Raw genomic sequence first — 115,343 nt, forward strand, 5'->3', positions numbered from 1 at the left:
TTATGACACAATTTTAGGACGATTCACAAAAGCATCGAAAAATGCAGACGTAGATTCTTGGAACTAAATATAAATTGAATAGAAAACAGGGGGGCTACTCTAAAGTAGTTCCTTTTTTTAAACAACAAATATATGCGGATTCAGAAAAGGAGAGAAGAAAGTGTCTTTGTATATTATAGGATTACTACTAAGTTATATGTCACTAAATGTATTTACTGATTTGAAATATAGAAAAACAAAGAATATGTGGCATCTACTATTCTTAATTTTTGGAATAGGAATCACGTATTTTACTGGAATAAGAACAGGGAAAGAGATTGTGATTGTACTAGCCACGGCATTAGCATGTGGTTTATTGTTGGAGACATTTAAATTTTCTTCACCTGGTGATACGAAAATGCTTGTGGTAGTGGCTTTATACATTAGCAATGTAGTAGAAGAATCGGCTGTGTTTACCGCAATTACACTAACAGCTTTCCATTTACTATTCTTTTGGATTGCCAGTGTGTATCGGTTAATTAATGTTTTAGGATTTATAGGAGCAATTAAAGACCAATTAGAGCATGCTGCTTCTATGTTTGGTGCAAAACTACCTAAGAAAGAAATACAGCTGATACAGAGCTTTCCAGGGGCTTGTTCTATTTTATTAGGAGCACTAGTTTATGTTGCGTTTACTATATATCAAAACGGAGGTATCTTGGCTTGAACAGTAGAATCATTCATCAAAGAGAAAAATATATTTACTTTACAATATTTGCGCTGGTAGGAGTTTTTATTCTAAACATGTTAATTAATATGTTGTTCGTATTAGCATATCCTTTATTGATTGGATTAATGGTTCAGGTTATCTTACTACAGAAGATAAAAAAAACATTTTATCGCAATGGAAAAGAATTAACAGAACAGTTAAAACTAAAAAATATATTTCTGGTAGAATCAAATATTTTAGAGGATGAAGAGGGAACCGTCTATGAGGTGCATCAAATGCCTTTTGCATTCTCAAATGGACTAATCAATAAGGAGAAGGGTTATAAAGTAGTAAAACAAGAGTATGAAAGAAAAGTAAAAGAAGATTTAACAAAAATTTCAAAGTGGCAAGTTACAACAAAAGCTAGACTTGTTACAACAACACATTTTCGATTATATACAATTTGGCAGAAAAATAGTACAGGCTATCAATTGAAAAAAATAGAGGATTGTATTGATCCGTATGCAAGGATGAACCTTATACAATGGACGATTGCTTCATTCTGTACGACTGGTCGAATCAAGTACGATAAGAAACCAAAAGAGTGGGCAAGCTATGAATGGATTACTTTAAGGTAAATAAAAAGACAGAAGAAAAAACTAAGTAGTTCAGTTATTGTAGGGAAACTTATTAATATACTGTTTGTATTGGCATATCCTTTATTGAATGGATTCATTACGTAGGTTGTTTGCTACAGAAGTTAAATAGTCATTTTATCGAAGCGGAAAAAATTAACGGAACAATTAAAGCTGAAAAATATATTTTTACTAGAATGAAATAGTTTATGAGGTGAAGAGGGAATAGTTTATGAGGTGCATTAGATGTCTTTTGCATTCTCTAACGAATTAATCAATAGAGAGAAGAGTTATAAAGTTGTAAAATAGGAGTATGGCAAAAAATGGTGCAGGCTATCAATTAAAAAAATAGAGGATTGTATTGACCTTTACACAAATTTGCATTTTATTTGATAGATGATAGCGTCTTTTTGTACCACTGGCAGGCTCAAATGTAACAATTTATGAGTATAAGAATATTTTCTACCATCTAATCTAATATAAAATTATTTTGATTTAAAGTTTCTTTTGATTTTCATATGAATAATTTCGAAGGCGTTTATTTTATACGAAAGAGAGTTAGAAGTGGCTATTTGAAGAATTTAATAATATTTTGTTTATTGGCTACATTCTGTCTAAATATTGTAGGATGTTCTAATAATTTGAGTTCACTAAGGGAAAAGTCTAAAACTTCAAAACCTATGGAGTTTAAACGAATTAACAAAGCATGGTACAAACATATGTAATAGTTTAAAAGAACTTGAAATGGTTACTGGCTAAAGGTCATAAGGAATAATTAATTTGGCTGATAGCAGATGATGCAGATTGAGAAAAAATATAACGGAATTACATTTGAATTTAAGTAATTATAAGATAAAAATGGTCTAGATTTAGACCGTTTTTTTTGTAGATGTTTTTCATTGAAAAGACACCCTAAGGTGCCTTCCTCCGACTTGAACCATCTTAATTTTAATAATATGTATTGGACCCCATCTAATATAATTGTATCAAGCTAATGCAAAGTGGCAATTGAGAAATACGATTAACAAGAGAATGATAGTAGTGAAGACACCTAAAAATAAGGAAGTAGATTCTTACAGGTTGACTACGAATTCATTGACTCATGGTAACAAAAGTAGCTGTAAACAATATCATTAATAGTATTACAATGATATACAATTCGGATTGAGATATCATAATACCATTCATTATGCCATTAATCCTCCCATTGCTCCTGCTACAATCCAATTTAATGTGGGGGTCATATCTTAAAATATAAATATAATAATACCACTAACAAAAATACCAATCAGGGGTCCTAAAACAGAGGCTGTACTTAAATAGTTGTTACATTATTTGTAAGATATATTTTTTGTTCATTTAAAAATCCAAAAAAGCTTATTAATGCATTACGGAGGTTAACAGGTAAAAACATCAATCATACAGATTTCTTGACTTAAAAAGGGCTACTAAACTATGTAGTCCTTTTTAACAATTTAGTTTCCAAAAATCTATATTTTTTGTAATTCAGTTGCAAACTACAAAATTTCTTTTAAAAGAAATGTACGTACATACACATTATATTTTATTCCATAAGGCTCTATCTTTTTTCACGATAGTTTAATATCGTGAAAAATAAAACATTAGGTACGATATCACTATGTTTTTTATATAGATTTGTAATTAAACTATATATTGAAATTCGTAATAATAAAATGTATTATTGAAAAGCACAATTTATAATTCAAGCAATCAAGACTATGTACCCATAATAATTTGAACATTCAGAAATTATAATATTGTCTAAAAATGAGGTGAGATTCATAGAAACAGTACATATTAAATGGTATGGATTGTATAGTATAAATGATTTTTGTAATAGAGAAGAAGCTTCTAAGAAGGGGATATTTACTATTTCTAGAGTAGATGCTAAGAATATAACATTGCTCTATATAGGAAAAACCAAAAGAAGCTTTATACAAAAGATAAGGGAACTTAATAAGGAGTGGCTTTGTGATGATAGCGAATTAAAGATTACATTAGGAATAATAGAATTTCCTAGTGGTGAAAGTTACTCTGAAAAGAAGGTAAAAGAGATAAAATCCCTTTTGATTTTACGACATACCCCATTAGAAAACGAAACGTCATTATTATACCATAGAGGGAAATTTAATTTAAAAATTATAAATAAGGGAAGAAGAGGCTTAATTGTTAAAAAGCTTTCTACAGAAGATCTAATATGGACGTAATTGGAATCACCTTTGAATAAAATTGAAGGTTTCTTAAGTGCCGAAGCTTATCAATTTTTAATGTATTAAACTATTTTGAATAACATATGTCAGATGCTTGAAAAAAACAAATTTTATTATGATATGAAATCCTGTATGGAAAGTGTAGTTCATTTCTATTATTTAATAAAAATATTAAGAATTATAGGGATAATACATAAAGAGTAGAGGAGAAAATAAACACGGAGGTTTAAAGAATGGGACAAGTAAGCAGGTTTCAAGAAAAACAACAGAATCGTCGTCAAAAGGCGATTTTTAATATTGCATTTACTTTGGTATTAGTGACAGTTGGTATAGTGACATACCAGTTGTTTACCCCATCAGATGCATCAAAGAAAGCAATTGCTCAAGAAAAGAAAGCAACAAAGATAGAAGAGAAGAAAAATGAAGATAAAGAAACATCAAAGATAGAAGAAAAGAAAAATGAAGATAAAGAAACATCAAAGATAGAAGTGGAGAAAAATGAAGATACAGAAGCAACAAAGATAGAAGAGAAGAAAAGTGAAGATAAAGAAGCAACAATGATAGAAGAAAAGAAAAATGAAGATAAAGAAGCAGCACAGTTAGAAGGGAAACTAAAAGCAGAAAAATCGGTAAAAACGAACGAAAATGAAAATAAAGAGGCAGAAAAAACGGCATCTCATGAAAAGGGTTCTCAAACTAATTCTTCTTGGAAGCCAATTGGTACAGAGCAAGGAGCAAAACCTGAAATGAAATTTAAAGAAGGAACAGTAGATTGGAGTGAGATGAAAAAAGCAATTTCTTATGCTGTTGATGTTCCAGAGAGCCAATTGATTTTCGATTTTATTGGGAATAATGGTAATAATAAAGCCTACGGTAATGTACGAGATAAGCAAAGTAATAAAAAATATAAGGTTAATATTGATTGGGTAGAGAATCAGGGGTGGAAACCAGAATCTGTTCAGGTGGTAAAATAAATAATAGAAATGTAATTATGTGTTTAAAAGTTTACTTTTGTAAAAACTCAAAAAAGAGTCCGTATCAATCAGGGCTCTTTTTGTTATATATTTATAAAATTTCTGTTGTTTTTTTCGCCGAGATACGTTTAAAACTAGGTTATAGCAATACAAATTTTACTAAACTTTATTTTTCGTTGATATTTGTAACATAAACGCACGTTGTTGTTACGTTTTATATTTGAAAATATGAAATATCCTAACGGTTTAACTAGCTGTAACAAAATACTGTCTCAAAAATAATTTGTAACATTATTAGAAAACGACGGCGAGATGAATACAAACGAAAGAAAATCCTGTGGATCATAAAGGATTTGAGAGCTAGAGAGATACATAACAGCGCAGATAAGAATTATATCCCCCTGGCGGCCAAATGATAAAAACCCTGCAGGGGATACAGGGCAAGACTAAGGGTATTGAAGAATTGTCGATTCTAAAAGTAAAGTAATTTTTGGAATATTATAAGTTTAACACATGATTCATCTAAACATTATATAAGGATGTTACAGAATTATGAAAAAGGTTGATAATCCAAAGAATCCATAAGGGATTATGTTATTAATAGCGTCTTTATAGTATTAATAGGACAAGCTCTTGCATGTCGTAAATTCAGGAATCGAATAGAATAACCTCCCTAATAGACAGGTTCCTGGAGTAGGAAGATTGAACTATAACAATCTTTACGTAACTTTTACAACTGATTGAAGTATTTGATTAAAACAAAATTTGAATTTTGTAGAACTGTAGACTAAGGAAATATGCTTAAGGTATTAGCGAAACCCAACCCTAATCAATTCTTCATCGTTTATTTCAATTACGAATCTATATTCTTTATCTAATAGCCAGTAATAAAAACTGACTGCCTCTACGTCAACTAGTGATTGGAATACTTTATCAAGATTTGTACTTACTACAGGGATTTTAAAATTATCCCATATTATAAAAATCTGTTCATCAAAATCAAGTTGGTTTGGTCTAATAAGAGAAATTAGTTGTTTTTTGTTCAAAGCTATGAATTGATTGTCTATCTGTTCCCAATCAATTCTTCCAGAGACCGTTATAGGAAATAAATCTATTAAAGTAGTAGCAATCTGTTGGCTTTTTTTCTGAGAGAAAATGAGCGTTTCGTTTCCTAGGGATTCAAGGCATTCATTAAACAGAGGGTTTGTATCATTTCTGTTTTTGGTTTTCAGTTCTCTTAACTTTTGTCGCATTTTCCATTGTCTTGACGATCTATCATTCATTTTTAACATTCCTTATACAATTATTTATGAATGAGTATAGCATATAAGGGAAGCTCTTATGAAAATGAATTTTTATAATATACATTAAACAAAAGCTTTATTTGAAAAAAGGACCTCTTACGGAAAGATAAGAGGCCATCAAAAAATGTTGTATTTGAAACACGTGATGTTTCACAAAAATATTATAACATAATTTGAATATTAAGTATAACTAATATATAGTTTTTGAAAAGAATAAAAATGTATAAAACTATTATTGAAATGGAGAAGAACTAGGATAAGGGGGCTAGGGCTTCTAGGATTGGTATATATCTCTCACACGACATAAAAAAAGAATAAAACGTATTGAAGATAACACATGAATGTCTCATAAATAAAAACATTATTTTAATTGTTGCAGCCCCTTAGAGGGCGCTCTAAGGGGCTAAGATTCGAGAATTTTTAAACTCTTGTTAATTACATGCTAACTCCCTAAGGAGTATATAAGGAATTTTAGCACTTAACTAATAATTTTACAACGTTATATTCGAATAAGTACATTAATAAACTATTTATATAAAAAAGGGCTCTTACTACTACGTAAGAGCCCCATGAACAAAGAAAAGGTCGTATATGGCACTATATAAGAATCACAATAATATTCTAACATCTTTATATATATTTATCTATACATGATTAGCGTAGTAGGACTAACAAAATGTCATTTGATTTGAAAGGGGAATGGGAAAATGATTGAACAGGTTGAAATCGAAGGGCAGTTATCAATATTTGATATAGATGAAATAAAAATCAAGCTGTATGAAGTCTTAAAAGCAAACGCTTGCTATTGCGAGATTAGGAGTTATTACCTACACAACGATTACATGGGTGAAGTTAAGTAGTTCTGTATTAGAATTACAGATGACATAATTATTGATATGTGTTTGAGTCAGTTCCCTGAAGTATTTGCTGTGTACGAGGAATTCACTGAAACGCAGATCAAGAAGATATACAGAGGGAGATTGCAATAATGCTATTTTATAAAAAAAGAGAAGCCCTTAATCAGGTCGCTCCTCTTAATGCCAATATACAATAACTATTCCATTATAATGTATGGGCGTAAAATATTTAATAATTATCTTTATGGTAAAAATTTCATTTTGCCTTAGTACCTTTAAATCACGAAAAAAGGTTCTGCTGTTTCCTACAGAACCTTTCCTAAAATGGCAAAGAGTAACTCTTACCTTACTCTCTATTTATATACTATAAGATTGTTAACGAGAATCCAAGACTCTTTATATTGAGAAATAAAGAAGAATCATTATAAAAAATTTATCTTTTTTCATAAGTAAAAGAGCAGCTAGCAAAAACTAACTGCTCAATACAAGGAGATACAGAGAAAACTAAATGGACTTTGGCATACAAGCCTATCAACATTATGGACATGATATTGATTATTATTCGAAGGAATTCACGTTTTACAAATCAGATTATGATAGTCGAAATTCTCCATATTGACCAGAAAAGGACCAAGAATTCTAGTGAAATTCCAAGTGTTCTTTTCCTAGTTTTTTGAAATTCTTTTACTAAATAGCCAACAGCACTAATTGCTAGAAGAATGAAAAGAATAAGTTCTAGTGTAACTGGCATTTGATCTACTCCTAATCCGTTAATTAATTTAGTATATAACGATTATAAGATATTTTTGTGGTTAATGGTGAAAAATTCAAAAAAACTATCTATATATGTAAAAAGGCCCCGTTGTCTACAACAGGACCTTTCCTAAAATGGCAAAGAGTAACTCTTGCCTTACTCTTTGTTCATACACTACAAGATTGTTAACAAAAATCCAAATAGCTTTATATTGAGAAATAAAGAAGAACCATTATAAAGGATTTTATCTTTTTTCATAAATAAAAGAGCAGCTAAAAAACTAACTGCTCGGCTGGTTCTCCAAGGGGGAAAGGAGAAAGGTTAGGGACTTTATTAAATGAGTTATGGTCATCACCTATCTATATTATTGACAAAATATTTAAATTTATTCCAGTGAACCTTAAAAGAGCACCTTTAAAAAGTGCTCTTTAAGGGAAAAGTGAGATGTTAAAAAATAAATTAGGGTATTTTGCTTCGAGATAATATATGACCATTTCATAATAATGTGACGATGAATCAAAAAAGAACAGCTAGCAAATGCTAACTGCTCAGTTCTCCAAGGGGGAACAAGGAGAAAATCTAATGTCATATATAGTATTGACGGAATGTTAAGCTTTATTCAAGGGGGTGTACTAATTATGTAGGTTACACGAGAAGTCCTATTAACATCCAGGCTGCCTCGATCAGAATTAAAGTTTCGAATGTAATCCAAAACTTTTTTTTCTGGTTTTTGAAATTCTTTGATTACAGAAAATATGGCACTTATTCCTACAAGAGTGAAAAGAGCAATTCGGATTGTTTCAATCATTTGCATCACCGCCTAATATTTGAATAATTTAATTATATATTAATTACCGTTTTATAGAAACTTAATGAAATAATCCTTTTAAGTGAATACAATTCTATTATTCTTTGTCATTTGTTTCTGGAAATGGAATGGGGTGGTCGTTCATGATTGAATGGTTACGCGTTTCTGGATAATAAACAAATATTAAAATAGGCTTCATTTCATCAATTTGGACGATGTGATTTACACTTTTAATGAATTACTCACATTTTTCGTTGGGCAAGGGGTGTCGCTCTTTGTTTGAGCTAATATAGACAAAGCTCCCTCAGTTCTCCATGTGTATTGCTTCAAATAAGGCATCGGAAGAAAGATATACCTCTTGGATATAAATTAAACATTATGCAAACGTGATTGGTCAGCACAAGATCGGCCAGCTGAAGTATTGACCGACTCTACAGAATATAAACGAGAAGATTCTTAGTCTTTTCCTAAGTACCGAACGTAAAGCGCGTAGCTAATATGAGCTGAAAAATTACATGATGCGGTGGTTTGGAGAAGGTTGCGAGTGACCTTGGAAGAAGAAGTTTTTCCGATTGTTTTTATTTTTCTCTCTCTATTAGATAGGAAAACAATGAGTAAGTTAATAAAACATATTTTTTGAATTATTTAATACAAATATATATAATTATATCGATGTTAATATATTAACTAGTTAAAAATGGGGAAAGAAAAATGAAAATTAAATTTAATGTGGTTAAAGATGAAAATTTTGATTTTATTTTATTAGAAGCAAAATTACTGAAAACTTTTAAAGAAGTCGATAATGTAGCAATAGTTGAAAAGGTTGAAGACAAAATTTTTGAAAAAGATGATGTGAAAACCCATTTAGAGGAGATTACTATTAATGTTACAGGAAAGAATATCGGATATAGATCAGTTTCAGCTAGTATATTTATTGTTCTAGAAAGCCTATCATTGAAGTTATTCAATATTAATATTAGTATACATTAAGCATCCAATACGGATGCCTTTTTCTTTGTTATGTAGAAATCACACATTAAATATTAGGGGGGCATAGAAATGATATAACCAAACAATCATCTCTTCTAGTGTATTGTAGCGTTTTAGTGTTACCCCTGCATTCATGAAAGGGTACCTGTATAAAGTGCCTTTTTGATGAACCATTTTAATATAGAAATCATATAGTATAGTGTAGGACAAGCTAACCGCTTATATCCTATTCAATGCTCATTGGGGAATTTCCCTTAACATATTCTAGCATCTACTGACGTGGATGCTCTTTTTTGTTGAATAAGATGGGCACATTTTTTGAATTGCTATTACGCCGTAAAGAATAACGCTAGAGCGATGAGTCCATATAAAAACAAAAAGAATCCTAAGATGAGTAGTATTGCACGAAAGTTGAGCATTTTAGACCTCCTAATGGTATATAAGGAATTTTAATATATTGTTGGTCTATTTAGAAGGATAACCACAAATTGGTAAAGGTTAAACTTGAATTTGAACAAAATGAATATTTGGACTAGAGGATATCTGTATAAATAGGTAGAATCTAGTTATTTGGTTCACATTTTAATCCAAGAGGTACAAATTCTATGCGACGTGAAAAGGATTTGTTGAAACAATGGAAGGCGGATTTGCAAGCTATTCAAGAAGAGAAAAGGCTGAAGAAGAAGGTTAGAAAAAGAATAAGAAATATAGCATTCCTGGTAAAACAGCTGACTTTATGGATGGCAAGAATACTTATTATAAAGAGAATGGGGTATGGAAGCAAAAATAAATAGTGTGAGGATAAATAAGTTTGATTAAGTTTATTGCAATTATTGTAGGCGCTGCCGTGATCTGGGTGGCGTCTTGTTTATTGTTAAGAAAAGAAAGATAAGGGGAAAATAAAAAAAGAGAGCTAATGCCCTCTTCTTTAGCGGTACGTTAATTAATCGCAGATTGGTATTCCGAGCACTCTTAAAGCTAATGCTACTTGGAGGGAAATCTCTAATCTAGCAATTTCGATACCAGCGACTGAAAGAACTAAAAAAGGTTGTCCATTTACAAACACAACGCAACTATCCATGGTTACGCCTCCTTTCTAGCAATATAATATAGTATATGAATGAAATGGTAATATGTAATAGTTGAATTAATGAATTTAATAGAATTAATAGAATAGCCCATTTAACCAAATGAACACACCGAAAGAGAAAAGTTCTTTTTGCCAGTCTAAAAGTTAGCCTGAAATAGCATATATATAAATGATAACTTTTAGATAGTATTAAGGGGACAATTAATGGGATTGGTGGGATATGCATGAGCTATTATAAGAGAGCAAGATCTAGGATTGCAATTTGAAACGGTAGAAACATATGGTTGTACAAAAATATTCACTGAAAGGTAGAAAGGAGTGGATTAAGGAAACATAAAGTTGTTGAAATTTTTGTATGAATTTATTAACATGGAACTATATTTATTGTTTATTTGATTCTGTTTATTCCCACACCTTATGCGTTGTGGTTGAGTTGTAGAAGCAATTTACGTCTTGCTTCAATTCTGAAAGGGCTTCTTTGAGCCGATTAGTGTATATAAAGCTTATTTAATTAGCTGTGCACATTTTTAATCGACTTAAAGAATCCCTTTTTGTGTTGTTTTAAAGTCTGTTTGACTGGTAAAACCCATTATTACATGTGGCAAAAATTATTATTTAGGCAGATATAAAATGAATACTAGTTTTGAGGTATCTATACTTTGATACAACAATCAAATTAGATAAAAAGAGAATCAAAAAATATTAGTCTACAAATCACGAGATATTTGCTAGAGCATTTGAAGTATATATAGCATCCGCTTTGCTAGAACAAGAACATAAAAACGATTATTTAGTTTGTGAAATATATTCTTTTGTATATCTGTTAGGAGAACAAAGAAAGCATCTAAATAGAAGTATAAGGAGTTTAATGGAGGTAGTTGTTCTATACATAATAAAAAATATATAAGGGGTGGGGATTATGCATTATAACATTCAAAAAGGACAGTTCCGTTTAACAAGTGCTTATCCAAGAGGTAGCTGGTGGGAGTTTTATCGTGTTCCGTGTCCAATTTGTCATGATACAGGCAATTGCATGCTGCATGTTTCGCAAGAGAAAGTAGCGTGTACGCGTGTAGAAAGTAAATGGATCTATGGAAAAAACACGGGCAATCCAAGCTACATTCACTACATAAATGGAAAAGATAAGTATCAATTGCCTGAGGTGGATGAAGTTCAGATCCATGCTAAGAAAAGCAATGAGGAATTAAATGTGTTTAATCGTAAGTTAATAGATTTCATACCATTGCAAGTGCATCATCATGCACATTTAATAATAGATAGAAAAATGAGCGAGGAACAAATACAAGTACGTCAATATCGTTCTTTCTTAAAGCAACAAATTGTGTTAGAAGAGGATAATACGTATACGACCGTTTGGGAGAAACTATTTGAACAGATTGGGAGAAAAAGTTGCTGGCAGGGCATTCCGGGATTTTATGAGATGAAGAAAAGTCAGCTTTCTCTTCGTTTAATGTCAGGCTTCCCTGGTATATTGATTCCTTTTCGAAACCAGTATAATCAAATTGTTGGATGGCAGGTTCGTGTGGATGAAGTGAAAAACTCAGTTCATGTGAAATCGGCACCTACTGGAGTTCAAGCAGAATTAATTGAACAACCTAATGTTGTAAAGATAACTAAGAATGGTGATTGTATATTTGAAGGTGAACTAGAAGTGAGCAAAAAGGTAGAAATTCCATCTCAAGAGGAACGAATTGTTGTAAAGATTCATAAAGGGCAAAAATATTTATGGATCTCATCAGCAAACAAAAATCAAGGAACTGGTGCAGGAGGTAGTGAAAATCCACTGCCTGTGCATGTAGCGGTACCGAGTTCTCATTTGAAACATTGGAATTCTGGTACACTTCATCAAACTAAATCAGTGATGATAACAGAGGGGGCTATAAAAGCAGATCTGATTGCTGATTTGATTCCAGAGAGATTTAATAAAGTGGAACTTTCTGAAGTAGGAACAACGGTTCTTGCGATTCCTGGTGTAAATGCTTGGAGAATTACTATGCCTGTATTAAAGGATATGGGGGTAGAAAATGTCTATTTAGCGTTTGATGCTGATTTAGTAGAGAATAAGAAAGTAAGAAAAGCTCTTATAGACTTTGCGACAAAGTTAAAGCAAGAGGGTTATAACGTAATTATTGCAGCATGGAACCCAGCACAAGGAAAAGGTCTGGATGATACAATGCAAGCGGGATTTAAACCTGTGTTTAAGGGACTGTAATAGTCATAAATTAGGTTGATATTTTCGTGAACTACTCGCCACTTAGCAAAGCTTGAAGTGGGAGCTTCTCAGTTCCACGACGAAAGTAACCTTTCGTCTCCCTGAGCGTTACTTCGGGGTGTTCCACCCCTAGATGTCCAACGAATGGATGCTCTTTTGGTACGGTTGATATTTTACGCAGGAACCGAATGGCTTGGTTTTCGCACTCTATTTTCTTCCTGCAACCTTCTATATCAAGTTATCAAAGAACTTCATATAGCTAGTTTATCAAAAGTTTTTGGCTATGCCAAACCGAAATTCATCTCCCATCTATCGTTGGGCTACGCCCTTCACACGCTTGAGGAAGGAGAATTCTTTCGGGGAATACGTTAAATAAGTAGGTTAAAAAAGATAGAGTTTGTAATTCTATCTTTTTTTATATTCAGTTACTACAAAGGTTTTAAATTAACAAAAAGAAAGGTAGAAGAGAATATGAATACATCTATGAAAAAAAATCTAGTAAATTTACGAGTTGATTTTGCTTTCAAGCGGTTGTTTGGAGTAGAGGGAAATGAAGATATACTCATTGGTTTTCTTAATGCGGTATTACAATCCTATTTAGATGAGGAAATCATTTCGTTACATTTAGATGATCCACATCTCCCAAGGGAGCAAAAGGATGATAAATTGTCTATTTTAGATTTGCGAGCTACTCTTAATAATGGTATAAAATTAAATATAGAGATACAGGTTCGCGACAAAAAAGACATAATCGAGCGATCTTTGTTCTACTGGGCTGGCATGTATTATTCTCAAATGATTCAGGGAATGAAGTACATAGAATTAAGACCAACCATTTGTATTAATATAGTGGATTTTATTCTGTTTCCAGAAGAAGAAGACTTTCATAATGTCGGTGTAGTCATGAACAAAAAATCAGAGCACATAATTTCAGAGAATATGCAATTGCACTTTCTTGAGATTCCAAAAGTAATTCGAGAATGGCAAGAAAATCGAATGGATCCATGGGATGATATATTAGCACGTTGGCTATTACTATTTCCTGCATATGAAGATGAGAAATTAACAACAATCCTGGAGGGAATCGCGATGGAAAAAGATCCAGTTTTGAAAAAGGCAATAGAGGATTGGGAGCGTTTAAGTAGTGATAAGGACTTTTTACGCTTATATGAGGCGAGAGAGAAGGCAATCAAAGATAGAATATCAGAAATAGAGACGGCAGAAGAGAAAGCAGCGAAAAAAGCAGCAAAAAAAGCTGCAAAAGAAGCTAGAACAGCCACTAAGATAGAGATGATTCGCAATTTAATTAAAGTTGGTGTACCTATAGAGAAGATATCAGAAGCTACTGAATTAAGTATGGAAGAGGTTAATGAAATTTTAAAACATAAAGAGTAAATATAAACGATTTTAAACAGGTAATTGTGATTACAAACAATTACCTGTTTTTTTATTCTTTTTGATTGTTGCACATTTTGTGATTTAAATTATATTTTTTCTTGTTTTAGAATTCCCTCTAACCTATAACAGAATTTATATATCGGGAAATAATGATAGGAATTAAGGTGGATTTAAACAAAATCCTTATTTAAATGAAGAAGCCCTAGGATTAGGGGGCTAGGGCTTCAAGTCATGGTATATCTCACACGACATTATAAAAAGAAAAGAACGTACTCAAGATAACAAATGAATGTTTCATAAATGTATCAAAAAAGTGAACAAAAAGTGATTTTATAAATCAAAGTACTCAGCATACTTAACTAACGGCTTGTTGAAAAAAAGAAGCCCCGCAGAAAATGTTACAGGGCTTCATAAGACTGAGTTATGTCGTACTCACAGGTGATTTTAACATGGTTTTAGCGGGAAATAAATTGGTAAATGTGCCCAAGTAGTTTGAAGCTATTATTTAAAACAAAAATGCTTTCTGGTAAGCATATGTAAAAAAGAGCACTAAATAAAGTGCTCTCGTGACGAGATTCATTTTGTAACGACTATTTTATATAGAAAGGAACTCAGAATATTATATGAGTACCCATTTAATTGAGTGCCTTTTACAAATAAAAGAGCAGTTAGCAAAAGCTAACCGCTCTAATCATGGAATATGGTTAAGAAATGGGTTGTCTACATTATTGACGGAATATTTAATTTTATTTAGAGAGACTTATATATTACAAATTAGATTATGATATTTACAATTACCCATATCGCCCAGAAAAGAACTAAAAATTCTATTGAAATCCAAAGCGCTTTTTTCTCAGGTTTTTTAAACTCTTTTATTAAAGAGAAAACAGCACTAATTTCTATAAAGATGAAAAGAGCAAGTCTTATTGTATCAGGCATTTTAACCACTCCTAATTTGAATTAAATTCATTATATAACGATTTTTAAATTTTTAGATAATTATTGGTGAAAATTAAGCAAAATTTAAACAAAATGAACCTTTGGGGGGAAAGTAAGGAATAACAATGGGACTAGGAAACCGTGGAAATGAAGTAGAGCAACAGCAAGGTGGGACTAATCTGTTTTCTGAGATAAGGAATACAGGACATGTTAGTAATATCAGAGTCAAACAGATTGATAAGGTCATACAATACGCTTGAGATAATGACGAGGCAGTGGTTAATAAGATTTTCTCCTATTGTAGTAAAATGGAGGTTATTATGTACAAGAAAAAAGAAGCATACTATGTATATGTGTATATATTTAGAGACAAAATTACAAAATCAATAAAAATAGAACCATGGCGTTCATTGAGAGAAGAAATGAATGTTCTAGGTCTTAAGAACAGTGATATTTTTCAAATTCAAATGATAGGGTACGATCCAAACAAAGAAGACAAAGAAAGTGAACTACCCACCACTTAACGTCCTAACAGACTGTTTGAAGTGGGGACTTCTCGGTTAGTCGTTACTTTTTGGTAGCTAACGAATTCGTCCTAAGACAGCCGAGCTAACTCCCTTGTTCCAAGGGTTATTTTATTGCTATCTATGCTAACGCCAATAGGCGTATTGCTTCATTTTTGATATTGATAGCTGCGTTATAATCTCTATCGAGATTTACACCGCATATACAAGAATAGACTCGCTCAGACAATGACATATTTTTCACATTTCCACAACTGCTACATGTTTTTGTGGAAGGAAACCATTTGTCTATTTTCACAAGCTGTTTGCCTTGTTCATGTAGTTTATAAGCTAAGAAAGAAGTGAACATACCCCAAGCATTATTAGCGACGCTTTTTCCAAAATGAAGTGCTTGCGATATTCCTTTCATATTTAGATCTTCAATAGCTACAACATCAAAATGAGTAGCTAACTCTTTAGAATTATGGTGAAGGAAGTTCTTACGTTGTTTATTCCAACTCCCTGAACCTTTTGTACGTCTTGATAATACTCGTTGAGCCTTTGCTAATCGATCTAACATTTCACGATAGAACTTAGGATAATTGGCTCTCTCATCCTCAGAACTGACGTATAATTGATCCATCGCAAAGTCTAATCCAACAACTGTTTCTACTTCTTTTTGTACAATCTCTTTTTCGTATTCAGTCAAAATGGACACATAGTATTTACCAGTAGGTGTCATAGAAATCGTACATGACTTGATTATATGGCCTTGTGGTATTTCTCTATGCTGTTTGATACGTACCATTTTCAATTTTGGCAATTTGATATGACCGTTAAGCAACATAATATTTCCGTTCACTACATTCGTTGTATAAGACTTTCTGTCTTTTTTGCTTTTGAATGTTGGGAAGTCATTTTGACCACGAAAGAAATTTTTATAGGCAGTTTGCAAGTTTAGTTGAGCATTTGCCAAAGCTAATGAATCAACTTCTTTTAACCACTCAAATTCTGCTTTGTCATATCATTTCACCTCACTTTTCACTTTGATTTTCAATATATGTTTTTACTACGTCTATTGGCGAACCACCAGTAGTTAGTAAGCAAAAACTTCTTGACCAAAACATCTCTTTCCAAAGTTTCTTTTTTACTTGTGGAAAGTCTCTTTTAATAAGTCGAGAACTTGCACTTTTATAAGCATTGATGAATTTTGTCATTTCTGTATTAGGGTGTGCCTTGAACAAAATATGAACATGGTCTACATCATGATTCCATTCAACTAATGTGATGTTATAGTTTTCAGATAGTCGAACAAACATATCTTTTGCATAGTCTGACATATCATCATCAAACACATTTCTTCTGTATTTCACGACCAACACAAGGTGATAATACAACAAGAATACTGAATGGTTATTACTATCTAATTTCATTTATATACCAGCCTTTATAATTTATAAGACTGATTATATCAGAGGCAAAATAAAAAGGAAAACCTTTTGGCTACGCCAAACCGAAATTCATCTCCCACCTATCGTTGGGCTATGCCCTTCACACGCTTGAGGAAGGAGAATTCTTTTGGCAAATTCGTTAAATAAAAATGGAACATGAAAAGTCTATTTTTATTTTTTAAGTGTAAATTAGGGCTTGTATTTTTAAAATCGTATAGCTATAATATGAAAGTAATAAGATTTTACAATAAAATAAAAATTAATCAGTTCGCATATAAGAGAAGACCTCAATATGCGCCATGTCCTTAGGGGACGTGTGCGTGTATTGGGGTCTTTTTGCGTTTTGCGAGCAAAAACATCCGGAGGTGCAGGAATTATGTTGAATTGGTTGTCTGCAAAACTTATGACAACATCAGTTGGAGATTTCTTACTGGCAAAAGGTAGTTTTACGAAGGGCCTTGGTGGTAATGGCGGTAAAGGCGATGCTGCAACTGTCCAAAATAGTATGAATACCCTTGTAAAAACATTAATTGGTTTTGGTAGTATTTGGGTAGTTGCTTGTGTTGTATTCGCAGCTATTAAACTTTCCGGTGCGCAAGGGAAGAACCCTGAAAACCGTACACAAGCTATGATTGGTTTAGCTTGTGCGGCAATTGGAGGCTTTGTCATGATCAAAGCGTACGACATCGCAGCTTGGGTTGCAACAATCTAACATAAGAGTATGTACAAGCTCTCCTCCATTTGGGGAGAGCTTCTCTTATACAAGGGAGGAAACAATATGAGAAAAGTAACTGTTCCTGTTGACATGACTTCGGAACAAAAAACGCTGTTAGGTGTATTAAGTAAACGCCAATTGATTTATCTATTAGGTGGCGGGGCGGCTCTTTATTTATATGTACCATTTTTATGGCGGCTATTTGCACCTATTGATGCGGTAGTAGCGTTTTTTATTTGCTTAATTTTAGCACTACCAACGGTAGTAGGTGTAATAGCGTTTGCTTTTATTTATAAAGAAAAACAGCACATGTATCTAGATAGATTTTTACTTATCAAAATGCGTAGCCGTTCCGAAAAAGGGAAGTGGAGAAAAGGGTACGAGCCAACTACATGGGTAAAGGAGAATTTATAGATGTTGGAAATAATATATTTTACGGCGATAGCCATTGTAGGATTTTTCTTTTATCGGAAAATGAACGGAAAACCGCTGTTTGGGTCTAAGAAAAAGGGGAAAAAGCAAGGCGGAGTAGAGAAACACACTGCTGAAAAAAGTGGAAAGAAAAATAAAAAGAATATGCCTGCCGAATCAGAAGTTGATGAGGATAATGTTGATTTCTTTAACGCTTTTGTAGAAGACATTAAGGAAATTGATAATCATATGATTCGTTATCATGATGATACATTTGTCTTGATTGCGGAAGCGCATCCAGTTAATTATTACTTACTCTCCAATATGGAACAAGAAGCGATTGATATCAAAATTGAATCATGGTTAACCACATTAGAGTTTAATACAAAAGTATATATTCAAAGTAAGTTTGTAGATTTAACAGATCCTGTACGAAAAATGACAGAAACGATGAAAGGTGCGAAGGACCTTACACCAGAGACAGTACTATATGGTCAAGAAGTTATCGATAACTTAGAGTACTGGCAACGTTCGCAACCTCGATATGAGCAAAAGCGTTATTTAATTTATCCATATAAGGTTGATATTAGTACAATTACTGCTGATACAGAGGAAGAGTTGGAGGAAAAGATTGTGGATAAGGCGTTTAACGAATTGTACCGTCGTTATAATGCTTCTCGAAATTTACTATCGAAAGCAAAAATTAATGTAGAAATGTTAACGAAAGATAAATTAATAGAACTTTTATACGTAGCGTTTAATCGTCGTAAAGCTGTAAAAGCGCGTTTCCAGGACTTAATTGAAAACGAGAATTTCTCCTTATATTCAACCAGTGAGACGAATGAGAGAAAACTAGAGTTACTGAAAAAAGTACTAGCGGAAGAAAAGACAGAAAAATCAAATAATGGAGTGGCGTAATTATGAAGTTATTCGGAAAAAAGAAAAAAGAAAAGAAAAAAATAGAAGCAGAAGAAAAAGATGAATTGGAACTAGAGGAGGAAGAGTTGGAAGAAGAGGAAATACCGACGCAATTAGACAATCAAACTACAGTATTTGATGTCATTGCTCCAGAAGGAATGAAAATTGACGCAGAAGATTATGGAGTAATTAAACAATCCTTAGGAAGTAATACGTTCTTCCGCCCGTTTTATATTCCACGTGATGGGTATCCACGTATGATGCAAACCAATTGGTTGAACATGTTAACTTCAGCTGGGGAAGTGGATGTGATGATCGATATACATAAAGAGCCAAAAGCCAAAGCAATGCGATTATTAGATATGCAGCTTACTATGCTACGTTCGAATCTCTCTTTCCAACGTACACGAGGAAACATTGACCAAGAAAAAGATTTAGATGCAAAAATTCAAGATACTAACAATTTAATGGATGAAATCCAGTTCAATGAAAATGATTCCTATATGGTGAGTACAATGGGTGTTGCGTATGCCGAATCAAAGAAAGAATTGGACGTTCTATGTGAGTATATTGAAGATGAAATGCAAGCATCACACTTTAAGATAGCAAGTACTTGGAATCGTGTGAAGAGTGGTTTGAAAGCTGTTATGCCACTAGGTGCACCAAATACTCTGCAAGATACCTATCGAAATATCGATAGACGTGCTCTATGTACATTTGCACCTTTTGTGTCAGGTTCCGGAAGATTTAACGGAGGTATACCGATAGGAAAGAACAAAATTACTGGGCAAGTAGAATTTTTAAATTCTTTCGGGAATGCAGATTATCGTCCACCAAACTATAACATTGGTGTGACGGGGATCTCAGGTTCCGGGAAAAGTTTACTTTTAAAAATGAAGCTCGCTCGTGAAACATCACTTGCAGATACGCATGCAATGATTATTGACCCAGAAGGTGAATTCGTAAAAATTACAAAACGTTTAGGTGGTATTAATTTAAATATTTCGCCTGAAAGTAATATCATTATCAACCCTTGTGCAATCGCTGTAACAGAACTTCAGATTACGGATAAAGATGAAGAGCTAGAAGCACTTGAACAATATGATAAGAAAGAACTTGTAGAGCGTGATGGCGTGAAGTATGTAAGATTTGTACCGATTTTAGAGAAAATCAATGAAATACTTGGATTCTTTGACATTATTATTCGCGGACAAGATTTTGATCAACCAGGATTAAATGTATTCCAGCGTACAATGCTAGAAGATGCCATTCGTGAAGTGTTTGATAAACATGGTATTACCTCACATCCTTCCTCTTTATATACAGATGAAGTGAAGAAGGTGGATGGACAATTAATTCAGTCTCAAGTAAGAAAGCCAGAACCAGAGTTAAAAGAAATCTACGATGTCATAGTAGAACATCATGGAGACGATGTGAAAGCAGAAGAATTAATTGCCGCAATTCGTCCGTTCTTACGCGATGGTTCAAAACCATTATTTGATGGGCAAAGTCATTTTGGCCGTGGTGTAGAAACACAGTTAAATGAATCACGCGTTGTTAATTTTAACATTAGTCATTTAGAGGAAGGATTTTTAAAACCAATCGCTTTCCACGTTATCTTGAACTATATTTGGGAGCATTGGATTAAGAGTCCAGAACATGCTATCAAACGAAAAGTACTGTATGTGGATGAGATGTGGCAGTTTATTGATTATGAACAAACGGTTAACTTCTTAGAAAAAGTAGCACGTCGTTCACGTAAAAGAAATGCTGGTATGTGTTGGGCGAGTCAGGACTTTGTTCGTATTTTAGAAAATGTGAAAGCACGTGGTATCTTGCAATCTACTTTCTCTTATTTCTTCTTAGAACAAAATAAGATTGATAAGAAAAAAATCCAAGAGAACTTTAACTTAACTGCTGGAGAGTTAGATATTATTCTTAACAACCCTGGAAAAGGAGAAGGAATCTTCCGTGTAGGAGATAGTTCGGTTTGGATTCAAACAGATCCATCAGACAAAGAAATGATGTTCATTGAATCGAATGAAGCGGTACTACAAGAGCTTTTAAATAACATGAAGAAAGTACAAGGGTACGCAGGATAATAGCATACCCTTGAAAAGGAAGGTGAAATTATGCTTGAGAAAATAATAGATTGGGTCGGTGGCCTTATTATTCATATGGTAAAGGCCCTCCTAGCGCCTATTTATGGATTTATGGATACTATTCCAGTTCTAGTCTTTGGTGGAGATAATGCTAATCTAGATTTTTTATATTCAAAGAATGCGGTTACGAATGTATTAGATACCGGTATGCCTGTTATGTTTAAGCTTGTTGCCTTTTGTGTCCTTGTCAGTGTAGTGATTACAGCAGCAAAATATTCAGCAACAGCTATGAATCCAAATAATCGCACGGCATTAATTGAATATGCAAAAGACTTAATGATTATCTCGATTTGCCTCTGGCATTTAGATTTCTTTTATAATTTTGTATTTGATCTAAACAATTGGATTACATTGGAATTTAAAGAGGCGATAAATGGAGTAAATAACGGGAATTTTAACCCGGATCAACAAATACCTTTATTAAAGTCGGGACTGTCTGACAATAAAACAATTACAGAGCTTTCAATGAAAGGGCATGAAAACGATTATATGTTTATCATATTCGGACTATTTATTGAAGCTGGATTAATGATTTGGGCGAATTTCTATTATTTAATGCGCGCAGTGACATTGTACGTATTAATGTTATTAGGTCCTGTAATGGTAGGAATGTGGTTATTTCCACAAAAGAAACAACAAACGTTATATTGGATTCGCGAGTTTATGGGAGCAGTATTAATTCAAGCGATTCACGCAATTACCTTATGGTTAGTCATTACACTTATTGGGGACGCAAAAAATCCTATTATAAAATTAGTATTACTTGCCATGTTTATCCCAGTTGGTGAGATTGTGAAAAGCTTTATCGGCCTGAGCACCAATGCATCAGGTGGTATTCATAGAGCGGGTACGATGATGGGGATGGGTGCTTTAGCAAGTGTGGCTGGATTGGTTAAAGGTATTCGAGATGACTATCGTAATTCAAAAGCAAAACCGGATGATAAAGGGGATAAAGAAAAGACAAAAGAAGATGCGGATAACCCGAAAGATGCATTAGGAGCGAATTTAGGGACAGATGTTGGTACAACATCTCGTGCAGCTCGTATGTTAAAAGTAGGTCAAATTGGAAGTTCAATTGGTAAAGCAACGACAGGACTTGCAGGTATGGCAGCGGGAGCTGGTCTTGGACCGGGAGCGATGGTAGTAGGCTCGCAAGTTGGAAGTGCATTAGGTGGTGCTCCTGGTGCAGTGGCCGGTAGAAGTGTTGCTGCAGTCGGTGAAGGGGCTGTAGCCTTAGGAAAACATATTAGTTCGAGTGTAAAGAAGGGTGCGGACACGTATTCAAATCTAAATGGTGAATCGTATCCGGAACTAACCGATGAAGATATCGCACAGGATTTAGCTACAAAAGATTTTGAAAATTGGAAAGCGGATAATCCTGATTCTGCAGTTGCAAGCCGCTTAAAACAAGCATTCCCTAATGCTTCTGATACAGAGATTGCTAAAAAAGTAGCGAAAACAAATAGTGATCAAATGTCTCGTTTCACAAATCAGCGGAAACAAGATTTACAAAATATGAAGAAAACCGCTACACCCTATGGAAATGCTAGAGATTTAGTTAACGCTGCAACGAATGCATTCCAAAAGGGCTATGAGGCAGACCATAAAGATGCGTTTATGAGTCAGTTACCAGAAAATATGTCAGTGGAAGAGAAGGAGAAACACTGGAACGACCATCTGAGCGCAAAAGTACAAGGATTTAGGAACCACGCAGAACAGGCGGCAATAAAAGTAGGAGCCATGCTAGGTGAAGCGAAGGATAAGCAAGGAAATAATCTGTTTGATAAGTCCTATGTGGATAAAGATGCGTTTGCTTCTCGACTCGCATTAGGGAAAATTGGAAAAGAAATTGAGGGAGTAAAGGGAGAAACGTTAGAAAGTGGCCATCAAAATATGGGACGAGTAGGTGCTCTTGTCGGTGCTTCTAGTGCTGCATTCAAGAAGGCTTATAGTGCAGACCATAAGGCTGGATTCATAAAACAATTCCCTGCAGATATGCCGCAACAAGAAAAAGAAGCAGCATGGAATAAACATTTGGATCAAAAAGTACAAGGATTTAAAAATCATGCACAACAAGCGGCAGTACAAGCGGGAGCGATGCCCGTACAGGCAAAATATACGAGTGGTAAGAGTCTTCATAATCAATCGTATATTAATAAAGATGCCTTTGCTTCGCAATTAACGAAAGGTTTACAAGGCCATGCAAGTCTTGGAACGGTGAGCCAACAAGTAGGTTCTGGAATTACTAGTGCGATTCAAGGTGTTCGTTCACATGGCGCTGCGACAGGTGGTGCAATTAATAAAGCCGTATATGCAGCGACACAAACGCAAGCGAGTATTGCACGTGCAGGAGATCTTTCCGTTGCGGAAATCGAACGCTCTTATGCAGATGCATCAACAAGTGTAGCGAATATTGCACAAAGCGCTGGTAAAATATCTATCCCAACTTCCGCAGTGGGACGTATGACACAGCAAAGTACAAAACTTGGCATGAGTGTAATGGAAGGTGTAAAACACCTTATGCTTGCGGATCGTATTGATACGGTATCAAATGCATACTTTAGTGCTGCGAGTGCTGTACAACAATCCGGAGGGAATGCAGTACAAAGAGTGATAAGTGGGACCAATGCTGCTGTCAATACATCATTAGGTGGGAATGCAGCAGAACGCCATTATAATGTAACAAAAGGGTTAAGTTATGCAGTTGGTGTAATTGGTGGTGCAGGTGCTTATCAAGCGACTGCACGTATGGTAAGTAAACATAACCCGTATAACAAAGCTGTTCAAACAGAAGCAAAAGAAATTCAAGAGATTCAGAGAATGGTACCAACAACAACGGATGCTACTGGAAATCAATCTGTTACTGAAGGGGCAGTACGCCTTGTTGTGACAAATAATAAATCATGGATTGAAGCAAAAGATTCCAGTGGTATGACGCAAGTTGTATCCCGTTATGGTAGTGGAGATAGTCGAGTTCACGAGGGACAAGTTGTATATAAAGATTTAAATATTTCTGGTGGACAATTAAAGCCGTATAAGAGTGGTATTATAGAGTCGCCAGCTTATATCCAAGATTCCAGTGGTGGCAAAATTAGTATCAGTCGTGATTTTAATATAAACCCAAATCAATTGGTAGGAAATCAAAATCAAAGACCTTTACAACAGAAAGCAGTATTTAGCGAACCGCCACTTACAGTGAATCATAAGGTAGACAATGGTCATTTCTATATGTCTGATTTGGACCAAGGTGGCTATCAAAATGTACAAATGGTTGTTGAAAGAGATCGTAGTTACATGGTTGCGACAACTACAGACGGTACAGTGTCACGTATTTCTCCGTTCGGAAAAGGAGATACACGATTACAAGCAAACCAAAGGATTGAAAGGGTTTGTGAAGTGAAAGATAGCAGTATTAAGCCGAGAGAAGAAATTCTAGTAACCCAAACACATGAAGAAGTTGTACGTACAGAGACGCATCTGAATTTATCAGAACATGATCCACAAAATCTGATTCCATTTGCGCCAAACCCTCGCTTAGCACAGCGAAAAAGAAGAAATAATGAAAATGGAAAGTATGGAGTGACAAGTCTATGAGTCAAAATCCTAACGATCCAAATGAACAGAAAAAAAGTAACCCTTTAAAAGATGTAGCTGCACACTTTATTAAGAAAAAAGGGATGCAAGCGCGCGGGAAGATGGCAAAATTAGCAGGGAAAGCAGGAAAGGCGGCAGCGAAAGCTGCTGCCAAAATGCTAAAAGCAGGTATACTAAAAATTGTGGGTGCTGTTATAGCAGCGGTTGGAGTGCCTGCCGCTTTGATTATGGGAGTAATTATTGCTGTGTGTGTGATTTTAGTCTCTTTTGTACCTTTTACCGATGATGAAAGTAAGACAGAGGAACAAGTAAAAAAATATATGGAAGTTTCAATGGCTCTGAATGTGGATTGGAAAGAGGTTGTCGCTTTTGATATGGCGCGATATGATAATGACCTCACCGGTAAAGATCCACATGATGCGATTTCATATTTTTTGGATATCCAATATGAAGAATATACGGAAAAAGAGGTATGCGAGGCGGGACCGAATGGTCCTTGTGAAAAAAAGAAAAAAGAGATGCAAAAAACCAAATCTGAAAGTTACTCTGGACCAGATGTAAAAAAGATATTAGGAGATACAGATTTTAAGAAAAAAATAGATGAGATTAATGCGAGTGGAAGTAAAAAAGTGACAACATCTTCCCATGGGCTTGAGAAAGCCATGGAACTCGCAAAGTTTAGTAAGAGTCAAAAAGAGCGTGCGCGTGAGATATTGGAAGCTGGGTTGTTAGAGGCAACGTATGGACATCTTGCACCTTCTAGTAATTTCGTTGGTGGTATGTGTGTAGGTAATGTGAGTCCTGGCGGGGAGCCTGTCAATCTTAATGAAAAGGTAACAGGGTATCTTCCTAAAATTAAAGAGATGGCAGAAAAACATGGTGTTGCTGAATATGTTGGCGTTCTAGCAGCTCAAATGATGCAGGAATTAGGAGGAGCAGGAAATGACCCAATGCAGGCGTCAGAGGGTCATTATGGAGATTTAAGTTCATCTTGTATAGGTGTAAAAGGAAATGCTCGTATGGGCTGCATCAAAGATCCGAATATTTCTATTGAAGCCGGTGTATTGGAATTTAAAGATGTGTTAGGACAGGCGAATGGAGACATCGCTCTCGCCCTGCAGTCTTACAATTTTGGCTCAGGCTTCATTAGCTATGCATTAGCTAAAGGTGGCTATTCAGAGGAAACAGCCATTGAGTTCTCAAGAAGTAAGAATCATTTAAACCCAGCTGGTTGCTCCGATCCGAATAACTTCCGAACCAAGGTAAATGCGTGTTACGGGGATTTTACGTACGTTTCCAAAGTTTTGAAATATTACAAAGATTTAGGTTGTGTGGCAGCTGGAGATGGAGAATGGATTTCTGATAAAGGGTGGAAATGGCCAACGAAATCAGGGCGTATTACAGATACATTTGATGCGGTTCGTGGTGGAAAGCAACATAATGCTGTAGATATTGGGGCCATGACCGCCGGAAAAGCTGGAGATCCCGTGTGGTCGATGGAAGCAGGTATTGTAACAGCCCAAACAGGAAATGTAAACGGTGGTGGTCTAGGTGTCTATATAGACTATGGAAATGGTATTGTATCCCGTTACTTACATTTGAGTAAAATATCAGTTGCATCAGGAACTATGGTGACAAAAGGACAAATAATTGGGGAGATGGGCGGTTCTAACTATGATAGAGATACTGGTCTCCTTAATATGAATGGATACGCTGTCCATTTAGATTTCCAAATACGTATTAACGACCAACCAACTGATCCAATGAAATTCTTTAAGAAAAATGATGACCCAGGATTATCATCAGGTGGTTCTCCTATAATGACAAATGCTAAACGACAAAAGGTATTGGAAGAAGCGAAAAAATGGCTAGGACAAGGGAAAGTGAGATATGTACTAGGGGATCGTAATCCACCAGGTGGCACGTCAGATTGCTCAGGATTTACACAGTATGTCTTTAGAACAAGTATAGGTGTACAACTTGGAGATTGGACAGGTGCTCAAGTTGGGCAAGGTAAACAAGTAGCAGACATCAATCAAGCGCAACCAGGTGATCTTATCTTCTATGAAAACCCAGGGCATGTTGCAATTTACATGGGGAATCAAAAAATGATTCATATTGGCGATAACAAAGGTGTACAAATAACAGGTCTAAACTATACGGCAAGAGGTCAACATATGACGCAAATTCGTAATGTTATAGACTGATTTGGGATGTGAAGAAATGAAGAAAGTCATAAATGTGCTAGCGAATCTGCCTCGTAAGTACTTAGTTATATTGGGGATTATTGTGTTAGTAGTAGGCGTTGCTACTTATAATACTATTCATCGTTACATGATGAAATCACAAATGCAAGAGGAAGAGCAAGTAAACCAAGATGAAATAGAGATGCTCGGAGATAAGCCAAAGGGATTTGATACAAAAGAGGAGGAATATATCGCGAAAACAAAAACAGTAGAGGACTTACTACGAAAAATTTCTAATAGTAGTTATGATGTCCCGTATTTGTTTACAAAGGCTGGATTTGGTATTGAACCAATGAAAATGACAAGTAATGAGCGTATGCTGGCTACAGAAGCTGTACAACGATATTTCCTAAATGGGGATAAGTTTTACAATGCGCGAATTACCAAAATCGACCGTGGAAAAAAAGTAGATACGTTTCATATTGAAGTTTTAATTCAACAGGTAAACTTCTTAGAACCACGACAATTTAAAGTGCGGGTAAACCAATATGCACAAATTGTAACACCAATTGCACAAATTCCACATGGACAAGAAGAAGTACCTGTGGATTAAGAAGGAAATGAGGGGTGTGGAGAAAAACACAACCCTTTTTTAAAAAATAAAACCGTGGTTAAAAGAAATTTATATATATCGCTAAAATAAGATGAATATGGAGGGATACAAATGAGGATGTTAATTACACATATGAGTTGTTACAAAACTAAAAAAATCCTTATTTGAATAGAGAAGCCCTAGAGTTAGGGGGTCTAGGGCTTCAAGTCTGAGTATATCTCACACGGCATTATAAAGAGAAAAGAACGTATTGAAGATAACATATGAATGTTTCATAAATGTATCAAAAAAGTGAACAAATTTTTTATTTTATTAATTTGTAGGTTGATACAGTTCCCCAAACGAAAAGAACCAAATAGAAAAGTCTTTGTAGTAGACCTGCAGGTAAGGGGAAAAGAAAAACAAGTGAGATAAGAATTATTATTACTATTAAGCTTAGTAAACAGAAATATGTCCATTTTCTAGCTTTTTTAAGATTCTTAGCAAAAATAAATAATCCTGGAAATACAGTAAGCATACCTATCCAAACTAGAATAGAATGTCCAATTAGGTTTATATCTGCAGGAATTAATCCTGAAACTATAGTGGAGACTCCTATTATAAGTATAAAAAATGTTGCAATTCTATTAATTCTTGTTTTTTCTAGATGCTGTGAAATATATAGTACTCCAATACAAAATGTTATTCCATTAATAATAAAGAGTAAATTCATCCAAAAATGATTAGGGGAGCATATTTCATAAGGAGCTATTTCGTAGGTGAATTTTCCACAGGTTGTTACACCTAGATCACTCATTGCGTGGTGCAAATAGTTATAAGGTGCTGTAGAAGTGAAAATAAAGAAAGGTTCAATTAAAAAGTATAGGCAAGTTGCAATACAGCTAAATAAGCCAATCCTATTTGATATATACATTAGATTCCTACTTAGAAAAAAGTATATTTCCATTATAGGTGGTTACATCATCAAAATTAAAAAATTGCAATTTGAGAATCGATAATCCTGTTCAATAATATAGGATTTTCTGGACAAATGTGTTTAGCGGAAAGACGTAGAAAAAATGGATGGAGCAAAAGTAAACCAAAATCGTTAATTGAATAAAAAAAGTGAAGGGTAAATACATAAACATGAATAATAGTAATTTACATAAATCAGGTTATATCATACTTATATATTTTATAATGACTCAATTTGTTGGGATTATAGGTGTCCAATTGCTTGCGAAGACAGGTTGGTATGATATTCAGGGAAACCAACAGCAAGCAATCCAACAACTTCTCGTGCATTGGGAACTAATTGGGTTTTCACTTACGTTGATAATCTTTTTTCTTATATATAGAAAAGAGATAATGAAAGATACGAAGTTATCAATTAAATTATCAAGAAACTCATTTGTATGGATTTTAGTTGGGATCATATTAATATTTCTTGGGCAGATGGTTGGCAGTCTTTTAGATAAGAGTATATTCCAGCTTACTACGCAATCAGCAAATACGTCTAGTACAGTTGCTGCTGCAGTAATATCTCCTGTGGAACTTATTTCAATTGTTCTTCTTGCACCTTTAGTAGAAGAGTTTGTTTTTCGTTATGCGGCCATAAATATTTTAACACGAAGATTTACACAAACTTGGAGTATATTAATAAGTTCATTGTTCTTTTCTATTATGCATTTTGACTTTCCATTTATATTTGGATATTTTTTAATTGGACTTGTGCTTGCTATGGTGTATGTGCGTACTAATCGGTTACTAGTATCATTTTTTGTTCATGCAATTATGAATTTAATAGTTGTTATGTTTCAAGTTATATGATGAAAAATATATTGATAAGTGGTGTTATTTGTTATTAACACCACTTATTATTTTAAAACATGAATTTAGTAATGAAATAGCCAAATTCATAACCGGTTCTTATTATTCCAGCTCCTAATATTATATATAGAGAATACTTCATAAAAAGATTCTCGTTTAAGTAGTTTTTTAGATTATTCATGTTGAATCCTCCATCTGAATTTTATTCGCTTGACTGTGATGTGTCGATCCTTCAAATAAGCTTAAATCTATCATTGTATATACTTAGTCTTTAATCTGTTTCATTAATGCTTTAGCTGCTAAAAATAACATGAAACTATTGAGGGTTAAACCTGCTAAATTTACGTAAAAGAAATTTGATTTTGTAACATTGTATATACCCATTAATACAAAACTGAAAAAGATAAATGAAGCTATTATAAGGGATACTATTTTTTGCTTATTTGTGTATGAGTTCATTATTATCACCCTTTAAGTTTAATATATGGATATAATTATATCATGAATTAATGTATGTAATTAACTATAAGATAGATATCTATGGGGATTTATATTTTTTCTTTTACAGGATAATAAGGCAGCAGATTAACATGTACAATTTGTTATACATGTTAATACTAAATTCTATAAAGAAAGACACCCTAAGGTGTCTTTCTTTATCTTGAACCATCTAAATTTTAATAATATGTATTGGACCCCCATCCAAATATTATTTTATCGTGTTAAATAATTTTATATATTGAGAAATATAATAGGTTATCCCTTGTAAACTCCTTTTCTCCATACCCACTCAATAGGACCATAACGGAAATATTTGCTCCAAATTTTGCTGAATATAATTTGCACAAAAATAATTAAAATCCCGAAGATACATAGTTGCCAGTAATATACCTGTGAGGCATCCTTAAAGCACAACGAAAGAATGACAAGAGTTAGTATACTTTGACTAATGTAATTCGTTAAAGCATACTTGCCTACGTTCATAAAGGTTTGCAGACATTTTATATATTTTTTATTCTCACAAGCTTTAAGTAGAGTACAAATATAGAATATAGCTAGCGCTTTCCCTCCAAATAGAATCCATAGTTGTACATCCTTAGAGTAATAGACATCCGCTTTTATAAAGTAGTAGATAATAGGGTAAGAGAGAAGACATGAAATGCATAACGAACTCCACTGTAAAAATCTAATTTTCTTTATTAATTCCGGCACCCTTTTAAAAATATTTTTCTTACCAGCCCATAAGCCGATTAAAAATAAGCCTATATATTCTGGAATTCCAATTAGTAGTTGTCGGAGTTCCTCTATCATCAGAAAAAACAAACGTGCTTTTACTTGATATAAATAATGTGTAAATAGATTTACCGTGTGGTTGGTAGTGTTGCCTGTAAACATATATTGATAGTAAGTTGGTACTTCAGGAATAGAAGAACTTGCTTGTAAAAATATAATAATATGTAATACATAACTAACCGTTAGGAAACTACAACCAGCTATAAAAATAAGCTTAGTAGATTGCTTATAAAAGAACAATAGAATAAATCCAGCTATAGCATACGCATGTAGAATATCTCCATACCATAGAAAGGTGAAGTGAAGTAAACCGAAGGCTAATAAAATACACAGTCTGCGAATAAACAACTTATACATGAGATATCCTTTTACTTCTGCATTTTTCATAAAGATATAAAATCCTACTCCAAATAAGAATGCGAAAATAGTGTAGAACTTTGCTTGTATAAACAAATCTGCTAAAAAACGAATCGCTTTATCTGTACCAGAGTAACCTGCCTGATTAAAGGGATCTAGCCCCGTCATAGTAGGTAGATTCACAAAAAGGATACATAGTATGGCGATACCTCTTATTATGTCTAAAGATTGAATACGGGCGTTTTGTTTCATGTTAATTCTCCTTTCGTACAAAGAAAAACGAGCACTATACTAGCTAGCACTCGAATTACGTCTTGCAAAGAATCCATCATAAGTAGCAGCTGACACTACTCCTTCTAGGCGTTCAACTTCTTCACCCCTGTTATAAGCTACAACAACTGGAGTACCTGGAATGTCGAACTCTTGAAAGGCACTTTGATTTTCTGGTGTAGAGATATCAATACGATAGATGGTTCTATCATGCTTTTTCGACATACTATTGATATCCGGTGCAGCTTTTTTACAAAAATGACAGGTTGGTTGATAGTAATACGCAATGAACTCTTCATGGGATTGTATTTTTTGCTTTAATTCTTCTTTTGAAATATCTCTAATATTTTTGGGTGATCCTGTTGTTTCTGCAGCTGACACAATTGTTTTGTTTTGTGTTACAGTCTCTGGGTTAACAGATTCATTTTTAGTTAAAGTAAAGATTGTGATACCAATAACACATAAAGTTGTTATAACTGCTCCAATTTTGTAGATTTTTTTCATAGTATATTCCTCCTTAAAATAAAAAAAGGACAAACCTCGCCCGAGTTAACAGGGCGTAAGGTTTGTCCTTCACGCTACGTACAATAAAGTATAAACAATGGAAACAAATTTTCTATCTATATAATAACATAAAATTTATATAGATTGCTATAATAATTTTAGAGGGAAGAAAAGGGTTAATTAAGTAAAAATAATTTCACGTACCAAATTAAAGTTAAAAAACTATACCCATCACAATAAGGGGATACAGAACAGCAATTACGCAAGAAATTAAAATTAGACCTGTTAAAAAATAAATTGGCAGAAGAGCATGTGAAAGTTACAGAAAGTGAACTCAAAGCACTATATGATACAAAAAAACGAAATTACATATAAGCCATATTCTATTAGCAAACGAGGCATAAGCTAAAGAAGTAAAAGCGAAACTAGATTCTGGGGAAGATTTCACTAAGTTAGCCATAGAATATTCTCAAGATAGTGCAACTAAAAACGTGGGTGGCGACATGGGGTTACTTCAATCTGGCAGTATGATACCCGCATTTGAAGACAAAGCTTATGAGTTACAGGTTGGACAAATAAGCGAACCGATACAAACCGATTACGGTTTTCATATTATAAAAATACTAGATAAACAAAAACTTCCGTCATTTAAAGAAATGAAACCTCAACTTACTGCCAACTTATTTGAACAAAATATGGATCCACAAAAACTGCAGAACGAAAATGGAAAGTTAGTTGATAAAGCAGATTTAAAAATTAATGAGGAAACACTATAAGGCATGTATAAAAAGAAAGAAGTAATTGAAAAAACTTCACCAAGATAGGAATTTATTAAGCAGAATCAATCATTATTTCATAATAAAAAATACCAAACAAGATGATATTGTTTTCCAATGAGATAAAATGTATAATGAGAGTGTAGAGATAAACCTTTTATTAAAGGTTTTAACTCACTAACTATGTGCATAATAATAAAAGACGAGATGCTGGTAACATCCCGTCTAATTTGTAACTGCTGCCGTTAGGTGGTAGATTGCAAAGTTTAATTATTTTTTCTTTGAACCACCTTTCTTACGTTTGGCAGACGTCTGGGTGGTTCTTTTACTTTTATTATTACGTTTTGCTACTAACTTGTTAGCACAAGCAGTTGCAAAAGTTGTTATGAACACTGTTACGAATAGTTTCGTAGTGTCCTGTAATAATTGTTGTAAAAATTCCATATCGGTTACACCTCCTTTCCCTCTAAATTAAGAGAAAGAAAGGCTGCAACCTCCCACCACACGCCTTCAGTTACTAGCTATATTATACCATAATTAGAATACGTTATAGTTTATATTTTATTTTAAAACTTATTATTGCAGAGAGTATTGAAGATAAATATCTTAAACGCTTTTTTATGAAATTTACCCTTTCTATTACCTAACTCCTATAAATGTCCGCTAATAATTTATGAATTTACAAAAAACTCATGATAAACACACATTAAATCCACTCAAAATTATATAAATAGTTCATGACATATAAAACAAATTAATCACTATATAAGTATATTGCAAATAAAAAATACTATTAGAAAGTGAGGATATATCATGAATAGAATTCTAGATACTAATATTGATACTCAAATTCCCGAAGATGATATCGAACTATTAAAGGCAATGGCACACCCATTATGACTACATATCATTAATGAATTAACTAATAAGAAAACGTTAAATGTAACTCAACTACAGAAATTTCGAATATTCCACAATCTACAACATCTCAACATCTATCTAAACTAAAAAGGAACGTTCTACATGCTGAAAGAAAAGGGCTAGAGGTATACTACTCTATAAACAATTCGAAAGCAGATAAAATTGTAGAAATCCTCAATGTTTCGAATATAAATTAAAACAAAAATATAACCAAATAAGAAGCCGTTATAGGGGTCTCGCCACATCGCTATCCAGCTAAAAAGGACGAGTTACCTCAAAATAATAAAAACGAGCATAATACATAAAATTATCGTTTTGGGGTATTTCAAAATCTTAAGTTGATGGGCATGTGGTGGGACCCCTATATATGTGAGAAAAGAGAGAGAAATCATCATTACATTAATGAAAAGGAGTGTACGAATTGGGATATTTCAACCCTGAATTGATGAAAAGCAATCTAGATCAGGAAGAAACAATACAAATTGTAAAAAACTATATAAAGAGATTAGCAGAAACATGTGAAGATAAAGAGTATGCAGCGGAAATTATTGAACGTATTTACAATGAGAATACTACTTGTAAGGATACCTACTTTATTTTAGAGTGTAAAAAGCTAACATAGGTATACTATTGCAAAAAAGACACTATAGAAAGTGTCTTTTTTTACGTTGACATTCTATGAAAGAAAATGTAGTGATTAATCATAGTTTGTTGGATTCTTCTTATATATGGTGCATAACTTGAGATTGTATAATGTCTTTCCATAAATCCTCCCTTATTGAAGTAGAAGGAACATGTATACTAGGGAACAAAAAACAAAAAAAGAACATTTTAATAAGAGAACCAGATTTTATAGTAAAATAGATACCATGGTATGAATGTACGTTTTAGATATGAGCTTAATGGACCATATGCTTATAGAATTGAGAAAGAACTTAAAACAAATAGGTTGTATATTTTAAGACAGTAATGCTTCGAGCAGTATAGATGGCACGTCAATAACTTAAATGATTTAATATTCACACTATATATAAGTTAAAGTATACGACTAAGGAAAAGAGGGATTTGCAGTGTGCTGCACATTCAAGAATTAATTCTTACGTAGGGAGTGCTTATATGAAAAGTTTGAAGCATGTAATATTGCTAGTATTATGTTTCTTATGTCTAAGTGGTTGTAATCAAGAAAATGGAGCTGAGGTACAAGAATATATAAAAGAAAAACACGGTATTGATATAGTTGTAACAGATTGGAGCCCGATAAATGAAAATAATGGTGGTAATACCTACCATACTGTAAAAGAAAAAAATAACAAATATCTAAAATTCCGAGTAAAGATACAAGGTCTCCTCTATTTAAATCCAGTAGGTGATGAATACCAATACGGAAAAAAAACATTTGAGGAATATAAGAAATTCAAACCAGCTCTAGAAGAAATAGAAAAATTAGGCTACGTGGAATCTGAAACGGAAAATCCTCTTCAATATATATTAGATAATAAAGATCCAGATGAAGGAAAACCAACTAATGAATTATTATTAACTTTGCAAATGAGTAATGAGATTGACTTTAGCCAATTGAATTCAGTAGAATTAGAACGTTTATATGCTCTATTTCAACTCATTCAGAAGAATAATAAAAAGATAACAGAACTTGAAATTAAGGATCAAAATGGTAAATCTTTAGGTGGACCTTTTAAAAATGTACAAAATATAATAACAAAAGAAGAACTGTTACTAACAATGAAATCCACGATGAAAGACGCCATAAACGTTTATTGGGAAAATTGGATTAGAACGCAAACAAAAGTAGAAGAAAGATTACATGAAATGCAAAACGATCGATTTGCAATTAAAAGTATTACTTATTCAAGTTCAGATGAAGAGGATAGTCGAAAATATTTAGTGACTTTAGTTATTAATACCACCAATAATATATTTGAAAACAATCCCCTTTTAATTGAGGATTTAATCAAAGTAACCACAATCCTTAAAGAAGAACTATATAATAAAAACTTTAACATCTATTTAACCAATAAGACAGGAACAATAAATGAAAATTGGTTATCGTCAAAAGAAATCAAAGAAGCAAATAACATCGAAGATCTTGTAAAAGAAAGAAATCCTGCGAATTAAATTTAAAGTCCTTTTCATTGCTACCGATAATGAGACGTTTTGTTAATCTCGCATGAATACTCTATTTATGAGAATTTGTACTAAGTTGTCTTTGCTGATGGTACAATCAAAATCATGGAGGTTTATTATGTTGATTTTTTATGTAATACCATTTTTTCTTATATCCAGTACTTCAATATTTTTATTTTTCATGTCTGTTTCACCAAAAATTAAGGCTAAAAATCTATCATCGATAATAATCTGTTTAGCGATAAATCTACTTACAATTCCAATTTCTGGTTTGGTAGGTTCGTTTGTTTCTTATACAAATGAGGCGGCAACAGAATTTACATATAATAACCCACTTTATTTTTGGAAAGGATTTTTCTTTATTCAAATAATACCGCTTTTCATACTACTTGTAGCTTTGATACGGTGGTTTATCCTTAAGGGTAAAGAAAAAATTGAAACATAAAATTTTAAAATGATTTCCAATAATGATGCGTTATGTTAACTTCATATGTATAGAGTATACAGTCAAAAAAGTACAATACATCGCTTCTTCTAAATGGTACAATTATGGAAAAAGGGGTGGAAGAATATGTATGATTACAAATTTGTGAAAGTCGAAATTGATGGATGGAAATGGCAACCCAAAGAAGATTATAAGCGTATTATTATAGAGCATGCTGAGGATGGTTGGGAATTTGTTCAAGTCCTTACTCTAACACTCGCAGGATATACGAGTTCTTTGGAGATTATCTTCAAACGAACCAAAGAATTTCTTTAAAAAACGAAAGAGGTTTGCCTTAAATAACATACAAAAAGAACTGAAATATTTTGGGATCTAATTGTTCTCGATTTAACTTATAAGACAAATAAGCTAATATTAATCAACTTCCATATGGACAGCTTATTGTATTTTTTTGCTTAGCGTGTTTTTCTTCAAAAATGCTGGCGGTACCCAGATATTACTTAACATGGTAAAATAATATTTGGATGGGAGTCCAATACATATTATTAATATTAAAGTGGTTCAAGTCGGAGGAAGGCACCTTAGGGTGTCTTTTCTTTATTTTCTAAAGGACCTGCTCAATTAATTCTTCAAAACATAAGGTAAAGTGACCCCATTAAAATGCATGGAATGAACCCTAGTTTTACCTCTGATCTAAAGGAGGCACTATTGTTATGGGATATGGTGGTAGTTGCGGCGAAGGCTGCGGTTTTGCTGGAGGATTTGCTTTATTAGTTGTATTGTTTATTCTATTAATCATTATCGGATGCAGTTGTTTCTGCTAAAAACTATTGGAAAAGGCACCTTAAGGTGTCTTTTCTTTATGAAATTTACATTAAATTAATTAAACTTTATAAATAGATGTAGTAAAATAAAGTTGGGTGGAAACCCAGATATATTTGTGATGTAAGAGAAGTCTTATGTAGATTAAGTAGAGAGAAGGCACTTTTAGGGAAGTGTCTTTTCTCTATGCGACAAAATTATGATTAATAAAAAAGATAATTTAAAATTGGGGGGCTATATGAAAATTTGTAGTGAATGCAACTCTACTGGAATCGAGAATACCCAGTGTTGTGGAGAATGCAAAAAAAAATTTGAACTATCGAACGAAGAAATAGTAGATCTTGAACAAAAGAAACTTCAAACTAATAAAATTTCATGGATACAATTTGTTTTGGGGATATTTAGTATTGGTATTGCAACAATACTATTTGTAGGTGTTCCATTAGAGATAACAAAATCTTTAGAGTTTATTCAGAAGAATTTTAGCGCTAATAATATTAAGTTAGTAAATAATTTTTTATTGAATTTCTTTAATTTGTTAATAATAATTTTATTTATATCAATATACAAACCATTTCGTAGAATGATATTATCCATATTTAATATTAAACCTCTGTATTCATTTCGAACATATATATATATTTTCTTAGCTAATCTTATGATTATAGCGACAGATAATATAACTTATCTATATTTTTCTGATTCTGCTAATATCCAGGATAAATCCTTAGGTATAGAAAATTTACATGAGAAGACATTGATTATTTATATACTTACTATGTTATCAATTGTTGTAATTGGACCGATATGTGAAGAAATATTATATCGTGGAATTATTATTAAATTTTTTGAAGTGAAATATTCTTTTGTAGTTGGATTAATTATATCTAGTTTATTGTTTGGAATAGCTCATAATTATGATATCGGATTTATTATTTTTGCAACTATAATGGGAATTATGTATTCATTACTTTATAATAAAACTAATTCACTTTTTCCTTGTATAATTGCTCATATTACTTATAACTTATATGCATTCTTGTAAAAAATATTGAGGATACCCCAAATGGTAATTTTAAAGACTCTATTTTGAAAAAAGTTTAAATAAAATAGAGTCTCTTGTTAGAAATCTGAATTTATTTTTTATACATAACCTATTCTTCAAACCAAAACAGAACATCAATAGGCGCTTTTAAAACCTTTGCAATATCATAAGTAAGTTTGAATGAAGGGTTATATTTTCCATTTTCAAGATTGCCAATTGTTTCCCTTCTAACACCAACCTCATTAGCTAAATCTTCTTGAGACATATTTAACTTTACTCTATATTCTTTCATTCGAGTCTTAAGTGGCATCTTGCATCCCTTTCTTTTCTCTACGCTCAAATACTTCTAAATTAATTATGAATGTGCCTAAAGGTATGGAAAATGAAATTATAACGAATAACCGAATTATATGTACATTTTCAAATATAAAAACACTTAAGAGTAGTATACTGCCTAGTACTATTGCTACAAAAAAAGCTCTTGTAGCGGCGATCCGAACATGCAGCATAAAAAGCTCATCCGGTACTACTCTTGCATATGCGAAGAAGAAAAAGAAACCGAAAAAATAATATGCCCATAAAATATTACCTAAAAATGTAAGCGGACCTAAAAAGCCCAAAAAACCAAGAAATCCTAAATATGCTAATTTATTTTTCATATAAACCTCCTATGTGATATATTTCGCTCTTTATGTTATAAATATATCACATAAACTTGATAATAAAAAGGACAGAAAACAGTACAACAGTTTTATAAACGTCGCAAATTTATCTAAAAGTTACATCAATATTACTTAACATGGTAAAATAATATTTGGATGGGAGTCCAATACATATTATTAAAATTAAAGTGGTTCAAGTCGGAGGAAGGCACCGTAGGGTGTCTTTTCTTTATTTCATTTCGACATAATATGACAAAATAGTTGTGATTATATTTGTTATGATAGTTCAGGTAAATCTTATATTTTAAACGCTGGGGGATACATACTATGAACAAAAAACTATTAACAACACTTACTTGTTTCGCTTTATTTATGGGATTAGCAGCATGTTCATCTAACGAGACAGCAAGTACTTCCAAAGAATCTAAAGCTGAGCAAGAAGCACAAAAGGAAGCTGAGAAAGCGAAGAAAGCTGAAGAAAAAGGGACTGTGAAAAAGGAGAAAGCAGAACAAGAGACGGCTGAAAAGCAACGCAAACAGCAAGAAGAGGCTACAAAAAAGGAACAACCAACAACTACTTCTGGTAACACTATTAAAGGCTTAAGAGACGAACTATCCATTGGTATGCCATTTAAAGATTATCTTGCTAAAAAGAAATCATTAAATGTAGAGAATCCCTTCAGTATTTCACTCGGAAAAGGTAATGTAGGTAGTGTTCTTCAAGCTCAAGATGGAGTATTAGTTGTATGTATTGATGGAGAAAAGATATTTGATTTAAAAGTATTTAAAACTATTGACGAAGTTAAAGCGTATGAAAAAAGCTTAAAAACAAAATGAAATAACATTTAGATGGGAGTCCAATACATAGTATTGAAATTAAAGTGGCTCAAGTCGGAGGAAGGCACCTTAGGGTGTCTTTTTTATTGTGGACAAAACAATAAAAATGTATTATACAAATAATAAGATTAAAAAGAAGGTAAGTGAATATCATAATTAATTTTGAACCATTTAACCCAACTATAAATGACTTAGCAATCAAGCTGGCTATTATACTGTTTATACCGTTATTCTTAGCATTGTTTGTCAAAGTAGTACTTATGAAATTTATGAAAGAATCGATTGCTGGCAGACTAGCAAGTCTATCCTTGTTAATTTTCATGTATTATGTATTTAAATTTGTTACAGAGTAGGAAGGCACCTTAGGGTGTCTTTTTTTGTACATTTTCGACATAATATGACAATATAGCGATTAATAGTTTGTTATCATAGTTCAGGTAATCTTACATTTTAGACACCGGGGGATACATATTATGAACAATAAACTATTAATCGCACTCATAGGTTTCGTTTTAATTATGGGATTAGCAGCATGCTCATCTAACGAAACAGCAGCTAACTCTAATGACTCTAAAGCGGAAGAAAATACGAAACAAGAAGAAGAGCGACGTCAGGCGGAAAAGAAAGCAAAGCAAGAAGCAGAAGTTAAAAAACAGGAAGAAGAGAAAGCGAAGCAAGAAGCAGAAGCTCAAAGACAGGCAGAAGAAAATGCGAAGCAAGAACAAGCAGAAAGAGAAGAACAACAACGTCAAGAGCAGGAACAAGCCCGTAAACAACAAGCAGCACAAGCTCAAAAGCAACGTGAAGTGAAGCAACAAAAAAAAGAAGAACCTGAACTTTGCGGTTCGCCAGAAGTTGGAATAACATGTGAACACGTTCAAAAAGAATGGGAAAATGAGCAAAAGATTGAAAAAGAACTCAAAGAAAAAGAAGAACGCCAGGAACAAGAAGGTTTGGAGTATGCAAAAAGAAAAGCACAATCATTTGAGGATAAAGAACGAGAAAAAATGAGTTGTGATGACGCGAAAAATGTTCTTGAACAATTAAAAAATGCCGAACAGAATCCGGCCACAAAAGAAAGCATTGTAAAGTACCAAGAAAAAGTAAATATGTGTAGCAAGTAATAAAATAATATTCGGATGGGAGTCCAATACATATTATTAAAATTAAAGTGGTTCAAGTCGTAAGGCACCTTTGGGTGTCTTTTTTTATACGTGGGGTCTCGCCACATCGCTATCAAGCTAAGCTCATATAATGTCAATTATAGTAAAGGTTGTTTCTTTTTTCTAAAGGCTAGGTGTTGGGAATTGAAAGATTTGCATACGAAATAAGCCCTAATGGGTTTCATTTTTTTGATTTAAGCCGCTTGATTATCAGACATAGTACAATTGTAAACAACACCTAATATATCAAAGACTGTTTTCTTCTCATACCTATGAGATTTTCTCCCGTTTTGCTGTAGAAGATTGAACAGGCAAATTAGAATCTTTGATAGCTCTTGGGTGTCTTTCTGTATAGCTTGGAAAAGAAGAAAAAAGTAATCTTTAATCATATATAGTGCCTTATATTCACTTAGTTCTCTTTTCTTTTTCATAAGAAGTAATTGCCGCATTTGAAACATGATAGAAGAACAGAGTAGAATGGCAATCAGTTGCCCATACAAATGGCATTCTAATCGTTCTGGTTTTATCTTTTTACAATGATGAATTTGAAAGAATGATTTCCACGTTTTAAATAAAATCTCGATTTGCCAACGTAAAGAATACCAGTCATGTACCTGTCCCATCGGGACAATATCTGTAGGGGTGTTTGTCATATATACATTGATACCACTGAGTCGTTTACTACGAGGAGAATACTTCATTCCTTTCTTTTTTTCTCTTACAGCTTGATCTTGTAATCGTTTTTGTTGCTGTTGTTTGGTTAATCGGTGAACAATTACACGAGCTGGCACTTTATCAATCATTCCTACATAAGCATCAGATATTTCACATGTTTGTCCTGGTTGAAGAGAGTTCATTAAAACCTCCATATCTATCTGTATATACTCTGTACCTTTCTTTATTCTTCCATCCTGATAATAATCAGGTGATACGTAGTTTTATTAAGGAAATGAATAAGAAATTGGACGCAACAGTTGTATTAACTACTCATGATATGCAGGACATAGAAGAGCTTTGCCAGCGAATTATTATTATCGATAAAGGATCTATTATTTATGATGGGGACTTACAAGATCTAAAAGATCGTTTTTCTTATAACCGCATCCTATCTTTAGAATTAGAAGAGCACACAATGTTTGAGATTCCTGTATCATTACAAAATTACATAGTGGTACAGAAGAATAAAGTAGAAAATGAATCTCGCGTAGAGTTAAGTTTTCACACAAAGACAGTTTCATCGGAATTTGTGCTTTCTGAACTTGCAAGGCACAATAAAATATTAGATTTGACGATTTCAAACCCTAAATTAGAGACAATTATTAAAGATCTTTATCAGCATGGAGGTGAGAAATCCCTTGAGAAAATATTGGGAAATGCTTAAAGTGCAGATAAAGCTAGATACCTCATATGCAGCGTGGTATTGGGCGGGTACATTTGCAATTATCGTTAAATTATGTACGTTGTATTATTTTTGGACTGCTGTATACGAGAATAAAGAGACTGTTGGAGCACTTTCACTATCTAATATGCTAACTTATATGGTTATAGCTTTGTTATTGGAACAATACGTATCTGGTGTGGGAACCAATTTAGCGAGAATGATTAAACAAGGTGATATAGCATTGGAACTTATGAAGCCATATCATTTGTTAGATAAACTTGTAGCGATGGATATAGGGCAAAAAATTTCTAATTCTATGCGTACAACGTTCCCTATGCTACTGTTTGCCGTCTGGTTTGTAGGAATTCAACTACCACAATCAATAGAGTCTTTTCTATTATTTACGGTAAGTGTAGTTTTAGGGATTTTAATTGGAACTCAACTAGATCTTGTTATTGGTATATTAGCTTTTTGGACTATTAATATATGGGGACTTCGACTTCTACGAGAGTCTGTTCTTCAATTTTGTTCCGGAGCACTTGTACCATTATCGCTTTATCCACAATGGTTTCAAGAAATTAGTATGTTTTTGCCTTTTCAGTCTATGGTCTATATACCTGTTTCTATTTATACAGGTTCTATCTCAGGTACCCAGGCTTATACGGCAATTGTTACACAATTCATATGGTTAATCTTTATTACAGTACTTGTTAGATTTTTATGGACTTTAGCAATCCGAAAAATCACAATATTTGGGGGGTGATTGAGTTGTTGCAAACTCTAAAACGATACTCATTCTTATACATTGTCTATTTTAAGCAACACTTAAAAGTTATGATGGAATATAAAGTAGACTTTTTAATAGGAATTTCTTCAGTCTTCATTCAACAATTTGCCGCTATCTTTTTTTAAAAAAGTTGTATTCGATCATATTGAGACTTTGAAAGGGTGGAACTTTTATCAAATTCTCTTAATCTACGGTATTGCGTTTGCAGGGAGGGCAATCCATCACATTTTCTTTGATAATTTATGGACGATTGGATGGCAATACATTCGGACAGGAAATTTAGATCGTTTGCTAATCCGTCCTATTAACCCGCTGTTCCAAATTATAGCGGAGCGTGTTCAACAAGATGGAATAGGGCAACTAATAATAGGGGGAATGGTTCTTTATTATTCCATTAGTAATCTAGATATTGCAATTTCATTGGGAAATGTACTAATACTCATCATAATGATTATTTCAAGTGGTCTTATCTTTGTTGCATTAAATTTATTTTTTATAACATTTTCTTTTTGGATGACAGATAGTCTCCCTGTTGTATCAGCAGTATTCAATTTAAGTGATTTTTCGCGATATCCGATTACAATTTATAATAAAGTTATCGCATTTATCTTAACGTTTATTATTCCTTACAGTTTCACATCCTTTTATCCAGCTGCCTTTTTCTTCGATAAAGGGTATAAATGGGTATCTTTGTGTACACCACTCGTTGCTATCATACTATGTTTCATTTCTTATCGTTTTTGGAAATATGGATTAAGTGCATTCACTAGTACAGGAAGTTAATCCTAAGGATTGTGTGTAAGAAAGTCGGTTGGAAAAACAATTCGTTATATTTCTAATTAACATCGAGAGTTAATTCAGAAGGAGGTAAGCAATTGGAACTGAAAAGAGCTAGTTGTATTATTTACGTATCAAACTGTAAATCGGTATATGATTTGAGATAAATGTTGTTTGGGCTAGTAGTGTTAAATTTTCACATAAGGAGTCTAGTTATGGAGAAACAAAAGGATAAGTATGAAATTAATGTAATAACCTTATAACGTATAAAAAGACACTTTATAAAGTGTCTTTTTATATATTGACATACAATGAAAGAAAATGTAGTGATTAATCAAAATATGTTGGATGCTTCTTGGTTGATTTTATTATAACATTGATATCAATAATTTTAAATGTAATTATACATATATATAGATTAATTTATTGCTTATACATGTCGCTAGTTATCTTCTTTTTGTTTTTATAATTTTTTATTCTGTTTTGTAATAAGGATAATCAGTTAGTAAATTAGAATCAAATAAAGAATATAAAAAGAGCCATGCGAAATAATATTAATTATAGGTACTCCTTAAAGGAGGATACGATGGATCTTTTAATTAGAGAATTAAAAGTAAATGATTTAGACAGTTTATCTGAAATTGATGATAGTTTTATAGTGAGTTCTCGGTTAATTCTTTCTCTTTCAAAAGTAAATAAAAGGATAGAATATACAGTAGAAGACGTTGCAAGTTATGAGAAAAGCTATTGACATAATCAATATGATAATGAACAAGCATACAATGAATAAATAAACAAATGTCATTAATATATTTATATGTAAAAAAAGGTATTCAAAAAACTGTGCATAAAAACCTGCATTATAACAAGTTTTTAGCACAGTTTTTTTTATTTTATGCCTTTCATTAAAACTTGAATCTTTGGGGCCATAAAATATAAAATTACACTTAAAATGATTGAAAGACCACCAATTGCACCGAAATAAATAATTTCTGTTTCAGGATTATATAATCGAACTATTTGAGCATTTATAGCTTGTGCAGCTGCACTAGTTAAGAACCACAGACTCATTGTTTGAGCAGAGAAGGCAGCTGGTGCTAATTTGGTTGTAATTGATAAACCTACAGGTGATAAACAAAGTTCCCCGATTACTACTAATAGGAAGCTAATCGCTAACCACATAGGGCTTACAAGGGATTCTGTGCCATGGATATATGCAGGGATAATCATAACTAAGAAAGATAAACCAGCAAATAATAAACCAATAGCAAATTTATTAGCCGTACTTGGTTGACGTGAATTAAGCTTTACCCATAACCAAGCGAATACCGGTGCTAACAAAACAATATAAATAGGGTTTAATGATTGAAACCATGAAGATTGAAGTTCCACCCCGGCCAACTTTAATTGAGTACGCTGATCAGCATATGAAGCTAAAATGATAGCACCTTGTTCTTGAATAGCCCAAAACATTGTAGCAGCGATAAATAATGGTATGTAAGCAATTAAACGAGACTTTTCAATTTTTGTAGTTTTCGGGCTACGATACATAAAAATAAAGTAACAAGTTGGAATGAGAATCCCTAAGATACTTACTAATAAAGTGAATCGATTAATAGTTAAAATACCTGTTGGTATCGTTAAAATACAAAATAGTACTATAGCTAATGTAACAATACTAAACTGTATAATAACTTTTTTTCTTTCGATGTCTGTTAAAGGATTTGGTACTTGTGTTCCTGCTAAACCAAGATTTTTCTTTTTTGTAAGAACAAAAATAATTAATCCTAATAGCATACCAATTGCAGCAACACCAAAACCTAGGTGGAAGTTATACTTTTGACCAAGTGTCCCTATAATAAAAGGAGATAAAAGAGCTCCTAAATTAATACCCATATAGAAAATACTGAAACCTGAGTCACGTCGAGTATCTGTTTCACTATATAAATCACCAACAATGCTAGATACATTAGGTTTTAATAAACCTGTACCAAGTACTAAAAACACCATAGATATGAATAAAGTACTTATAGTCCCTGGTAGTGCTAAAATCAGGTGACCTATCATAATTAAAACTCCACCCCAAAAAATCGTTCTACTTGAACCTAATAGACGATCTGCAATCCAGCCACCAATAATGCCAGACATGTAAACGAGAGATCCATAGATGGCCATAATTGACGCTGCGGTCGCATGATCCATCCCTAAACCACCTTGTGAGATTGAATAATACATATAGTAAAGTAATATTGCTCTCATTCCATAGTAAGAGAATCGCTCCCAAAACTCTGTAAAGAATAGGGTAAACAGCCCCTTAGGGTGTCCGAAAAAACCGCTTTGCGGAACAGTACGAATAATATCGCTTTTACTAAGCTTCTCCATATGAATACACTCCTTATATTTAAATATAACAATACTAAACTAGTATAAACTAATAATTAGAAAATTAAAATAAAAATTTACTTAGTTAATTATTAGATTTTTCGTAAAAAACAAATTTTTAGTTGATTTCCAAGGAGATTTTAATTATATTATTTAATATAGATATATTGATTAAAAATGATGATAGTGTATAAATATTAATACAAACTGTAGGAGGATTTATATATTGTTAATGAAAGAAGTTTCTATAGAAGATATTTATCAGGAAATATTAGATGGAAAAAGAAATAGATTTCCTCCAAATACATGGAAAGAAGATATAGATAATAAAATGGCGCGGAGGGTATTAATATATTTGCTTAACAGTATTTTAAAATGGAGTAAGGAAGACATAAGAAAAAAATGGAACACAAAATTACTTGTAAAGTATAGGCTACGGGGATTACTCAAACATAGGTATGAAAATAGCCCTTTTAAAGCAATTAATGATTTGTATCCAAATCAGTTTAAAGAATGGGAATTTGGTATGACTCCTTTAAATTTTTGGACGAAAGAAAAAGCATTAACAATTTTGAAATGGGTTATTGAGGAAAAAGAGGGCCTTTCACAAGAAAAGCTCTTAGGATTATACGGGAAAAAATGGTTGGAAAAAAATAAGCTTGGTGCACCTCTGGCTATGTATTGGAATAGTAGCCCGTATGCAATGATTAATGATCTTTATCCAAGACGTTTTAAAGAATGGGAATTTGGTATGACTCCTAATAACTTCTGGACGAAAGAAAAAGCATTAGAAGCATTGAAATGGACTATTGAAGAAAAAGAGAGATTAACCCCTAAACAATTGCTTGATGTATACAATATAAAATGGTTAAAGACCCATGGATTAGCATCAGCATGTCAAATGTTTTGGGGGAATAGTCCGTTTAGAATGATTAATGATTTGTATAGAGACCGTTTTAAAGAATGGGAATTTAAAGTTACTCCTGTTGGATATTGGTCTAAACGTAAAGCATTAGAGGCGTTAAGATGGACTATTGAAGAAAAAGAAAAATTGGATGAAAAACAGCTATTAAAAATATTTAATCAAAAATGGCTAATAAAACAAAAATTATGGACACCATTAAAACGCTATTGGAAAGGAAGTCCCTATGAAATGCTTATTGCTCTATATCCAAATCGTTTTTCAAAAAATATGTTAAAAGGATATATGTAAAAGTAATGATTAAATTCATAATTATTGAGAAAGTTTATGATATAACATTCGGTTATTAATTTGGAGGAAGACACCTTAAAGGTGTCTTTTTTATGTATAAAAAAGTAAGATATCGCTTTGTGTAAAAGATTTCAAAATACTAAAGAGATTTCTATTCATAATTAAATAAAATCATTCATTAACTGTTCTATCTCTTTTCCTATTAGAACCAAATTTTTGCTAATTGAGATACTCCTTTTATTATCTCTTCTTCGCATAAATTACCAAATCCAAGTTGAATATGCGGATATTCTGGTAAATATTCCGAGAAATATTTTGAGCAAGGATAAACTATAATGCCATGATTATGTGCTTTTTCAATTAGCATTTTTTCACTCATTTTTGTTTTCACTTCAATAATAACGAATATTCCGGAGCTACCGCCTTTAATCTTGACATATTCCTTAAAATGCTTTGATAATTCCTTATTTAATAGATTCATTTTACGTTTATACAAAGCTTTCATCTTCCTTAAGTGCGAGTACCAATATCCTTCATTCATAAAAGTTGCCAATGTTTGCTGATGAATAGATGAGGATGTTTGTTCAAATAAAGGGAGTATCTTTTTATATTCATTAATTAGCCGCTTAGGCAAAACCATATAACTGACACGGATAGAGGGGAGGAGTGCTTTTGAAAAAGTTCCTAAATAAACCACCCTATCATTAGAATCCAAACTTTGAAGAGACGGTATAGGTTGATGGATATATCGAAATTCACTATCATAATCATCCTCAATAATATAGCCTTCCATCTTTTTGGCCCATTCAATTAACTTTAGTCTTTCATTGACAGGGATAGTCACCCCATACGGAAAGTGATGAGTAGGAGTCACATATAAAAGTCTAGAAGGCGATTTTAAAAGTAGATCGACTTGGATACCTCGTTCTTTTACAGGAATTGGATCAATAATAAATGATTGAAGAAAAAAAAGTTCCCTTGCCATGCTATATCCAGGGTCTTCTACGGCCAGATAATGATATTCTTGCTTTAATATCAGTGACAAAAGTAATAACAAATGTTGTGTGCTACTACCAATAATAATTTGTTCTACAGAAGTAGTAACTCCTCTTGATTGAAATAAGTAATCTGTTAGTGCTTTCCTTAATTTAATGTCGCCTTGTTTTTCTCCGTATGAAAACATACTAGAGTCTTTAATTATTTTGTTTGTAATCATTCTCCATTTTTTCAAAGGGAAGTTTTCTTGATCCACTGTCCCAATCTTAAAATCAATAGTTTTTATGGTAGTATGATTTGTTTCATGATGCAGTTCTCTAATAGGTTCAAAATTAAGTGTTTCATCTGATGTAATAGCCTCTACAAAAAAACCTTTTTTGTTCTCACTTCGAATATACCCCTCTGATTGCAGTTGTTCATAGGCTACCTGAGTTGTGTTTCTGCTGACTTCTAATTGGTTAGCAAGTTGTCTAATTGATGGCAACTTTTTACCTTGTTCTAATTTACCAGATAAAATCTGAGTTCGTATATATTGGTAAACTTGCTGATACATAGGATTTTTACTTTTTCGATTTATATTAAATATTAGTTCCTTCATTATTATAATACCCCATCTGTCATTTGTATTTATTGTAAACTGTCCCTTTTAGAAATGACAGTATAAATAAATAATGATTTTATAAAAAATTTACTCTAGGAGAAAATTTATGAAAATATTTATGTACATATTTTGTTTAATTGTATGGGGACTCAACTTTATTGCAGTAAAAATTCAAGGAACTCCTGTTAGCTTAGAGTTATCTTTAACCTACCGTCTGGCTATGACAGCTTTTTTATTTTTGATGCTTGTTTGTTTCCTTCGACCAAGTGGGATACCAACAAAAAAAGATATCCCATTTGTAATAGTTTTTGGTATATGTAACTTTGCATTAAGCTATTTATGCCTTTATTACGCTACAATTTTGAGTTCTGCGGCAATTGTAACATTGGTTTTTTCATTAAAGGTGATTTTGACCCCGATTGCTCTTCGAATTTTTTTAAAAGAAAAGTTGCATTCACGAGTTTTGGTTGGAGGGATTTTAGGGGTATTAGGAGTATGTATTCTTATCTATCCGAAATTGAATGATTTTCAAGGGTTCAATGATTTAAAAGGAATTATGGTTGCGCTCTTAGGTACGGTCCTTACAGCAATAGGTGATGCGAGCTCGGCACGAAATGCAAGCCATAAGGTGAACCCTATCTATGCAAATGCAATTGGATTTACAGTAGGTGGTATATTGATGGGGGGAATTGTATTATTTCAAGGACAAGAAATTACATTCCCCACATCGTTTTCATATGTATGTATGTTGTTATATTTAACTTTGTTTGCTTCTTTTGTAGCATGGTTATTCTATTTGAAGCTTGTAGAAAAAATCGGAGGAGCTCGAAGTGGGTATATGGTGGCGCTATTCCCTGTAATTGGAGGAATAGCTTCCGTTTTAATCGGTGAGTCAGATCCATCCCCGTATTTGTTTATTGGTTGTTTTTCTAGCTGTATTGGAGCGGCTATCGCATTAGGGTTTAGAACTCAAAAGCAAGATTCGAAATTAACTCTAAAAAGAGTTAATTAAGATAGGAATAAGTGTAATGGATTAGAAAATAGAGTCCATATATTTTTTGTTATTTATATTTGAATTGTGAAGGTTCTTTTGCAAAAAAAGACGTCATAAGGCACTCGAAAACTGTGTAGATAAGGATTTGTTTTTTCTGATTTAAAGAAAGTATGTATCAGCACCCTTGGGAATATATCTTAATATGCGTTCAATTTAATGTGTATTATTTCATACTCTTTTTTAAATTTCTATTTTGATAAAAGATTTAACATTGAAGTGGATACAAAATTGCAGAGATAAAATTCAGAAAGTGTACAAGAAGTATGTTAGTTTATCGAAAAAGGCCCTACAGGGGACGTAGGGCAAGTCTAAGGGTATTGAAGAATTGTCGATTCTAAAAGTATAGGACTTCTTGGAATAAAGTTTAACACATAATCCGCTAAAACCTTATATAATAATGTTACAGAAATGTGAATTACTGATTCTAAAGCACCGGCATTTAAAGCTGGAAAAGAATTAAGAGAAGCAGTGAAATAATTATACATAGTAAAAATGGATTTGATATTCATATCAAATCCTTTTTTCATTATTGGTTTAGTATAATTGCTCATCGTAGATTCTTAACAAAGGTTTAGAAACTAGATATTTTTCAGGTACTACAATCTAAAACTAATAGTTTTCTTTGTTTATGGTATTCACTTTTCCTAGCTTAACGAACATGGGTGCACTATATCATAAGAAGAAAATTAGATGTTTAGTATTAAATAAAATTAGTATCAATACAATCTTGGTCCTTTAAGGAAATCAAATTAGAGAGCAACATTTCAAAGAGTATCCTGTGATATAACTAAGGAGAATTTTAAACAAGGGGATGATGAGATGAATACATTGAAGGGGAAAGTTGCATTAGTAACAGGGGCTAGTAGGGGAATAGGACGAAGTATTGCCTTACATTTGGCACAGGCTGGTGCGTTAGTTGTAGTTCACTATAGTAAAAGAAAAGAAGAAGCAGAAAGTGTAGTGGATAAAATTAAACAAGATGGCGGTGCCGCATTTGCAATCAGTGCAGATTTAAGTACTTTTAAAGGCATTAATAACTTGTATTTAATGATGGATCAATCTCTTCAAAAACATATAGGTAATACTACATTTGATATTCTTGTAAACAATGCTGGAATTGGGCAGATTTTAACGTTAGAGGAATCTACAGAGGAGTCTTTTGATGAGGTTATGAATATTAATGTGAAGGCTCCATTTTTTATTATTCAAAAGGCTTTGCCACGTTTAAAAGATGGAGGACGGATTATCAATATTTCATCATTTGTTACACGAGTAGCTTCCCCAAGTGTTTTTGCCTACAGTATATCTAAGGGGGCAATTAATACACTTACTCATACTTTAGCACAACAACTTGGTGCTCGTGGTATTACAGTAAATGCAATTCTCCCGGGTATAATTAATACAGAAATGAACGCTGAGACATTGGGGAATAAAGATGGCCAAAAATATGCTGCAGGTTTATCGACTTTTAATAGATGGGGAGAACCTAATGATATAGCTGATATTGTAGGTTTTCTTTCTTCATCAGACAGCCGTTGGATAACTGGTGAGTTAATCGATGCAAGTGGTGGATCTTGCTTATAATGCTAGAGGAAAAGCCAAATTAAATTGAGTTGGATTTGCATCTTTATTGTTTATTTGCTAAACAACCGAACTACGCACCATTTATGAACTCTTACAAAAGTCAGCTTGATATGAGCCCAAATGTAGTATGTCAATCAAGGTAGAGAAGCCATTATGCTGTAGTAGGATTAATGGTAAGTGCAAATAGTAAAAATGCAATGAATATGCAAAATTTCATATGTAAATAGGTACCTTCTGTTAACTCTTTCACAGGGAACGAAATGTATGAAATTAGTATGATAGAATCAATTTGTATTAAATATAAATGGGATGCTTCGGGACAGCAAAATGGACAATTCAAATATCAAAATACATCTACAAATGCACCTTGGAATACATTATCTACGTCATTAAATATTAAATAAGCTAACAGAAGAATCTAATGTTAATTTTTGGTTGGTTGCAATATTTAATGTTTAGGTAATTAAAGGAGGCTACGTTTTTTGGTGGGCTCTTTTAACCTAATGATAAGATATGTGCAAATTCATAAGCTATTTTATCCAATTGTTACGTTACATGTTTACATAATGTTATTCCTGTAAACAAATTTATGGTTAATAGTGTGAGTAATTAAGGAGATTAATATATTGAAAAATCAAAAAATATTAAAGAAGTCTTTTAGCATCCTAATCTTAAACTATATATTTATGAATTTTTATAATATTTTTAGCCAACATTTAGTCACAAATCATACGATACTCTTACAAAATACTATAATTTGGTTAGTAATAGTAGTGAAAAAAACATTAAACATAACTAGGTAGTATAGATAATGTTATTTTTTTACATAATTTGTTTAATAGTATGTATATCGTTATTATTCAATGTAACTAAAATAATTTAAAAGGAGATAGGAAGTCATGTTTAAAGAAAAAACAAATGGAAGACTAAAAAAGATTGTTATGTTTACTGCGGCTTGCACCATGATGTCAATGTATGGGGCACCAATTTCTAGTACAGAGGCAGCAATCCGATCTCATGCCCCATCAGTTTATGTAACACCACAAAATACTGCTTCTTCAGATATTATTAGCATAGACTGGTCACCAGTCCAAACAGCTCCTTATACGTATTGGGCTGTGCATAATTGGAATCAGGGGGGAGAGGGTGGTGGTTATGCTGGTTTCCAACAACAAAGTGGTTTTGATCAAAACGGTAAACGTACCCTTCACTTTGCGCTTTGGGATCCAATAGCATCAAACCAAGCAATAAAAGCTGAATATTTATCGCCGACTTCAGAAGCCAGTAGATTTGGTGGGGAAGGAACAGGTCTGAAGGTCCAAACAACTTATAATTGGAAAGATAGTGAATGGTATCGAATGACTCTACGTTCTTGGCAAGAAGATGGCCATACAAAGTTTGGCCAGTGGATAAAAGATAATAAATTAAATGAATGGAAGTTAGTTGCTATTATGGATCATCCAGTTGCGAATGTTGCATTTAATTATGGTCTATCCATGTTTCAAGAAGACTGGGCTGGTAATGGACAAGATGTAAGAGAAGCACGCCTAAAAAATGGATACAGTAGAAAAATTTCAGATAAACAATGGAATTCTTGGAATAATCAGCGTATCAGTGGACAACATGATACATCTTATCAATACGATGGAGGAGCAACTTCAGAATATTTATGGGTTAAGGCAGGAGGAAATACTCAATCAACGATTGGTACTGGAAAAACTTTTACTATAAATCAGCCTAGTCAACCAGAAATGGGAAATTTAGATTTTGATATTCAAAATATTCGCTTTGAAGCTGAAAAATTAAATGTGTCTTGGGAATTGAAAGAACAAAGTACCCCACAGTTTAAAGGGAAAATTGAAATCTATGACAATGAAAAGTTAATGGGACAACCTTTGAAAGTAATTGATAATATTAAGTCCTACCAAACTGAGGTAAGTAAAACTATGCAATTGCCTCAAACGGCTTTTGCTAAAATTACATTAACAGACATATTTGATCGAACTGTAGAGAAAAAAGTAGAAATTACAAATGGAAATTCTGATATTTTAGTAGGGAACCAATTTGCATGGTCCCTAAAAGGATATAGTGATCGAGAAATTGCAAAAGTAGATTATAATAAAGCGGCAGAAGAGCTGAAAATCAAATTAGAAGCTGGTGTACCGCATTCTTACTTCAATAGCACATATGCAAGTATTAAGGTCCAAAACTCATCTGGTAGCGTACTATACAATAAGGAAATCGTGGGGAATAGACAACAAAATACCGAAACCCAAACTGTGTCTGTAAAAGTAGGGGATTACATTGAATTAACTCATATAGAAGGAGACGCAGTAAAGGAAAAGACACGCGCAACATTAACGAATCTTGAAAATAACAAAAATGAGACTATTGGAAAGACAGCAAGGTATCAGGTTACAAAACAGGGATTAAAGAAAGTAGAAAAAATGCCAGAGACAACAATTCTAGATGGAAACCAATTTGCATGGTCATTAAAAGGATATAGTGATCGAGAAATTGCAAAAGTAGATTATAATAAAACAGCAGAAGAGCTGAAAATCAAATTAGAAGCTGGTGTACCGCATTCTTACTTTAATAGTACATATGCAAGTATTAAGGTCCAAGGCTCATCCGGTAGCGTTATGTACAATAAGGAAATCATGGGAAATAGACAACAAAATGCTGAAACCCAAACAGTACCTATAAAAATGGGGGATTATATAGAATTTACTCATATAGAAGGGGAAGCAGCAAAGGAAAAAACGCGAGCGACTTTAACTAACCTTGAGAATGGAAAACAGGAATATATAGGTAAGAAAAGAACATATCAGGTTACATCCACAGGATTAATAAGAAAATAGATGTATTAAAAAGTTGGGGGAATCCCCAACTTTTTCTGTAGAAATGGAAGAATAACCGTTTCTGTAAAGAAATCTGTGTGAGTTTTTGAAACGAACACATAGAATAGCAAATTTTAAGGAAAGATTGGTTTTATCTTATTTATCTTCTTTTGACTTTCAGTATGTGTGATAATTAAATCGAAAGGTCGTGGAAGAATGAAGATAGCTGTGATACAAGCAAGTACCCAAACTAGCAAAAATGAACTGATTTTTGAAGAAACAAGAAGGGCAGTGGCGAAGCATGGATATGAAGTGTTTAATTTTGGTGTTACAATTGAAGATTCGGAGTTAAGCTATATACAAGTGTCCTTAGTTGTTGGTCTACTTCTAAATTCAGGTGCAGTTGATTTTGTCGTCACTGGATGTAGCAGCGGTGTTGGTATGTCGATTGCCTGTAATACACTTCCGAATGTCATTAGCGGTTATCTGCCAACTCCAACAGATGCGTTCCTGTTTGGTAGGATAAATAACGGAAACTGTGCATCACTGCCACTTGGATTGAACTTCGGTTGGGCGGGCGAACTAAATCTTCGCTTCACGCTTGAGAAACTTTTTGAAGAACCGTTCAATACGGGCTATCCTGAAGAATCCGCCGAACGAAAGAAACGTGATGCAGAACTTTTGAAAGAAATCAAGAGTTTTTCACACCATGGCATCGTTCAGATTCTAAGTCAGTTAGATGTAGCTGTTATTAATCCTGTTCTTCAAAAACAAGATTTAGTGAAATTCCTCTTGAGGAATGGCACCAACACAGATATATCAAATTATCTTATCGAACAAACGACGAATTTAAATCACGGTAGATAAATTCTGTATTTTACAATAAGTTAGGCAAATTTAACGTTAACCATAAGCTGATTCAACAAGATTGACCAATTGAGGGATATAATTGCCATTCCATTTGTTATGGGGTTCTTTTACAATCCTTCTCCAACAAAAAAACACATAGCCTTTAGGCAAGGGATGAAAGTGAGATTGGATACGGAGTGCTACTAAATGACCGCAAGGTTTGTGGCACTTTAGGTATCCAAAGTGTGGGTATCCATTATGACAATTTTCGTGTTCTTTCCGTTTTTTGAGTTTAAATCGTAACCAAGATGGTGATTCATTTCGCCCTGAACCATTGCCTCAAACAAAGGTCCACCGATGTCTTTCAAAGCCTCTTGAAAATCTTCAACAGTTTCCGATTGGTAAGCTTCAAAAATTGATTGAGCTAATTTCACGGATTTTGAATCTCTCTTCTAACTATAAGTGTAACCACTCCTTCTTAATTATTTTTGAAAAAGAAAAACCGTGAAGCAACCATCTATCTATGATGGTAGGTTACTTACACGGTTTATATGACACGCTCCAATAATCTATTATTTTTTATTCGTAGCTTTTAAAGTATCTAACACGACTTTGGTTGTGTCTGCAATGAGTTTATCATCGTATTCTGCATCTTCTTTATCATGATTAGAAAGGATGGCAAGAACAATTGGTTTTTTATTTGGTGGCCAAATAATTGCAATATCGTTCCTTGTCCCATAAGATCCTGCACCTGTTTTATCAGCTACTTCCCATCCTTTTGGTACGCCCGCACGTATTAATTTATCTCCAGTTGTATTTCTCTTCATCCAATCTACTAATAGTTCACGTTTCTCCTTTGGAAGTGCAGTTCCTAATGTAAATGACTGAAGTGTCTTAGCTATCGCTTCTGGTGTACTAGTATCATGTGTTTCTCCTGGATTTACTTCATTTAATTCAGGTTCAAATCTCTCAGAATTAGTAACAGTATCACCAATTTCCCTCAATATTTTTTCAAATGCGGATGGACCACCTAACTTTTTAAGAATTAAATTATGTGCAGTACTGTCACTATATCGAACAGAAGCATCTGCAAGTTCTTTTAACGTCATTCCTGTATCCACATGCTTTTCAGTAATTGGATTATAATTAGAAAGGTCTTCTCGCGTATACGTAATCTTTTCATCAAGAGCTTCTATTGAGTTCTGACGTAAAAGAGCTCCCGCTGCTAATGATTTAGATGTAGAGGCAAATGCAAAACGATCATTTGCATGGTAAGCAACAGTTTGATTCGTACCTGTGTCCAGTGCATAAATACCAAGCTTGGCATCATATTCTTTTTCAAGTTTAGCAAAAGAATCATTACCAGTATTTTCTGGTTTAATTTGATTTGTTTGTTTCGTTTGTTTAGGTGATTCAGATGAAGTATTACTATTGGAACAGCCTATTAGTGTTACGCATGAAAGTAATACGACAGGTACAATTTTTTTGTAATGTGAAATGGTAAAGAACTTGTTTAAAACGAACATAAATTTTCAACCTCTTTCAAGAATATATGGATTTTGTTTTGGCGTTTTAAATACCGATGTTAATTAAAGTGTGTATAGGATAACAATAATTTTGAAGTTGAATTTTAACAGGTTAAGCAGAATTAAAACGTTTAGATGAATGAACTGACGCTGTTTGGATTGTTTCTTTTTTTAATTACACTTGTAATAGTCCACCTGTGAAAGTATTAAACTCGTAACATTTAAATGCTGTATTTCAAAACACACTTTTTTACATCACTTTACTTTTGGTAATAATAAGTCCTTTCATATTTTTAGGAATACACGTAATAGACACTCTAAGTAATAAATTTGTTCCATTTTAAAAATAGGAAGAACTTGGTGAACGGTAAAGAAAATACGATGAATTGCAAATAAAATCTATATGGAAATCTAGTACCGTATAGTACAGTGCATATGAAAAATTCCTTAATGCTATTTCTCAAAAAATTATGTTTTTTGGATTATAGACTGTGTTTTCAGAAACATTTCAAGCGTGTAAGAAAAATGAAAGATAATTCAATATGAGAAAAACAACCATACTACTACAATGAAAAACAGAAACATGCTTAAAAATCCTGGGGTAAGATAGCAAGTTATTTTACTGCTTAATACATTCGAACAAGTATGACGCTTAAATAAGAAAAGCTGAAACAAATGATTAATGAGTAGTACATTAATCGTATTTTGAATAAGTCAAAATGTAGGCATGCATTAGTTATCAAATCTCATTCTTAGTAGATAAAATTGGAGGGAATTTCTCATATGAAAATAGTAGAAGTAAAAGAACTTAGTAAAGAATACACAGGAAATGTTTCACATACAGCACTTTCAAATATTAATTTAACAATTACAGAAGGGGAATTTGTTGGGGTTATGGGACCGTCGGGTAGTGGAAAAACAACTTTATTGAATATGATATCTACTATTGACTCACCAACATCAGGTAGTGTATTCATTAATAGTAAAAATCCGTATCAACTTTCGGTCAATGATTTGGCTTTATTTCGCAGACAGGAATTAGGATTCGTTTTTCAATCCTTTAATCTATTGCATACATTAACAGTAAAAGAGAATATGGTTCTTCCGCTCGTATTAGATGGCATGAATGTGAAGAAAATAAATAAACGAGTAGAATCTATTTCGAAAAAATTAGGAATCAACGAAATCTTAAATAAACAAACATATGAAATATCAGGAGGTCAAGCGCAGCGAACAGCGATTGCTCGTGCACTCATTCACTCTCCTAAATTGCTTCTTGCCGATGAGCCGACAGGAAATTTAGATTCTAAAGCTTCTCAAGACGTAATGGAGATATTAACACTATTAAATAAAGAAGAAAAGGCAACAATGATGTTAGTAACGCACGATCCAGTTGCTGCTAGTTATTGTTATCGCATTATATTTATTAAAGATGGACAGTTATACAATGAAGTTTGCTGCAACGGTGATCGCCCACTATTTTATAAAAATATTGTGGACAGTCTTTCTAGGTTAGGAGGTAATAAAAATGACATTTCGACAGCTCGCATTTAATAATGTTATACGGAATAAACGAATATATCTTGGGCATTTTTTTAGTAGCTCATTTGCGGTAATGATTTTCTTCACTTATGGTTTACTCGTCTTTCATCCAAACCTACAAGGCGAGCTGACTCATGTAAGCACCATATTGAGTACGTTTGGGAAGATAGGATTTCAACTATCGTATTACTTAATCTTTGTCTTTTCATTCTTATTTATTTTCTATTCAGTTAGTGCCTTTTTAAAAAATAGAAAAAAAGAGTTTGGATTATTAATGTTACATGGAATGTCTCATCGGCAGCTTCATCAATTAATTTTTTTCGAAAACATGTTGATTGGAATTCCTTCTATACTAGTAGGAATTGGGCTTGGGATAGCTTTTTCTAAATTGTTCTTACTAGTTACTGGGTCCTTATTGGGAGTAGGGCATAGGTTAGCATTTTACTTTCCATTAAAGGCTATGGGAATAACAGCTATCTCCTTTTTTGTTCTATTTCTACTTATTTCATTATTTACATCGAAAATGATGAAAATAAATGAGCTTGTAGAACTCATAAAATCAGAGGAAAAACCAAAAGCTGAGCCGAAAGTTTCCGTCTGGATATCCATGTTGGTACTAATTTTATTTGGGGCAGGTTACTCCTGTGTTCACCACAGTATCGTTGCAGTGAATTACATGGATTTAGATCAATTATTACTACTTGTAGGGGTAGGTGTCTTATTAATTGTTTTTGGAACCTATTTTTTCTTTACTCAATTGTGTGTATATGTGTTATATACTTTAAAAAATAGAGAAACTACATTCTTTAAAAGAACCAATCTTCTTGTTATTTCAGAATTGATGTATCGAATGAAAGATAATGCGAGAACATTCTTTATCGTTACAATTATATCTGCTGTTTCTTTTACCGCAATTGGAGTTTGTACAGCAATTGGGAATCCAGAACTAGCAAAACATGAGACCCCATATGCATTTACGTATCGATCGGATAAGGGGAATATACAAGAAAAAGCCCATATTGAAGAGATAAAGAAGCAATTAAAAGAATATGGATTTTCTTATAAACTTGTTGCAACAGAATTTAAAAGGACACTAAACGGGTTGGCGTTAATTAATCTATCTACGTATAATGAATATGCAAAACAATTAGGGTATGAAATAGAGAAATTAACAAATGAAAATGATAGCATTGCTGTACGACTAAATAAGAACGAGAAAAATGCGGAGGATATAAAAACTTTTGAAATAATACATGGTCAAATAGAGGTTCCACTTTCTGTGCAAAAAACAATTTATATCCCAGAATTATCGTTAATAGAAAAGCCTGTTATTGTCTCTGATGCTGTTTATAATAAGGTCCAAAATGCTCAACAAGAAAACGTACTCCGAGATTACACCATATATGGTTTTATCGTTGAAAATTGGTCTGAAACGAATGCAGTTTCTACTACACTTATGAAGATTATTGGTAAGAATCAAGATGATTATTATATGTTTTCATCTTTGTATTTAAGATGGCTTGAATTGAAACAACAAAACGGATTACTTTCTATCTCAAGTGTAATGGTGGGTATTGTATTTTTCGTATTTACGCTAAGCTTTTTATATTTCCGTCTATTTACTGATTTAGAACGTGATCAAGAGCAATATCAAATGATTTCAAAATTAGGATTGAGTCAAAGTGAGTTAAAGCAAATCGTGACAAGACAAATGATACTACTATTTTTCTTACCGATTATAGTGGCTATGGTTCATAGCAGTTTTGCATTTCTAACGTTTCATCAATTAGGACAAACAGTAAGTAAAGAAATGTCCGTTATTCAAAGTTCAATTGTTGTATTAATAAGCTTTATTTGTATGCAAATTATTTACTTCCTTATTATTAGAAATCACTATTTAAAACGCATATATACAAAAATGTATTCATAGAAAAAGAATGTATAAAAATATAAGCAAAAGCATCCTTATATTGTAAGGATGCTTTTGTATTTACTTCAGTACAGAAGGCGTCGTCTTTTCTAACCAGAGAATGCCATCATATTGTTCTGTCGGAATCATGATTTCTTCTTTATCTTTTATTCCCCAATAACTTGCTGCAGTAGGAGTAAACATCCATGAAGTTTCTGGTAGGTAACTTTCTCCCTTTAGGTTAATAAAAACATGGGGACTTCCCACCGTGCTGATAATTTTTTCAACGCTTTGTTCTTCATGTTCATTATGTACAGGAATAATATCTTCATTACCATCATCCCAACTGCTTCCACTATACGCAAATACACCAATCGTGTACATTTGGTCTTTGATACGTTGCGGAAGATAATCCATCATATTTGGGCCAACATAATTGTATTGCTGCACCTTCGTAAAGTCTAATATCATTTTTGAATTTTGTTTTCGAATATGATAATTATGCCCCCACACAATAATTTTTTTGTTTTTATACTGCATTTCGGTGAGCCATGCGAAATTTTGTGCCATTTTTTGATCTCGGATATAGGTAGCGTAGTCTGCAATTTTAGGTGAGTAGATACCACCTTTAACTTTCATTACAGCATCTAAATGCGTTTTAATCGCATCAATCCGTATATTAATAGATTTCTCCAGAAAGTTCACATCATAGGAAGCGAGAGGTGCGACTTGGGTCAATTCAGATTTATGATTCTGAATAAATGTTCTAACCTTTTCCAACTTGTTAATTACAGGCTGTATTTCCATTTTAAATTGATCATAGGGATATGTTTTCTTTGGATCGTAATACTTATTCAGTTCAATTAACTCTGACACTGCTGCATTAAATTCACTTGCCACTTCAGGACTAAATTTTTGCAACCATTCATTTGCATAGGAGTGGAATGAAGATTTATAAAATAAATTCATATCAAAACCAGCTAATGTGAGTGGCTTTCCTTTTTCTTTTTGTTCTTTCATATAGGTAAATAATTGTTCTACTTCCTCTGTTTGCCATACAACATATAAAGATTGTTTCATCGCTTCCGTAGCGGTTAAATTATCAAAATTTTGCTGAACAGCTGCTGCTTCCCCAAGCCCTGTTTCAAAAGCAAGCACATCATATCCCATTTCCTCATGTAAGTACTTAATCATACGAATTTTGGATTGATTCATTTCCTTTGCACCATGCGTACTTTCGCCAAGTACAACAATGCGCTTGTCCTGTACGGCCTCTTTAAGAAACGATAAATCCTCTGTTGTTTGGGAAGCTGGTTCATTTAATATTTTTGCATGTCCGTTTATCCATTGCTCCCATTTGGGTTGATTGACTGTTTTTTCGGCTGCAAATGCAACAGATGTAAAGGTAGAACAGGCAAGAAGAGTACTCATTAGTCCAAGTTTCCATTTTTTACACACAACAACGCCTCCGAGTATCATAGTTTACAAGCTGAAAATTGAAAATGATAAAATTTACTAATATACCATTTTTTATAATAATACATACAAGGATTTTTTACAATTTAATATTTAGAAAATTAAAAAAGGGTTCTTCAATGTATTGAAAATCCCTTGCTTTCTATATCACATCTTGTATTTCAATACAGATATTGCATGTACGTTTACTACATTACTCTTGTGTGAACAATTCTCTTCACATTGTTTTACTTTCCTAAAGCAGTCCCATTATCTCAGGATCTTATGTGGAATCTAGCATGAGAAAATGAATAGCAAAGTTCATTTTTATGCTTTTAGTTCAATTTACTTATATTTTCATTGTTACTGAACGTTACTTCATTAGCGGTTTGTTTAGATCCAAGGTTGCCTCGTGTGCAAATAAGAATTAGCAAAGCAGCTATACTCAATCCTATCACTACAAATAAATCCGTATTCTTTAAAATAGGGTTGGTGGAATGAGTTTGTACTAAGCTAAATGTATTTACACTCGCATGAACTAGCATGACAATAAATAAATTACCGTGATGGAAGTTATAGACCCATGTGAGAATGATTGAGATCGGTAAACATAGTAAAATAAAAATTGGCAAATGAATATATAGGAGAGAAAGGTCAGAACCCGGGCCATCCCTTTGTGCAGCCGTTAAGAAATGTGGAAGATGCCAAAAAGTCCACAAAACACTAAATAGTAATGTAGCTTTTAACGGTCCAAATTTCGATTGTAATCGAGGCAGAGCGAAACCACGCCATCCGATTTCCTCCGGTAAAGGTCCACCGAGAAAGAAAATTGCTACAAAAGAGAAGAGATAGGTTATAAAAAATTCAAAATTAAGGTCACCGAAAGTAGGTATTTCTCCATTTACTATCACTACACCCAGAAAAATTGCAGCGGGGATAACGATGAGGGTAAACAAGTACCACTTCAAACCGACCTTAGTTGTTAGAATGCTGTTTCTAATTTTCCCATGACTCTTTGTCTTCAAGAGTTCGGAACATGATACACGCTGCTAGCATAGGACCTACACATGCATTGGCATAAAAGAAAAGATTAAACACTTTTGTTTTCGGGAAGATACCCCATTGTGACAAGATAAATGGAATTAATACAACACACGAGAATACATATGCCATTAAAAAAAATGAAGTTAACGGATAGGATTTCAAATACCTTCTCAAACCTGTTGATGAATATTTTGATTTTGTTAAATCCGTCAGTATAATTACCTCTTCAATTTTAAAATCTTACGATATGTACTAATTCTACATGATCTCAAAATGAACCTTTTTGATGTAAGAAAGGGGCGATATGCTACAAAGAAAAGTAGGGATTTCTATAACCGTTTCATTCATTTCTTTGTCTACATTTAAATATATCTAGTTAATAAACAGCTTTATTAACGTTATACAGGTGCAACTAACAATGCAACCAGGAGCAGTGGTAAATCATAAAAAACATGAGCAATTACGCTTGCCCATATAGAATTGGCTTTAAATGCAATCCAGTTGAATGGCAATCTTCCTAGACCAGTTACAAAAAGAATTTGAATTAAATTCCCCTCATAGGTAGAGTAATGCGCCATTCCAAACAAAAATACACCAACAAGTGTTATAAGAATCATCGACCATTTTTCGCTTACCCCTTGTTTTTTCAAAAAGTATATCCCCAGGATAGATGGAATTAAAATTAAACATTCTTCTCCTAACAAACTGCATATAATTTGCAACAGGTGATACATAAATTGGAGTGGGCTATTATCTACAAAAATAGTAGTTTTTCCATTTGCAGCAACTGAAAAATGAAAAACAAATTGTACTAAATATGCAACTAACCCTGTCTGTATGATATTCCATATGAGTCCAATTACAATGATTTTCGTAGCCCTTTTTTGTAGAGGACTAAAAGCCGACCGAATGCCGTAAAAGCCATAGTTCAAGTATAAAGCAATTGCACCAGCTATCGCTAAAAAAGCAAACCGAAATGGAAGAGTGGTATAAACTAAACCTATGTAAGCGAGGCAAAAGACAATCATGCTAATGATTGCACGAAACATACTTGTAGGTTGTTTAGGATATAGGCCGTTCATGATGTTTTCCTCCTAATTTGTTAGATGAAATTTCCAAATTAATTTTATATCAATAAATTGAAATATAAAAGAAGGATTTTCAGAAACGTATATTTAATTCTGCATATTTTTAAAAAAGGAAACTTCTACAGTTATTCTGCTGAAATCGTAATGAAGAAGTATAATGGTTGATAAAAGAACACACATTGAACTACTCCCACTGTCACTTCTAAATGAAGTGAAAGTGGGAGTAGTTCAATGGATACTTATTGCATTTGAGGGGATAGGTGAGATATCATCTTTTTTACATAAATAAAATTTTAAATAACAAATGAACTTTAGAAATTGAACTTAAATTAAAGGAGAGTACGTTATGAATACAATCATGATTGTAGAAGACGATATGAAAATCGCTGAATTACTGGGAACTCATATTAAAAAATATGGATACCAAAGTGTTATTATAGAGGACTTCGAAAATGTCTTAGATATATTTCAAGAGATAAAACCAGATGTAGTGCTATTAGATGTAAATTTACCTAATTTTGACGGTTATTATTGGTGTCGTCAAATACGAGCTATTTCTACTTGTCCAATTGTATTTCTATCTGCAAGGAGTGGAGAGATGGATCAAGTGATGGCATTAGAAAATGGTGGTGATGACTACATTACGAAACCTTTTTATTATGAAGTTGTAATGTCTAAAATCCGTAGTCAACTTAGAAGAGCATATGGTGAATATGCTCCTAAAGTAAAAGAACGAATAGTTGAGCAATCAGGGTTATTCCTGTTCCCAGAAAGAATGGAACTTCAACTAGATGATAAGACAATTTTACTTACTAGAAAAGAAACAAATTTATTGGAAATATTGATAACAAAGTCTCCGCTCCTTGTAAAACGTGAAGTGATTTTAGAACAACTATGGGATAGTTCATACATTGATGAGAATACATTGAGTGTAAATATAGGTAGAATTAGAAGGAAATTGCAGGATTTAGGTATTGAAAACGCATTGGAGACAGTTCGTGGTGCTGGATATCGATTGCATGTTACTTGGGAGGAGGAAGGGAAGGAATAATGAAATTATTTTTACAAGAACATATTCCACTCATTTGTTATACATTTGCCCAATTGCTTATCATCCTATTTATATATTGGTTTGATGGTTATCCACATATATTGACAGCATTATATTCTGTATTTTTGGGTGTTTTTTTATTAATGGGTTATCTAATATATCGTTATTATAGTCATCGTTCATTCTACAAACGTCTATCAACACCAATGGAAGGTTTAAATGAGTCAATAAAAGATAGTAATTTGACGCCATTATCAATTGCCTTAGATAGAGTCCTACAAACTCAATATCAATATTATCAAAACCAATTAAAAAAATGGGAACGAAAACAACAAGAACAAATGACTTTTATGAATCAATGGGTTCATCAAATGAAAACACCTCTTTCTGTTATTGAGTTAATTACACAAGATGCAGATGACTCTCGATTTGACAGTATTAATGAAGAAACTGAAAGTATCAAAAAAGGATTAGAAATGGTCTTATATGTTGCACGTTTAGAAACATTTGAACAGGATTTTCATGTAGACAGATTAAAATTATTGGAAATGGTTGATTCTGTAATTCATGAGAATAAACGTTTGTTTATACGTAGTTATGTGTATCCAGAGGTAAAAGTGAATCCGAATCTTATTGTAGAAACAGATAAGAAATGGTTTCGATTTATACTCAATCAAGTACTGTCGAATGCAATTAAATATTCACCAAGTAAGAAAGAGAAAGTAATAGTATCGGCGTATTCAAAAGGAAGAGCAATTGTTTTGGAAGTAAAAGATTATGGGGTTGGTATTCCTACTGCTGATTTACCACGTGTTTTCAATCCATTTTATACTGGAGAAAATGGTAGGAAATTTAAAGAGTCTACGGGAATGGGATTATATCTTGTTAAAGAAGTATGTGAAAAATTAAATCATAAGATTGAGCTAGAATCTGAGGTAGGTAAGGGAACAAAAATTAGAATCATATTCCCGTATGCATCTCGTTAACCGATGAAAGGTATACCTTTCATCGGTTTTTCTTTTGAATCTTACAAACTTGTTAGATAAATGTTAGGGAAATCGATATGAGACATAATATATATAAGTTACACTTCATGTATCGAAAAGAGAAATGGAAGGTGAAATACTTGTGGAGATACTACATGTTTCAGATTTAGGGAAAGTTTATTCTGGGAAAATTTCTTATACAGCATTATCCCATATTGATTTAAAAATAAACAAAGGTGAATTTGTAGGAATTATGGGACCATCTGGGAGTGGTAAAACAACGCTATTAAATATGGTCTCTACTATAGATGCTCCAACATCAGGAGAAGTATTAATTCATGGAGAAAATCCATATCTGTTATCTCCAGATCAGTTGTCTTTATTTCGAAGACGTGAATTAGGGTTTGTTTTTCAATCATTTAATCTCCTTAATACATTGACAGTGAAAGAAAATATTGTTCTTCCACTTACGCTTGATGGTGTAAGCCCTAGAGAAATGGAAGGTAAAGTGGAAGCTATTGCTGAAAAACTAGGGATAACTGAAATATTAGATAAACGTACGTATGAAATCTCTGGTGGGCAAGCACAAAGAACAGCTATCGCACGAGCTACAATTCATAATCCGAAATTATTACTTGCGGATGAGCCTACAGGAAATCTGGATTCAAAATCTGCTAGTGATGTGATGGAATTATTGACAAAGCTTAATAAAGAAAATAGCACAACGATGATGTTAGTGACACATGATGCAATGGCTGCAAGTTATTGTGATCGGATTGTGTTTATCAAAGATGGACAGTTATACAATGAGATTTATTATGGAGATAATCGCAAAGTATTTTATCAAAAAATTCTAGAGGTTTTAGCATTATTAGGAGGAAATGCAAATGACTTTTCGACAGTTCGCATTTAATAACGTCATTCGAAGTAAACGAACATATTTGGCTCATTTTTTAAGTAGTACGTTTGCTATTATGATTTTCTTTACTTATGCATTACTTGCATTTCATCCTAATTTACAAGGGGATCTTGCTGCCAGTATAACAATCAATACATTTGCAAAGTCAGGATTACAGATATCGCAGGGGTTAATATTTTTCTTCTCATTCTTCTTTATCTTATATTCTGTAAGTGCATTTTTAAAAACAAGAAAAAAAGATTTTGGAATTCTAATGCTACATGGGATGTCGCGTTCACAGTTGAATAAATTAGTATTTATTGAAAATATAATAATTGGTACGGCTTCTATTTTAACAGGAATTACAATTGGAATGGCGTTCTCTAAGTTTATCTTAATTATGAGCAACAATCTGTTAATGATTGATAAAGGACTCCCATTTTACATGCCATTTAAAGCAATTGGGATAACATTTGGAGCATTCTTATTACTATTTTTATTTATTTCACTTTTTACTTCTCGACTAGTAAATGTAGAGCAATTAGTAGAATTAATAAAAGCAGAAGAAAAGCCAAAGCCTGAACCAAAAGCATCCCTTTGGCTATCTTTGTTCGCACTAATTTGTATTGGATTAGGATATACAGCTGTTTTCCATAGTGTTAACGCAATTCATTACAAGGATGTGAAATATGTATTATTCATGATGGCGACAGGGGTGAGCTTTGTTGTACTTGGAACGTACTTCTTATTTACACAACTCAGTGTGTATGTGTTACGTGTATTAAAGAAAAGGGAAAATATTTTCTTTAAGAAAACAAACATACTCATCATCTCAGATTTAGTGTATCAATTAAAAGATAATGCAAAAATGTTTTTTATGGTAACTATTATTTCTGCTGTTGCCTTCACTGCAGTGGGGACTTGTATGGGGTTAGGTAACTCATCCATGGCTGAATCGGATAGCCCTTTTGCATTTTCTTATCGGTCTTATAATAATAACAATTTAGAAAAAGAACATATAAAAAGGATTGAAAGTGAACTCAATGATGGCGGGTTTAATTTCAAACGGGTGACTTATTCAATCAAACAAATTTCAGATACCATTTATAACAGTAATGTTTTATTAAGTGTTATAAAAATAAGTGATTATAATAAGTTAGCTGAGGCATTTGGTTTTGAAAGAGAAAGCTTAAAAGATGAAAATGATAGTTTTGTCATTCCATCAAGAAAAGTTACTAATACAAAATCTAATCAAAATAACTTTCAATTGTTGCATGGAAATATAAGAAAAGCTATGCATGTAAATAAAATACTAACGCCAAAAGAACTACAAGATACAAACATAACGACAATTATTATTCCGGATTCTGTATATAATCAAATGATTGTGGATCCAGAGAGTCAATACGGTCAATTCACTATCAATGGTTTTGTTGTGAAAGATTGGGAGAAAACAAAAAAAGTTGCTGAAAAAATCTTGGCTTCCTTACAGAAAGGGAATAAAGATATAAATGACCCTAGGGTATACAACGAATCATATCAATTTTCGACTTTAATTTTTACATGGATAGCTATGAAGCAAGGTTTTGGACTTGCATCTATCATGAGTGTATTAATAGGTATTGTTTTCTTTACGTTTGCTGCAAGCTTTTTATATTTCCGATTATACACAGACTTAGAACGAAATCAGCAGCAATATAAAATGATAGCAAAAGTTGGTTTAAGTAAACCTGAATTAAAGAAAATTGTGTCACGTCAACTTGCATTACTATTCTTTTTACCCATTGTAATAGCAATTACACATAGTGCAGTAGCTTTTACGGCCTTACAAGAATTAGCCGATTTTTCAGTCTTGGGTAGTTCAATTATGGTATTAATTAGTTTCTTAGTTTTGCAAATTATATACTTTTACGTTGTTCGTGCTCAATACTTGAAAAAAATGTATAAAACAATTTTTTAATTCAAATATAATTAAAAGAAGGAGAATATAGGTTGAAAAAAAGACTTGGATTATTAATAGTATCTGGTATTTCGATTGCCATGTTAGGAGCATGTTCATTATTTGGTACAAAAAATTCTCCAGCAAATGGGCTTTCAATAGAGGTAGAGCAGTTAAATGAACAAACAAGAAATTCTATTATAGGCCTATACAAAGATATAACCATATCACAAGACCAATTCAAAATAAAAGAGGGTAGCATTGATAATAACAAACTAAACATAAAGCTCCCAACACAGTTTGGGGATGCTGGGGCGGATACTCCTAGTAATTTACTATTTATTAGTAGAACAACTGCTGAAAAAATGGTCAAAAAGGGGCTTATACTTGAAAGAGATAATAATCAGGGGGACATTTCTTCAGATCCTGTGGATTCATTACCAAAATCAAAAAAAGGTGAAACTATCTTATTTGCAAATAAAGAATATAAGGACTTAAAAGAAATAACATATGATGCGAAAAAAATGAGTACACAATACGCAGGTGATGTATGGCTAGCGCCATATCGTGGTGGATCCAATGTAATCCTATTAATAGTAGATGATAAATTATTTAAAGAAATAAATGGGAAAGAAAAGACTAGACAGATTCTATCTTTTAATAAATCTTTTGGGAATTTTAATTTAGTCAATCAAGGGAAAGCACCAGAATTAAGTAAGGAATTAGATAAAGTAAAAACGGCTTTAGGTACTGAGGACGGGAGATCTGTCAATTTTTTGAATATTAAAGAAAAGTAAACGATTACGTCTATTTGGGTAGAACTCTGTCACAATCAAGTTAAGCAAAAGAAATACACAAAAATGAAAAATCTCACTTCTTATCTGAAAAAGATGAAAAGTGAGATTTTTTGCTTAGTGGGGTAATGTTCCAGAATGTTGATGGTAATCCATACCCGTCACGCTAAGATTGGATTTTCTATGAAATTCCATTTTCGTTGCTGTATCCCTAGTAACGTTTCTGCTCCGTTACTATACAAACTCAAATTTCTTTCTCATCTTAAAGTGGAACAAATTTATTACTTAAATTGTCTATTCAATGTAATCCTAAGATGCTCTCAAGTGAGGGCATTAATTTTACCTTTGCTTTCTGATTCCCTGTATCCATACAAACTAGGGGATAAAATTAGTAGTCGATTCTTTTCATGCTGATTATGTTAACATGAACCATTGTTTTAGACTGGTTATTAAATGATGTAATATTTAAATTTTGGTTATATAACAAAAAGATGAAGTACAGCAAACAATATTCTTACTTTACGGAGCAGCATTATTAGAAAGAATAGAGAGGAAATAGACAGATTAAGAGTTAATCTAAGTTTTATAATCTATATATTAGGAAAAGATTCACTGTTTCTGGTTAGCATACTTTTTAAATATAAGTATATTTCTGAAGGTGCCCTCTCTAATTTTAAGTAAATCAACAGGAGAATTGAAAGGCAGGAGAATATAGCATGTTAGAAAATCATCGTTCTAGAGAGGAACGACGGCAAGTTAAAAAGAAAAAACAGTCAGCTTCTAAAAAACAAAAACCAAAGGGGAAAACCTCATTTTTTCGTAAATTTTTAATTAGTTGTTTATTACTAGGTATTGTGGGGTTAGTCGCAGGGGTTGCTACTTTTTTCGTTATGATCAAGGACGCACCAAACCTTGAGAAAGCAAAACTTGTTAATCCGTTATCCTCAAAAATTTATGATAAAGATGGGAAATTGATATATGAATATGGGAAAGAGAAACGAACGAATATTATGTATGATCAAATTCCTAAATTAGTAGAAAATGCGTTTTTAGCGACAGAAGATGCACGTTTTTACGAGCACAGTGGCGTAGACTTTAAAGGTACTGCACGTGCAGTTTTAGTCAGCCTAAAAGGTGATTACGGCTCTCAAGGTGGAAGTACGATTACGCAGCAAGTTATTAAAAATTACTTCTTATCGATGGAAAAAACGTCAAAGAGAAAGGCGCAAGAAATATATTTAGCGTATAAGCTGGAAAAACAGTATTCAAAACATGAAATTTTAGAGATGTATTTAAATAAGGTTTACTTAGGCAACCGTTCATACGGAATCGCAGCAGCAGTACAAAACTATTATGGTAAGGAATTAAAAGATTTAACCCTACCAGAAGTTGCGATGCTTGCCGGTTTAATGAAAGCGCCTAATAACTATGATCCAACGAAAGAACAAAATATTCAAAAGGCAACAGAAAGAAGAGATGTTGTTCTTGAATTAATGAATCGACATGGTTATATTACAAAAAAAGAAATGGATGAAGCATCAAAAGTTCCAGTAACAGAAGGACTTAAGGGAGCAACTGAACAAAAAGAAATGCCATATCCTGCGTTTATGGATGCCGTTGTGAAAGAAATTGAAAAAGAGTTGCCAGAAGCTAATATTGGATCTGATGGTTTAGAAATTTATACAACATTAGACCAAAAGGCACAGGATTTTGCGGACATGCTTTTAAATGAAGATATTATTAATTATCCAAATGAGAAATTTCAAGGGGCTTTCACATTTATGGATACGAAAACAGGAGAAGTTCGTGCAATTGGTAGCGGACGTGGTGAAAATAAAGCTGTGTTTAAAGGACATAATATTGCGATTGAATTAAATCGCTCAGCAGGTTCAACGATGAAACCAATTTTTGATTACGCTCCTGCAATTGAATATTTAAAATGGGCTACTTACCATCAAATTGATGACTCTCCATTTAAGTATTCAACAGGACAAGAAGTTAGAAATGCAGATAGAAAGCATTTAGGACCAATTACAATGCGTGATGCATTGAAGACGTCCCGAAATATTCCGGCAATAAAAACTGCAAAAGAAGTAGGAATTAATAAATCAAAAGGTTTCTCTGAAAATCTAGGTATTACTTTTAATGTAGCACCGACCGAATCAACAGCGATTGGTACAAATGAAGCGTCTCCAACTGAAATTGCAGGTGCTTATGCGGCATTTGGTAATGGTGGTAAGTATACGAAGCCGTATTTTGTTAAGAAAGTCGTTTATCCAGATGGAAAATCAAAAAACTTTGAGCAAAAAACAAAACGAGTTATGAAGGATTCCACAGCATATATGATTACTGATATGCTTCGTACTTTTGTTTCATCTGGTTTGGGTACAACAGCCAATATAGGTTCTTTAGATATAGCGGGTAAAACAGGTACAACAAACTATTCTTTAGAACAAATAGCACAATATAATCTACCAGAAAGCGCAACTCGTGATAGTTGGTTTGCTGGTTATACACCACAATATACGATGGCAGTATGGACCGGATATACAAAGGATAATAAAAATGATTATATTAGTAGTAAAAATACGAAAATAGCTCAATTGATTTTTAAAGAGATGATGAGTAAGTTTGCTACAGATAAGTCGCAATTTAAAATGCCGAACAGTGTAGTTCAAGAGGGTAGCGAATTACGTATTAAAGGTGAGAAGCGTGATTCTTCTCCAAATACAAAAATAGCAAATACGACTGAACAGCCTAGTGAAAATAAGCAAAATGAAAAGCAAAAGAAACAAGAAAAATTAAAGAAACCAGAAGAGCAAAAGCAAAGTGAGCTAACCAATGGAAGTGACCGTGGAAATATAGCGCCACCAACCAATGGAAGTGACCGTGGAAATACAGCGCCACCAACCAATGGAAGTGACCGTGGAAATACAGCGCCACCAACCAATGGAAGTGACCGTGGAAATACAGCGCCACCAACCAATGGAAGTGACCGTGGAAATACAACGCCACCAACCAATGGAAGTGACCGTGGAAATACAACGCCATCAACTAATGGAAGTGACCGTGGAAATACAACGCCATCAACCAATGGAAGTGACCGTGGAAATACAACGCCACCAACCGATGGAAGTGACCGTGGAAATACAACGCCATCAACCAATGAAAGTGACCAAGGAAATACAACGCCACCAAATAAAGATGGGAATACAAAAGAGGCACCAGTTAATAATGGACTATAAGTAATAGGAAGAAATTTTTAATTATGTTGCAAATTTTAAAAAAAGCATAAACAGGTTGGTAAATGAAGAACAATGTTCAGGAAGTAGCTAGTAATTGCCGAAGTTCATTGTACGTTGAAAAGGCAAAGCCTCTTTGTATAGTGATTCCAAATTTGTAAACCTTATTTAAAATAAGAATTATTATTATAGAAAAGGAGTGTCTGATGAAAAAGTTTTTAAGAGTAATTCTAATCTTATTGGTGATATTTATAGGAATTATGTTGGGAAGCATAATTTTAAATAAAACATATCATACAGAGTTTAAGTCTTTAAATGAAACGGATCAAAACATGTTAAAAGAACTATCTACTATTTATAAGAGTTTCGAAGAATCGAATGATAAACTTTGGAATAAAGATTATCATTTCGAAAAAAAGCCATTAGTACTGATACATAGTAATAAAGATGGGGGATTCTTTAGACAAGAAGCTTATGCAGTTAATGTAAAAGGAGTAGAAAATAGTATTTTGGCAAAAGAAATAAAAGTCCCAAATTCTTTGCATCTACCTAAAGTCTATCGCTTAACTCGTTTTGATTTTAGAACTGTTTCTACCTGGATGCCTTGGAACTTTGGGACAATAAATATTAACGATATGGATGTATTTTATTTTAAATATTATCCTAAAATGTTTGTTAATCCAGATTTATATTTTGATTTTTCGTCTTTCTTATTACATGAGGCTTTTCATGCTTATAAACAAAAAGATTGGACATATGATTCAAATGGTGGAGAGTATATTCACGAATATCCTATAAATAAAGAAAATTATGCATTAATGGGATTAGAATTTAAGTTATTAGATAAAGCAATGGTTGATACGAACCCAGAAAATATTAATCAAGCATTATATGATTGGACAATTGTACGTAATTATCGCTATAAAAAATGGCCACAATTGATTGGAGAAACAAAAACTGAAGCAATAGAAGGTTCAGCACGATACTTAGAGTATCGTTATAGTAAGTTAACTGGTGGGAAACTTATGGTACTTGCAAAGAAGGAAAAGCCATATCATGTTACTTTTATGGAGGCGTTCAACTTCATTGCTAATGGACAGGCAGAATCTCCAAGGTTTTTAGAGCGGAATATGAGATATGAGACTGGTTCAGCTCTTGAATTAAGCATGGACAGAGCAAATATTCCATGGAAAGAAGCTATTGAAGATAGTGCAACCAAACAAGGAAAGACACCTTATGAAGTATTAAATACGTATTTTAATATAAATAATACGCCCACAATTGAAAATAAAATTAACGAAATTAAAGAAAAAAATGACTATGATGCACTTTTAGAACAAGGAGAAAAACTGATGAAAATAAATAACGAGTAAAGAAAAGATAACTTGAAAAAAGTATATATATTAAAATTATAGTAACATAATGATGATCTACCATTTTAAATTAGAAGAAAGAGTTAATCTAAAAGAGAATTGTTAGTACATCCAATATCTTTAAAGTAATATTCTAATTGTCTATAAGAAAAGTAATAAAAACACTCGTATTGAGTGTTTTTATTACTTTCATTTATCATTTATCTGGTACATAACACGTGTGGTTATTCATATAACATTTCTCTATCTTTGTTTTAGTATTACCTTTTTTATCCCTGTAAAAAATTTCAACTGTCCCTTTTGCACTATTATAATCAAATTCATATGCATTAGGGTATTTGTCTCTAACACTTATTATCCTGAACCAGCACTTGCTGGCACTGCAGAAATAAGTAATGCGGATGTTAAACTTAGCGCCCCAAAATACCTTTTTAATTTTGGTTTTGACATAAAAGATTCCCCTTTATTTTATATTAATCTATTAAAATGATATATATTTAACGCTTGTAAAAATTGATAAATGTATATTGTGAATTTCTAAAAAAAATTTGTTTTTTTTCCATATTAAATTTATAAACCTATAAATCTTCAAGTGTACATATTCATGTTATAGTAAACTAAAGTGTTTAATGGTGACTGTATATCTTGTGAAGGTGAGGTTATTATATAAACTTTTAAAAGAGATTATACGAGTAATTTGTGTTAGCTTTCAACATAGGTGCTAAGAAAGAAACTGCAAAAAAGAACAGTAGACCCACTCTTCGCCGTAGGAAGCTCAAGCGTGGGTTTGAAAAAGGATAATACATACATAAGTAGTAGTTATGAGACGTGATGTTAAAGTATCCCGTCCTTTTTAGCTTATACCATCCAAAGAATTATCGTATTTTGTATATGTAGCATCCCATATTTGATTTCGGGTTCAATCACTTAAATTCAACAGGAAAAATATGTAATCGGTTTGTAAAAAAATAGGCAATCCTCTTTATAAAGGAATTGCCCAATCAAATGAATTAAAAAAAATAACAGACAAATCGATTATACAATAAATCTTAATATAATTATATAATAATTATAAGAACTTCACTTTTAATTAACAAAGGCTAAATATTCTATTATTAAATACACGTTAACACGGTATTAATTATAAGTAAATATAATTAAATGTAAATTAATTATTATTTGCTCTTCTAAAGGAAATTAACTACATTTACTTTAATAATTTTATTATTGATTCTGCAACCGAATGTAAAGTAATAGCATTTCATAACAACTTTAAGTTTTCACTGCATTAAGTTAAAGAGACTTACAATACCGGGAGGAAATCTAACTATTAAATCTACCTTATACATGAGTCAATTATGATATTGTGGAAATTCAAATTCATATAAATATCATACATTTTTGTAAAAGACATCTATTGACACTTGTACATATAAGTAACTATAATCATTACATCAAATTGAATGCATGTTAATACAATCTGATTATGATTACAGGCATGTAAATATAAAAATAGAAAATCTCAATTTGATAAATACAATAGTATGGTAGAGGTGTATATTTTTTTATGAAGCACAAATTCATCGCGACAAGTATCCTCGCAGGAGCAATATTATCTTATTCTTCTAATACTTTAGCAGATACTCAAAAATTTTCTGATGTTCCTAAGTGGGCACAGCAATCCGTTAATTATTTAGTGGATAAACAAGTATTAAGTGGTTACCCAGACGGAAGTTTTGGCTCAAATGATTCACTAGACAGAGCTTCCGCCGCAACAATAATGACAAAAGTTTTAGGTATACAAATTGACTACAATGCAAAACCATCCTTTACAGATTCACAAAACCACTGGGGAGCGCCTTATATTGCCGCAGCTGAAAAAGCTGGCATTATTAAAGGCGAAGGTAATGGAATCTTCAATCCATCCGGAAAAGTAACGCGCGCTGCTATGGCGGCAATGCTAGTAAATGCCTATAAACTTCAAAGTACAACAAATGATAATAGCCAAAGTAAATTTCAGGATTTAAAAGGCCATTGGGGTGAAAGATTCGCCAATGTTTTAATTGATTTAAAAATTTCCGTTGGTACTGATAACGGTTGGCAACCTAATAGATCGATAACACGCGCCGAAGCTGCTCAACTTACTGCAAAAACAGATATGATGCAACTAACTCCAAAGAATGTTTTAGAGGAAAAAGAGATTATTACTGCTACATCATATGAAGATTTGAATTTAACAGTGGCTTCCAAAATCACAGGTCAAGAGATTGATAGTTTTATAGCAAAATATCATTCAGATAGTCCATTAGTTGGACATGGGCAAGATTTTATCAATGCGCAAAATCAATATGGCGTGAATGCTCATTATTTAGCGGCGCATGCGATTTTAGAATCTGGATACGGTAAATCAGAAATTGCATATCAAAAACATAATCTATTCGGATTACGTGCATATGATGGAGATCCATTTAAATATGCAAAATACTTACCAACGTACGGCGACAGTATTGCTTATAACGCTAATTATGTACGAGAGAGGTATTTAGAAGAAAGTGGTATGCATTATAACGGACCAACGTTAGCTGGTATGAACGTGAAATATGCATCAGATAAAGGCTGGGCTAAAAAAATTGCGGGTATTATGGAACGTATGAAACCGTTCCGTGCAGAAGACTATACATATGCAAAAAAATTACCAAAGAGTCCTGAAACATTAGATGTTGAAGCGTTATCTAATGAAATACCGTATAAAATGTATTTAGATGGTTCGGGCGCAAAAATTATTTCATCAGCTGTTTATTACTATGTACCTTATCCATTTGATTTGAAAATTAAAAGTAGATCAGATGTAGATGTAACGCAAAATAATGTTGGTACATTAACTCCTGGAACAAACATCTTTATTTATCGTGAAGATCCAAATGGATGGGTCGAATTCTCTTTTGACGCTAATGGGGAAAAATACTGGACATTAAAAAGTAAATTAAGCATGTAATCAAAAAGCTCTACTTTACTATTCTTAATTGTTTAGCTTTTAATCTTATATATTTATGAGACCAGTTTTTTATTTTCTTAAAATATAGTTATGTATACAAAAAGTTAGAGAATTATTTTCTCTAACTTTTATCCGATAGTATATGGAATTAAAAAGATGGTGGGGTTACTCCGAATATAACAGTGACTTTGTGTAAAGAAGTGTTTTCCCATTTATGCTTTGCATATGGTGGGATTTTAACACTATCACCTGTATCGAGAAGTAAAACCTCATCATTTAAATATAGTCTTACTTGTCCTTCCATAATAAATGCTATTTCTTCACCTTTATGTGCCACAGGTTCTATAGATGAAGCGGTTTGAGGTAACAGATTCATTAAAGCCAATTCCAGTGATCCATCTAAATTGGGAGATAATAACTCATATGAAACGTTACCGCTTTCAGGGAAAGTTATTTTTTTTCTTTGATTAGCTCTTACGACTAATTCTTCCGTATTGGTATCTTCTAAGAAAAAATTAAATAATGGAATATTTAATGCTACAGAAATTAATTTTAATGTTTGTAATGATGGATTCGTGATTCCTTTCTCAATCTGACTTAACATAGAAGGTGTTATATCAGCTAATTCAGCTAAACGTTTACTAGTTAATCCGGCAGCTTTTCTAAATGCCATAATTTTTTGATCAACATTAATATTGTTCATATGCGTAATCCCCTTTAAATAAGTAAAAATTATTAAATTAAAATTAATTTTATTTACTTATACTAAACACATTGTTAATATATACTTAATTATAATAAATTATTATTAATTTTCCAAGCGCCTGCACAGTTGTGAGAAAAATAAATAAGACGAGAAATAATTGGTATTTATACTTCATGTATGTTTTTAGGTATGATGACCAGATTACATGAGGGCATTTCCATACAAGATATTGGGATTGATAATAAAAAAATAGCTGATAGACTGGCAGTTAGAATAGCATCTGGGTTTGTAGATAAAAGATTAGAACTATTTTTAAGAGGTGCATATACAGCTAGTAATAATTATTTATATAAATTAATAAAAGAATTAGTAGATAAAGAAGGAAAAGACTATATACAAAAAATGCTTTAAAACAAAATTTGAATCAAGGTACACATATTGTATGGGGAATAGGAGAAAGTATGAGTTCAAGAGAAGTAATGGAAGAATAGTATCAAACAGGTTCTCAATTAATAAAAAGGGCTTTTAATAAGAAAAGGATAACTCAAGAGTAAACATCAATGCTTTATCATAAAAATTATTAAGGAAGTGAGAACATCATGAAATCAGCTTTAAATAATATTATGATTTCTTTGATTTTTGCATTAGGAGGGGTCATTGCACTTTTATTTAATTTAATGGGAAATCAAGATTGGATATTAAATTGGGTGGGAGTATTACTGGCATATCTATCTTTGGCCATTTTAATAGATTTATCAAATAAAACTGTGTATTATAAAATATTTCCTAAAATACTATACAGAACTTTGTTTATTTCCTTTAATGCTGCAGTATTAGGAATATTTGTAGGGATAACATACCAACTATTAGGAAAGTGGAATGTTACTATAATGATGTACTATTGGTTGATAATCTTATTCTTACATTTAAATACTATAATAACATTAGTTATCTTGATATTTTTAAATCTTAATAATAAAAAAAACAGTTTCCTATATAAGTTTATTATACTTTTAAACATTTTCCTTACCTTAGGGCCAGTGTTATTTCCATTAGTTCTAACTATTATTGGAAATGGTATGATCAGTAGTGCAGGAAATTAATAGGGCTTATCCAGATTATTAAAACTACTAGCAAAGGCAAAATGAGTTTGGTTAAATAACATATAGTGGAATAATAGGATAGAAGGAAGAATTATGGTATGAAAATTAAGCTAAAGAAAAAAAGAATTTTATGTGTATTGTTAGCTATTACATTAGTAGCAATAGGTTATTACATGTTTCAATCTATTACGAATCCTAAGCTAGTAAATGCAGAAGAGGTAAACAGTGTTCAACAAGTGAGCAGTCTACCTAAAAATGAATTAAAAAAATCGATACCTAATCGTTTTGCTGGTAAAGAAAGAAAAGTTGCATATTTATCTTTTGATGATGGACCTGGAAAATATACAGCTAACTTATTAGATATATTAAAAAGAAATAATGTAAAGGCAACATTCTTTTTAATTGGCGACAATGTGAAAAGGTTCCCAGATTTAGTGAAACGAGAGCATGTAGAGAGCCACTATGTGGGCATGCATAGCATGACACATAATTTTAAAAGGTTATACACCAATAAGGAATATGTTAAGGAAATGAAAGAGGATCAATCTTTAATTAGAAATGTTATTGGAAGCTCACCGAAATTAACACGGCCACCATATGGATCAATGCCTGGTTTAAATGAATCACTTCGAAATGAAGTGGTCGGAAATGATTTAAAAGTATGGGATTGGACAATTGATTCTTTAGATTGGAAATACAATAAATTAGCCGTTGATGTAGCGGCCGCAAAAATTGTGCAAAATGTATTGGCAGGTGCGACATCTTCAAAAGAAATTGTTTTAATGCATGATATTCATCCCCAATCTGTCGCGGCAGTTCCAGCAATTATAAAAGGATTAAAAGAAAAAGGTTATGAATTTGAAGCTTATAATGAGAATGATCATTTTCCAATAAACTTCTGGCATGATAATCGTATATAAAAAGATATGTATTAGTAAAAAGGAAATCAGAATGGAATAAGCAATTACTATAGGGTTTAAATATTTGCAGGAGCGTGTTTAGATAAATAGATGAAAACACGCTCTTTTTACCGGACTATTTTTAAATTTAGATTTAAGTATAAACTTTCATATTTTAGAAAACTTTATACGATTTTTTAATGGATATAAATATTTAAATGTCTTTTATTTTTGCACATAAAATTATTTAATCATAATATAACAATGAGGTGGAGTTAATTGTCGTTTTTAAAAAACAGTAAAATTGGCACAACATTAAGTGTATTGGTAATTATAGCAAGTGTGGCTTGTATAATATTATCTATACTAGGGTTTATTGGCCTGAAAAAAGGGGAGCATGCATCTAATACGATGTATGAAGATAGTTTATTACCAATTCAGTGGATAGGAGCAATAGAGTCTAATTTTTATCTAATCAATATGAATGTAAAGGAAACTATTCTATCAAAAGATCAAAAAAGAATAAAAGAGCTTTTGACAGAAATAGATGTAGCTCGTTCAGAAACTGATCAGTTAATAAAGAAGTTTGAGTCTAGAGTTAGTTCTAAAAAAGAAAAAGAATTATATACAACATTTCATGAAGTATTTAATGAATTAAGAACACAATTGAGCAAAGTACAAGATCTGGGACAATCTAATAATGATGAAGCATATGCTTATTATCTGAAAGAAGTTGACCCTAATATGAAAAAGGCAGTGCAGGCTATTCGTGGGCTCATTCAGGTTAATAATAATAATGCAGATTATTTACAAAAAAATAATACAGCCAGTGCAACAAATACTATAATGCTGTTTGTTAGCATCTCCATTATAGCAATCGTAATCGTTATTTTTATTGGCTATATCATTAAAAGTGCAATTAGACAACCAATTGTATTATTAGAAAGAGATATGGAAAGGGTATCTGCAGGTGATTTAACGATACGTACTTCTTATAAATCGGATAATGAATTAGGAAGTATTGTAAGGTCTTTTAATAATATGTTGGATAATTTACAACAATTAATTGGAGAAGTAAAAATCACAACTCAAGAGGTCATTTCGTCTACCAATGGGATGTTGCAAGATACTAAACGAGCATCTCATATATCAAGAGAGGTAGTTCAAACTATATCTGAGGTTGATAAAAAAATAGAAGGACAAGTTACTAGTATTCAAGAAAGCTCCTCATCAATGGAAGAAATTGCGACTGGCGTTCAAACTGTAGCTGAGTCTTCAGCAACGGTTACTGAAGTGGCGGTCACAACAACAGAACAAGTCAATTCTGGTAGTGAAGTAATTAAACAATCTATACTTCAAATGAATAGTATTCATGAGGTTGTTGAAGAAACTTCTAAAGTAATTGCGAGGCTTGTTACACGTACGCAACAAATTGATAAAGCTCTGGATGCGATTACTAATATTGCTGAACAAACAAACCTTCTTGCCTTAAACGCTTCAATTGAAGCTGCACGTGCTGGAGAAAATGGAAAAGGGTTTGCAGTGGTAGCAGCGGAAGTAGGGAATTTAGCTGAACAGTCTAAAGCATCTGCAGATGAAATCAATCATTTAATACTAGCCATTCAACAAGATACAAAAGATACAGTTGATGCAATGCAAAAAGGTCAACAAAAAGCTTCGGAAGGAAAGGAAACTGCTAATAAAGCAAATCGAGCATTTTCATCTATTATGGTGGCTATTAATAAAATCACTATCCAAATTCAAGAAGTATCTGCAGCAACAGAAGAAATGTCTGCTGGTACAGAAGAAGTCAATGCCTCTATGTCAAGTGTTTCTGAAAGTGCAACGCAAGTAGCTAAGGAAACAACTCAAACTGTACAATCAATCCAATCACAAGCAGCATCAATCGAGGAGATATCGAATCAATCTAACAAAATAAAAGAAAAAGTAGAAGCATTGTCAGTACTAGTTTCACAATTTATTATTGAGAAGCAAGACAAAAAGCAATAGAATATATCAAATGTGATGTAAAAATAATAAAAAGACCATTGTAACTTTTATAAAGTACAATGGTCTTTTTCATTGGGTGGATGTTCTAAAAATTCTCCAAATCATTAAATACAAAAATTACATCAATTTATTTATTTTTTAATTTGTTAATAGAAAAGGAGATTTAATTCTAGTTAATTACTGTCAAATGTAAAGAAATAAAATTGATTAATAGTAGTTCAAATCTTTATTATTAGATTGTATTTTTTGGGTAATAAGAAGTTTGCGCATGTAATTTTACATACAAACGCATAATTTTATTATATTAATATATAATGGTTTATGTATTTATTTAACCAATTTAGATAATTATCTAAAACTGAAAAAGGATTGATATAAAATGTCAAGAATGAGCATTACAAAGTCCCAAGATAGTATAATGATTGCATGGCAATCAGCAGAGATTACCATACCTATAAAAGATATCCTTACTATATCTATGAATGACGTTCCTCATAATAAGCTTGATCATGTTGTTTATATTGGAACGCCATCTTCCTCAAAGAATAGAATACTGATACATACTACAAACTTAAACTTCATTATATTCACTGCTAATCCATCTATAGTATTAGAAGAAATTAATATTGAGTAAGGCTGTTCTAATTAAAACACGAGCTTAGATAAAATTCTTTAATTACATATAGTTAATAGATTACGAAAAATGTACTGCCAGAGAAGTGGAATGTTAAGATGATTAGTCACCTTATAAAAAAAGAAAAAAATCCCATGTGAAGGGATTTTCTTTTTAAATGAATTTTAAAAAATAACAGACCTATCAAAAATGCATTGAAATTTAATATAAACGAATATTATTGTACCTTATAACTAATGCTTGCCTAGTTTTAAAGAAGCAACAACCATTTTTCTCATCCGATAATACCAATTTCTAGAGCCTTTTGAACAGCTTCTTCTTTGTTACGCACTCCTAGCTTTGCATAAGCTGTGGAAGCATAATTTCTGACTGTGCCATTCGATAAATACAGCCTTGAAGCTATGGAAGTGTATCGAAGTCCCTTTGCTACTAGCTGTAAAATTTCTATCTCTCTGGCTGTTAGCTCATAAGTAGTTGCTTTTGATTGTGGTGTCTGTTTTTTCTCATCAAACTTCTCAAATATTTTGTGAGACATTCCCTGATCAATCAGTGTCCCACCTTTATGAATAAGTCGGATCGTATTAGCTAGCTCCAATGTTTCAATAGATTTGAGTAAAAAACCATCCGCACCGTTGCGAAGTGATTCAAACGCCTGTTTCGTATCCTGAAACGTTGTGAAAATCAATACGCGGATATGTGGCCATTGTTGCTTAATCTTTTTGGTTGCCTCGACTCCATCCATGTGCTGCATATCTAAATCCATAAGTATAACATGGGGTTGAAGGCGCCCACACAAATCGATGGCTTGATTGCCATCCTCAGCTAAACCGACTACATTTAAATCTTCATATCTATCGAGTAGTGTCCTCAAACTTTCCCGAACAAATGGTTGATCGTCTACAATTAACAAACGAATAAGTCCATCTTTTATTTCAGTTTGTCGCGGTATGGTACATGTAACAAGCATTCCTTCCTCTGGCTTTGTATATACAGACAATTGACCTTGCAAATTCATTGCCCGTTCTTTCATCGCATTCATACCGAAGCCTTCCTGCCATTCTACATTTCCTTTTCCGTTATCTTGAACTTCTAACCTCGTATATTGTTGTTCAAACTGCAATGAAACTATAATTTCGGTCCCCTGACCATGACGTACTGCATTCGTAAGGGACTCTTGTAAGCAACGAATGAATGCGATCTTCGCTTGCCGAGACAGTTGATATTCCTCTCCGAATGTCCTAAAATTTACATTTACCTGAGCGTGCTCCTGAAATTCGGCTCCAAGATTTTGTAGAGATTGAATCAAGGAAGGGGATTGACACGGAGAATCCATTTGATGTAGGTAACTTCTCACGTCCTCAATACTTTTACGTCCCATTTCAAGCAGAGAATCTAGCCTCTGTATACCCATCTCAGTAGCAAGTTCGGTACGCAACGTTTCCATCCCCATAATAATAGAAGTATAAGCGTGACCAACTGTATCATGAAGCTCGCTCGACAGTCTGTTCCGTTCTTCTGCCAGTGTAATACGTTCAATCTGAGACATATATTGCTCAAGTACCGCGTTTTGTTTACGAATTACTTCATTTTGCTTATGATTGGCGATTAATAAATGAAAAGCGAATCCCATTACATAAGCGAATCCATAGTAGGTGACCATAGTCCAATAGTTATTACTTGGCGCAACAGCATAGAAAATTCCAGTTGTTATAAAAACTGTTGTTGGAGCTGTCCAATAATAGGACAAATGCTTACTATTTACAGCAATTAGAAACACTGATATAAGAAATATGTTGTAAGCTTCCGGAAATAATGAGGTTAAATATATACATTGTCCACCATATAGCAGTATTTCTGTGAACAAGTAATATTTGTAATTGAACAGTAAGGCAACCCATGGAATTGAGAAGGCAACAACCTCCCAAAGAATAATAATCCAAAGTGGCAATGTTAACCCATCCTGAAAACTTAATGTAGCTAGGATGATAGACACACTAGTAAGTAGACGTATCCCTAACATAATCCAATCGTACCAAAACCAATACTTAACCATATCTAACAAGTCATTTACCCCCTAAGTAGCCTACCTTTTTACTTCATATATTATAATTTAATCCTTCATGCCTATTATACTTTTAAATTTAAAACCGCGATACTACTCACAGATTGCAAACTTCTATCGATTTAGTTGCCGAATCATGCTACGTGTATAGCCCCCAATTTTCTTTGTCAAACCATCTACTATTCTAATACTTAGGGCGATAAATACTATCCCCATAGACATTACAAAGAGTGACTTCGCAAAAGTATCTATCTGTATGAATATAATATTCATTTCGATGTATCGATACAGTAGTGGTGCCAACAGCAACATAAGTGGCATTACATAAAAAATGATTGCACTAATAAGACTGAAAATGCCAATCACTAATTTCTTCATTAACCAAAAGACAGCAGACCAAGTACGACGATCTGTAAGCATTAATTTCACCTGAGCCCAGTTTGATGTATCCACTTTTATACTTCTATCGTAAGAGTCGGTCGAAATATCGGTATAAATTTTCGTCTGTATACGCTCGAATTGGATAAAAGGTGTAGTAGTTTGTAGTACGTGTATAACTAGTGGAATCCCAACTACTGTAAATGAAAGGGTGAAACTGAATAGCAGAGCTAATAGATAAAAACAAAAATAAAACAATCCTGTAACGAAAGTTAGCAATAAAAAATAACCATTCTGGATGAATCTTGATTTCATAAAGTTCATCGCTCCTATCTATGTAATAACCGAATTATATTGCTTTTTTTGTCATTCTCACTAGTGTAAAAGTGTCATATGACATTTCTAAATGATGCTAAAAAGGGGAGAGCTACCTACTTCTGGTTAAAAAAGATGCTTTTATTAATCTCCACAAAACAATCCCGTTCTTGAAGATGCAAGAACGGGATTGTTTTGTACTTTTATTTAATATGAGATGGACTTGTTTTTCGAATGTGAAAAATAATATCAAATTGCTCAAGCAATGATTTATCAAAGTATGCCGATTCGTTCGGGAAGATTTGTCCCCCTATACTAAGTAATGGTCTTTTTGCTTTAACCCATTTCTCTGCTTGTCCTTTAAGGTGACGGTTATCCAATAAAAACATGTTATATGGTACTTTTCCGAGAGTATAATTAAAGCTATTGACATTTTGTGGAATCGCACGCGTTGTAATCTTACCTCCAGTGGAAGGATCATATTCGCTGTATAAGGTGAAATTTCCCTCCGTAGTTGTACTACCAATTGTGACATAATTATTGTCTAAACGTTCCTTCAAAAACTGCCCCGCAACATAAGGGTATAATTTCTCATCGATAATTCCTTTAGCTATATGAATATTGTGTCCCCATACCATAGTTTTACCACCCAATGTCTCTTGTGCCCACATTGCATGATCGGCCAAGTATTGCTCATGTAGCTTTAACATACTTGGATAGTCGTTAGGAATTAGCATTGTGGTAAATTTCTCTATTGCACTTGCCGTTGCTCTCGCCCAGATGTACTCGGGTGAAACTATTTCTGTGTTGGCTTGCTTATTCTCATCTTTTAGAAATCGAGCTACTCTCTCAGCGTTTGTTTTGAACTTTTCTTTTATTTCAGGAGCAAGGTCCATATATTCCTGTGTACTTCCATTAAAAGCCGACAATTCTCTATAATTTTCTTCTACTTCTGCCAGCAAATCTGGTCGATGCAGCCTTACATAATCAATTACTTTATTAAAGCAACCTTGGTCCAACTCCTTTAAGTCGAGCCCAATAAATTGAATCTTTTTTTTATTGGATGGATCAGCATTATAATCTTTCATCCACTCAATCATGGCTATAATTTCATCAGTAGGATATAACAAGTTTAAAAAATCTCTAGGGTTTCCTTTTCCTGTTTGGATATATTCATTTAGCTTTAAGCCATTTCCCCAATCTTCTTCCATTGTGAAATTTGTAAAACCCATCTCAGTAACCAAATATTTCACAAGTCGAAACTTCATAGTGAAAATTTCAGAGCTTCCATGAGTATTCTCTCCTAATCCTACATATTGTGCACTCCCAATCATTTTCTTAAGTGGTTTTAAATCCTCAAATGATTTTGACGGCTCTATCGTTTTTAATGGGAAAGCCTGTGATTGTATTGATTTAACTATATTTTTTTGGATTGATTGACCTGAATTTTCGACAGCTACTGTTTGAGCGTTTCCTACTTCTCCACATCCTGTGACTAATAAAGCTGTACTAACCATTGCAATCATTCTTTTCTTATTCATTTTTTTCCACCTCAATTGAATTATTTTTAAAAGCAAGATTGATTCATGTACTTGCACGTATCAATTGCCTTAATTCAATTGTTATCTATCCCATATCATATTTTCTAGTTACATATTGTCATAAGGTGAATTGACACAGGTCATAGACTAATCATTACACTTTTGTACTATCGGCTATGACAACTTATAAATAATAATTACATTGATGAGTCGCAAGTAAGACTAGATTATAAATTTGGGAGGGATTTTAAAGATGAATGAATCTGTATACAAAAATATTTTTATTCTAAGTTGTATCCGTGGAAATGACAAGAAGTAAATTCGATAAACAAGTGAATTAAAGGGGAAGGGCGGATTACAATGATATTACACGCAAAATCGTTCCACAATAAAGATAAAATCCAACGTGCTAAAATAGGACTTCAATTCTTTCTGAGTATCTTAATCATTACTTCTATTATCTTAAATGTAGCAGTAATAATTACGAAAAGTATGCCGCTTATTGTGGTATATATGTTTACCCCAGTATTTTCTTCTATTTTGACTCGCATAATACTGAAAGAAGGGTTTAAAGATGTTTCTTTTAGTCTCGGTAACTTAAAGATATGGAAGGGGATTGGTTTTGCTCTGCTAATACCCATGGTTATTTGTGGAATTACTTATTCTATCGCCTGGTTGAGCGGAATCGCGAGGTTTCAGCATCCCGAAGGTGGTATGTTAGAACCAATCTACAATATACTTGGACTTCAGTATCTACCGGAACCATTCAGTTTCATTTATCTAGTAGTATTGAGCGGCATTTTAGGAAGTTTGCTTAACTTAATCCCAGTTTTGGGAGAAGAAATGGGTTGGCGAGGTTATATGCTCACAAGGCTAGTCGATGCAGAGTTTTCACGGCCTATCCTTATTAGTGGATTGATTTGGGCAACGTGGCATGTTCCAATTGTTATTGCTGGTCTATATGTAGAGGGATCATCTGTCCTACTTTCAGTACTTGGCATCTATTTTTGTATTGTGCCATTCAGTTATATTACAGCTTATTTACGACTTATCACAGGTAGCGTTTGGCCTTCGGTTATCATCCATACCACTTGGAATGCCATCATACAAGGACCTTTCGCACGTGCAAGTACAGGACATCAGTCAGAGATTTGGATTGGAGAATCTGGCTTAATAACCGCTATTATTATCTTGATTACGGCAATAATTTTATCTCGGATAACAAGATTTACAAAACATTGATTCGCCACATAAATTATTGAAAATTAGAATTATGTTTCTATGAAATAAAAAATACATCCTTATAGGGATGTATTTTTTATTAATAATAATGTTATAAGTTATTCTACATGAACCGATATGGTTTTAGATAATACTTGCATTGAGAAAGGAACTCTAGCTTCAAAAGTTATAGTATTTGTTGAATTTGATGTGTTTGAAAAGATGTAAGAATCTTTGATACGTAATCTAAATGTTTTTTCAGATCCGAATGGACCAGAATAAGAACTAACTTCGTCTAAAGAACTTCCCGCATATCTAATACCATTAACAGTTAAAGCCTCAGAATATGAATCTGGTGTACCTACTTCACTAACTTTCACATAAAGGTAATCGCCTTTAAGAACAGGAATAGATAAGTAAGAACTTGCACTATACATTTTGTTATTATCGCCTACAGCACTAATGCTAACACTTCGTAATGGGGAAGAATCCGCCTTTGAAATAGATGGTAAAAACGCTAGTGTAAGTGCGAAACACATAGCTAACATGCTCATAAATTTTTTCATATTTACAACTCCTATGTAATTTATTTAACATCCTGTATTTTACAGGTTATAAATGTAAATTACAATATTGTAATATAAAGAATAATTATGTAATTATGCATATTTAATATAAGGCACATGATAATAAATCTAAAACAGACATTATAGCAACAAATAAAGTCTAAAAATAATGTGAAATACAACTGAAAGGTCCTTATATTTAGTGATGATTGTAATAAATTATTTAATAGTCATGTGAATGTTAAATGAATCTATTTGCGAATCTATCTAAAAAAAGAATGGTGTATAGACTGGTTGCAAATGCAACTACCAATATTTTTTGTGAGAGAGTACTTACTAGGAATTGCTCTTTTTATAATATTTGAACTATCCCCACTTGAAACAGTCCGTGAGCATTTTGAGTGGGGATTAGTTTGACTATTAAGCTTTATTATTATAACTGATGATTATTTCGGAATCTTGACAGTTATCACTTTTGTCATACTCAATGCAAGCTATGTGACCATCAGGGTGAAACAAAACGGTATCTATATTTTAAAATTAGAATCATATAGCCATTAAGGATGTTAACGTAAATAAAGTTCAAAATTTTTCAATATAAGACTTTACTGCTTGTAATAAAAACTCTTCTTGCCCCATACCAGATTCTGAAGCCATTTTAATTACTTTCTGTTTAAAGTCATGATCTGCATGAAAGGTTAATGGCTCTACTTTACTTTTAAAATAAATACCTTCAACATGGGGGAGTATTGAGCCTGACATCATATGTGAGTGTAAATACTTAATCTCTTCTTGGAATTGTAATGGCTCTACCTGTAAAACAAATGGTTTAATTTCTAACCTGATGGTATCTTGTGTAGAAGTCAATCGCATATTTGTGACACCAAGCTCTTTATAAAATAAATTTATTAGATTATAAGTAATAGAACTAAATAATTGAGGCTTTTTAAATGTAAAAGATAAATACCCTCGCTTCGTAATCACTGTGTGTTTTTTGAAGGGTTCAAGGGAATAATTATGTTCTTTATAAGCTGATAATGAGAAAATTTCTTCATCCTCTGTAAGAACCTTTCCATCGGATCCATTAATTTCTATTACCCTAGCTTTTTTTTCTGTATGTCGATGTATCAATAATTGATACAAATAAATGTCTGTATCTTGAATCTTAGTAATGAATGTTTTACGTTCTTTTGTTGTAGTTTTTTCGTAATTAAGCTGGAAATTTTTTAGTTCTTCTTCATTAATGACATATACTTGTTTACCCAGCTTTTCTACCATTGTGGCTGTTAATTTCCCGGATTTAATATATGTAAAGATTGTAGAGGGTGCTACGTTTAGAATTTCTGCTGCTTTTTTTGTACTTAATCCTTTTATTTCATCTTTATTTATTAACCGTTCAATATCTTCTAAATAGAATATTTTACTTCCGAATTGCTTCCAATTATCTTTATATACACATTCTATAAGACCTTCTTTTTCTTTCTTTAGAATGGTCTGAACGGTAACTCCCATTAAATCTGCTGCTTCTTTTGTTGTTACTGTAGGTTTTGTAATAAACAGTAAATCTTGTGTCATGAAAGTTTACCTCCTTATTTACTCTCTATAATTCATAAAGTATGTATATATCATATCAGATTTTTAATTAGATATAAAATAAGATTTAAATATAAAATAAAATATCATTATACCAATATGTTATAGTGAATTATAACTTTACTTAAATTTTATATAAAATTTAATATTTATTTATATATAGATGTTTTATAAAATTGTATAAAATTATGATAAATGTTTATCTATTTAGTAAAAAATTATTAGAAATTATACGTATATCTAAATAGAGAAGAATGTAGTATTCTTACAGAAAGAAAGTGATTTATTATTTGTATAATGGATATAAGTAAAATAAAATAATAAGTATAGTTAATTAAGAGAATTATATTCGTAATCTTCAATAGGAGAGGTGAATTCGAATTATGGGTAATAACAATATAGAAGAAAATGTACCTATTATAAACAATCAAAGTAAGTATATGGATACATATGTAGAGAATATAAGTGGGATCATTCCATTTCTGCATAACAATCGTTATATAGATAAAGTGGAAGAGAAGATGGAGGTTGCAGAAAAAGAGGGAAAGAGTAAATATACGTATTTAAGTGATATAGAAGTCATTTATCATTTTGTACATTTACAAAAAGATATGGATGAAAAGAAGAATAGAAAAGAGGATACGAAAAAGAGTTATGTGTCCGAAATCTTGTCATTTTGTCAGTGCATGGTGCAGCATGCAGAAGAATTTGAATTGAATGGGGAAGAAGTACAACAAAATGACTCTCTGTTAAAAACATTACAGCCTTGGCATATTCGTAAATATAATGCTTGGTTGAAGCAGGTAGAGAACGGTAGGAATGGGGATACGTACGCGGTCGCAACACTTGCAAAAAAATCTGTATTGATTCGTTCTTTTTTTAAACACCTTCATGTATTTGCTTATATTGAAAGACCTCTTCATGAAGAACTGCAGCGTGCAAATGTAAATGAACAGGATCGGCCGAATCGGGACCTATCCTATGAGGAAGTTATGAAAATTTTAGGGTTTTATAAAGAAAAAGGCCATTTAGTAAACTATACAATTTTACTAGCTCTGGCAAGTACCGGTGCAAGAATTCAAGAATTATGTACAACAAGGGTTAAAGACTTACATTATGACGGAAAGCACTGGTTAAAAGTTATAGGTAAAGGAAGTAAAGTACGTGAACTTTTCATTTCTGAACATTTATATGAGTGTATTTGTGAAATGAGAAGAAGAAGAGGGTTCCAAACTGTATTGGACCGAGGAGATGAAAGTCCTTTATTTGTAAATCAAAGAGGGAACTTTTATAATTCAAAAACGTTATCGAACCAGGTAACAGATATGATAAAAAAGACCAATTTAGAGTTTCTGCAGTATCGTGAAAATCCTGTAACGGCGCATACATTCCGTCATGCTTTTGCAATCATGGCAGTTGAACAAGGAAATGCGGATTTATATCATTTAATGCAAACGCTTGGGCATGAAAATATTCAAACAACAAAAATCTATTTAGAGAAGCATATGAAGCGAAAGAATAATGTAGGTACTTCCTTTGCGGATATGTTGCAATAAAAATTAGTATTCTATTACTGGCCGAAGAAGAAACTGTTAAGTAGACATCATACCTATTGGGGAAATTTACCTTGGTATTTGATATACTTACCCCAAGGAATGGTAGTTATGAAAACCGCGAAACGAGTTATCCACGGAAGGGGTAAGAAATTAACACTTGTTATATTATTAATCATAAAGTAGGTGATTTCCGATAATGGTTTTTGAAAATGTTAGTACGATAGGGGCACTTGCTTTTCTATTTCTAATGATTTATCTTGCAACAGATCCTAAAGACGTAAGCTTGTTAACAATCCCAGTTTATTTTGGTGGAATGTGGATCACTAACTGGATTACTGAAAATGGATTTCAGGGTACATATATTTATACGAGTTGGTTAGTAGTCTACGTCATTATAATGATTTACCTTATCTTCGCGTCAATTCGTCTAGGCATACGTAACATACAATATATTAAATAAAAAAGCGTAGAGCCATAAAAAAATAACGAAAAGAGAAACCGTTCTTACAGGCGGTTTTATTTTTATACTGAAATGCAATGTACATTATTTAACTTTTGAGGAGGATTAATTATAGAGTACTCAAATATCTACACATTAAGAAATAGTCAAGAAAAATCAAGAAAAGTAGAGTCCTGGCGTTCATTTATAGAAGAAACGAATGTTTTAGGAATTAAGGATTCAGATGTGTTTCAAATTCAATTAGTGGAATATGGGAAAGAGAGAAAGAAAAAGGGTTCCCCTAAAAATACTAGAAGAAACTAGGTTACTCATGCATAAATATCATAATTAGGCACAAGTTAAATACAAATATAATGGAGGTGCAATTATGAATATTTAAAGACACGAAAGTAATACAAATGAAATTCTTGTTTCTGCTGCTGCAAGTGCTATCGAGCAAATGAAGTATGAAATTGCTCGTGAATTAGGAGTCACATTAGGACCTGATACATCATCACGTGCAAATGGATCTGTCGGTGGAGAAATTACAAAACGTTTAGTTCGAATGGCTGAAGAACAATTAACAGGTCAATACAGATTACACTAAGTTAAAGCAGTAAATAAGAAGAATTCATGTGCAAGTGGATTATTATTCCTTTTATTTACAAAAACTTCAAAAAATAAATTTTGAAGTTGAAAAACAGACCCTCAGATTCCTTTGTAACAACCTTTTGTAGATTAGTTAATGTTATAGGTATCAGTATAAAATAAATTCGATACGATTAGTGTAAGGTTGTTTAAAACCGTTTTGTTATTATTCGTAATTTTAATTCCATAATATTTAAGCCAATATAATACAATTTCATTCATAAATAATTTAATTCTTAATTAAAAATAAAGTGAGAAATTAAGAGGGGTATATATATCAATTTATAAAAAGTAGTGTACAAAGTATACTTAATATTTAAATGGATTTAAAGATATGTCACTAAAGAATTTTTTTGAGGTCAATTTACTGTGCACCTTAATTATGGATGTTGTTTTTGTTAATTAACAGCTATTGTATTTGAAAATTTAATAATAAGTATATGTGATGTAATAATAAAACTAGGTAATATAAAGACTAATAATACAAAGATGAACAACCAATAAATAGGTTATTCATCTGTTCTATCCCGGCTGCTATTCCTAGTATTTTTAAAATCTATATATTTCTTCCTTTTTGGTGGGAAGTAAAACTAATGTTGCGACTAGTAATATAGTACCAATTAGATAAAAATAGTTGTCCCTATATCACCAGTATTTTAAATATTCCATTCTGTTTTTGTGTTTTCTATTTTTATTTTTGTACTGATGAAAAGACCTTTCTCTCAATTAAATCTTTAAGTAACATGTATCTGTTTGATACTTGAATTTCCTCTAGCTTGTACTTTCAAAGCATAGTGGTTCATAAATATCCTTATCATTTTCCTCTGTTGTTAATTTCCCGACTTTTTGTTATTTTTGTCTAAAATCTGAAACACAGTAATTTTTCAGTTTTACATTTAATTTAGCATTATCCATTTTTTGAATTCAATTTGTACATGTAATTGAATTCAAATTTTGACTGTTGTTTCTTGCGATGGTACAGTATCTCATGTTACTTTAGCCATATTTTGAATCTTTTTTCCAGCTTGGTCCTCGCATAGACTACCACTGTATTTTGTAAGTTTTTCACTGTTTTTTCAAGTTCAATGATTAAATTTTGTAGAATTAAGAAAAGATCCTCGCTTATTTCATTTACTTATCTTATCTACGCTACTCTGATATTTAAATGCTAATTACAATTAAATAATATATGATTTTTATAAAAAAAATATAGTAATATTTTGTCGTGAATTGTACTATTTTGATATTTTATAGTAATATTTTGTCGAGAGTTATACCTGACGGAAAATAATTTATGAATTTATACCGTAAAGATGTAAAAATTTATTAGTTAATCTAATTAAAAGGAGAAGGTAATGAATAATTCTATCGATATACAACACTTGTGTGATCTCGCACATAAAGCCTTTAATGTACCCGTTCACATTTTATCCACAGACAAAAAAATCTTATATCAGTCTACTTCTGATGATATTTGTAGTCCTTTTTATTCTTCTAAAGAAGAACATCTTAGTGACATTTATCAAGAAAATGATCCCGATAATTTGCCCCTTTTCAGATGTAACAGTTATCTTGAAAATTTTATCCTAATTCATATCGCAAATCATGATTATATAAAAGGGACTATAATAATTGGCCCAACTATACATCCAAAGGGATCAGATGATGTGACATTTAAACTTCGAAAAGAATTTAACTCAAATATTAATATTCAAGAAAGACTAACTTATTATCAATCCCTACCTGAGGCAAAAAAAAATGCTTTAATTGATATGGGGATTTTATTGCATTACATGATTTTCAATGAAAAGTTAGATGTTAATATTGTTTTAGAAAAAAATAAAGTGTTAGAGGAAGTTCCCTATAAAATTGTGGAACCCGATCTATATATTTTAAAACGTCAACAAAATAAACCAAAAACTCACAACATGGCATTAGTACATAATTATTTTTCAGCAATCAAAGAGGGAAATAAAAAGAAGTTGTTGCAATATATGTATGCAGTTTCGCAGGAAGATACTGAATTAATTTTAACAGCGGATCCACTTAGAAACCAAAAAAACCATGGGATTATTGCGATTACTTTAGCTACTCGATATGCGATAGAAGGTAATCTCCCACCAGACATTGCTTTTGCACTTAGTATTTTGTATATCCAAACCATGGAACAACTAGATAACGTGGACTCTGTAAGGCGATTGTCAGGAGATGCTTTACGTACTTTTGCAGATCGAGTGAAAGAATTCAATGCGCAAAAATTTTCAAATGCGGTTACTACATGTATGAACCATATTAGTAAAAATGTATACGATGGAATATCACTCAATGAACTCGCTAATCATTTGGATATTACGCCTACTTATTTATCTAAAATATTTAAAAAAGAAGTAGGAATTCCTTTAAGTGAATTTATTCAAAGGGAACGAGTTGAAGAAGCAAAAAAATTATTAACACTTACTACATATCCATTATCAGATATTTGTGCTTGGCTTAATTTTAACGACCAAAGCTATTTTACAAGGGTTTTCAAAAAATCAACTAACATGACACCTAGACAGTATCGTGAAAAATATACAGTAATATGAGCTTAGTATCAGTTTCTTGTGAAAAAACTTTAATATACGCTCAAGTAACTCAAAAAATTGAGCATACTGTTTATTTTACTCTAGAAAGGGTATGTGATTGATCTAGAAAAGGAATATGTATTCAAATAGATCTTGAAGAATCTATGAAACATTTAGTGAAGCTAAAAGACATGGGTAAGATTTATAACATGTTGTTAATTTATGAGTACACTATCCATTATTTTTCTCAGGAGACAAAAAAACAGAAGGCTGCAAAGGTTCTTTTCGAGAAAGCTTTGCGGCTTTTTTATATTTTAAAAACTATAGTTATAACAAGGGATAAGTTTATAGATTGATATCTTCATGTTAAGTATTAAAGTGGTTGGCATGTTGAGTATTTAATAATGGTGATATTAGGGACTATTACATAAAGTTTAACAATATAACATATATCACTTGATATATCTATATTATATGCAATTATACATAACTAAATAAAGGTAAAAAAGTATAAAAAAACCTATTAAATTATTCTATAAGTATTTTTTTTAAAATGAAATTGCTCCGTTGAGCTAAAATGGTTATTTATTAACCGTATACACTTTAATTTGTAATCATTACAATTACAGAGATGCAATTTCCAATTAATTATATCTATATAATTTTTTTAGCGCATATTTTTACTTAACAGTTAAACTATCGAGCTCAATCGACAAAATTTCGCTATTTACGCATCAGAAATTTAATGTTTTAATGAACATCATAACTGGTATGACCACACAGAAAGGAGAAGAGCGAACTAATAGAGGTTAATAAATTTGCAAGTAAAGTATGTTGTAATTAATTTTCTTAATAATCAGTTTTTTTAAACGGATGTAGAATCTCAAAAGTATTATTTTTAAAAAATAGGGTTTTAAGTTTCTACATAGCAAAAGTGAATTAATTCCGCAATATAAGTATAAGCAATGTACAGTATAAGTTCATCTTTTGTAGTCTTGTAAGGCTCTTGCTGAAAAAACTAAAAACCCTATTATGAAATTGATATTAAAAAAAGTCATGACAGGATTAACCCTGGATTCAATGGTTTATCTATCTTCATGGTTCTGTAAGTTAAACAGCAGCTCTAGGGGTGGAAGTATTTTACTATTCATTGGACAGCTAATTCAAATATAGCTGATGAATTTTTATCGTTTATTATTTGAAAAATAGAGCTAAATGAGAGGGAAGTAAAATCCTTAGATTCTATTAGAAGTAAATAATAACGATAACATCCTATATGAAAGACCTCTTCTTCCTCAGGCGTGTGTAAGCAGAGAGCCTAGAGCTAGGTTGTACAGTTATATGAATCAAGTTATAAAAAAAAATGGTAAAGGAGTGTACGGAATGAAAAATAAAATAATGACAGGATTTTTAATAACATCCATTGTAACTGGAGCAACTTTTCCTATCAATACTCTGGCAACACCAATCGTTCAAGCAGAAACTCAACAGGAAAACATGGATATTTCTTCATCATTACGAAAATTAGGTGCGCAATCTAAATTAATCCAAACGTATATTGATCAATCTTTAATGAGTCCTAATGTACAGCTAGAGGAAGTCCCAGCTTTAAATACAAATCAATTTCTAATCAAACAAGATATGAAAGAATGGTCATCGGAACTCTATCCACAGTTAATTCTATTAAATTCAAAAAGCAAAGGATTTGTAACGAAATTTAATAGCTATTATCCGACATTAAAATCGTATGTAGACAATAATGAAGATAGAGAAGGTTTTTTGGATAGACTTGAAGTACTTCAAGAAATGGCTATGACGAATCAAGAAAATGCGCAACGACAAATTAATGAGTTAACTGATCTTAAATTACAGCTTGATAAAAAATTAAAAGATTTCGATACTGATGTGGCAACTGCGCAAGGCATATTAGGTACAGAGGGAACAGGAAAAATAGATCAGTTAAAAAATGAAATATTAAATACCAAAAAAGCAATTCAAAATGATTTACAACAAATTGCATTAATACCAGGAGCTTTAAATGAACAGGGATTTGCTATATTCAAAGAAGTTTATAGTCTTTCAAAAGAGATTATTGAACCGGCTGCTCAAGCAGGGATGGCAGCGTATAACAAAGGAAAAGAAATTAACAACTCTATTCTAGAAGCTGAGAAAAAAGCAGCGCAAGAAGCGACAGAACAAGGTAAAACTGCTCTAGAAATTGAATCGGCCAAAAAAGCAGCTCGTGAAGCAATTGAGAAAAGCAAACAAGGTGAAATAGCTGCAGCTGCAGCCGCAAAAACGCAAGAATATGACCTGATGAAAGCCATTGATACTGAAAAAATTAAGAAAACATTTGGTGTCTTCGCAGAAGTAAATAAACTAACAGCAGAGCAGCGAGCATATTTAGATGACTTAGAGAAACAAAACCAAAAAATATATGATTTAACAACGAAACTATCAATAGCAGATTTACAAAAATCAATGCTTCTTCTTTCACAAAATGATTTGCATACGTTTGCAAACCAAGTAGATGTAGAACTTGACCTACTAAAGCGCTATAAAGCAGATTTGGATCTAATAAAAAATAACATTACAAAATTATCTATTAATGTTGATGCAACTAACGAGCAGTCTCAAAAAGATACATTAAGACAATTAAAAAATGTAATAAGTTACCTTGAAGAACAGGTATATAAATTTTAATATTACGTTTTTTGAAAAAATATAAAGATTCTAAGAATCTAGCGAAAGAAGGAGAATAGTTATGAAAAAATTCCCATTCAAAGTGCTAACTTTAGCCACTTTGGCAACGGTTATAACTGCTACTACTGGTAACACTATTCATGCGTTTGCACAAGAAACGACCGCTCAAGAACAAAAAGTAGGCAATTATGCTTTAGGTCCTGAAGGACTGAAGAAAGCATTGGCTGAAACAGGGTCTCATATTCTTGTAATGGATTTGTACGCAAAAACAATGATTAAGCAACCGAATGTAAATTTATCTAATATCGATTTAGGATCAGAAGGAGGAGAGTTGCTCAAAAATATTCATCTTAATCAAGAACTGTCACGAATCAATGCGAATTATTGGTTAGATACAGCGAAGCCACAGATTCAAAAAACAGCTCGTAATATTGTAAATTACGATGAACAATTTCAAAATTATTACGACACATTAGTAGATACTGTACAAAAGAAAGATAAGGCAGGTCTAAAAGAGGGCATAAATGATTTAATTACAACAATTAATACAAATTCAAAAGAGGTTACAGATGTAATTAAGATGCTACAAGACTTCAAAGGGAAACTATATCAAAATTCTACAGATTTTAAAAATAATGTTGGTGGTCCAGATGGGAAAGGTGGATTAACTGCAATATTAGCAGGTCAACAGGCAACGATTCCACAACTTCAAGCTGAAATTGAGCAACTTCGTTCTACTCAGAAAAAACATTTTGATGATGTATTAGCATGGTCAATTGGTGGTGGATTGGGAGCAGCTATTTTAGTTATTGCAGCTATTGGAGGAGCAGTTGTAATTGTTGTAACTGGTGGTACAGCAACACCGGCTGTTGTTGGTGGACTTTCAGCTCTTGGAGCAGCTGGTATCGGTCTAGGAACTGCAGCTGGTGTCACGGCATCTAAGCATATGGACTCCTATAACGAAATTTCTAACAAAATCGGAGAATTAAGTATGAAAGCAGATCGTGCTAATCAAGCAGTTCTTTCGCTTACTAACGCGAAAGAAACATTGGCATATCTATACCAGACTGTAGATCAAGCGATATTGTCTCTAACAAATATTCAAAAGCAATGGAATACAATGGGCGCAAATTATACAGATTTACTGGATAATATCGATTCTATGCAAGACCACAAATTCTCTTTAATACCGGATGATTTAAAAGCTGCTAAAGAAAGTTGGAATGATATTCATAAAGATGCAGAATTCATTTCAAAAGACATCGCTTTTAAACAGGAATAGAACTGAAAATGAACAATTATATTGGAGGAATATAAAATGATGAAAAATATCCCGTACAAACTGATCGTTGCATCTGCTCTATTAACTATGACAGCAACTTCTGTAGTCTCACCAGTAGCAACTTTTGCAAGTGAAATTGAACAAACGAACAATGGAGATACGGCTCTTTCTGCAAATGAAGCGAGAATGAAAGAGACCTTGCAAAAGGCTGGATTATTTGCAAAATCTATGAATGCCTATTCTTATATGCTAATTAAGAATCCTGATGTAAATTTTGAAGGAATTACTATTAATGGATATGTGGATTTACCTGGTAGAATCGTACAAGATCAAAAGAATGCAAGAGCACATGCTGTTACTTGGGACACGAAAGTAAAAAAACAGCTTTTAGATACATTGACTGGTATTGTTGAATATGATACAACGTTCGACAATTATTATGAAACATTGGTTGAGGCGATTAATACAGGGGATGGAGAAACTTTAAAAGAAGGAATTACAGATTTACGAGGTGAAATTCAACAAAACCAAAAGTACGCACAACAATTAATAGAAGAATTAACTAAATTAAGAGACTCTATTGGACAAGATGTTAGAGCATTTGGAGGCAATAAAGATCTTTTGCAGTCGATTCTAAAAAACCAAGGTGCAGATGTTGATGCAGATCAAAAGCGTCTAGAAGAAGTATTAGGATCAGTAAACTATTATAAACAACTAGAATCTGATGGGTTTAATGTAATGAAGGGTGCTATTTTGGGTCTACCAATAATTGGCGGTATTATAGTGGGAGTAGCAAGAGACAACTTAGGTAAGTTAGAGCCTTTATTAGCAGAATTACGTCAGACCGTGGATTATAAAGTAACATTAAATCGTGTAGTTGGAGTTGCTTATAGTAATATTAATGAAATGCACAAGGCGCTTGATGATGCTATTAACGCTCTTACTTATATGTCAACGCAGTGGCATGATTTAGATTCTCAATATTCGGGCGTTCTAGGGCATATTGAGAATGCAGCTCAAAAAGCGGATCAAAATAAATTTAAATTCTTAAAACCTAATTTAAATGCAGCGAAAGACAGTTGGAAAACATTAAGAACAGATGCGGTTACATTAAAAGAGGGGATAAAGGAATTAAAAGTGGAAACTGTTACTCCACAAAAATAGGGAAATATTTATTCTGTTGCAAAGTGACCCGTAACATAGAGAGTCTATGATTACACTGTTAAACAGTAAAGCAATAATTAACAAATCCTTATATATTAAAAAGGCGGAGTCTCATTAAAGACTTCGCCTTTCACTTATATATGAGTTTTATCCAAATAAAAAGTTAGTCATGTAGTTTACTTGTTTTTAAAAATTTGTAACAGAATTAATCAATAGGGGACAGGTTATATAGATTTGCTTAATAATATCGAATCTATGCAACAACATCGTCTTTTAATAAGAATAGGACTTGAAATCATACTCTATACAGGAGGAATAAGAAAAGATGAAAAAAAACCCTTATAAAATACTGGCTGTATCAGCATTTTTAATTATGACAACTACCTATGCAGTCGCACCAGTAGCAACCTTTGCAATTGAAACTGAACAAACGAACACTGGAGATATGTCTCTTTCAGCAAATGAAGAAAAGATGAAAAAAACTGTGCAAGATGCTGGGTTATTTGCAAAGGCTATGAATGAATATTCTTATTTGCTAATTAATAATCCGGATGTGAGTTTTGAAGGAATTTCTATTAATGGGTATGCAGATTTACCTAGTAAAATTGTACAGGATCAAAAGAATGCAAGAGCACATGCTGTTACATGGAATACAAAAGTAAAAAAACAGCTTTTAGATACATTGACCGGCATTATTGAATACGATACAAAGTTTGAAAATTATTATGAAACATTAGTAGAGGCGATCAATAATGGAAATGGGGATACTTTAAAAAAGGGGATTACAGATTTAAGGGTGGGGATTCAACGAAACCAAAAGTCTGCAAAAGCACTAATAGAAGAATTAACTAAATTTAAAAACGCTATTGGAGAAGATGTTAGAGTATTTGGAAGCCATAAAGAGACCTTGCAATCGATTTTAAAAAACCAAGGAGCTGATGTAGAGACTGATCAAAAGCGTTTAGATGAAGTTTTAGGACAAGTAAACTATTATAAGAAATTAGAATCTGATGGGTTAATAATGGTGAAAGTCCCTTTTATCCCCACGCTTATTTCTGGTGGCATAATGATAGGTACTGCTAGAGATAATTTAGGTCGATTAGAGCCTGCTTTAGCAGAATTACGTAAAACTGTAGATTATAAAATTACATTAAATCGTGTAGTCGGAGTTGCATTTCATAATATTAGTGATATGCATAGTACGATTGATAGTGCTATTTCTGCTCTTACTTATATGTCCACACAATGGGATGATTTAGACTCTCAATATTCGGGCGTAATGGGGCATATTGATAAAGCTGATGAAAAAGCTGATCAAAATAGATATAAATTTTTAAAGTCTAACTTGAATTCAGCTAAAGACAGTTGGAAAACATTAAGAGCAGATGTTGTCACATTACTAGAAGGCATAAAAATTGCAGAGAAGAAAGAACAAGATTTTATGAATCTACTTCGTCCATCAAACGTTTTTTACTTTTATAAAAAAATCCATAACGCATACACTTTTGAAATAAAGACTGGAACAAATGCACCAAATGCGTCTTATAAAGTTATGAATTTAACTAAAAACACTGTTCATCATATGTGGAGTGGAGGGGCTAATACAAGCATGTGGGCTGACTGGCTTTCATTCAATCCAAATGATGAATTTGCGGTGGTAGCAGTAGTGGATGGAAAAGAATATGTTGTGTATAAAGACAAAGTAGAAAATATAATGAACTGAACCCCAAAAAACGCATTAATTGGAGATGGTACACTAAACTAGACACCAAGTTAATTGAAAAATTGACCGGCATATGGCTCCTTATTTCCTATAACACCTAGCTAAAGCAAAGGAATTCGTACATAGATTAGTTGACATTTATGTAAGTTTCATCCATTTTCAAAGATAGTTTTTCTTTTTTGTTTTATTTTTCAAAAATCACGAAGGAAATTTCCGCATTCACGAACTCAGCACATAATGGTTGTTAGATGAATTGACATACCACGTCCCTTTAGAATTTCAGGCATATTACGATAACTTAAAGAAAAAAATAATAGTAGCAAATGGCTACTATTATTTTTCTTAAACTATTTTTCTTTAAAATATCACATCTGTCATGTTCCTTATTTGCTTTCAAAGAATTTATTCTAGTTAAAAAAACCTTGCACTAGAACACATATTGTTCTAATGCAAGGTTCGCTGCAATATAAAATACACGACAGTAAGGGCAAGACATAAAATGTGATTTCAAATGAAACATATGTATATGTGAAGTAAGGTAAAAGAGGGGCTGCTCATAACCAGTAGCCCTTCTTTATAACGTTATTTTGCAGGGAAATGTTCAAATATACGTTATATATCATATTCCTCTTTTTCGGAAGAGAAACAAGAACATCTAGCTTAAAAATTTTCACAACAGAGCCAGATAACGTGTTAAAGTATTAATTACTGTGCATGTAAAGATAAAAAAAGAGCCTTACAAAAAGATATTTGTAATAGTTTAGCTTATACGATTTTAGGGGATTAATAGCATTTTATGCCGTTATTATTAACCTAATTTCCAAGAAATAGAGGTGAATGTAGGATGACTAAACCTTTTAAAAAAAATAGTCGTTATATGGTTGGGTTGGACAGTCTAAGGGGTCTAGCTATACTAGGTTTTATTTTGTATCATATTAATTTTAATTGGATGCCTGGAGGGTTTTTAGGAGTTACTGTATTTTTTGTACTTTCAGGTTATTTAATTACAGATATTCTAGCGATAGAGTGGAAGAGAAATAAGAGAATTGATTTAAAAAAATTCTGGCTTAGTAGGGCAAGAAGATTGCTTCCGGGAATGCTTGTTATGCTCGTTATAACGTTGGCATGGATTACGATGTTTCATAGCTCTTTACTTGAAAAAATGCGCGGAGATTCATTAGCGGCATTATTTTATGTTAGTAACTGGTGGTATATTTATCATAAATTATCGTACTTTGATAATTTTAACCAGCTTTCTCCATTGAATCATTTTTGGTCGCTAGCAGTTGAGGAACAATTCTATGTTGTTTGGCCATTTATCATTAGTTTAGGGCTTTACTACATAAAAAAACAATCCCGTATGATTTTATTAATTTGTCTGGGAGTCGTTGCTTCAGCTTTAGCGATGGCAATTTTGTATGAACCTGGAGCTGACCCAAGCAGAATATATTATGGTACAGATACGAGGGCCTTTTCCTTACTTATCGGAGCGGTACTTGCCTTAGTTTGGCCAAGCAATAGGCTTGCAAATAAAATTATTCCAAAGGCGCGTTTCATTCTTGATGTAGTGGGGGGCATTGCCCTTATTATTATTTTGGTTATGTTTTGGAAGACCAATCAATATGATCCATTTCTATACAAGGGAGGAATGGTTCTCTTATCAATTGCAACAGCATTGTTAGTGGCAAATCTAGCTCATCCATCTAGTCGTATTGCTCAATTTTTACGATTTAGACCTTTACGTTGGATAGGGATAAGATCGTATGGTATATACCTCTGGCATTATCCAATTCTTACATTGACGACTTCAAAGGTAAATGCTGGGGATTTTTCACTAATAAGAGCAATCCTTCAATTTCTTTTGATTATATTGATTGCGCAAATTTCATGGAAGTTTATTGAAAAACCAATCCGAGAAGGAGCGCTCCGGAACATTCAGTTTAAGAATTTAAGAATTCAAAATGTCACTTTAGGTGTTAAGTTAGCTTTAATTTGTACATTATTCGTTTCGTCGATAGCAGTCGTAGGGTTATCAAAAGCTAGTAAGGCTAAGGAGAATTCTCAACAAGATAAGGTGGAAGTAGCACAAACACAACCGTCGCCACATCCAGTTGCAGTTTGGGAAAATCCAAATCAAGAGACGCCTCAAAAACAAGGGGAATCAAGAGAAGTAAATTCTGCGCAACCTAAAAATTCACTCACGGTTACTGCGATAGGTGATTCCGTTATGATTGATATTACTCCGTATTTAAAAAATACTTTTCCTGATATTAGGATTGATGCGCAAATTGGTCGCCAGCTGTCAAAAGCGATTCCGGTAGTTGAACAGTTAAAATATGAAGGGAATTTAGGAAACTATGTCATTATTGGATTAGGTACAAATGGAGCCTTTACTACTGAGCAACTTGTTTCATTAATAAAAGTAATTGGAAACGAACGTAAAATCATATTTATTAATACGAGAGTACCACGTCCGTGGGAATCAATCGTGAATGAGAGACTGAAAGTAATGGCATCTGAATATCCGAATGTAACTCTAGTTGATTGGTATGCAGCAAGTGCTGGAAAGAAAGACTACTTTGCACCTGACGGTGTGCATTTAACCAAAGTAGGTGCAGAAGCATACGCATCACTTGTAGCCAAAGCGGTGAAGCAATAATTAACCATGTTTTATTAACTTCTGTTGGGTAAGGAAATGATTCTGGGTATGGGGTGCCACTCTGAGGTTTAATTACAATTCAAAAAAGAATATTATTCATGTTCTTCTAATCTACGATTTAGAGTGACCTGACTCACTTCTGTAATTTGACATGAAATATACGCAAACCTGAAAAGAAAAGGAACTAGAAGAGGCTATAAAAAATAAAAAATATGAAGTTGAAATATTAGGAAGAGGCTCCGCAGGTAGAAGCACTGCAAATACATTAAAAGAACGACTTGCAATGAAAAAAATTAATTCAAATCCACAAAGAATAGTTCTAACGAGAATACCAATGACAGATTCTTGTTGACCCAAAGAAGGTGGCTAGGCGCAAATGGCGCATAATGTAACTCTTGTAGCAATTCATTATTTTAAAAATAATAGAACAGGCGAATTTAATGATTTTAAATTTAAAAATTAATTTTTTGTTGATAGGAGCTTGTATGTGAAGGTACTATGTATAAAAAATTCAGGAGATACATTTTCAGAGGTTTTATTAGATCAAGGATATAATCGAGACTCTATTATAAATTTAGAAACCGATAAGGAATATGTGGTTTATGGTATTAGTTCATTGAATGGAGCATTAGACTATCTAATCTTGGGTGAAAATGAAAACTTGCCTTCATGGTACCCAGCGGAATTGTTTGAAGTATCGAACCCTTTACAACCTTTAGAATGGTATTTTGCGGATCATAAACATAGTAAAGCGACAACAATAGAATATATATGGGGTTATAAAGAATTAGCTTTAAATGATAGACATGCTCTTGGTTTAATAGAAAGGGAGAATAAAGATATTGCAATATTTTTAAAGCGAAAAGCCGAAATTGAGGAATTAGAAGAATTGTAATAGTGAAGGAGTTGATTAATTTATAAAAAACGTAGGAATTAAATATTCCTACGTTTTTTTGTACATAACATTTAAATAAACACCTTATTTTTGGGGGATTTGCAGGTTCATATGGAAGATTCCCTGGTTTTCGATTTGAATCAATATGATACTATTTACATGTATTATCATGTACGGAATTATATTTTTTGCACCTGAACTGTTTATACTATTTGTAGGAATTTCTGTTTTTTTGTCGAATATATCTTTAATGCAAGGAGGGACATTACATGATTATTAAAGACTATTTCATCAATATTTCTATTTTTTCTTTATTAGTTAGCGCAGCGATATTTATTCAAGTGTTTTTGGTTCATTCCAGGCGATATTTCGAAAAATTCTATGGAGGAATTATTGCAGTTACTTTGATGCTCTTTTCTTTTCCATACATGGGATTTTCCTACGATCTTCGAGTTGTTCCTCTTATTCTATCTTTTATTTATTTTGGTCGCATTGCTGGCTGGATTACACTAATTAGCATAATTATAATGCGTATCTTTTTCATTGGTGGGTATTGGGAGCCACCTGTGATTGCATATTTAAGTATGAGTGTTCTATTTTCTACTTTTAAAACATATTTTAAAAACCTTCATCCTTTTAAAAGTGCATCTTTATATTTTTCTATTTTTGTCGGAATAAAGTGGTTAGTTGGTGTATTCTTTAATACTACGTTACTTTACTCTGGAGGTTTATTATATATAGCGTTAGGACTTTTAATTGGGCTATTTCTTATGGAAGCCTATCAGAGATTGTATTATTTAACACAGGACTTATCTAAAATGAATCGGGAATTAAAAAAATCCAAGCAAGAACTTACAGATACCGTACATGAGCTTCAAGGAGGGATTTTTAAATTTAAAAAAGTGGGTAAGCACTTTATACACACTTTATGTGATGGACAGTTTTATTATCAAAAAGGATTTTATTCTGAACAGGTGGTAGGAAAAAGCTTACGGACTATTGATGCTTCTATTGTTCCACCACATTTAGTTCCGCAATTGATGAAGTATTATCTTCAGGCATGGGAAGGGAAAGAAATTATATTCGAATTACCCTGGCCAGATGATAAAACAATTATTCTTATTGCACTTAGGCCGATTAAACGAAATGGACAAGTTATTGAAGTTGTTGGTTCTGCAGTCGATATAACCGAAAGAAAAAAGGTAGAATCAGAATTAAGGGCTACCAAAGAATTACTAGAATCATTTATAAAGCATAATGTAGATGCTATTACCATTTCTGATCGAAAAGGGCATATTTTACAAGCAAATAAAGCTTATGAAAAGATATTTGGATGGTCACTACAAGAAATCGTAGGTAAGAGATTACCCTGTGTACCAGATTTCTTAATGGAAGAATCACTTGAAAATATTCAGAAAATTCTAACAGGAGAATCCGTAGTTACTAGATTAGAAACTGTTAGACGACGTAACGATGGAAGTCTACTTGATGTCAGTCTGACAGTTTCTCCTATACTAGACGTAAGAGGAAATGTAATAGCTTTATCTGCAATATGTAGAGACATCTCTGAAAGAAAACAAGCAGAAAGAGAACGACATCGATTACACCAACAATTAAAAGATAGTGAAATGAAGTACCGTGCACTAATCGAACAAGCAACTGATGCAGTATATGTAGTAGAGCTGAATGAAAATCATGTTCCAAGTCGATTCATTGAGGTAAACCCTGTTGGTTGTAAAAGATTTGGATATAGTAGAGAAGAGCTGCTCTCGTTACCATTTCCAAATGTCGTACCACAAGATTCTAAAATGATTGTAAGGTTATTAGAAAAAATTAGAGAGGGACAAACTTCCTTCACTTTGCAAGATGAATATGCTTTTCCAACAGGAAAAATAATAACTACCGAGTTTAGTGTCCGTGTTTTTAACTTAAATGGTAAAAAGGTTTTCCTGAGTATTTCTCGTGATATCACTGAACGGCTAAAAACAGAAGAATTACTACGAAAATCTGAAAAACTTGCTGTCGTAGGACAATTAGCGACTGCAATGGCTCATGAAATTAATAATCCATTAACCGCAATGAAAGGGTTTATGCAATTACTAAAATCAACGGAAACTGAGAATAATCAGGGTTATATAAATATAGTATCATCAGAGATTGAGCGTATAGAAAGTATTACTAATGAATTTATGGCGGTAGCCAAACCACAGGTTGTAAAGATACAACCTAATGATATTAGTGTGCTAATGGATCAAGTTTTAATGCTACTGCAACCTCAAGCAATGATGAATAATATAAAAATTAGAATTGATTTTACACCTGGTATTCCACTGATTCCATGTGAAGGAAATCAATTAAAACAAGTATTTGTTAATATTATAAAAAATGCAATTGAATCCATGCCAACAGGAGGAGAAATTTTGATTCAATTTGATAAACTTGATAATAATCAAATAAGGATTCGCTTTATCGATCAAGGATGTGGGATTCCAAAAGAACGTATACCATATTTAGGAGAACCTTTTTACAGTATTAAGGAAGAGGGAATCGGTTTAGGATTAATGGTCTGTTATAAAATTATTGAAACACACCAGGGGAAGGTATTTATTGAGAGTGAAGTGAATAAGGGAACTATAGTTGAAGTAACTCTTCCAATTTGCACACTTCAAAATTAATACATTCTTTTACTGAAATTTTATAAATGAGTAAGCAGTTAGCTTTGGCTAGCTGCTTTTTTGTATATATTGTAATCGATTCTTCATATTACGGCTTTTTGATGTTTCATATATAGATTTTATGGCTTTTAAAAACTCTGTAAGTGTTTTGTAATATTTACGAGAGACTTTTTTAACAGTTATGAGAGAGAAAAGAAAGATTTGTTATATATGATGAAATTAATCTTACTAGTAGGTGTTCTAATGGACCTAGAAACCAAGGAGGAAAAATAACAATGAAACAATTGAAGCCAGCAATTAGTGTATTAGGTAGTGTATCGATGGCACTGACTTTAGCATCTCCTGCTTTAGCAGATGTAAAACAACCGAATCCAGGAGGTACAGTTAAAATATTCAAAGAGAATGCAAATGTAAAAAAAGAAGATAAGAATTTCACGCTCGGATCTGATGGGGAAATAGGTTCACTCATTACACAAAACATTGAAATGGCAAACAACGATTGGGATAAAGATGGTATTTCCAACGACTTAGAGATTAATGGATATAAAATTGAATTCAATTCACAAACTGGAAAAAATGAAGCGAAAGCATGGGATACCGAGAAGGATAAAGGGAAAACAAAATTTATATCGAATCCTATGAATGCAAATACGGATGGTGATCCTTTTACTGATATGTATGAGGTTGAGAATTATAACAACGATTCTGATACTAATTTCAATCCGATAGTTGCCAACATGCCGAATTTGCAAATTGGTGTCAAACGAATTGAAGTAATTCCTATTGCAACCATTACGGATAATAATGGAGGATCAGTTAGTAGAGGATGGGAAAAAAGTGTATCTACACAACATTCATTTAATGTAGGTTTAAGTGGTTCAGGTGGTGTAGAAGGCTCAGCAGCCGGTCCTGTTCCTTCCGGAAGTGTTTCAGCAAATGTGGGATACGGATATTCAAAAACAACTACGGAAACGGAGAGTTATACAAATAATTTCGATTGGTCTACTGCAACAACTGTGGATACAGCGAACGCAGCAAAATTACGGGTACATTTGGAATATAAGAATGTAGGAACAGCATCCGCTGAAAATGTTTCGCCTCATTTTAATATTCGTTTAGGAAACAAAATTATTAATACTGTAAAGGCAACACAAGATCGTTATAAAGCAAACTATTTAAGTACAGAAAAAGGTGGACGGAATAAAACAGAAGTAGTAATTGACAGTTTAGAAGGACAAGCAGATGCGAATATTGTCTTATCTTTGGATGAATTGAAAGCTGTTGAACAAGGGGAACTTCTTTCGATTGAAGTTTTACCTACAAGTACAATGGATTTATCTATTGAAAAAGGTGAAGAAATTATGCATTTGGGGGATTCAGGGAGATATGAGTCTAGAGTAAATGCAGCTACTGAACAATTAGAAACAGATATAGGAAATATACCAAAGTTTAGGGTATATACTCCTAAAGACAAATCTCTTGCTGATAAGCCAGTTTTATCCTATAACGAAGTTTTTCAACAGGTAAATATAGATACGAAAAAAGTAAATCATATTGTAAACAAGGCTAAAAGTACTAATAACGTATCAGTGGTTTCAGCTAATAATGGAACTGATGCATTGAACGATTTAAAAGCGGGACAGGGAGATCGCGGTTATTTACATAAAGACTCTGTACACGGAGCTTTTGCAAAACTACAGCAACCAACATTAGTAGAAGGTAGTTATGATTCTGTGACGCAAAAGATTAGGGCAACAATTTTACCTGGTTTATTTGGAGTGAGTAAAGATATTCCTACTACTTATAGTAAGAAATGGAATGCTCCGTCACAAACAGTAACACTGGTTAAACGTGAAAATGGATTTACATATGAGTCTAGAGAAAATATACACCCTATTAAATCTGAAATTGCTGCGCACAGAAAAGTTACATTTGAAATCAATGACGCACACAATCTAACGCCTACACAAAAGATTGATACTGAAATTAAAGCTAATAAAGAATTTGAAGATTATGTAGTAGATAATTCAGGTGAATTTGTTACAGAAGGAGTTCCTTATACCGTGGCTTCATATGGAAATACAGCTTATTTGGGAAGTCATCATGCAGGGAATAAATGGGAGTATCTTTGGGCTGAAAAATCTAGCGATGAAAAAGTGAATGTAATTATTGAAAGAGTAGGTCAACCTAAACCTGGAAAACCAATTAAAAAGGATGAAGAGGTATTAATTAAATTTCAAAATCCTATTTATTCAGATTATGCATATTTAAAACTTCAAGATAGTTATATCCATTTAGATCAAAAACAGAACGCAAGTACTTTTAAATTTAATCATGCATATCCAAAGAATTTCACTGGACACCATAAGCAATGGAACATACTATCTAATGGTAATAAGTTAAAGGTAGGATATTTAATCGATTATATGAAATATGGTAATGGAGAGAATGGGACTGATACTATAGCATGGAATCTATCAAGAGTTCAGTAATAGGTAACAGTTCTGTTGCTAAGTTTGAAAAGAGAACCGGAAATGAATTGTATCTGAAAAGTTAGATACAAAAATTTAGGTTACTAGTAAGGAATGAGTTCGATGTTGAATCGGACTCATTCCTTTTAATTTATATATGATTTAGAAACTACTATTTTAAATACTTATCTAGTCATATAAGTAATCAAATGTTAAGATTACTATCTGTATTACATGATTTATTTTCCGAATTTTCATTTGCTTCGAGGGTGAAATGTGGAATTCTGATTTATTTATGTGATTAGTTTTTATATCTTTACCTATAAAGATATTTTTATTGGATAATAGAAAAAATAAATTTTTTGTTATTGGTGAAAAAGAAGTGAGGATAGTATATGAAGAAAAGAATTTTAATCGTAGAAGATGAAGAAAATATTCGAGAAGTATGCAAACGGTATTTAGAAAGAGAAGAATATGAAGTTTATACCGCTGTAAATGGTAAAGAAGGTTGGGATTTATTTCTTACACATCAACCAGATTTAATTATATTAGATTTGATGATGCCAAAAAAAGATGGATGGGAATTATGCGAGGAAATTCGTCAGCAATCAAATGTCCCTATTATTATGTTAACTGCTAAGGGGGAGGAAAGGGATCGAATTTTAGGCTTAACAATGGGGGCAGATGATTATTTAACAAAGCCATTTTCCCCACGTGAATTAGTATTAAGGGTTCAAATTATACTAAGAAGAGGAAGCCATGTACAAATACAAGCGAAAGAATCCTTATTGGAAGTGATAGAGTTTCCAGATTTAAAAATATATCCAAAGACAAGATATGTACTTGTTTGTGATAAGGAAGTGGAGTTAACGGTGAAAGAGTTTGAGGTACTTTATCTCATGGCAAAGCATCCAAAACAAGTATTTTCTCGCTCGCAGCTTCTTGAATTAATTTGGGATTTTGGACATGAAGGGGCATCAAATACAGTTACCGTATTAGTGAGTCGTTTACGTGAAAAGCTCGAGAAGCATACGATAAAGAATCGTTGGATTCATACGGTTTGGGGTATAGGATATCGCTTTGAACCAAATGGAGGAAATGAAACATGAGATTACGTATTCAATTGTTACTCATGAATCTATTAAGTACCAGTATTATGGTAATTGCTATATGGTATAGTGAGACCAAAATGTTACTTGAACCGGAACAAACGCGGTTATTAACAGTAATTGCATTTGTGGCATTCATTATTTCAACGTTTATTTATTGGTTAATGACACGTCCTATCATGAGATCTATACAAAATTTAATAAAATTGACAAAACAATTTAGTGATAGACACTTTAAAACGATGTATATAATTGGGCAAGAACCACGTGAGTTTAAAGAATTGGCAACAGCCTTTCAACAGATGGCAAAAAAATTAGAAGAAGGGTTTACTAAGTTGGAGGAACAGGAAAACTCTCGTAAGGAGCTAATTACCAATATCTCACACGACTTACGAACACCTATGGCTAGCATGCAAATGATGATAGAAGCATTACAAGATAACCTGATTGAAGAGCCTGAAATGAAAAAGCAATACTTAGCAACGGTTTTAAAAGAAATAGAAAGATTAAATGGATTAATTAACGACTTATTTGATCTTTCAAAGTTAGAGTTTGAGCAAGTAGATTTTCACCCAAGTTTCACACATTTAGATAAAGTTCTATTAGATGTATTAGAGTCACATTCTGTCTTATTAGGAGACAAACAAATCCATGTGCAATTGGATGTCCCTGATACATTACCTCGACTTTTGATTATGCCTTGTAAAATAGAAAGAGTCATAGGTAATTTATTACATAATGCAATTCGATATTCTCCTATCTCTGGAACAATTGAATTGACTGTAGTGGAAAATAAACTAACTCAACAGGTTCAATTCATTTTGCGGGATGAAGGAATGGGAATTTCTCCAAATGATCAATTACGTGTATTTGAACGTTTTTTTAGAACAGATCGATCAAGAAGTTCACAATCTGGAGGTTCCGGACTTGGATTAGCTATTGCAAAATCATTGATTGAAATGCACAAAGGGGAAATTGGTGTAAGGAATCGCGCAGATGGTAAGCAGGGAAGTGAATTTTGGTTCACTCTTCCCATCACATCAGTAAAAAAATAAGATGGCTGAAAGACTTTTGTAACATTTACGTTAGAAAAATGAAAGACCTTCTTGTTAACATACTACTACACAGTATGATACAGGAGGTTTTTTACTTTATGAAAAGAAAATATGTATGGCTTATAGGTGGTTTGATAATTGTATTGGGGATATTATGGTCATTGTTCCGACCAGAGAAATTATTTATTGATAAGCACGTAAATGAATCATTGCCACAAACAGAGATACAATCAACTGAAGTAAGGCAACAAAGTGATCGAGTATTAAGGGAAGGTCAGTTTCAAACCGGTGTCCATGAAACAACTGGAACGGCAAAAATTCACCAATTAGCGGATGGAAAACGTGTTTTACGACTTTCTAATTTTACAACATCAAATGGGCCAGATGTACGAGTTGTATTAGTTCCTACAAATCGTTTGAAAAATAATGAAGACGTAAAAAACTATCAGTATATTGAATTAGGAAAATTAAAGGGAAATAAAGGAGACCAAAACTACGAAATTCCTGAAGGGATAGATGTAAGTGAATATGGTTCGGTTTCTGTTTGGTGTAAAAGATTTAATGAAAACTTTGGTGCGGCTTATTTTAATAATTAAATATGAACTTAAAATTTCCTCTTACAGGCGAAATTCATATGAGATATGGTAATGGCTGCAGCGGACTTAGTTGCTAAGAAGGGCACTCATAAGAGTGTCTTTTTCATATTTCTCAATTTTTGTATATTTCAGAGCTATTGGACGTTTACGGAGAGATTTTATTTAGTGTAGAAGCGTACTGTCTGTGAATAGAAGGATGAATAATATGTTACAGGAAAACATAACTCTTTTATAACTTAATTTTGAAGGAACATATACTTTTTTCATTTATCGGCTTGTAAAGAAGTATGGAAATTAAAGTTTATAATTTAAAAGTCAGCTTAAAGATGCAATAAGCAATTTGAATAGTAATCTTAAGTAAATAAAAAAGAGAGAGGAGCATCGATGAGCTCTTCTCTCTTTTTAAATCTAATTAGGGTTTCCATAACTGTAAAGGGGATGGTGTAAATTGTTGGATATTACCAAAGTATTACTTTAAGTTAAGATTATAAAGAGAAGTTCCTTTTTTCTGAAAAATTAATATTAATGCAAAATTAATGATTAATATTCAAAAATGATTTTATAGTTCATTAATTTATTACTTGCTATCTTTATTAATCATTTATTGCAACAGCTTTCATGTCCAAAATTAAATGTTTCAACAAAGGATAATATAAGTATCATTAAAATGATTTTCCAATATAATCAATGTGTTAATGAAAGGAACTCTGTGTTATTTTTGCTTTTCTACTAACTAATACAGCTTCAAACAAAGGACACAATTGCTACATGCTAAGTGTAATCTATTACCCATTCAAGATTCTGTTTATTCAATCTTTCTAAAAATAAAAAAATATTGTACTCATAAATATACAAGCTATAATGAGGGCGTCGAGAAAGAATTTATTACCTCTAGAGAAAGTATCAAACCTAGTTTTTTTGCAAAAATCCTAATGACATTGTAAGTAACCTTTTAAATTTGGACATACTGACATGATTACTCTAAGAAAGGTATGTGATCAAAAGGAAAAGTGTATTTGACACGAGAATGAAAGCGTCTTCAGTGAGGTCTTGTTTTGAATCAGTCATTTTAGTAACTTAGATTCAACTGCAATTAAAAATAATAAATTATGGGGGTGCTTATATGAACATGAATGTAGCATCTATTAAAGAACAAAAGGTTGTTAAATACAAAAGTTGTTTTGATGTGATTGGGCCCATAATGATAGGTCCTTCAAGTTCACATACTGCAGGTGCTTTGGCTATTGGAACAGTAGCCAATAAATTATTTCAAGGTCTTCCAAAAAAAGTCGTGGTAAGGTATTATGAATCATTTGCTGAAACCCATAAAGGTCACGGAACTGATTTTGCAATTATTGCTGGGATATTAGGATTTGCTGCCGATGACAGCAAAGTGCCAGATGCTATTGAAATAGCAGAATCTAAAGGAATTGAAATTACCTTTATTGAAGAAGCAGGTGATAGTCCTGCTGGCCATCCAAATACGGCAGATGTATATTTAGAGGATGAAAATCGAAGTATTAGAACGATGGGGATTTCGGTTGGCGGTGGATTAATTGAAATCAAACATGTTGAAATTGACGGATTTAGCTTAGACCTGCAGGGGCCATTGCCAGTTATTATTGCGATTTCTGAAAGAGCTGACTTTGAATTTGTCTTACGCAGGATCTTTAAACAATATGATGTGGAAATAAACAACTTTCATAGTTTAGAAGAAAACAGGAAATTTTTATATGCATTCGCTTTGGATACGCTATTGCCTGGTAATGTCCAGGAGGAATTAGGAAATTTAAGCAATATAGCTAAGCTCATTATTCTTTAGTTACATTAAGGAGTGAAAAAATATGTATATGGCCATAAAAGAAATTGTGGATGCAGCTAATAAAAGCCAAAAGACAATTTATGAATTAGCAATTGAACAGGAAATTGAACAAACTAAATCTACTTATGAAGAAGTTTGGAGTAAAATG

89 protein-coding genes and 12 pseudogenes (1 of these 101 running past the window's edge) are annotated in these 115,343 nt (G+C 32.6%); 74 read left to right on the forward strand and 27 right to left on the reverse strand.

The features are described from left to right. Positions 1-160 precede the first annotated feature (160 nt). The 4 genes from ACXY7N_RS16195 to ACXY7N_RS16210 all read left to right on the forward strand — a co-directional run bounded on the left by ACXY7N_RS16195 (position 161) and on the right by ACXY7N_RS16210 (position 4,528). The gene (locus tag ACXY7N_RS16195) at positions 161-706 is read left to right on the forward strand and encodes a hypothetical protein (protein WP_488592465.1); all 546 of its coding nucleotides are present in this window, start codon (positions 161-163) and stop codon (positions 704-706) included. Further along, positions 703-1,326 carry a hypothetical protein gene (locus tag ACXY7N_RS16200; protein WP_488592466.1) on the forward strand — a complete coding sequence of 208 codons (624 nt, stop codon included), beginning with the start codon at positions 703-705 and terminating at the stop codon, positions 1,324-1,326. Before ACXY7N_RS16195 ends, ACXY7N_RS16200 begins: the two co-directional genes overlap by 4 nt. A 1,790-nt stretch (positions 1,327-3,116) precedes the next feature. Continuing rightward, complete coding sequence (locus tag ACXY7N_RS16205) at positions 3,117-3,551, forward strand: hypothetical protein (protein ID WP_033659945.1); 435 nt, start codon at positions 3,117-3,119, stop codon at positions 3,549-3,551. A 236-nt stretch (positions 3,552-3,787) separates the two neighbouring features. Next, the gene (locus tag ACXY7N_RS16210; protein ID WP_488592467.1) at positions 3,788-4,528 is read left to right on the forward strand and encodes a YrrS family protein; all 741 of its coding nucleotides are present in this window, start codon (positions 3,788-3,790) and stop codon (positions 4,526-4,528) included. An 809-nt stretch (positions 4,529-5,337) separates the two neighbouring features. Here ACXY7N_RS16210 and ACXY7N_RS16215 read toward each other — a convergent pair. Further along, entirely contained in the window at positions 5,338-5,811 is a 474-nt protein-coding gene (locus ACXY7N_RS16215) for a CDI toxin immunity protein (RefSeq protein WP_016135682.1), read from the reverse strand. 728 nt (positions 5,812-6,539) lie between these two features. Between ACXY7N_RS16215 and ACXY7N_RS16220 the strand changes: the two genes are divergently transcribed. The 3 genes and pseudogenes from ACXY7N_RS16220 to ACXY7N_RS16230 all read left to right on the forward strand — a co-directional run bounded on the left by ACXY7N_RS16220 (position 6,540) and on the right by ACXY7N_RS16230 (position 10,031). After that, the gene (locus tag ACXY7N_RS16220) at positions 6,540-6,692 is read left to right on the forward strand and encodes a hypothetical protein (RefSeq protein ID WP_488592468.1); all 153 of its coding nucleotides are present in this window, start codon (positions 6,540-6,542) and stop codon (positions 6,690-6,692) included. Between the two features lie 2,270 nt (positions 6,693-8,962). Continuing rightward, complete coding sequence (locus tag ACXY7N_RS16225) at positions 8,963-9,241, forward strand: hypothetical protein (protein ID WP_098986723.1); 279 nt, start codon at positions 8,963-8,965, stop codon at positions 9,239-9,241. A gap of 605 nt (positions 9,242-9,846) precedes the next feature. Next, positions 9,847-10,031, forward strand: a pseudogene (locus ACXY7N_RS16230) (hypothetical protein). A gap of 153 nt (positions 10,032-10,184) precedes the next feature. On the opposite strand, the gene ACXY7N_RS16235 reads toward ACXY7N_RS16230, so the two are convergent. Beyond that, complete coding sequence (locus ACXY7N_RS16235; RefSeq protein WP_000376554.1) at positions 10,185-10,322, reverse strand: DUF3956 domain-containing protein; 138 nt, start codon at positions 10,320-10,322, stop codon at positions 10,185-10,187. Between the two features lie 661 nt (positions 10,323-10,983). Between ACXY7N_RS16235 and ACXY7N_RS16240 the strand changes: the two are divergent. From ACXY7N_RS16240 to ACXY7N_RS16250, 3 genes and pseudogenes are all read left to right on the forward strand, one after another. Then, a pseudogene (locus tag ACXY7N_RS16240) lies at positions 10,984-11,238 on the forward strand (LPD1 domain-containing protein); the annotation flags it as partial. A 12-nt stretch (positions 11,239-11,250) separates the two neighbouring features. Beyond that, the gene (locus ACXY7N_RS16245) at positions 11,251-12,564 is read left to right on the forward strand and encodes a DUF3854 domain-containing protein (protein WP_098413066.1); all 1,314 of its coding nucleotides are present in this window, start codon (positions 11,251-11,253) and stop codon (positions 12,562-12,564) included. A gap of 471 nt (positions 12,565-13,035) precedes the next feature. Continuing rightward, positions 13,036-13,959 carry an Rpn family recombination-promoting nuclease/putative transposase gene (locus ACXY7N_RS16250; protein WP_488592469.1) on the forward strand — a complete coding sequence of 308 codons (924 nt, stop codon included), beginning with the start codon at positions 13,036-13,038 and terminating at the stop codon, positions 13,957-13,959. Positions 13,960-14,736: 777 nt separating this feature from the next. On the opposite strand, the gene ACXY7N_RS16255 is transcribed toward ACXY7N_RS16250, so the two are convergent. Then, complete coding sequence (locus ACXY7N_RS16255; protein WP_488592470.1) at positions 14,737-14,901, reverse strand: hypothetical protein; 165 nt, start codon at positions 14,899-14,901, stop codon at positions 14,737-14,739. 320 nt (positions 14,902-15,221) lie between these two features. Between ACXY7N_RS16255 and ACXY7N_RS16260 the strand changes: the two genes are divergently transcribed. Beyond that, a complete protein-coding gene (locus ACXY7N_RS16260) occupies positions 15,222-15,425 on the forward strand; it encodes a hypothetical protein (protein ID WP_488592471.1) in 204 nt (67 codons plus the stop codon). Between the two features lie 121 nt (positions 15,426-15,546). On the opposite strand, the pseudogene ACXY7N_RS16265 reads toward ACXY7N_RS16260, so the two are convergent. Continuing rightward, positions 15,547-16,422 (reverse strand): annotated as a pseudogene (locus ACXY7N_RS16265) (RNA-guided endonuclease TnpB family protein); the annotation flags it as partial. A gap of 16 nt (positions 16,423-16,438) precedes the next feature. Further along, on the reverse strand, positions 16,439-16,837 hold the full coding sequence (gene tnpA / locus ACXY7N_RS16270) for an IS200/IS605-like element ISBth16 family transposase (protein WP_000762752.1): 399 nt from the start codon (positions 16,835-16,837) through the stop codon (positions 16,439-16,441). Positions 16,838-17,147: 310 nt separating this feature from the next. Between tnpA and ACXY7N_RS16275 the strand changes: the two genes are divergently transcribed. The 7 genes from ACXY7N_RS16275 to ACXY7N_RS16305 all read left to right on the forward strand — a co-directional run bounded on the left by ACXY7N_RS16275 (position 17,148) and on the right by ACXY7N_RS16305 (position 27,454). Next, on the forward strand, positions 17,148-17,567 hold the full coding sequence (locus ACXY7N_RS16275; protein WP_016089780.1) for a hypothetical protein: 420 nt from the start codon (positions 17,148-17,150) through the stop codon (positions 17,565-17,567). Between the two features lie 66 nt (positions 17,568-17,633). After that, positions 17,634-17,984: a PrgI family protein gene (locus tag ACXY7N_RS16280; protein WP_048561939.1), complete on the forward strand. Its 351-nt coding sequence runs from the start codon at positions 17,634-17,636 to the stop codon at positions 17,982-17,984. Then, complete coding sequence (locus ACXY7N_RS16285; protein ID WP_488592472.1) at positions 17,985-18,899, forward strand: hypothetical protein; 915 nt, start codon at positions 17,985-17,987, stop codon at positions 18,897-18,899. Positions 18,900-18,964: 65 nt separating this feature from the next. Next, positions 18,965-21,001: a VirB4 family type IV secretion system protein gene (locus ACXY7N_RS16290; RefSeq protein ID WP_488592500.1), complete on the forward strand. Its 2,037-nt coding sequence runs from the start codon at positions 18,965-18,967 to the stop codon at positions 20,999-21,001. Between the two features lie 30 nt (positions 21,002-21,031). Further along, the gene (locus ACXY7N_RS16295) at positions 21,032-24,655 is read left to right on the forward strand and encodes a type IV secretion system protein (protein ID WP_488592473.1); all 3,624 of its coding nucleotides are present in this window, start codon (positions 21,032-21,034) and stop codon (positions 24,653-24,655) included. Further along, positions 24,652-26,862, forward strand: coding sequence for a lysozyme family protein (locus ACXY7N_RS16300; protein WP_488592474.1), 2,211 nt, complete (start codon positions 24,652-24,654; stop codon positions 26,860-26,862). The genes ACXY7N_RS16295 and ACXY7N_RS16300 overlap by 4 nt, the downstream gene beginning before the upstream one ends. 16 nt (positions 26,863-26,878) lie before the next feature. After that, complete coding sequence (locus ACXY7N_RS16305) at positions 26,879-27,454, forward strand: hypothetical protein (protein ID WP_488592475.1); 576 nt, start codon at positions 26,879-26,881, stop codon at positions 27,452-27,454. 304 nt (positions 27,455-27,758) lie between these two features. Here the strand turns inward: ACXY7N_RS16305 and ACXY7N_RS16310 are convergent, their stop codons facing one another. Beyond that, a complete protein-coding gene (locus tag ACXY7N_RS16310) occupies positions 27,759-28,367 on the reverse strand; it encodes a DUF998 domain-containing protein (protein ID WP_488592476.1) in 609 nt (202 codons plus the stop codon). A 212-nt stretch (positions 28,368-28,579) separates the two neighbouring features. Here ACXY7N_RS16310 and ACXY7N_RS16315 point away from each other — a divergent pair, with 212 nt between their 5' ends. Then, positions 28,580-29,263, forward strand: coding sequence for a CPBP family intramembrane glutamic endopeptidase (locus tag ACXY7N_RS16315; RefSeq protein ID WP_088083983.1), 684 nt, complete (start codon positions 28,580-28,582; stop codon positions 29,261-29,263). Between the two features lie 264 nt (positions 29,264-29,527). Here ACXY7N_RS16315 and ACXY7N_RS16320 read toward each other — a convergent pair whose 3' ends face one another. The 3 genes from ACXY7N_RS16320 to ACXY7N_RS16330 all read right to left on the reverse strand — a co-directional run bounded on the left by ACXY7N_RS16320 (position 29,528) and on the right by ACXY7N_RS16330 (position 31,687). Next, complete coding sequence (locus ACXY7N_RS16320) at positions 29,528-29,722, reverse strand: hypothetical protein (protein WP_016089770.1); 195 nt, start codon at positions 29,720-29,722, stop codon at positions 29,528-29,530. Between the two features lie 297 nt (positions 29,723-30,019). Beyond that, positions 30,020-31,165, reverse strand: coding sequence for a DUF418 domain-containing protein (locus ACXY7N_RS16325; protein ID WP_016135667.1), 1,146 nt, complete (start codon positions 31,163-31,165; stop codon positions 30,020-30,022). Between the two features lie 39 nt (positions 31,166-31,204). Continuing rightward, the gene (locus tag ACXY7N_RS16330) at positions 31,205-31,687 is read right to left on the reverse strand and encodes a thioredoxin family protein (protein WP_016089768.1); all 483 of its coding nucleotides are present in this window, start codon (positions 31,685-31,687) and stop codon (positions 31,205-31,207) included. Between the two features lie 416 nt (positions 31,688-32,103). On the opposite strand from ACXY7N_RS16330, the pseudogene ACXY7N_RS16335 reads away from it, so the two are divergent. Next, positions 32,104-32,463 (forward strand): annotated as a pseudogene (locus ACXY7N_RS16335) (peptidylprolyl isomerase); the annotation flags it as partial. A 270-nt stretch (positions 32,464-32,733) separates the two neighbouring features. Here the strand turns inward: ACXY7N_RS16335 and ACXY7N_RS16340 are convergent. After that, complete coding sequence (locus tag ACXY7N_RS16340) at positions 32,734-32,907, reverse strand: hypothetical protein (RefSeq protein WP_016089766.1); 174 nt, start codon at positions 32,905-32,907, stop codon at positions 32,734-32,736. A gap of 369 nt (positions 32,908-33,276) precedes the next feature. On the opposite strand from ACXY7N_RS16340, the pseudogene ACXY7N_RS16345 reads away from it, so the two are divergent. The 7 genes and pseudogenes from ACXY7N_RS16345 (at position 33,277) to ACXY7N_RS16375 (ending at position 37,838) form a co-directional block, all read left to right on the forward strand. Continuing rightward, positions 33,277-33,581, forward strand: a pseudogene (locus tag ACXY7N_RS16345) (ArsR/SmtB family transcription factor). A 224-nt stretch (positions 33,582-33,805) separates the two neighbouring features. Continuing rightward, complete coding sequence (locus tag ACXY7N_RS16350) at positions 33,806-34,006, forward strand: hypothetical protein (protein WP_116363802.1); 201 nt, start codon at positions 33,806-33,808, stop codon at positions 34,004-34,006. Positions 34,007-34,500: 494 nt separating this feature from the next. Further along, positions 34,501-35,517 (forward strand): hypothetical protein, encoded by a 1,017-nt coding sequence (locus ACXY7N_RS16355; protein ID WP_488592477.1) that lies wholly within the window; start codon positions 34,501-34,503, stop codon positions 35,515-35,517. Positions 35,518-35,644: 127 nt separating this feature from the next. Beyond that, positions 35,645-35,971: a hypothetical protein gene (locus ACXY7N_RS16360; RefSeq protein ID WP_016089763.1), complete on the forward strand. Its 327-nt coding sequence runs from the start codon at positions 35,645-35,647 to the stop codon at positions 35,969-35,971. Between the two features lie 126 nt (positions 35,972-36,097). After that, on the forward strand, positions 36,098-36,286 hold the full coding sequence (locus ACXY7N_RS16365) for a DUF4177 domain-containing protein (protein WP_016089762.1): 189 nt from the start codon (positions 36,098-36,100) through the stop codon (positions 36,284-36,286). Between the two features lie 398 nt (positions 36,287-36,684). Beyond that, positions 36,685-36,795, forward strand: a complete 111-nt coding sequence (locus ACXY7N_RS16370; RefSeq protein ID WP_000540371.1) for a YjcZ family sporulation protein — start codon at positions 36,685-36,687, stop codon at positions 36,793-36,795. Positions 36,796-37,031: 236 nt separating this feature from the next. Continuing rightward, on the forward strand, positions 37,032-37,838 hold the full coding sequence (locus tag ACXY7N_RS16375; RefSeq protein WP_016135665.1) for a CPBP family intramembrane glutamic endopeptidase: 807 nt from the start codon (positions 37,032-37,034) through the stop codon (positions 37,836-37,838). Positions 37,839-37,947: 109 nt separating this feature from the next. On the opposite strand, the gene ACXY7N_RS16380 is transcribed toward ACXY7N_RS16375, so the two are convergent. Both ACXY7N_RS16380 and ACXY7N_RS16385 read right to left on the reverse strand, forming a co-directional pair. Then, entirely contained in the window at positions 37,948-38,148 is a 201-nt protein-coding gene (locus ACXY7N_RS16380; RefSeq protein ID WP_016089760.1) for a helix-turn-helix transcriptional regulator, read from the reverse strand. Next, positions 38,138-38,497 carry a DUF3796 domain-containing protein gene (locus ACXY7N_RS16385; protein ID WP_016089759.1) on the reverse strand — a complete coding sequence of 120 codons (360 nt, stop codon included), beginning with the start codon at positions 38,495-38,497 and terminating at the stop codon, positions 38,138-38,140. Before ACXY7N_RS16385 ends, ACXY7N_RS16380 begins: the two co-directional genes overlap by 11 nt. Positions 38,498-38,827: 330 nt before the next feature. Between ACXY7N_RS16385 and ACXY7N_RS16390 the strand changes: the two genes are divergently transcribed. The 3 genes from ACXY7N_RS16390 to ACXY7N_RS16400 all read left to right on the forward strand — a co-directional run bounded on the left by ACXY7N_RS16390 (position 38,828) and on the right by ACXY7N_RS16400 (position 40,461). Continuing rightward, the gene (locus tag ACXY7N_RS16390) at positions 38,828-39,337 is read left to right on the forward strand and encodes a hypothetical protein (protein WP_016089758.1); all 510 of its coding nucleotides are present in this window, start codon (positions 38,828-38,830) and stop codon (positions 39,335-39,337) included. A gap of 143 nt (positions 39,338-39,480) precedes the next feature. Further along, positions 39,481-39,690 carry a hypothetical protein gene (locus tag ACXY7N_RS16395; protein ID WP_048894675.1) on the forward strand — a complete coding sequence of 70 codons (210 nt, stop codon included), beginning with the start codon at positions 39,481-39,483 and terminating at the stop codon, positions 39,688-39,690. Between the two features lie 120 nt (positions 39,691-39,810). Continuing rightward, the gene (locus tag ACXY7N_RS16400) at positions 39,811-40,461 is read left to right on the forward strand and encodes a hypothetical protein (RefSeq protein WP_098413057.1); all 651 of its coding nucleotides are present in this window, start codon (positions 39,811-39,813) and stop codon (positions 40,459-40,461) included. Between the two features lie 233 nt (positions 40,462-40,694). Here the strand turns inward: ACXY7N_RS16400 and ACXY7N_RS16405 are convergent. Further along, a pseudogene (locus ACXY7N_RS16405) lies at positions 40,695-41,429 on the reverse strand (IS4 family transposase); the annotation flags it as partial. A gap of 32 nt (positions 41,430-41,461) precedes the next feature. Here ACXY7N_RS16405 and ACXY7N_RS16410 point away from each other — a divergent pair. The 4 genes and pseudogenes from ACXY7N_RS16410 to ACXY7N_RS16425 form a co-directional block, all read left to right on the forward strand. Further along, positions 41,462-41,881 carry a hypothetical protein gene (locus ACXY7N_RS16410; protein WP_488592478.1) on the forward strand — a complete coding sequence of 140 codons (420 nt, stop codon included), beginning with the start codon at positions 41,462-41,464 and terminating at the stop codon, positions 41,879-41,881. Continuing rightward, positions 41,856-42,644, forward strand: coding sequence for an ABC transporter permease (locus ACXY7N_RS16415; RefSeq protein WP_016089751.1), 789 nt, complete (start codon positions 41,856-41,858; stop codon positions 42,642-42,644). The genes ACXY7N_RS16410 and ACXY7N_RS16415 overlap by 26 nt, the downstream gene beginning before the upstream one ends. Before the next feature lie 5 nt (positions 42,645-42,649). Then, positions 42,650-43,451, forward strand: a pseudogene (locus ACXY7N_RS16420) (ABC transporter permease). A gap of 580 nt (positions 43,452-44,031) precedes the next feature. Then, positions 44,032-44,193, forward strand: a pseudogene (locus ACXY7N_RS16425) (GNAT family N-acetyltransferase); the annotation flags it as partial. A 140-nt stretch (positions 44,194-44,333) separates the two neighbouring features. Here ACXY7N_RS16425 and ACXY7N_RS16430 read toward each other — a convergent pair. Beyond that, positions 44,334-45,827, reverse strand: a complete 1,494-nt coding sequence (locus tag ACXY7N_RS16430) for a peptide MFS transporter (RefSeq protein ID WP_088083971.1) — start codon at positions 45,825-45,827, stop codon at positions 44,334-44,336. Positions 45,828-46,053: 226 nt separating this feature from the next. On the opposite strand from ACXY7N_RS16430, the gene ACXY7N_RS16435 reads away from it, so the two are divergent. Continuing rightward, entirely contained in the window at positions 46,054-47,040 is a 987-nt protein-coding gene (locus tag ACXY7N_RS16435) for a DUF4046 domain-containing protein (RefSeq protein WP_016135659.1), read from the forward strand. Between the two features lie 202 nt (positions 47,041-47,242). On the opposite strand, the gene pdxR is transcribed toward ACXY7N_RS16435, so the two are convergent. Continuing rightward, on the reverse strand, positions 47,243-48,634 hold the full coding sequence (gene pdxR, locus ACXY7N_RS16440; protein WP_098405258.1) for a MocR-like pyridoxine biosynthesis transcription factor PdxR: 1,392 nt from the start codon (positions 48,632-48,634) through the stop codon (positions 47,243-47,245). Between the two features lie 109 nt (positions 48,635-48,743). Between pdxR and ACXY7N_RS16445 the strand changes: the two genes are divergently transcribed. From ACXY7N_RS16445 to ACXY7N_RS16465, 5 genes and pseudogenes are all read left to right on the forward strand, one after another. After that, positions 48,744-49,649 carry a DMT family transporter gene (locus tag ACXY7N_RS16445; protein ID WP_016089746.1) on the forward strand — a complete coding sequence of 302 codons (906 nt, stop codon included), beginning with the start codon at positions 48,744-48,746 and terminating at the stop codon, positions 49,647-49,649. A gap of 861 nt (positions 49,650-50,510) precedes the next feature. Next, positions 50,511-51,275 (forward strand): SDR family oxidoreductase, encoded by a 765-nt coding sequence (locus ACXY7N_RS16450; protein WP_016089744.1) that lies wholly within the window; start codon positions 50,511-50,513, stop codon positions 51,273-51,275. Between the two features lie 296 nt (positions 51,276-51,571). Then, positions 51,572-51,679 (forward strand): annotated as a pseudogene (locus tag ACXY7N_RS16455) (DUF4879 domain-containing protein); the annotation flags it as partial. Between the two features lie 495 nt (positions 51,680-52,174). Then, positions 52,175-54,136 carry a DUF3472 domain-containing protein gene (locus ACXY7N_RS16460; protein ID WP_488592479.1) on the forward strand — a complete coding sequence of 654 codons (1,962 nt, stop codon included), beginning with the start codon at positions 52,175-52,177 and terminating at the stop codon, positions 54,134-54,136. A gap of 195 nt (positions 54,137-54,331) precedes the next feature. After that, on the forward strand, positions 54,332-54,982 hold the full coding sequence (locus tag ACXY7N_RS16465; protein ID WP_016089741.1) for an RpiB/LacA/LacB family sugar-phosphate isomerase: 651 nt from the start codon (positions 54,332-54,334) through the stop codon (positions 54,980-54,982). Positions 54,983-55,230: 248 nt separating this feature from the next. On the opposite strand, the pseudogene ACXY7N_RS16470 reads toward ACXY7N_RS16465, so the two are convergent. Together ACXY7N_RS16470 and blaIII are read right to left on the reverse strand one after the other, a co-directional pair. Next, positions 55,231-55,398: pseudogene (locus tag ACXY7N_RS16470) on the reverse strand (IS256 family transposase); the annotation flags it as partial. A gap of 138 nt (positions 55,399-55,536) precedes the next feature. Then, a complete protein-coding gene (blaIII, locus tag ACXY7N_RS16475; protein WP_016089739.1) occupies positions 55,537-56,490 on the reverse strand; it encodes a class A beta-lactamase BlaIII in 954 nt (317 codons plus the stop codon). A gap of 783 nt (positions 56,491-57,273) precedes the next feature. Here blaIII and ACXY7N_RS16480 point away from each other — a divergent pair. Then, positions 57,274-58,044, forward strand: a complete 771-nt coding sequence (locus ACXY7N_RS16480; protein ID WP_488592480.1) for an ABC transporter ATP-binding protein — start codon at positions 57,274-57,276, stop codon at positions 58,042-58,044. After that, a complete protein-coding gene (locus ACXY7N_RS16485) occupies positions 58,019-59,962 on the forward strand; it encodes an ABC transporter permease (RefSeq protein WP_488592481.1) in 1,944 nt (647 codons plus the stop codon). The genes ACXY7N_RS16480 and ACXY7N_RS16485 overlap by 26 nt, the downstream gene beginning before the upstream one ends. Before the next feature lie 60 nt (positions 59,963-60,022). On the opposite strand, the gene ACXY7N_RS16490 is transcribed toward ACXY7N_RS16485, so the two are convergent. The 3 genes and pseudogenes from ACXY7N_RS16490 to ACXY7N_RS16500 form a co-directional block, all read right to left on the reverse strand. Further along, entirely contained in the window at positions 60,023-61,399 is a 1,377-nt protein-coding gene (locus ACXY7N_RS16490; protein WP_016089736.1) for an erythromycin esterase family protein, read from the reverse strand. 332 nt (positions 61,400-61,731) lie between these two features. Then, positions 61,732-62,656: pseudogene (locus ACXY7N_RS16495) on the reverse strand (CPBP family intramembrane glutamic endopeptidase). Between the two features lie 182 nt (positions 62,657-62,838). Next, positions 62,839-63,522, reverse strand: coding sequence for a CPBP family glutamic-type intramembrane protease (locus tag ACXY7N_RS16500; RefSeq protein WP_488592482.1), 684 nt, complete (start codon positions 63,520-63,522; stop codon positions 62,839-62,841). A gap of 352 nt (positions 63,523-63,874) precedes the next feature. Between ACXY7N_RS16500 and ACXY7N_RS16505 the strand changes: the two genes are divergently transcribed. The 8 genes from ACXY7N_RS16505 (at position 63,875) to ACXY7N_RS16540 (ending at position 76,806) form a co-directional block, all read left to right on the forward strand. Then, positions 63,875-64,579, forward strand: coding sequence for a response regulator transcription factor (locus ACXY7N_RS16505; protein WP_016089733.1), 705 nt, complete (start codon positions 63,875-63,877; stop codon positions 64,577-64,579). After that, positions 64,579-65,565, forward strand: coding sequence for a sensor histidine kinase (locus tag ACXY7N_RS16510; RefSeq protein ID WP_488592483.1), 987 nt, complete (start codon positions 64,579-64,581; stop codon positions 65,563-65,565). Before ACXY7N_RS16505 ends, ACXY7N_RS16510 begins: the two co-directional genes overlap by 1 nt. Before the next feature lie 142 nt (positions 65,566-65,707). After that, entirely contained in the window at positions 65,708-66,478 is a 771-nt protein-coding gene (locus tag ACXY7N_RS16515) for an ABC transporter ATP-binding protein (protein ID WP_016135651.1), read from the forward strand. After that, the gene (locus tag ACXY7N_RS16520) at positions 66,453-68,423 is read left to right on the forward strand and encodes an FtsX-like permease family protein (RefSeq protein ID WP_016135650.1); all 1,971 of its coding nucleotides are present in this window, start codon (positions 66,453-66,455) and stop codon (positions 68,421-68,423) included. Before ACXY7N_RS16515 ends, ACXY7N_RS16520 begins: the two co-directional genes overlap by 26 nt. Before the next feature lie 32 nt (positions 68,424-68,455). After that, a complete protein-coding gene (locus ACXY7N_RS16525) occupies positions 68,456-69,199 on the forward strand; it encodes a lipoprotein BA_5634 family protein (protein WP_488592484.1) in 744 nt (247 codons plus the stop codon). 713 nt (positions 69,200-69,912) lie between these two features. Continuing rightward, positions 69,913-72,441 (forward strand): transglycosylase domain-containing protein, encoded by a 2,529-nt coding sequence (locus ACXY7N_RS16530; RefSeq protein WP_488592485.1) that lies wholly within the window; start codon positions 69,913-69,915, stop codon positions 72,439-72,441. A 203-nt stretch (positions 72,442-72,644) separates the two neighbouring features. Next, positions 72,645-73,811: a hypothetical protein gene (locus tag ACXY7N_RS16535; protein WP_016135646.1), complete on the forward strand. Its 1,167-nt coding sequence runs from the start codon at positions 72,645-72,647 to the stop codon at positions 73,809-73,811. A gap of 1,567 nt (positions 73,812-75,378) precedes the next feature. Beyond that, positions 75,379-76,806: an S-layer homology domain-containing protein gene (locus ACXY7N_RS16540; RefSeq protein ID WP_016089724.1), complete on the forward strand. Its 1,428-nt coding sequence runs from the start codon at positions 75,379-75,381 to the stop codon at positions 76,804-76,806. Between the two features lie 148 nt (positions 76,807-76,954). On the opposite strand, the gene ACXY7N_RS16545 is transcribed toward ACXY7N_RS16540, so the two are convergent. Beyond that, positions 76,955-77,509, reverse strand: coding sequence for a helix-turn-helix domain-containing protein (locus tag ACXY7N_RS16545; RefSeq protein ID WP_488592486.1), 555 nt, complete (start codon positions 77,507-77,509; stop codon positions 76,955-76,957). A gap of 192 nt (positions 77,510-77,701) precedes the next feature. Between ACXY7N_RS16545 and ACXY7N_RS16550 the strand changes: the two genes are divergently transcribed. The 5 genes from ACXY7N_RS16550 (at position 77,702) to ACXY7N_RS16570 (ending at position 82,158) form a co-directional block, all read left to right on the forward strand. Beyond that, a complete protein-coding gene (locus tag ACXY7N_RS16550; protein WP_223267316.1) occupies positions 77,702-77,923 on the forward strand; it encodes a serine ammonia-lyase in 222 nt (73 codons plus the stop codon). A 188-nt stretch (positions 77,924-78,111) separates the two neighbouring features. Beyond that, positions 78,112-78,615 (forward strand): DUF3902 family protein, encoded by a 504-nt coding sequence (locus ACXY7N_RS16555; RefSeq protein ID WP_016089721.1) that lies wholly within the window; start codon positions 78,112-78,114, stop codon positions 78,613-78,615. 98 nt (positions 78,616-78,713) lie between these two features. Further along, the gene (locus ACXY7N_RS16560) at positions 78,714-79,535 is read left to right on the forward strand and encodes a peptidoglycan-N-acetylglucosamine deacetylase (protein ID WP_016089720.1); all 822 of its coding nucleotides are present in this window, start codon (positions 78,714-78,716) and stop codon (positions 79,533-79,535) included. A 258-nt stretch (positions 79,536-79,793) separates the two neighbouring features. Further along, a complete protein-coding gene (locus ACXY7N_RS16565; protein ID WP_098486691.1) occupies positions 79,794-81,524 on the forward strand; it encodes a methyl-accepting chemotaxis protein in 1,731 nt (576 codons plus the stop codon). A 388-nt stretch (positions 81,525-81,912) separates the two neighbouring features. Further along, complete coding sequence (locus ACXY7N_RS16570) at positions 81,913-82,158, forward strand: SunI/YnzG family protein (RefSeq protein ID WP_436969169.1); 246 nt, start codon at positions 81,913-81,915, stop codon at positions 82,156-82,158. A 274-nt stretch (positions 82,159-82,432) separates the two neighbouring features. Here the strand turns inward: ACXY7N_RS16570 and ACXY7N_RS16575 are convergent, their stop codons facing one another. The 3 genes from ACXY7N_RS16575 to ACXY7N_RS16585 form a co-directional block, all read right to left on the reverse strand. After that, the gene (locus tag ACXY7N_RS16575) at positions 82,433-84,220 is read right to left on the reverse strand and encodes a response regulator (RefSeq protein ID WP_488592487.1); all 1,788 of its coding nucleotides are present in this window, start codon (positions 84,218-84,220) and stop codon (positions 82,433-82,435) included. 114 nt (positions 84,221-84,334) lie between these two features. After that, positions 84,335-84,913 (reverse strand): sensor domain-containing protein, encoded by a 579-nt coding sequence (locus tag ACXY7N_RS16580; protein WP_431153789.1) that lies wholly within the window; start codon positions 84,911-84,913, stop codon positions 84,335-84,337. Positions 84,914-85,116: 203 nt separating this feature from the next. Further along, positions 85,117-86,454, reverse strand: coding sequence for an erythromycin esterase family protein (locus ACXY7N_RS16585; RefSeq protein WP_488592488.1), 1,338 nt, complete (start codon positions 86,452-86,454; stop codon positions 85,117-85,119). A gap of 360 nt (positions 86,455-86,814) precedes the next feature. On the opposite strand from ACXY7N_RS16585, the gene ACXY7N_RS16590 reads away from it, so the two are divergent. Continuing rightward, complete coding sequence (locus ACXY7N_RS16590) at positions 86,815-87,696, forward strand: CPBP family intramembrane glutamic endopeptidase (protein WP_048562674.1); 882 nt, start codon at positions 86,815-86,817, stop codon at positions 87,694-87,696. Between the two features lie 98 nt (positions 87,697-87,794). Here ACXY7N_RS16590 and ACXY7N_RS16595 read toward each other — a convergent pair whose 3' ends face one another. Both ACXY7N_RS16595 and ACXY7N_RS16600 read right to left on the reverse strand, forming a co-directional pair. Further along, the gene (locus ACXY7N_RS16595; RefSeq protein WP_016135638.1) at positions 87,795-88,241 is read right to left on the reverse strand and encodes a hypothetical protein; all 447 of its coding nucleotides are present in this window, start codon (positions 88,239-88,241) and stop codon (positions 87,795-87,797) included. 582 nt (positions 88,242-88,823) lie between these two features. Beyond that, entirely contained in the window at positions 88,824-89,816 is a 993-nt protein-coding gene (locus ACXY7N_RS16600) for a helix-turn-helix domain-containing protein (RefSeq protein ID WP_088083954.1), read from the reverse strand. Between the two features lie 401 nt (positions 89,817-90,217). Here ACXY7N_RS16600 and ACXY7N_RS16605 point away from each other — a divergent pair, with 401 nt between their 5' ends. From ACXY7N_RS16605 to hblB, 9 genes are all read left to right on the forward strand, one after another. Then, the gene (locus ACXY7N_RS16605; RefSeq protein ID WP_098506160.1) at positions 90,218-91,390 is read left to right on the forward strand and encodes a tyrosine-type recombinase/integrase; all 1,173 of its coding nucleotides are present in this window, start codon (positions 90,218-90,220) and stop codon (positions 91,388-91,390) included. 196 nt (positions 91,391-91,586) lie between these two features. After that, positions 91,587-91,850: a hypothetical protein gene (locus ACXY7N_RS16610; RefSeq protein ID WP_353811639.1), complete on the forward strand. Its 264-nt coding sequence runs from the start codon at positions 91,587-91,589 to the stop codon at positions 91,848-91,850. Positions 91,851-91,958: 108 nt separating this feature from the next. Next, positions 91,959-92,153 carry a hypothetical protein gene (locus ACXY7N_RS16615; RefSeq protein ID WP_074651339.1) on the forward strand — a complete coding sequence of 65 codons (195 nt, stop codon included), beginning with the start codon at positions 91,959-91,961 and terminating at the stop codon, positions 92,151-92,153. Between the two features lie 100 nt (positions 92,154-92,253). Further along, positions 92,254-92,436: an alpha/beta-type small acid-soluble spore protein gene (locus ACXY7N_RS16620; protein ID WP_141533921.1), complete on the forward strand. Its 183-nt coding sequence runs from the start codon at positions 92,254-92,256 to the stop codon at positions 92,434-92,436. Positions 92,437-93,832: 1,396 nt separating this feature from the next. After that, a complete protein-coding gene (locus ACXY7N_RS16625; RefSeq protein ID WP_353811638.1) occupies positions 93,833-95,062 on the forward strand; it encodes a helix-turn-helix domain-containing protein in 1,230 nt (409 codons plus the stop codon). 1,362 nt (positions 95,063-96,424) lie between these two features. Beyond that, positions 96,425-97,744: a hemolysin BL lytic component L2 gene (gene hblC / locus ACXY7N_RS16630; RefSeq protein ID WP_098486789.1), complete on the forward strand. Its 1,320-nt coding sequence runs from the start codon at positions 96,425-96,427 to the stop codon at positions 97,742-97,744. 61 nt (positions 97,745-97,805) lie between these two features. Then, a complete protein-coding gene (hblD, locus tag ACXY7N_RS16635) occupies positions 97,806-99,026 on the forward strand; it encodes a hemolytic enterotoxin HBL lytic component L1 (RefSeq protein ID WP_000714431.1) in 1,221 nt (406 codons plus the stop codon). Positions 99,027-99,062: 36 nt separating this feature from the next. After that, positions 99,063-100,190 (forward strand): hemolysin BL binding component B, encoded by a 1,128-nt coding sequence (gene hblA / locus ACXY7N_RS16640; RefSeq protein ID WP_000977258.1) that lies wholly within the window; start codon positions 99,063-99,065, stop codon positions 100,188-100,190. 325 nt (positions 100,191-100,515) lie between these two features. After that, on the forward strand, positions 100,516-101,913 hold the full coding sequence (hblB, locus tag ACXY7N_RS16645) for a hemolysin BL regulatory component HblB (protein WP_016135633.1): 1,398 nt from the start codon (positions 100,516-100,518) through the stop codon (positions 101,911-101,913). A 233-nt stretch (positions 101,914-102,146) separates the two neighbouring features. On the opposite strand, the pseudogene ACXY7N_RS16650 reads toward hblB, so the two are convergent. Continuing rightward, positions 102,147-102,277, reverse strand: a pseudogene (locus tag ACXY7N_RS16650) (IS6 family transposase); the annotation flags it as partial. 480 nt (positions 102,278-102,757) lie between these two features. Here ACXY7N_RS16650 and ACXY7N_RS16655 point away from each other — a divergent pair. The 9 genes from ACXY7N_RS16655 to sdaAA all read left to right on the forward strand — a co-directional run. Then, entirely contained in the window at positions 102,758-104,572 is a 1,815-nt protein-coding gene (locus ACXY7N_RS16655) for an acyltransferase family protein (protein ID WP_488592489.1), read from the forward strand. A 487-nt stretch (positions 104,573-105,059) separates the two neighbouring features. Continuing rightward, positions 105,060-105,467, forward strand: a complete 408-nt coding sequence (locus tag ACXY7N_RS16660; protein WP_016135631.1) for a hypothetical protein — start codon at positions 105,060-105,062, stop codon at positions 105,465-105,467. Between the two features lie 269 nt (positions 105,468-105,736). Beyond that, complete coding sequence (locus ACXY7N_RS16665) at positions 105,737-108,142, forward strand: PAS domain S-box protein (protein WP_016135630.1); 2,406 nt, start codon at positions 105,737-105,739, stop codon at positions 108,140-108,142. A gap of 275 nt (positions 108,143-108,417) precedes the next feature. Further along, positions 108,418-110,634 carry a binary toxin-like calcium binding domain-containing protein gene (locus ACXY7N_RS16670; RefSeq protein WP_488592490.1) on the forward strand — a complete coding sequence of 739 codons (2,217 nt, stop codon included), beginning with the start codon at positions 108,418-108,420 and terminating at the stop codon, positions 110,632-110,634. A gap of 374 nt (positions 110,635-111,008) precedes the next feature. Next, entirely contained in the window at positions 111,009-111,722 is a 714-nt protein-coding gene (locus ACXY7N_RS16675) for a response regulator transcription factor (protein WP_016135628.1), read from the forward strand. Next, positions 111,719-112,777, forward strand: coding sequence for a sensor histidine kinase (locus tag ACXY7N_RS16680; protein WP_016135627.1), 1,059 nt, complete (start codon positions 111,719-111,721; stop codon positions 112,775-112,777). The genes ACXY7N_RS16675 and ACXY7N_RS16680 overlap by 4 nt, the downstream gene beginning before the upstream one ends. A 98-nt stretch (positions 112,778-112,875) precedes the next feature. Beyond that, entirely contained in the window at positions 112,876-113,373 is a 498-nt protein-coding gene (locus ACXY7N_RS16685) for a DM13 domain-containing protein (protein WP_016135626.1), read from the forward strand. A 1,123-nt stretch (positions 113,374-114,496) separates the two neighbouring features. Then, positions 114,497-115,195, forward strand: a complete 699-nt coding sequence (gene sdaAB, locus ACXY7N_RS16690) for an L-serine ammonia-lyase, iron-sulfur-dependent subunit beta (protein WP_016135625.1) — start codon at positions 114,497-114,499, stop codon at positions 115,193-115,195. 22 nt (positions 115,196-115,217) lie between these two features. Then, positions 115,218-115,343, forward strand: partial view of an L-serine ammonia-lyase, iron-sulfur-dependent, subunit alpha gene (gene sdaAA, locus ACXY7N_RS16695; protein ID WP_016135624.1) — the start only. Its footprint extends 765 nt past the window's final position; the window shows 126 of its 891 coding nt (coding positions 1-126); it begins with the start codon at positions 115,218-115,220; the stop codon falls past the right edge of the window.

This window comes from Bacillus sp. 5w2 (assembly GCF_054353775.1).

What these genes read in the sequence shown, in the direction of transcription:
- ACXY7N_RS16485 (WP_488592481.1), top strand. Translation starts at nt 58,019, where the DNA reads ATGACATTTCGACAGCTCGCATTTAATAATGTTATACGGAATAAACGA.
- ACXY7N_RS16545 (WP_488592486.1), bottom strand. Translation starts at nt 77,509, where the DNA reads ATGAACAATATTAATGTTGATCAAAAAATTATGGCATTTAGAAAAGCT.
- ACXY7N_RS16235 (WP_000376554.1), bottom strand. Translation starts at nt 10,322, where the DNA reads ATGGATAGTTGCGTTGTGTTTGTAAATGGACAACCTTTTTTAGTTCTT.
- ACXY7N_RS16370 (WP_000540371.1), top strand. Translation starts at nt 36,685, where the DNA reads ATGGGATATGGTGGTAGTTGCGGCGAAGGCTGCGGTTTTGCTGGAGGA.
- ACXY7N_RS16260 (WP_488592471.1), top strand. Translation starts at nt 15,222, where the DNA reads ATGTACAAGAAAAAAGAAGCATACTATGTATATGTGTATATATTTAGA.
- ACXY7N_RS16560 (WP_016089720.1), top strand. Translation starts at nt 78,714, where the DNA reads ATGAAAATTAAGCTAAAGAAAAAAAGAATTTTATGTGTATTGTTAGCT.
- ACXY7N_RS16550 (WP_223267316.1), top strand. Translation starts at nt 77,702, where the DNA reads ATGATGACCAGATTACATGAGGGCATTTCCATACAAGATATTGGGATT.
- ACXY7N_RS16535 (WP_016135646.1), top strand. Translation starts at nt 72,645, where the DNA reads ATGAAAAAGTTTTTAAGAGTAATTCTAATCTTATTGGTGATATTTATA.
- ACXY7N_RS16540 (WP_016089724.1), top strand. Translation starts at nt 75,379, where the DNA reads ATGAAGCACAAATTCATCGCGACAAGTATCCTCGCAGGAGCAATATTA.
- ACXY7N_RS16250 (WP_488592469.1), top strand. Translation starts at nt 13,036, where the DNA reads ATGAATACATCTATGAAAAAAAATCTAGTAAATTTACGAGTTGATTTT.
- ACXY7N_RS16500 (WP_488592482.1), bottom strand. Translation starts at nt 63,522, where the DNA reads ATGAACGGCCTATATCCTAAACAACCTACAAGTATGTTTCGTGCAATC.
- ACXY7N_RS16430 (WP_088083971.1), bottom strand. Translation starts at nt 45,827, where the DNA reads ATGGAGAAGCTTAGTAAAAGCGATATTATTCGTACTGTTCCGCAAAGC.
- ACXY7N_RS16300 (WP_488592474.1), top strand. Translation starts at nt 24,652, where the DNA reads ATGAGTCAAAATCCTAACGATCCAAATGAACAGAAAAAAAGTAACCCT.
- ACXY7N_RS16400 (WP_098413057.1), top strand. Translation starts at nt 39,811, where the DNA reads ATGAACAATAAACTATTAATCGCACTCATAGGTTTCGTTTTAATTATG.
- ACXY7N_RS16285 (WP_488592472.1), top strand. Translation starts at nt 17,985, where the DNA reads ATGTTGGAAATAATATATTTTACGGCGATAGCCATTGTAGGATTTTTC.
- ACXY7N_RS16505 (WP_016089733.1), top strand. Translation starts at nt 63,875, where the DNA reads ATGAATACAATCATGATTGTAGAAGACGATATGAAAATCGCTGAATTA.
- ACXY7N_RS16225 (WP_098986723.1), top strand. Translation starts at nt 8,963, where the DNA reads ATGAAAATTAAATTTAATGTGGTTAAAGATGAAAATTTTGATTTTATT.
- ACXY7N_RS16275 (WP_016089780.1), top strand. Translation starts at nt 17,148, where the DNA reads ATGCGCCATGTCCTTAGGGGACGTGTGCGTGTATTGGGGTCTTTTTGC.
- ACXY7N_RS16305 (WP_488592475.1), top strand. Translation starts at nt 26,879, where the DNA reads ATGAAGAAAGTCATAAATGTGCTAGCGAATCTGCCTCGTAAGTACTTA.
- ACXY7N_RS16390 (WP_016089758.1), top strand. Translation starts at nt 38,828, where the DNA reads ATGAACAAAAAACTATTAACAACACTTACTTGTTTCGCTTTATTTATG.
- ACXY7N_RS16380 (WP_016089760.1), bottom strand. Translation starts at nt 38,148, where the DNA reads ATGCCACTTAAGACTCGAATGAAAGAATATAGAGTAAAGTTAAATATG.
- hblA (WP_000977258.1), top strand. Translation starts at nt 99,063, where the DNA reads ATGATGAAAAATATCCCGTACAAACTGATCGTTGCATCTGCTCTATTA.
- ACXY7N_RS16655 (WP_488592489.1), top strand. Translation starts at nt 102,758, where the DNA reads ATGACTAAACCTTTTAAAAAAAATAGTCGTTATATGGTTGGGTTGGAC.
- ACXY7N_RS16685 (WP_016135626.1), top strand. Translation starts at nt 112,876, where the DNA reads ATGAAAAGAAAATATGTATGGCTTATAGGTGGTTTGATAATTGTATTG.
- ACXY7N_RS16375 (WP_016135665.1), top strand. Translation starts at nt 37,032, where the DNA reads ATGAAAATTTGTAGTGAATGCAACTCTACTGGAATCGAGAATACCCAG.
- ACXY7N_RS16320 (WP_016089770.1), bottom strand. Translation starts at nt 29,722, where the DNA reads ATGAACTCATACACAAATAAGCAAAAAATAGTATCCCTTATAATAGCT.
- ACXY7N_RS16600 (WP_088083954.1), bottom strand. Translation starts at nt 89,816, where the DNA reads ATGACACAAGATTTACTGTTTATTACAAAACCTACAGTAACAACAAAA.
- ACXY7N_RS16510 (WP_488592483.1), top strand. Translation starts at nt 64,579, where the DNA reads ATGAAATTATTTTTACAAGAACATATTCCACTCATTTGTTATACATTT.
- hblC (WP_098486789.1), top strand. Translation starts at nt 96,425, where the DNA reads ATGAAAAATAAAATAATGACAGGATTTTTAATAACATCCATTGTAACT.
- ACXY7N_RS16355 (WP_488592477.1), top strand. Translation starts at nt 34,501, where the DNA reads ATGAAAAGTTTGAAGCATGTAATATTGCTAGTATTATGTTTCTTATGT.
- ACXY7N_RS16215 (WP_016135682.1), bottom strand. Translation starts at nt 5,811, where the DNA reads ATGAATGATAGATCGTCAAGACAATGGAAAATGCGACAAAAGTTAAGA.
- ACXY7N_RS16280 (WP_048561939.1), top strand. Translation starts at nt 17,634, where the DNA reads ATGAGAAAAGTAACTGTTCCTGTTGACATGACTTCGGAACAAAAAACG.
- ACXY7N_RS16460 (WP_488592479.1), top strand. Translation starts at nt 52,175, where the DNA reads ATGTTTAAAGAAAAAACAAATGGAAGACTAAAAAAGATTGTTATGTTT.
- ACXY7N_RS16310 (WP_488592476.1), bottom strand. Translation starts at nt 28,367, where the DNA reads ATGTATATATCAAATAGGATTGGCTTATTTAGCTGTATTGCAACTTGC.
- ACXY7N_RS16330 (WP_016089768.1), bottom strand. Translation starts at nt 31,687, where the DNA reads ATGAAAAAAATCTACAAAATTGGAGCAGTTATAACAACTTTATGTGTT.
- ACXY7N_RS16450 (WP_016089744.1), top strand. Translation starts at nt 50,511, where the DNA reads ATGAATACATTGAAGGGGAAAGTTGCATTAGTAACAGGGGCTAGTAGG.
- ACXY7N_RS16530 (WP_488592485.1), top strand. Translation starts at nt 69,913, where the DNA reads ATGTTAGAAAATCATCGTTCTAGAGAGGAACGACGGCAAGTTAAAAAG.
- ACXY7N_RS16340 (WP_016089766.1), bottom strand. Translation starts at nt 32,907, where the DNA reads ATGGAATTTTTACAACAATTATTACAGGACACTACGAAACTATTCGTA.
- ACXY7N_RS16255 (WP_488592470.1), bottom strand. Translation starts at nt 14,901, where the DNA reads ATGCCTGATACAATAAGACTTGCTCTTTTCATCTTTATAGAAATTAGT.
- pdxR (WP_098405258.1), bottom strand. Translation starts at nt 48,634, where the DNA reads ATGAAGGAACTAATATTTAATATAAATCGAAAAAGTAAAAATCCTATG.
- ACXY7N_RS16605 (WP_098506160.1), top strand. Translation starts at nt 90,218, where the DNA reads ATGGGTAATAACAATATAGAAGAAAATGTACCTATTATAAACAATCAA.
- tnpA (WP_000762752.1), bottom strand. Translation starts at nt 16,837, where the DNA reads ATGAAATTAGATAGTAATAACCATTCAGTATTCTTGTTGTATTATCAC.
- ACXY7N_RS16585 (WP_488592488.1), bottom strand. Translation starts at nt 86,454, where the DNA reads ATGAATAAGAAAAGAATGATTGCAATGGTTAGTACAGCTTTATTAGTC.
- ACXY7N_RS16665 (WP_016135630.1), top strand. Translation starts at nt 105,737, where the DNA reads ATGATTATTAAAGACTATTTCATCAATATTTCTATTTTTTCTTTATTA.
- ACXY7N_RS16590 (WP_048562674.1), top strand. Translation starts at nt 86,815, where the DNA reads ATGATATTACACGCAAAATCGTTCCACAATAAAGATAAAATCCAACGT.
- ACXY7N_RS16480 (WP_488592480.1), top strand. Translation starts at nt 57,274, where the DNA reads ATGAAAATAGTAGAAGTAAAAGAACTTAGTAAAGAATACACAGGAAAT.
- blaIII (WP_016089739.1), bottom strand. Translation starts at nt 56,490, where the DNA reads ATGTTCGTTTTAAACAAGTTCTTTACCATTTCACATTACAAAAAAATT.
- ACXY7N_RS16675 (WP_016135628.1), top strand. Translation starts at nt 111,009, where the DNA reads ATGAAGAAAAGAATTTTAATCGTAGAAGATGAAGAAAATATTCGAGAA.
- ACXY7N_RS16295 (WP_488592473.1), top strand. Translation starts at nt 21,032, where the DNA reads ATGCTTGAGAAAATAATAGATTGGGTCGGTGGCCTTATTATTCATATG.
- ACXY7N_RS16625 (WP_353811638.1), top strand. Translation starts at nt 93,833, where the DNA reads ATGAATAATTCTATCGATATACAACACTTGTGTGATCTCGCACATAAA.
- hblD (WP_000714431.1), top strand. Translation starts at nt 97,806, where the DNA reads ATGAAAAAATTCCCATTCAAAGTGCTAACTTTAGCCACTTTGGCAACG.
- ACXY7N_RS16670 (WP_488592490.1), top strand. Translation starts at nt 108,418, where the DNA reads ATGAAACAATTGAAGCCAGCAATTAGTGTATTAGGTAGTGTATCGATG.
- ACXY7N_RS16220 (WP_488592468.1), top strand. Translation starts at nt 6,540, where the DNA reads ATGATTGAACAGGTTGAAATCGAAGGGCAGTTATCAATATTTGATATA.
- ACXY7N_RS16245 (WP_098413066.1), top strand. Translation starts at nt 11,251, where the DNA reads ATGCATTATAACATTCAAAAAGGACAGTTCCGTTTAACAAGTGCTTAT.
- ACXY7N_RS16385 (WP_016089759.1), bottom strand. Translation starts at nt 38,497, where the DNA reads ATGAAAAATAAATTAGCATATTTAGGATTTCTTGGTTTTTTGGGCTTT.
- ACXY7N_RS16210 (WP_488592467.1), top strand. Translation starts at nt 3,788, where the DNA reads ATGGGACAAGTAAGCAGGTTTCAAGAAAAACAACAGAATCGTCGTCAA.
- ACXY7N_RS16465 (WP_016089741.1), top strand. Translation starts at nt 54,332, where the DNA reads ATGAAGATAGCTGTGATACAAGCAAGTACCCAAACTAGCAAAAATGAA.
- ACXY7N_RS16580 (WP_431153789.1), bottom strand. Translation starts at nt 84,913, where the DNA reads ATGAAATCAAGATTCATCCAGAATGGTTATTTTTTATTGCTAACTTTC.
- ACXY7N_RS16520 (WP_016135650.1), top strand. Translation starts at nt 66,453, where the DNA reads ATGACTTTTCGACAGTTCGCATTTAATAACGTCATTCGAAGTAAACGA.
- ACXY7N_RS16595 (WP_016135638.1), bottom strand. Translation starts at nt 88,241, where the DNA reads ATGAAAAAATTTATGAGCATGTTAGCTATGTGTTTCGCACTTACACTA.
- ACXY7N_RS16325 (WP_016135667.1), bottom strand. Translation starts at nt 31,165, where the DNA reads ATGAAACAAAACGCCCGTATTCAATCTTTAGACATAATAAGAGGTATC.
- ACXY7N_RS16680 (WP_016135627.1), top strand. Translation starts at nt 111,719, where the DNA reads ATGAGATTACGTATTCAATTGTTACTCATGAATCTATTAAGTACCAGT.
- ACXY7N_RS16570 (WP_436969169.1), top strand. Translation starts at nt 81,913, where the DNA reads ATGAGCATTACAAAGTCCCAAGATAGTATAATGATTGCATGGCAATCA.
- ACXY7N_RS16610 (WP_353811639.1), top strand. Translation starts at nt 91,587, where the DNA reads ATGGTTTTTGAAAATGTTAGTACGATAGGGGCACTTGCTTTTCTATTT.
- ACXY7N_RS16445 (WP_016089746.1), top strand. Translation starts at nt 48,744, where the DNA reads ATGAAAATATTTATGTACATATTTTGTTTAATTGTATGGGGACTCAAC.
- hblB (WP_016135633.1), top strand. Translation starts at nt 100,516, where the DNA reads ATGAAAAAAAACCCTTATAAAATACTGGCTGTATCAGCATTTTTAATT.
- ACXY7N_RS16365 (WP_016089762.1), top strand. Translation starts at nt 36,098, where the DNA reads ATGTATGATTACAAATTTGTGAAAGTCGAAATTGATGGATGGAAATGG.
- ACXY7N_RS16555 (WP_016089721.1), top strand. Translation starts at nt 78,112, where the DNA reads ATGAAATCAGCTTTAAATAATATTATGATTTCTTTGATTTTTGCATTA.
- ACXY7N_RS16360 (WP_016089763.1), top strand. Translation starts at nt 35,645, where the DNA reads ATGTTGATTTTTTATGTAATACCATTTTTTCTTATATCCAGTACTTCA.
- sdaAB (WP_016135625.1), top strand. Translation starts at nt 114,497, where the DNA reads ATGAACATGAATGTAGCATCTATTAAAGAACAAAAGGTTGTTAAATAC.
- ACXY7N_RS16315 (WP_088083983.1), top strand. Translation starts at nt 28,580, where the DNA reads ATGAATAATAGTAATTTACATAAATCAGGTTATATCATACTTATATAT.